Below are 114061 nucleotides of genomic sequence, written 5' to 3' on the forward strand. Positions count from 1 at the left end.
AGCTGCGATGATGCCCTTCCGTCGGGGGTGTTCCCGCCCCGGTGACCACTTCCTGGGACACCCCTGGGGCGGACCCGGACATCAGCCACCGTGAACAAGTGCGAAGATGTATTTCCGGCACGACTGGGCGCCCCACAAAGGCTTCCGACCCACCGGACCGCGACCGGCCCGGCGACCCACCCCATGCATGGAGGACGTGACGTGGCGAACGACGCCAGCACCGTTTTCGACGTAGTCATTCTCGGAGGCGGAAGCGGCGGTTACGCCGCGGCGCTCCGCGCCGCTCAGCTGGGCCTGAGCGTCGCCCTGGTCGAGAAGGGTGAGCTGGGCGGCACCTGCCTGCACCGCGGCTGCATCCCGACCAAGGCACTGCTGCACGCCGCGGAGATCGCGGACGAGACGAAGGAGGCCGCCGAGTTCGGCGTCCTGGCCACCTTCCAGGGCATCGACATCAACGGCGTCCACAAGTACAAGGACGACGTCATCGCCGGCCTGTACAAGGGCCTCCAGGGCCTGGTGGCGTCCCGCAAGGTGACCTTCATCCAGGGCGAGGGCAAGCTCTCCTCGCAGACCTCGGTGGACGTGAACGGCCAGCGCATCGAAGGCCGCCACATCGTGCTGGCCACCGGTTCCGTGCCGCGCTCGATCCCGGGCCTGGAGATCGACGGCAACCGCGTGATCTCCTCGGACCACGCCCTCAAGCTCGACCGCATCCCGAAGTCGGCCGTCATCCTCGGCGGCGGCGTGATCGGCGTCGAGTTCGCCTCGGTCTGGAAGTCCTTCGGCGTCGAGGTCACCATCGTCGAGGCGCTGCCGCACCTCGTCCCGCTGGAGGACGAGAACTCCTCCAAGCTGCTGGAGCGCGCGTTCCGCAAGCGCGGCATCAAGTTCGAGCTGAAGGCCCGCTTCTCGGGCGTCGAGTACACCGAGACCGGTGTCCGCGTCTCCACCGAGAACGGCAAGCAGATCGACGCCGACCTGCTGCTCGTCGCCATCGGCCGCGGCCCGGTCTCGGCCGGCCTCGGCTACGAGGAGAACGGCGTCGCGATGGACCGCGGCTACGTCCTGGTCGACGAGTACATGCGCACCAACGTGCCCACCATCTCCGCCGTCGGCGACCTCGCCCCGACCCTGCAGCTGGCCCACGTCGGCTTCGCCGAGGGCATCCTGGTCGCCGAGCGCCTGGCCGGCCTCAAGCCGGTGCCGATCGACTACGACGGCGTCCCGCGCGTGACGTACTCCAACCCCGAGGTGGCCTCCGTCGGCATCTCCGAGGCCAAGGCCGTCGAGCTGTACGGCAAGGAGAAGGTCGTCACCCTGAAGTACAACCTGGCCGGCAACGGCAAGAGCAAGATCCTGAAGACCGCCGGCGAGATCAAGCTCGTCCAGGTCAAGGACGGCGCCGTGGTCGGCGTCCACATGGTCGGCGCCCGCATGGGCGAGCAGGTCGGCGAAGCCCAGCTGATCTACAACTGGGAGGCCCTGCCGGCCGAGGTCGCGCAGCTCATCCACGCGCACCCGACCCAGTCCGAGGCCCTGGGCGAGGCGCACCTGGCGCTGGCCGGCAAGCCGCTGCACGCGCACGACTGATTTCGCCCCACCCCCCTTTCCCGGTACTTCCCGTACGCAAGTACTTCCCGTACGCAAGACTTGATAGGAGTCGCTGAAACCATGGCGGTCTCAGTAACACTGCCCGCGCTGGGCGAGAGCGTTTCCGAGGGCACCGTCACCCGCTGGCTGAAGGCCGAGGGTGAGCGTGTCGAGGTCGACGAGCCGCTGCTGGAGGTGTCGACCGACAAGGTCGACACCGAGATCCCGGCCCCGGCTTCCGGCATCCTCTCCTCGATCAAGGTCGGCGAGGACGAGACCGTCGAGGTCGGCGCCGAGCTGGCCGTCATCGACGACGGCTCGGGCGCCCCCGCCCCCGCCGCGGCCCCCGCCGCCGAGGCCGTGCCCGCCGCCGCCCCGGCTCCGGCCGCCCCGGTCGCCGAGGCCCCGGCTGCCGCCCCGGTCCCCGCCGCCGCTCCGGCTCCGGCTGCTGCCCCGGCCGGCGACGCCACCCCGGTGCTGCTGCCCGCGCTGGGCGAGAGCGTTTCCGAGGGCACCGTCACCCGCTGGCTGAAGGCCGAGGGCGACACCGTCGAGGTCGACGAGCCGCTGCTCGAGGTCTCCACCGACAAGGTCGACACCGAGATCCCGTCGCCGGTCGCCGGCACCCTGGTGAAGATCCTGGTCGGCGAGGACGAGACCGCCGAGGTCGGCGCCCAGCTCGCGCTGATCGGCGCCGCCGGTGCCGTCGCCGCCGCCCCGGCCCCGGCTGCCGCTCCGGCCCCGGCTCCGGCCGCTGCCCCGGCTACTCCGGCTCCGGCGCCCGCTGCCCCGGCCGCCCCCGCTCCGGCTCCGGCTCCGGCCGCTCCGGTTGCCGCCGCTCCCGCTCCGGCCGCTGCCCCGGCCGCCCCGGCGCCGGCTGCCGCTCCGGCTCCGGTCGCCCCGGCTGCCCCGGCGGCCGACAACGGTGACGCCTACGTCACCCCGCTGGTGCGCAAGCTCGCCGCCGAGCACGGCGTCGCGCTGTCCTCCGTCGCCGGCACCGGCGTCGGCGGCCGCATCCGCAAGCAGGACGTCATCGCCGCCGCGGAGGCCGCCAAGGCCGCTCCGGCCCCGGCCGCCGCTGCCGCCCCGGCCGCCGCGCCGAAGGCCGCCGCCGCGCCGTCCGCCCTGCGCGGCCAGACGGTCAAGATGACCCGCATGCGCAAGGTCATCGGCGACAACATGCTGAAGGCCCTGCACGAGCAGGCCCAGCTGACCAGCGTGGTCGAGGTGGACGTCACCAAGATCATGTCGCTGCGCGCCAAGGCCAAGGAGGGCTTCCAGGCCCGCGAGGGCGTCAAGCTCTCCCCGATGCCGTTCTTCGTCAAGGCCGCCGCCCAGGCGCTGAAGGTCCACGCGGTCGTCAACGCGCGGATCAACGAGGCCGAGGGCACGGTCACCTACTTCGACACCGAGAACATCGGCATCGCGGTGGACTCCGAGAAGGGTCTGATGACCCCGGTCATCAAGGGTGCGGGCGACCTCAACATCGCCGGCATCTCGAAGAAGACCGCCGAGCTGGCCACCAAGGTCCGCGACAGCAAGATCACCCCGGACGAGCTGTCCGGCGCCACCTTCACCATCAGCAACACCGGCTCGCGCGGTGCGCTGTTCGACACCGTGATCGTGCCGCCGAACCAGGTCGCCATCCTGGGCATCGGCGCCACCGTCAAGCGCCCGGTGGTCATCGAGGCCGACGGCGGCACCGCCATCGGCATCCGCGACATGGTCTACCTGTCGCTCTCCTACGACCACCGCCTGGTGGACGGCGCCGACGCCGCCCGCTACCTGGTCTCGGTCAAGGAGATCCTGGAGGCCGGCGAGTTCGAGGTCGAGCTCGGCCTCTGACCTCACCAGGTCCCCGCGGAACCCCGCGTACGGAACCCCGCGTCGTCCCCGACGGCGCGGGGTTCCGCCGTTCCCGGCCCCCGACCGCGCCGAGTCGCGGACGGCGCGCGCCGAGTCGCGGCATGCGCTGACGCGGCCGAACGGGGATGCTGGAGCGGTGATGGACGAGACGGACTTCTGGCAGATCATCGACGAGACCCGGGACGCCGCCGACGGCGACCCCGACGAGCAGGCTGACGTACTGGTGGAACGGCTCCTCCAGCTGACACCGGACGACGTGATCGACTTCGCCCGGCTGTTCCAGGCGCGGTTCCACCGCGCCTACCGGAACGACCTGTGGGGCGCGGCCTACCTGCTGCTCGACGGCGCCTCCGACGACACCTTCGACTACTTCCGGTTCTGGCTGATCGGCCAGGGCCGGGAGGTCTTCGAGGGCGGGCTGGCCGAGCCGGACGACCTGGCGGACCTGCTGCCCGAGTTCGACGAGGAGGAGGACGGCGAGGCCGAGGACCTCGGCTACGCCGCCGACGAGGCGTACGAGCAGCTGACCGGGCTGCCGCTGCCCGAGGTGGGCGGCCGACAGCCGGAGCGGCCGTCCGGGGCGGCGCTGGACTTCGACGACCCGGACGTCATGGCCAAGCGCTTCCCCAAGCTGTGGGAGCGGTACGGGGACTAGGTGTCCCCGCCTGGCCGCCCCGGCCGTGGTTCGGCCTCGCCCCGGCCCCGTTCCGGCCGCGGTTCGGCCGCGCCCCGGTCGCGTCAGGTGCTGCTGCCGGAGGAGCTGTCCTGCTTGATGCCCTTGAGGATCTGGTCCAGCACGGAGAACTCCGGCGCGGCCGGGCTGTCGTCCACGCCGCCCTCCATGACCACGTAGCCGCCGCCCTTGGCCGGGAGGGCGACCAGCAGGACGTAGCCCTGGGTGCCGTCGGTGGTGCGGATGTGCCAGCGGGTGGCGTAGCCGAGCACGCCGGCCACGCTGACGTACCCGGAACCGGCGTCGGTGTGCGAGTTGACGCCGGAGAAGATCTGCCCGGTGTAGACCGGCATCTGGGCGTCGGCCGCCGCCTTGGGCGTGCTGCCCTGGATGGTGTCCTTCTCGACCGAGAACTGGCCGCGGATGCAGGTGCTGCCGTCCGGGCAGGTGTAGCGGCCGGTGCCGAGGTAGACCGACGAGTGCGGCGGGTTGCCGGACACCTCCCAGCCGTCGAAGACCGGCACGGTGATCCCGTGCTGCGCGTCAGGGACGGTGCTCTTGACCACCGGCAGGGGCTTGGGTGCCGTGGGGCTGCTGGTGGGCGCGGTCGGGCTGGGGCGCGGCGTGGGGCTCGCGCTCCCGGTCACGGTGACCGTGGGGTTCGGGGTCGGGTCCGCCTTCGGGTCGCCGCCGCCACCGCTGAACACGACCCCGGCGATGGTCCCGCCCACCGCCAGCACGGCGACCGCGATGCCGATGATCAGACCGGTCTTCGGCTTGGCCGCCGGGGCCGGCGGCGGGTACCCCGGGCCCGGGTAGCCGTAGCCCGGGCCCTGGGGCGGGTAACCGCCCTGGGCCTGGCCCTGGTAGGCGTCCTGGCCCTGGTAGCCGTCCTGACCGGGGTAGCCGTAGGCGGGTGCCGGGGAGCCGTTCTGGCCCGGGTAGCCGTAGGCCGGGGCCGCCGGGGAGCCGGGGTAGCCGTAGCCGGGCCGCTGGTCGGACGACGTCCAGGTCTGGGTGGGGGCGTCGGCGAGCCCGCCCGCGACGCCGCCCTGGAGCGGCCGGACCTCGCTGGTCCAGGCGCTGCCGTCCCACCAGCGCTCGTGACCGGGGGTGCCGTCCGCACCCGGGACCGGGTACCACCCGGGAGGCGTCGAGTTGCTCACGGGCGTACGGTACCCGGCGCGGTGGCGGTCCAGACAGGGCGGGACTGTCACGACTCTGCACCGTCCGTCGGGTGGCGAACCACCTCTTCCGGCGGGCCGGTCCGGGCGGCCGGCGGGTGGGCCCGGGGGCGCCCGCGCGGGCCCGCCCGTGACCGCCTGGGGTCGCCTGGGGCCGCCGGGCCTGCCCGTGACCGCCTGGGGTCGAGGCGCCCGGGTGCGCCCGCGTGGGTTCAGCCGGTGAGACGGCGGGCCATCCAGACGTCGTCCACGTACCGGCCGTCGATCAGGAACTCCTCGGCCAACGAGCCCTCGACGACGAAGCCGCAGCTCTCGTAGAGCCGACGGGCCGGCGCGTTCCAGCCGAGCACCCGCAGGCTCATCTTGCGGGCGCCCTCGGCCCGGGCCGCCTCGCAGGCCGCCTCGACCAGCCGGCGGCCGATGCCCCGGCCGCGGACGGTGCCGTCGACGGCCAGGCCCTGGATCTGCCGTACGTGCCGGTTGCTCGCCAGCGGGGTGGCCGGGATCTGACGGACGTAGCCGACGATCCGGCCGTCCAGCACGGCCAGCTGGAACTGCTCGGGGGCGTGCCGCTCGTCGAACAGCGGGGCCTGGACGTCCGGTTGCGGGGAGACGTCGGAGAGGATGGACCAGGCCGCGTGGTTGAGGACGGCGAGTTCGCGCTCGTCCTCGCTCCGCGCCGTACGGATGATCAGATCGTCGTCAGGCATGCGCGTCATGCTAACGGGGGCGTCCGGATGTGACGGGCGGTCGGGATCGCCGCGGGAGCGGGCGGGAGCTGCGAGGATGGCCGCATGCGCATCGCTGTCACGGGTTCCACGGGATTGATCGGTTCGGCGCTCGTCCGCTCCCTGCTGGCGGACGGCCATGAGGTGGTCCGGCTGGTCCGCCACCGCTCGAAGACCGGCCCCCGGCCGGACGGCAGCACCGGGATCGGCTGGAACCCGCTGCTCGGCGAGGTCGAGCGGGACGGGCTGGCCGGGGTCCAGGCCGTGGTGCACCTGGCCGGCGCCGGGATCGGCGACCGCCGCTGGACGGACTCCTACAAGCGGGAGATCCGGGAGAGCCGGGTGTACGGCACCGAGACGCTGGCCGTCGCCCTGGCCGGGCTCAAGGAGCCGCCGCAGGTCTTCGTGAGCGCCTCCGCGGTCGGCTGGTACGGGCAGACCGGTGACCGGGTGATCGACGAGGACTCCCCCGCGGGCGACGACTTCCTGGCCGAGGTCTGCCGGGAGTGGGAGGACGCCGCCCGGCCGGCCGAGCGGGCCGGGATCCGGGTCGTCCACCCCCGCACCGGGATGGTGCTCTCCGCGGCTGGCGGGGCGGGCGGGCGGCTGTTCCCGCTGTTCAAGCTGGGCCTCGGCGGGCGCCTCGGCAGCGGGCGGCAGTACTGGAGCTTCATCTCGCTGCACGACGAGGTGGCCGCGCTGCGGTTCCTGATCGACCACGACGACCTCTCCGGCGCCTTCAACCTCACCGCGCCCGACCCGGCGACCAACGCCGAGCTGACCTCCGCGCTCGGACGGGCGCTGGGGCGGCCGACGCCGTTCCCGGTGCCGGAGGCGGTGCTCAAGCTGGTGCTGGGCGAGCTGGCGATCGAGGTGGTCGGCAGCCACCGGGTGGTGCCGCGGCGGCTGCTGGACGCGGGCTTCCGCTTCACCCACCCGGACGTGTACTCGGCGGTGCTCGCGGCGATGTGACGGGTGCGCCGCGGGCGGGGCGGGGGCACGTGGGGCGGGGGCCGGTGGGATGGCGGCGCGGTGCCCGGGCCCGCTGCGGTGCCGGTGCGATGGGCGGCGCGATGGCGGCGCGGTGCCGGTGGGCGTGCCGGGTTGCTGCGCGCGCCGGGCGGCCGGACGTGCGCGCGGGTCGTGCGGAGCCGTGCGTACTCCGACTACGGCATCCGCCCTGGCCAGGGGCATATGCCGGGCGGGGGCCGAGGGGGCCCGAGGAGGGGGCGCACGGGAGCACATGGCGGGCGCGTCGCACGCCCCCGGTGACCGTACGCGCCCATCGACCCCCGAACCCGGCCGCACGGCGCACTGTCCGTGACCGCGCCCCCGCCCGGTGCCGCACAACCCTCCCCGGCCCTCGGATCCGGCCCGATGCGCTTGTCTGATGCTCACACTGACTGGGCATCACCCTCGTCGGACCGTGTCCCGGCACCCCGCTGCCTGCGTCGGCCGGAGCCCCGGGACCAGGGAGGGAGCACGCCAGTGCCCACGTACGACTTCACCCGCCGCGCCCGTCGGCCGTCCGACCCGGACGTCGTCGTGGTCGGCGCCGGACTCGCGGGCCTGGCCGCCGCCCGCGCGCTCACCGGCCACGGCCTCGCCGTTCAGGTCCTGGAGGCCACCGACCGGATCGGCGGCCGGATGGCCACCCGCGAGCAGGACGGATTCCGGCTCGACGACGGCAGCCACCTGCTGAACACCGCCTTCCCCGAGCTGCACCGCACGCTCGACCTCGACCGCCTCGACCTGCGCCCGCTCGCGCCCGGCGTGCTGGTGCACAGCGCCGGCCGCCGCTACCGCGCCGGGGACCCCCAGCTCACCGTCGCCCGGCAGGCCGCCGCCCGGGCCCCGCTCGGCAGTCCGCTGGACAAGGCCCGGCTGGGCGGCTGGCTCGGCCGCCTGGCCACCACCCCGGTCAGCCGGCTCCAGGCCCGGCCGGAGACCACCGCGGCCCGCGCGCTGGCCGGCCACGGCCTCTCCCAGCGCACCGTGGACGGCTTCCTGCGCCCGCTGCTCGGCGCGCTGCTCGCCGACCCGGCCCTCGGCACCAGCAGCCGGGTCGCCGACCTGGTGCTGCGCTCCTACGCGCGCGGGCGGCTCTGTCTGCCCGCCGACGGGGTCTCGGCGGTGCCGGCCCAGCTGGCCGCCGCGCTGCCCGTCGGCACCGTCCGCACCCGGGTGCGGGTCACCTCGATCGCCGCCGACGGCGTGGAGACCCTCGCGCACGGGCGGATCGGCGCCCAGGCCGTCATCGTCGCCACCGACGCCCGCTCCGCCGCCGAACTGCTGCCCGGGATACGGCTGCCGGACTTCCACCCCGTCACGACCTTCTTCCACGCGGCCGACGCCGCCCCGCTGGGCGAGGCCGTGCTGCTGCTCGACGGCGACCGGCCGAACGGGCACCCGCCGCTGGTCTCGCACTCGCTGGTGCTCAGCGAGCTGCACCCGTCCTACGCCCCGGCCGGCCAGGCGCTGATCGCCAGCACCGTGCTCGGGCGGCGCGCCTTCGACCTGGGCGGCCCGGCCGGGCTGGAACCGGCCGTCCGGGCCCGGCTGGCCGAGCTGTACGGCGGCTCGACCTCGGGCTGGCAGTTCCTCGGCGTGCGGCACGTCCCGGACGCGCTGCCCGCGATGCCGCCGCCGCACAACCCCCGCCGCCCGGTGCGGCTGCTGGCCGGGCTGTACGTCGCCGGGGACCACCGGGACACCAGCACCGTGCAGGGCGCGCTGGTGTCCGGGCGGCGGGCGGCCCAGGCGGTGCTGGGCGACCTCGGCCTCCCGGCCGACGCCCGGGAGGCGGAGGCGGCGGCCTGACGGCGCGAAGCGGAGGGCCGTCGGCCGAGGACCGGCTGCCGCGCCCCGCGAGGCTCCCGGCCGCCGTCGGTCCGCCGGGGTGACGGACCGACGGCGTGCCGGGACACCGGACCGGCCGGCCCGACGGTCCCGACCGTTCATCCGGTGGTGTCGACCATGCGGCCGGCCGGGCGGCGGCCCGCTGGAACGGGCGGGCGCCGCGTGGCCGGCCCCGTGCACCCCGCCGGTCGGGTCGCTGCCGCCCGTCGGCCGGGCCGCTACGCCCGTAGGTCAGATCACCCCCGCCTGGCGGGCCGTCTCCTCGAAGGCGCGGGCCACCGGGCTGCCGCGGTAGGGCGTGAGCCGGCGGTGGAAGTCCCGGACGTACTCCAGCGAGCGGGCCGAGCGCATCTCCCCCGCCGCCCGCAGCGCGTCGGTGGCCATGGTGCAGGCCTCGTCGAGGTCCCCCATGCCGAGCCGCGCGGTGGCCAGCACCAGGCGGCAGAAGATCCGGCTGCGGGCGTAGGCGGGCGAGCGCAGCCGAAGCGACTTCTCGGCGTGCTGCGCGGCCGTCCGCCACTGCTGGAGGTCGCGGTAGCAGTGGGCGAACTCGTCGGAGAGCTGGGCCTCGTCGAAGTACCGCGCCCAGGAGGGCAGTTCGTCACCCGTCCGGGCCGCCGCCAGGGAGCGCTCGGCGCGCACCAGGGCGGTGGTGCAGGACCGGACGTCGCCCAACAGGCCGTGCCCGCGCGCCTCGGCGGCGTGCATCAGCGACTGGACGACCGGCGGCACCGCGGTGCCCACGCCCTGCTGGGCGACCCGGGCGAGCTGGACCGCCTCCCGGCCGTGGCCCAGGTGGACGGCCTGCTGGCTCATCGTCACCAGCACGTAGCCGCCGAGCGCGCGGTCCCCGGCGGCCTGGGACAGGCGCAGCGCCTGGACGAAGTAGCGCTGGGCGAGGCCGTGCGCGGCGATGTCGAAGGACGTCCAGCCGGCCAGCCTGGTGAGGTCGGCGACCGCGCCGAACAGGGCCCGGCCGATCTGCTCGCCGTAGCGGCCGCGCAGCATCGGCTCGGCCTCGCTCTCCAGGTAGCGGACCAGCGCCTGGCGGGCGTGGCCGCCGCCGTAGGCGTGGTCGAGCGCGCGGAAGAGGTCGCCGACGGCGCGGATGGCGGCGATGTCTCCGCGCCCGACCCGCAGGGCGGGGCGGGACTCGCGGGCCGGGTCGGTGTACGGCGGCTCGACGGCGACCGGCGGCCGGCGGCTCTGGACCGGCACCCGGCCGATGGTGGGGGCGGTGCCGGTGGTCCCGGCGGTGCTGCGGGCGGTGGGGGCACCGGGAGCTCCGGGGGCCGGGCCGCGCGCCGGGCTCCCGGGGGACGCCCCGGGCGCGCCCGGGGCCGGGGCGCCGGTGATGGCCGCGGAGGTGGCGCTGCCGGCCGGCGGGCCGGTGGCGGCGTCCGGCCGGGCCAGGGTGGAGCCGTCCCGGGCGACCCGCTCGTCGGTGCGGCCGATCAGCCAGTCCCGGCTGGGGACGACCAGGCCGGCCGGGGTGAAGGCGATCCGGCGCAGCTCGGACTGCGGGCCGTTGTCCTTGCGCCACATGCTCGCCACGATGTCCACCGCCTCCTGCGGCGTCTCGGCGAACTCCAGGCCGGCGTAGACCGGGGCGCAGGCGTCCAGGCCGAGGTCCTGGGCGGTGAGGCGGCGGCCGAGCCGGCGGGTGAAGACCTCGGCGATCAGCGCCGGGGTGGCGCCGCGCGGCTGCTGGCCGCGCAGCCAGCGGGTGACCGAGGTCTTGTCGTAGCGCAGGTCGAGGCCGTGCTCCAGGCCGAGCTGGTCGACCCGGCGGGCGAGGCCCGCGTGCGAGAAGCCGGCCTCCTCGATCAGCGCCGCGAGCTGGCCGTTCTGCGGGGCCGGGCCGGAGTGGCCGGGGCCGCGGGCCGGGGCGGGCGCGGGCGCGGCGGGGCCCTCGTGCCGGTCGGGTGTGGCCTGCACCGGCAGCCGAAGGTCGTCGGCGTCCGGGGCGTCGGCGGGCAGCGTTTCGGCGGTCAGGGCGTCGGGGGCGTCCGGAAGGGTCCGGCCGACCGGACCTCGGTGCTGGCCGAGCGGGTCGAGCGGTCCGTACGCCGGGCTGTCGGTTGCAGGCCGTTGGGGCATGTCTGTCAACACCTCTCGGACGTCGCACCGGGCCTCACCAGCACTTCGGCGGCCTGGGGCGGCGCCCCCTGTCGGGAATCGGCGTGAATGTAGCGAGCATTCGGGCGCTATGGGTGGATCTGACCGAGCAATCCACCGAACGGGTGAAGCAACCGCGCCCATTGTGGGGAAGCGACGTCACCTTGGGTTTGCTCCTCCGGGGCCGAACCGTCGGCGGTTCCGAGGGTCGATCCGCCGTTCGGACCCCGCACCGGTGTCATGGCGGACAACACCACAGCTCACGGGGATGCTGTGGCGGTCCGCCACATGGGAGCGGGGCCGCCGGATTCCTACCGTTCTCGGCCATGGACACCTCTACTGCCCGCCCGCTCGCCGGCCGCACGGCCATGGTCACCGGGGCCGCCTCGGGCATCGGCCGGGCCTGCGCCGAGGCCTTCGCCGGGGCCGGCGCCCGGGTCTACGTCGTCGACCTCGCGGCCGGCCCGGCCGAGGAGCTCGCCGAGCGGATCGGCGGCCGCGCGATCGTCGCCGACCTCGCCGATCCCGGGGCCGTGGACGCCCTCCCGGACGACGCCGACATCGTCGTCAACAACGCCGGCCTCCAGCACGTCGCGCCCGTGCACGAGTTCCCGCCCGACCGCTTCGCGCTGATCCAGCGCGTCATGGTCGAGGCCCCGTTCCGCATCCTGCGCCGCACCCTGCCGCACATGTACGAGCAGGAGTGGGGCCGGGTCGTCAACGTCTCCTCCGTCCACGGCCTGCGCGCCAGCGCCTTCAAGTCCGCGTACGTCACGGCCAAGCACGGGCTGGAGGGCCTGAGCAAGACCGTCGCCCTGGAGGGCGCGCCGTACGGCGTCACCAGCAACTGCGTCAACCCGGGCTACGTCCGGACGCCCCTGGTGGAGAAGCAGATCGCCGCCCAGGCGCTCGCCCACGGCATCCCCGAGGACGAGGTGGTCGAGCGGATCATGCTCGACCGCACCGCCGTGAAGCGACTCATCGAACCCGACGAGGTCGCCCAGCTCGCCCTCTGGCTCTGCTCTCCCGCCGCCTCCTACATCACCGGCGCCAGCCTCCCCCTCGACGGCGGCTGGACGGCCCACTGAGCGGGCGGCGCTCCGCTCTCCGACAGCCCCGCTCGACCGCCCCGCTCATAGGGTGGGCAGGCACATTCGACCCCGGGACTGTGTGGGTCACCCACATAGTCCCGAGGTCGGGCGCTTCCTACCTTGTGGCGACATCGTCTCCCCCTGGTTCTGGAAGTGGTGGCCATGAACGCCCCTGCACGAGGTACGGAAGCCGGCAGCTCACTCCCGAGAGTGGTGGCTGCGAGTCTGATCGGCACGACGATCGAGTGGTACGACTACTTCCTGTACGGAACGGCGGCGGCGCTGGTGTTCGGGAGGCTGTTCTTCCCGCACAGCGATCCGCTGACCGGGACGCTGCTGTCCTTCCTGACCTACGCCATCGGGTTCGCGGCGCGGCCGCTCGGGGCGCTGGTCTTCGGTCACTTCGGGGACCGGGTCGGGCGGAAGAAGCTGCTGGTGGTGAGCCTGCTGCTGATGGGCGGGTCGACCACCGCGATCGGGCTGCTGCCGACGTACGACTCGATCGGCGTCGCGGCGCCGGTGCTGCTGACGGTTCTGCGGCTGGTGCAGGGCTTCGCGCTCGGCGGCGAGTGGGGCGGCGCCGTGCTGCTGGTGTCGGAGCACGGGGACCAGCGGCGGCGCGGGTTCTGGGCGTCCTGGCCGCAGGGCGGGGCGCCGGCCGGGAACCTCCTGGCGGCCGGGGTGCTCTCGCTGATGACGGCGGTGCAGTCGGACGCGGAGTTCCTGGCGTGGGGCTGGCGGGTGCCGTTCCTGCTGTCGGCCCTGCTGGTCGTGGTCGGGATGTGGATCCGGCTCGCGGTGGACGAGTCGCCGCTGTTCAAGCAGGCGCTGGCGGCGCAGCAGGAGCGGAAGCGGGAGCGGGCGACGGCCGAACGGCTGCCGCTGGTGGAGGTGCTGCGGAACCACTGGCGGGAGGTGCTGGTGGCCATGGGCGCGCGGATGGCGGAGAACATCTCCTACTACGTGATGACGACCTTCGTGCTCACCTACGCCGTCACCCACGCCCACTTCTCCAAGCAGACCGCGCTGAACGCCGTCCTGATCGCCTCCGCGATCCAGTTCGCGCTGATCCCGCTGTTCGGCGCGCTCTCCGACCGGGTCGGGCGCAGGCCGGTGTACCTGGTGGGCGCGGTCGGCGTGGGCGCCTGGGCCTTCGTCTTCTTCGGCCTGGTCGACCTGAGGTCCTTCGGCTCGCTGGTCACCGCGGTGACGGTCGGCCTGGTCTTCCACAGCGCCATGTACGCACCCCAGGCCGCCTTCTTCTCCGAGCTGTTCGCGACCCGGATGCGGTACTCGGGCGCCTCGATCGGGGCCCAGTTCTCCTCGGTGGCGGCCGGCGCCCCGGCGCCGCTGATCGCCACCGCGCTGCTCAAGGACTACGGCAGCGCCACCCCCATCTCGGTGTACGTCGCGATCGCCGCGGTGATCACCGTGGTGGCGGTGCTCTGCGGCCGGGAGACCAAGGGCCAGGACCTCGCCGAGGTCGACGGCGGAAGCGACCGGGAGGGCCAGGAGCCGGACGCGGCCGCGGCCGGAAAGCCCGCCGTCGCCTGAGGACCGAGCCGGTACGATCGCGCTTTCTCGGAACCGACGGAACCGACGCCGATTGGCAGCACGCACCATGAACCACCCTCACGAAAGCGCCGCACCCGCGCTGCGGCGGCTGCTCGACCTGCTCGCCTCCGGCGCCGCCACCGAGGACTTCGCCGACGTGCTGGCCGACGCCCGCCGCCGCGGGGCGCCGGCCGCCGTCCTCGCCGAGATCGACGACGCCACCTGGCAGGCCCTACGGGTTCACCGGACGCTGCGCCAACACCGGCGCAGGGAAGCCGAGTTGACCGCCCTGTTCGACACCGCCGGCGACCTCGCCGCCTCCCGGGACCTGGACACCGTGCTCCAGGCGATCGTCCGCCGGGCCCGGATGCTGCTCGGCACCGACACCGCGTACCTGACCCTGCCGGACGAGGCCGCCGGCGACACCTACATGCGGGTCACCGACGGCTCGGTCTCCGTCCTGTTCCAGACCCTGCGGCTCAGCCTCGGCGACGGCCTGGGCGGGCTGGTCGCGCAGACCGCCCGCCCGTACGCCACCCCCGACTACCGCAACGACGCTCGTTTCCACCACACCGGCACCATCGACGCGGGCGTGCTGGACGAGGGCCTGGTGGCGATCATCGGGGTGCCGCTGCTGCTCGGCGGGCAGGTCATCGGCGTCCTGTTCGCCGCCGACCGCACGCCGCGCGCCTTCTCCCCCGACGAGGTCGCACTGCTCTGCTCGCTGGCCGCGCACGCCGCGATCGCCCTGGACACCGCCAAGTCGCTGGCCGACACCCGGGCCGCGCTCGCCGAGCTGAACGCCGCCAACGAGCTGGTCCGGGCCCACTCCGCCGCCGTCCAGCGGGCCGAGCAGGCGCACGACCGGCTCACCGACCTGGTGCTGCGCGGCGCCGAGGTGCCGGACGTCGCGGCCGCCGTCGCCACCCTGCTGGGCGGGGAGATAGCGGTCCTGGACGCCGAGGGCGAGCCGCTGGCCGGCCGCGCCGTGCCCGCCGCCGAACTGGCCGAGGCGGTCGCGGCCTCCCGCGCCGAGGGGAGGTCCGTACGGCACGGCGAGCAGTGGGTGTGCGCGGTGCTGGCCGGGCACGACGCGCTCGGCACCATGGTGCTGCGCGGCCGGCCCGGCCTCGACGACGCCGACCGGCGGCTGTTCGAGCGGGCCAGCGTGGTCACCGCGCTGCTCCTGCTGCTGCGCCGCTCGGTCGCCGAGACCGAGAACCGGATCCGCGGCGAGCTGCTCACCGACCTGCTGACCGCCCCCGAGCGCGACCCGGCCGGCCTCACCGCGCGCGGCCGCCGGCTCGGCGTCGACCTCGCCCGGCCGCACCTGGTGCTGGTCGCGGAGCCCGCCGACGGGCAGGGCGACGACCGGGCACGGCTGGCGGGCGCGGCCCGGCGCTACCTGTTCGGCTCCCGGGGCGTCAGCGCCGAGCACGCCGAGACGGTGGTGCTGCTGGCGCCCGTCGAGGGCGGCGGCACCGACGACGCCGAGGAGACCGCCCGGCAGGCCGCCGAGCGGTTGGCCCGGCTGGCCGGGTTCCCGGTCACCGTCGGCGCGGGCCGCCCGGCCGCCGGACCGTCCGCGCTGGCCGCCGCCTACGGCGAGGGCCTGCGCTGCGTCCGGGCGCTGCGGGTGCTCGGCCGCGCCGGGGAGGGCGCCTCCGCCCGCGCGCTCGGCTTCCTCGGCGTGCTGCTCGGCGACGGCCACGACGTGGACGGCTTCGTCGGCGCGACGCTCGGCCCGCTGCTGGCGTACGACGCCCGGCGCGGCACCGAGCTGGTCCGCACCCTGCGCGCGTACTTCGACTGCGGCGGCAGCCTGACCAAGGCCAAGGACGAGCTGCACGTCCACGTGAACACCGTGGTCCAGCGGCTGGACCGGGTCGAGGCGCTGCTCGGGCGGGACTGGAACCAGCCGGAGCGGTCGCTGGAGCTCCAGCTCGCGCTGCGGCTGCAGTTGCTCGCGGGGGGCTGAGCGGGAGCTGGATGGGCAGGTCGGCCGGAAGCTCGGCGGGGGCTCGGCGGGGACGAGGGCGGGCGGTTGTCGGGCGCTTGCCGGGCGGGGGCGGAGGCGAGCGGGCGGAGGCGAGCGGGCGGGACGGCTGAAGGTCCGACCCGGCCGGGGCGTACAGTGGCGAGGTTGGTCTCGAACGCCTGGCAAGGAGCGGCAGCGGTGAGCGAGCGAAGCGATCGAACAATCAGGGGCGGCGCGTTTCGCGAAGTGACCGCCGAGCGCAGCGAGGCGGGCGCATGAGCGAGAACGTGCGTTTTGTCCACATGGGCATAGGTGAGCGGACCGTGCCCTACCAGGAGGCCTGGGAGGAGCAGCAGCGGCTGCACGCGCTGCGGGTCGCGGACGAGATCCCCGACACCGTCCTGCTCCTGGAGCACCAGTCGGTGTACACCATGGGCAAGCGCACCAACCCCGCCGACCTCCCGCTGGACGGCACCCCGGTGGTGGAGGTCAACCGGGGCGGGGAGATCACCTGGCACGGCCCCGGCCAGCTGGTCGGCTACCCGATCGTCAAGCTGCCCGACCCGATCGACGTCATCGCCTACGTCCGCCGGCTGGAGGAGGCGCTGATCCGCACCGCCGGCGAGTTCGGCATCGGGTCGACCAGGGTCGAGGGCCGCAGCGGGGTCTGGGTGCTGGGCGACTCCATCCCGGACGCCGTGGTGGACCCGGCGCAGGTGGTGGACATCGGCAGGCTGACCCTGCGGATGGGCCTGCCGCTGGGCATCGACCCGCGGCTGGCCGGCCCCGAGTACGCCCCCTCCAACGCCGGTCAGCGCGGCGACGACCGCAAGCTCGCCGCGATCGGCGTGCGGGTCGCCCGCGGGGTGACCATGCACGGCTTCTCGCTCAACTGCGACCCGGACATGACCTGGTTCGACAAGATCGTGCCGTGCGGCATCCGGGACGCGGGCGTCGCCTCGCTCACCGGCGAGCTGAAGCGCGGACTGTCCGTCGCCGAGGCCGCCCCGGTGGTCGAACGCCACTTGGCGGACGTCCTCGCCGAGCTGCCGGAGCCGGCGCTCAGCCGCTGAACCCGCCCCCGCCGGCCGCCGGAAGTCGCGGCGGCCGCTGGGAATCTACCGACCGGTAGCCGTGTTGCCCTGCGATTGCAGGGCGGCAGGCCCGGCGAAGGCCGTACAACCACAGGCGTACCCTGGGGGTACCCCGTCTAGTTCTAGGAGTCGCACGTGTCCGCTGTCGCGCCCGACGGCAGGAAGCTGCTCCGCCTGGAGGTCCGCAACAGCGAGACCCCCATCGAGCGGAAGCCCGAGTGGATCAAGACCCGCGCGAAGATGGGCCCGGAGTACAACGCCCTCCAGTCGCTGGTGAAGAAGGAGGGGCTGCACACGGTCTGCCAGGAGGCCGGCTGCCCCAACATCTTCGAGTGCTGGGAGGACCGCGAGGCGACCTTCCTCATCGGCGGTGACCAGTGCACCCGCCGCTGCGACTTCTGCCAGATCGACACCGGCAAGCCCGCCGAGTTCGACCGCGACGAGCCGCGCCGGGTCGCCGAGTCCATCGTCACCATGGACCTCAACTACGCCACCATCACCGGCGTCGCCCGCGACGACCTGGCGGACGGCGGCGCCTGGCTGTACGCCGAGACCGTGCGCCAGGTGCACGCGATGACGGCCGGCCGCGAGGCCGGGCGCACCGGCGTCGAGCTGCTCATCCCCGACTTCAACGCGGTGCCCGAGCAGCTGGCCGAGGTCTTCTCGTCCCGCCCCGAGGTGCTCGCGCACAACGTCGAGACGGTGCCGCGGATCTTCAAGCGGATCCGCCCGGCGTTCCGCTACGAGCGCTCGCTGGACGTCATCACCCAGGCCCGCGCGGCCGGGCTGGTGACCAAGTCCAACCTGATCCTGGGCATGGGCGAGACCCGCGAGGAGGTCAGCCAGGCGCTGGCCGACCTGGTCGGCGCCGGCTGCGAGCTGATCACCATCACCCAGTACCTGCGCCCCTCGCTGCGCCACCACCCGGTGGAGCGCTGGGTGAAGCCGCAGGAGTTCGTCGAGCTCCAGCAGGAGGCCGAGGAGCTGGGCTTCGCGGGCGTCATGTCGGGCCCGCTGGTGCGGTCCTCGTACCGGGCCGGCCGGCTGTACCGGCAGGCGCTGGAGCGGCGCGAGCAGGCCGCGGTCTGACGGCGGCCTGACGGTCCCCGACCGTTTCGAGCCACGGGAAGGGCGGAGCTCCGGCTCCGCCCTTCCGCTTTCACCACGCTTTGACCGGCTGGTCACGGGCTGGTAACACGGGGTGGGGACTCTGGACGCCTGGTGAGCGTTCGATTCTTCTCAGCCACGGGAGGAGCTGTTCGGCATGCGGATGGAGATGCGGATGCGGATCCGGTCGGTGGGGGTGGCGCTGCGGTTCGCCGAGAGCGTCCTGCTCGCGCCCGGCCAGCGGCACGCGCGGAGCAACGCGTGGGCGGCGGTGTGCGAGAACCGCCGGTACGCGGCGGACCGCCGGCACGACGACGCGGTGGCGGCGGGCACGACCGTGGACGCGGCGGGGGCGCGGCCCGTACGGCGGTGACGCTTCGGCGCCGTCGAGGCCCCCGGCGTCGCTCTGCGCGACGGCGCGCGGGCGGACGGGTCACGGTTGGGGCGAACGGGTACCCGGGCTTGGATATCCCGTACCCGTGCCACGTACCATGAGCGTTATGGCGAGGGAAACATCCGAGAACCCCGGACGGCTGAAGCAGATCCGTCTGGCGTACACCATGACCAAGAAGGTCGACACCAAGATCGGCCTGATCATCGCCGGCGTCGGCCTGCTGACCTTCGGCGTGTTCCTCGCCATCGGCTTCGCGATCGAGCATCCCGTCTACCTGGGCATCCTGGGCTTCATCGTGGCCGTGCTGGCCATGGCGATCGTCTTCGGGCGCCGGGCCGAGCGCGCCGCGTTCGGGCAGATGGAGGGGCAGCCGGGCGCCGTCGCGGCGGTGCTGAACAACATCCGGCGCGGCTGGAGCTCCAACTCCACCCCGGTCGCGGTCACCCGCAACCAGGACGCGGTCTACCGCGCCGTGGGCCGGGCGGGCATCGCGCTGATCGGTGAGGGCAACCCCAACCGGGTCCGCCAGCTGCTGGCGTCCGAGAAGAAGAAGATGGCCCGTGTGGTCGGCGACGTGCCGGTGCACGACATCGTGGTGGGCACCGGCGAGGGCGAGGTCCCGCTGAAGAAGCTCCAGATCCACCTGATGCGCCTGCCCCGCGCCATCACCGCCGCCCAGGTCACCGAGACCAACGACCGCCTGCGCGCGCTGGGCGACCTGCTCTCCAAGGCGCCGATCCCCAAGGGTCCGATGCCGAAGGGCGCCCGGATGCCCAAGGGCGGCCAGGCCCGCTGACCCTCCCCCGCCCCTGACGACACGAGAACGGCCCCGCCGCGGAAGCTCCGCGGCGGGGCCGTTTCGACGTTCGTACGGCGTTCGTACGCCGTTCGCACCCGGGGGCCCGGTGTCAGATCCGGACCTCGACGGTGCCGACCGCCTTGTCGTGCAGGCCGCGGGTGTCGCGGTCCCACACCAGCGGCGGGATCACCAGGCAGAGCAGCAGGGTGCGCAGCAGGACCTGCGGGATGGTCGCGCGGCCGCCGTCCAGCCGGACCACCCGGAGGCCGAACAGCCGCTTGCCGACCGTCGTGCCGGTGGTGGCCAGCAGCAGGGACGCGACCAGGAAGTACAGCGGGCTGGTCCACAGGTTGGCCTCGGCCTGGTCGCCGTGGGCGATCAGCCCGTACGCCACCAGGGCGACCAGCCAGCCGTCCACGAACAGGGCGCCGATCCGGCGGCCGGGGCCGGCGACCGAGCCGGAACCCTCCTTGGGCAGCCCTAGGCGCTCGCCGCGGTAGCCGAAGTCGGCGCCCATCTTCTCGGCGGCCGCCCGCGGGCCGTCGATCCACGATCCCAACGCTTCTCTGGTGTCCACGAATCCACACTAACCGGGCTGACGGCGTGCGCCGCCACCGGCTCCCCTCCGGCCCGGCCATCACCCCCGACCGGGTGAATCGCCGTTCCGCGGCTTTCCAAGTGGTCCAGACCACTGGGGGCACGGCGCCCAGCCGGGCGGGGCGATTTGTCCCGTCCCGTACGTCTTTGCCGCCCGCCCGGCGGTCGTGGTTAACATCTAGGAAACGAGCGGGTCACCGACTGGAAACGACCCATTCCTATGGTGAGCCACATTCGCACGCCGAGGAGGATGGATGTTCAACAACGCCGCCGAAGTGAAGCAGTTCATCCAGGACAACGACGTGAAGTTCGTCGACGTCCGTTTCTGCGACCTGCCGGGCGTCCTGCAGCACTTCTCCGTACCTGCGGCGACCTTCGACCCGTCCGAGATCCTGATGTTCGACGGCTCGTCGATCCGCGGCTTCCAGGCCATCCACGAGTCCGACATGGCCCTGGTGCCGGACCTCGCCACGGCCCGCCTCGACCCCTTCCGGGCCGAGAAGCACCTCAACATCAACTTCTTCATCCAGGACCCGGTCACCGGCGAGGCGTACAGCCGCGACCCGCGCAACGTCGCCAGGAAGGCCGAGGCCTACCTCGCCTCCTCCGGCATCGCCGACACCGCGTACTTCGGGCCCGAGGCCGAGTTCTACGTCTTCGACTCGGTCCGCTTCGAGACCAGCGCCAACGCGTCCTTCTACCACATCGACTCGGAGGCCGGCGCCTGGAACAGCGGCGCCGCCGAGGGCGACGTGCGCGGCTACAAGGTCAAGTACAAGGGCGGGTACTTCCCCGTCCCGCCGGTCGACCACTTCGCCGACCTGCGCGCCGAGATGTCGCTGGAACTCGCCAAGGCCGGACTGGAGGTCGAGCGCCAGCACCACGAGGTCGGCACCGCCGGCCAGGCCGAGATCAACTACAAGTTCAACACCCTGCTGCACGCCGCCGACGACCTGATGCTGTTCAAGTACATCATCAAGAACGTCGCCTGGCGGAACGGCAAGACCGCCACCTTCATGCCGAAGCCGATCTTCGGCGACAACGGCTCGGGCATGCACGTCCACCAGTCGCTGTGGACCGAGGGCACCCCGCTCTTCTACGACGAGCAGGGCTACGCCGGACTCTCCGACACCGCCCGCTACTACATCGGCGGCCTGCTGCGGCACGCCCCCTCGCTGCTGGCGTTCACCAACCCCTCGGTGAACTCCTACCACCGCCTGGTGCCGGGCTTCGAGGCGCCGGTCAACCTGGTCTACTCGCAGCGCAACCGCTCCGCCGCGATCCGCATCCCGATCACCGGCTCCAACGCCAAGGCCAAGCGCATCGAGTTCCGCGCCCCGGACCCGGCCTCCAACCCCTACCTGGCCTTCGCCGCCATGCTGATGGCCGGCCTCGACGGCATCCGCAACAAGATCGAGCCGCTGGAGCCGGTCGACAAGGACCTCTACGAGCTGGCCCCCGAGGAGCACGCCAACGTCCCCCAGGTCCCGTCCTCCCTCCCCGCCGTCCTCGACGCCCTGGAGGCCGACCACGAGTACCTCCTCGCGGGCAACGTCTTCACCCCGGACCTGATCGAGACCTGGATCGACTACAAGCGCACCAACGAGATCGCCCCGATCGCCCTCCGCCCCCACCCGCACGAGTTCGAGCTCTACTACGACCTGTAGGACCCCCTCCGACCTGCGGAAACGCAGTTCGATCTCTCATCGTTTCCGCAGGTCAGGCAATGCCCTGACCTGCGGAAACGTCTGGCCGGGATGCCTCTGGGGCTCGCGATGTGAAATGAGTGTGAAATGAGCACGCGTAGATCGAACTCGCGATGATCACCCGTTGCCCTTGCCAGCACTGGGCAGTACGGCATCTCGCTACTTTCAGTAGTCATCGCTCGCGGGCTGCCGACTCAGCAGGTTCGCTCCTTTGCCAGCCCTGCCGCTCCCTCGGGCTAGGCCCCGCCCTGCGGATCATGTGACTTCCCCATGCCCGACTCGTTGCGCCCGGCATGGGACGGGGTGATGTGACAAACGATGAATGGGCCCGACTGGCTCCGCACTTACCGGGAGGCGGTCGGCGGGGCGGGCACTGGAATGACCACGTAGGGTGATCAACGGGATCCTGTTCCGCCAGCGGACCGGTGTCCCGTGGCGGGACCTTCCGGAGCGTTTCGGCAGCCGGAAGACGGTCTACGAGCGGCACCAGCGCTGGTCTGCGGACGGCACGTGGGACAGGATCCTGCGTGCCATCCAGGCGGATGCCGATGCGGCGGGCCGCCTCGACGGGACCATGGTGAGCGTGGACTCCACCTCCTGTCGGGCTCGCCAGCACGCCGCCGGAGCCGGGAAGAAGCCGCCCCGTGCGCCGGGAAAAGATCAACGCCTCAGCAGCACCGCCCCGATGAAGGACTCGGGCGTTCCCGGGGCGGGCTGACGACGAAGGTCCGCCTGGCCGGCGAGGGCGGGCGCCGCCCAGCGGGCCTGCTGATCACGCCGGGCCAGTGGGGCGACGCCCCCGCAGCTCATACCAGTCATGGAGCGCATCCGCGTCCCGCGCCCTGGCGGCGGGCACCCACGCACGTACCCCGACCGGTCCACACTCTCCTGCGCACACACCAGGCGCCTTCGGATTAGGGGGCGTGAATGCCCTCTCCGCGCCCAAGCGGCTCAAGGTGGTGACGCATCCGGTCCCCGCCGAGCCTTTCCGAGTACTGCCAATGAATGATATTACTGCTTGCTCAGTAACTGATCACACAGCGTGCATAGACCCGGGGGCGAGATGGCCAGGAAGCACTCGTACTCCTACGAAACGGAGCCGCTGTTCACCGACCTGCCGCTGCCGTCCCAGACGCCGGTGACAGTGCTATCCCCCATGATGGCTCCACCTCCGCACATGACACCGAAGCAGATTCTGATGAGTCAGTCGGCCGAGCAGTGGGAGGAGTTCGTCCGTGAGTGGCTGCTGGCGCTGAAGGGGACAGGGTACATCGACGTGGTGGGCATGGGAGGGGCCAACGACCGGGGAGCCGATGTCGCGGCGTTCCTCACTCAGCGCAAAACCGACGGGCCGTGGCACTGCTTTCAGTGCAAGCGCTACGAGCGATCGCTCACCCCAGCCATCGCCTACCCAGAGATGCTCAAGATCCTCGCCGCAGTGGCCGTCGGGCGCTACCGCGAGTTCCCCGAACGCTACGTCTTCGTCGCACCAAGGATTGGCGCGTCCCTGGTCCAGCTTCTGGCTAAGCCCGGTGAACTCAAGGACGAGTTCCTGCGCGCGGTGGCACCCGGCAGCAGGCTCAGCGCGGAATACGACGACGACACACTGGCCGCCGCACTGGACCTGGCGCAGGTAACGGACTTCTCCTGCTTCGAGGCCGCCAACCTCGACAAGATCCTGGAGCAGCACGCCGAAGGCCCCTACCACGCCCAGCGGTTCGGCACACCACTCAAGCCACGACCCGCTACCGGTCAGCCTCCCATGGAGCACACCGCCAACGAGGCGCGGTACATCCAGTTGCTGTTGGAAGTCTACGAGGAGAGATGGGGCTGCCCGGCCGACTCCCCTCTCAACGCCCAGGCTCACCCGCGCGCTGGTCGGCACCTGCAGAGCCAGCGCGAGGCGTTCTTCTGCGCGGACGCGCTGCGAGTCTTCGCCCGAGACAGCGTCCCGCCCGGAACTTTCGAAGCCCTGCAGGACGACATCTACAACCGAGTCGCCGACTTCGAGCTGCGTGACTTCCCCAACGGCTACGAGCGCCTCAACAAGGTACTGGACACCGCTGGCGACATGCCGCTGGCGAACAACATTCTCGTCGACTACGTGCACTCCAATGACCGCAAGGGAATCTGCCACCAATTGGCCAACGATGACCGTCTGACCTGGTGCCCGAAGGAGGGATCGTGATTCCACTCAACGGCCCGCTCGAGGTGGGCATGAGAACGCTGGTCCTGCTGTCAACGTCGTTCCCGCAGCCCCTGGACCTGGCTCAGCTGGTCTACCTCGACCACGCGATGCTGCACAGCGCGGATCTGGACGGTCCGCCAAGCTTGCATCCCTCACTCCCTGCAGGTCCCGGCGAGCTCGCTATGAAGCGCCACCTCATCGAGCAGGGCCTGGTCGTCCTCCTGCGGGCCGGACTGGCCGACGTCGAGGCGACCGCAGACGGCCTGGTGTACCGCGCAAGCGAAGAGGGTCCAGGGTTCGTCAACGTCCTTGAGGCCCCGTACATCGGTGACCTGCGCACCCGGGCCGACTGGATCTTCAGAGACCTGCGCCTTCCCGCGGCCGAAGTCCGGGACGCGACCCGGCAGATCACCGACCTCTGGGTCCACAAGTTCCGCGACAGCCTGCCTCTTCCCGGGAGTGACCTTGTCTAGCCTCAGACTCCTTCACCTGACGTTCGCCGGCATGGGTCTGGAGCCGGCACAGGTCACCTTCCACCCGCGGTTGACCGTCGTCTACGGAGCTTCCGACACCGGCAAGTCCTTCGTCACCGAAGCGATCGACTACATGCTCGGCGCCCGCAAACTCAACGTCATCCCCGAGGCCGAGCGCTACTCCCAGATCCTTCTGGGCGTCGTTCTGCCCGACGGCAGCGTCATCACGCTCGTGCGCGGGCTGCGGTCCACCATCATCAAGGTCTACCGCAGCGATGTACGAGACGTCGTTCACCACAGCCCCGACCTGGTGCTGGCCGCCCAGCACTCCACCAAGGGCAGCGCGAACCTGTCCCGGTTTCTGCTCAGCCAAATCGGCCTCGACAACACCCTGATCAGCACCAACGACCGCGGCAACACCAAGCTCCTAGCCTTCCGCGACCTACTGCACCTATGTCTAGTCAGCGAAACACGCATGGTCTCACCCGTACCCCCAGCCCTGCGGGCGGCGGGCACCAACGGCCAGACTGCCTACCGCTCGGCTCTCAAGCTCATGCTCACCGGCGCCGGGGAACCGCCCACCGCCACCGGACCCAACCCCGCACAACGCCGTGTCCACAAAGGCAAGATCACCCTCCTCGACGGGCTGATCATCGACCTCCAACGGCAGCTCACCAACGACAGCAACCAACGCGACCTCGAGCAACAGCTCGCCCGTCTGATCGCCACGCTCAACTCCCGCTCCTCTGCGCTGCGGGAGGTAGCCGACCGGCAGGTCGAGGCCGTCGCCCAGCGCACCACTCTGTCAGTGACACTCGCGCAGTACGACGAACGCCTCGCCGAGATCGACAGCCTCCTCGGTCGGTTCGGCCTGCTGCGCAGCCAGTACGAGTCCGACCTCGCGCGTCTGGCGATGGTCAATGAAGCCGGCAGCCTACTCGGCTACTTCACCACCGGCGCCTGCGTGTTCTGCGGTGCCGAACCCGAGCATCAACGCCCGACACACAGCGAGCAGGAGACCACCGCACTGCACGCGGCCGTCGACGCGGAGAGCACCAAGACCCGCCACCTGCTGGGCGACCTCCTGCTGACCATCGACGGCCTGCGCGTGCAGCGAGACGAGCTCGCCCAGCTGCGCGACAACCATCGCGCCCAGGCTGAGACGGTGACCGGAGAGATCACGCGCATCACCGAGGAGGAGCTACGGCCTTTGGAAGCCGAGACCGCCGAGCTGATGGCCAAACGCTCAGAAATCGAACGCGACTTGGGCCTGCACGAGCGGATCGAGGAGCTTGAGACCGTGAAGCAGTCACTCGTCGCTGAAGGTGCCGTCCCCGGAGGGCGGCCAAGCGGCAGCATTCCCGCCCGCGTCATCGTCGGATTCGAGCGGGCTATCCAGCACGCACTCGAGGTGTGGAGAGTCCGCTTCACCGGCGAGGTGGACTACGACCAGTACACCGCAGAGATGTCCGTCGGCGGCAAGACGCGCGCCGGCCACGGCAAGGGCATGCGTGCAGTCCTCAACGCGGCGTTCACCGTCGCCCTGGCCGACCTGTGCCTCTCCCAGGAGCACAGCCACCCAGGGTTCATCGTCCTCGACTCCCCGCTGGTGACCTACCGCGAACCCGGAACCCGCGACGCCGCTCTCCCGGACAGCGTGAAGGACTACTTCTACCGCGGCCTCCTCCACAACTTCGCCGGACAGGCCATCGTCGTCGAGAACGGCGACCCGCCCGCCGATATCACCGAAGAGGCAGAGGTCTACATGTTCAGCCGTGAACGGGACGGGCAGAGGTTCGGCTTCTTCCCGACCGAGGCCGCTGCCGGGCAATGACACAGCCTGGGAGCGCCTGCGTCGAGCAGGAACACCCCGCACACACCACAGCCCTGGCGGTCATGCGCCACATCACCTCGGCGCCTGGGTACACCCGTCTCAGTAGCCATAGCTCGCAGCTCCCCACCCGGCAGGTTCGATCTCTTACCGGCACTGCGCCCATCAGGCGAGGTGTCGCCTGTGCCCACCAAGCAGCGGAGCCTGCCGTCATCGGGCCGCGCCGGTTCAGCGGGCGGCTGATCGGTATTCCGGCCGGCACGGAGGTCAGCAGCACCGTCGAGAGCCCTACGGTGGTCGCCTGAGTGAACCGCCCAGGCGGTGCTCGGCGCCGCACACCACCGCGGACCGTATGCCGCCTGCACTCCACCACCGCTTGCCCAAGCGAGGCGAGTTCGACGATCAGATCGGCCAGGTGCCGACGCGAGACGCCGGTCAGCAACCGATGGCCGAGGACAGCGCGATCCACCATGATCACCAGTGCCCGGTTGCCCCTGTCGCATGTGGCAACGGCTGGAGCACACCGACATGGTCGAGAAGTACGTCGGCCGCGACGGTGAACGCCCGGAGGGCGGGCTGGTGATCGTGGGAACGCAACTGGTGGAGCAGTCCCTCGACCTGGACCTCGACTGGTCATCAGCGATCTCGCGCCGACCAGCCTTCTCCTCCAGCGGGCGGGCCGGTGCTGGCGGCACGATCGGGAAAAGCGAACCGGCAGGGCGACGGGGCCGAGAATGGTCGCCCTCACCCCGGCCAGTGACCTACCGCCGCGCCGCTGGGGAAGCGTGTACGACGGCTCGCTGCTGCGCCTGACCGCCGAGGCACTCACCGGACTCTCCGCACCGGTGGCAGCGCCAGAACAGGTCCAGAGCCTGATCGAGGCCGTGTACAGCAGGGCTGGTCATGCGCCGGGACGGACGCCAATGTCGCGACACGACTGACAGAGGAGCAGGGTCTGGCCGCAGTGGCCGATATGGCGGCGATACCTCCGCCATCCCGGATCACCGGTGACCTGTACCCATTGACATCACCACTCGATCCGGACCTGGCAGTCACCCGGCTCGGCGCGGAGTCCCAACGCATCCTGCCAGTGTGGCCGACGGCGGACGGAGGGTTCGAGTTCGTCGCCCAGGCCAGCCGAGCGGTGCTGCCAGAGCGGCCGACGACGGAGGACATCCGCCAGGTGATCCTCTCCAGGGTTCAGGTCCGCCCCGATTGGCTCGTCCCGGGCAATGCCGAGCCACTACCCGCAGATACGGCGCCACCCGCGAACTGGGTAAGCATTCCAGGTTCGGCGGGCATCGCCCTGATCCCACACCGCCCCCGCCGCAGACTCCTGGCGGGCTCCCGACGGACGCACGATCCACCTCGCCCCCGTGGACGGCATCGTCTGCTCCTGACCACCTCCGCGCACAACCCCGAAAGGCCGCGCTGGCTCGCCGAATTCGCGGGCCTCGCTGCGTTTCGGTGAGTCACGTCAACAGGGGCGGATGGGTAGGAGACGCCGAGCAGTGAAGCCAAGGATCTTCGAGCTGTCCGGCGCATCGTCGTGAGCAGACGAACCCGACTGCGCTCTTGGCCGCGACGGGGCCTCCAGCGCGTGCCACTCGCTGGAGGCCGTGCCCTGCGGACCGCGGCAGTAAGAGCTGTCGGTGCCGGCAGCTACGCTCGCACCGGTGTCTGCGTCGGGAGGAATGGAGCTCCAGGTGGAAGACGGGCAAGTACCCGAGACCGAACACAGTGCCATGGGTCGGGCGATCGCCAGACTGGTCGACGCCTATGGGACGGAGGTCGCGATGATGTGGCGCAGAAAGACTGGCATGGTCTGCCATGACAAGCACCTGATACCCGCCATGGGCAAACCGCACAGTGGGCGCTGGAACACCGAGAGCGACGCCGTGCTGTGGTACCTGTTGCGCTTGTACGTCACCGGCAACCTGGTCTTCAACCATATCCGGGTCGGAGCCACAGTGAAGTTCCACCCTGCGGTTGGACACTGTCCGTCTACGCCGCCAAGGCGTGACCTTGCTGGTGTCGCTGTCGGATCTCGAGTGGGGTGAGGTAGCCCCACTGGGGGTGCTTGCGCAGGCGCCTGCGGTTGTAGAAGGTCTCGATGAACGCGAAAACCTCCGCGCGGGCGGTGGCGCGGTCCGGCCAGATCCGGGTGCCGATCTCCTCCTTCAACACGGCGAAGAAGCTCTCAGCGGCAGCGTTATCGTAACAGGAGCCGACTCGTCCCATCGACTGCCTCATTCCCAACTTGCTTATCTCAGTTCGGAATTCAGTCGACGTATATTCACTTCCGCGGTCCGAGTGGAAAATGCAGCCGCGCTCCAGGCCACCGCGGCCAGCCGCCATCCGCAACGCGGCCACCGGCAGCTCGGCGCGGTGGTGGTCGGCCATCGCGTAGCCGACGACCTCGCGGGTGGCCAGATCGATGCAGGTGGCCAGGTAGAGCCAGCCCTCCTCGGTCGGCAGGCAGGTCATGTCGCCGATCAGCCGCATCCCGGGGCGGGGTGCGGTGAAGTCGCGCCCGATCAGGTCCGGGACGACCACCGGCTTGCGGGCCTGGCGGGTCAGGCCACGGCGCCGGCGCCGGGTGACGCCCGTGATACCGCGCTCGCGCATGATCCGCTCGACCTTCTTCCGGTTGGCGGCCCGGCCCTGGCGGCGAAGTTCCGCGTGCACGCGCGGGACGCCGTAGGCGCCCCTGGAAGCGAGGTGGATCACGGTGATCTCGGCCGCGAGCAGTTCCTCCTCGCGCAGGCGGGCCCGGCGGGCGGCCTCGCCGGCCCGCCAGGCATAGAACGACGACCGGGAGATCCCCAAGACGGCACAGATCCGCTTGACGCCCCAGGCGCCGTGGTGATCATCAACGAAACGGAAGCGGATCACCGTGTCGTCTCGGTCGCGAAATAGGCGGCCGCCTTGCGCAGGATCTCGATCGTCTTCTGCTGCTCGACGGTCTGGCGCCGCAGCCGGGTGAGCTCCTCGCGTTCGGCGCTGGTCAGCTCACCCGGCCGGCCCTCGCCCCGGTCGGTCTTGTCCTGCTTGACCCAGCCCCGCAGCCCCTCCGGGCTGACCCCCAGTTCCCGGGCAATCTCGGTGACGTTCCGATGCGGCGAGGACCGGACGAGCGCGACCGCGTCCCGCTTGAACTCTGCCGTGTACCGCTTGGCCATGTTGCTCTTGATTCCCACCTGGTGCTGCTTCCTCCGGGCTTGCATCGCCCAGTCTCCAGGTGTCCAACCTCAAGGGGAAACTTCACAGCGCTCAAGGACAAGGAACGGCGGCGCAATCAGGAAACTCTGACCCAAGCGAATTTGCAGGGGATTAGCATCGCCGTCGACCAAGAGCAGAGCGGTGCGCCTTGTGACGGTTGGGTCCGCTTCGAGGCTGCCTGGGGGTGCGAGCGCCTCACGTTCAAGGTCACGGAGCGCGGCACCACTGTTTTCGCTACGGACGAGATCGTTTTCCCTGCGCACGCCGAGGGGACGCGAGGGATTCCCCTGGAGATCGGCAACTCCGATGTCACCCGCACGCTGGCCCACCTGCGCCAGTACGGGGCGCTGGTGCGATGGCCCTACGGCAGCGACCACATGATCGTTCTGGCGCTGAACGGTGACGCGAAGACGGTGGGCTTGGACAAGTTCTTTGCGAAGGACATGAGGGACAACCGCCAGTCCACGCCGTCGATGGTCTCGCGCGTCACAGGCGCCATGCACGAGGCGCTGTACGCCTCGCAGGTCTGCGACGCCCTCTATGACCTTTCCGCCGAGGAGGCCGCCGAGCGGGTGTTCGAACTACGGGTCGCCATGCTCATGGCCGCCAGGCTCGTTCGGGCGGTTCCCCTTGCCATGTTCGTCCACGTGGACCCCCGGCCGACCGACGCTGCCGCACCGCACCCGCGAGTGGTCAGCGAGGAGGACGGCGTCACCAAGGTCGCCAGCCGCGGGGTCACTGTCTACGCGAAGGCAGCCGGACCGGACCAGGACTGCGCGGATCCGTTCGCGCTGAAGCCCGCATTCCCTCCCGGCCCCTACAGCCAGCTTTTGACACGGCTCATAGCCTCCTCGCCGAGCCCACTGATCGCCGTACCGCCCACCACAGCCCACTCCCATCGGAAGGCGGCCCTGGGAGACTTCACCATCGAGGATCTTGGCACGCTGTCCGAGGCTGTGGAGGAACTGCAGCGCCAGGGCCTGGAGCCGAGCTGGGAGTCGTAGCGAGGTAGATGTGGCGGCCCCCATGTCGACCGCAGTGCCACGTGGGTGGCCTGGTCCAGCGGGGCGGCCATCGCCGCCCTGCTCGCCTGCTCAGCGAACTGCGCGAGCTGGTGCTGCTCCTGGAGCGCGAGGAGAGCCTTGCCGACTGGCTGCGAGAGAAGACACGCAGAGCGAAGCTGGACCGGCGCCCTTACACGGTCCTCGACGTCGACTTCTAGGACCTGGAGATGGACGGCGCTGTGAATCACCAGCCCTTCGTGCGCCAGCACACCAGCCCAGGAGGATTCGGCTTCGCGAGGACCGGTCTCGACTCCGAACGAGTCGACCGCCTGCGCACCGGCCCGCTGGACGACGTGACCGATCTGGACGCTGCCTACGAACTCATCCGGATCGCCAGGACAGACCTGGAGGCGTTTGCCACCGGTGGCAGCGGACGCCTCGACGACAACGAGATGGCCGTCCTCCTCGGGGCACTTCCCAAGGTGCTGCGACGGCTCAAAGTGCCCTTCGCCCCGCCTTTCCGGGACTTCAAGAGCTTCAAGAACCATTGGAAGCAACAGGGCATGAGTGGCAGCTACGATGCCCGACGCAGATATCTTGCCGGGCTCTTCGAACCTGTATGGGGCAAGCTCGACACCCATCATCCACACCTCGTGCAGGACCGCCCGAAGTCCCACCGAATCACCGATGTCACGCGTCGGCGATTGCGCGAGCGCCTGCCGATCAACTGGTGGGGCACGCTCGACGAAGTCGAGTTCCTCGGCCGCCTGTACGACCTCGACAACCTGCCCAGCAACGACCATCGACACGCCAGCGCTACCCAGGACATCGGGCACCACTGCATAGCCGATCCGAACGACTGGGAGGCGGACTGGATCTGGACAGACCCGAGATTCGCCCTCGCGGACGGCGACGAGTACCTGCTCCGGTTCCTTGCCGAGATGCTGCACCCGGCGGTCCGCACCGACGCCGCAGAGGTCGAGCAGCTCCATTCCCTCATCAACGCAGCGCTGATCCACGACGGATACGAACTCACTGAGACCGACAGCATCAGCGGCGCCCCCGTCTTCACACCCCGACCCATCGGTGCCGGTGTTCCTGGCACCATGAAGAACCTGTACTTCGCCTCCAATGGACCCAAACCGGAGTTCGTACTCGGCGACGCCCTCAACAACGACGTCCTGGTCGTGAAGAACGGCGAGTTCTGCCTCCAATTCGACCGGCCCCTGGGAGCCTCCGGCCTCACTTGGGGCAGCCTGATGGACTGGTGGCGAACCCGGGTGCCCTTCCCCGAAGGCACGACAGATCAAACTGTCGGCCAAGCCCTCTACAAACGGCTCTGGACTTCGCTGCACCACAACCCGAAACGCCCTGACGCGATCACCCCCGAGCAACTCCTCTTCCGGACCTACTGTCGGCACTATCCGATCGACGAGGCAGGAGCCGCCTACCCCGCACTGCTCCCCCAGGTCTACTTGCACCTCGACCCCAGGACTCGCGCAGAGCGGGGAGGCAAGGACAGCGTCCTGGGCCGCGAGCGCATGGACTTCCTGCTCCTGCTCCCCGGAGCCGTCCGAATTGTCGTTGAGGTCGACGGGAAGCAGCACTACGCCGAAGGCGATGTCGCATCGCCACGCCTGTACTCGAAAATGGTCGCCGAAGACCGGGCCCTACGGCTCAAGGGATATCAGGTATACCGATTCGGCGGACACGAGCTCCAGCAGGCCACAGCACCGGCGATGCTTCGAGACTTCTTCGCAGCCGTAGCCGACCCTCAGGGCCACTGAGGCCCATCGACATCCACACTTCCACGATCAGTAACACTGCGCTGCATCCTGCGGCGGCCCCGAACCCAACCTCGTGGTCCCTACTCAACGCTTCTCGGTTCCTCTCATCTGTTGAGGCCGCCGCGTGTGCACTGATTGTGAAATGATCTTCTGTGCGACCCCTATTTTCGCAGGTCAGAGGCATGTTCGATTAGAACTACGACCTGTAGGACCCCCTCCGACCTGCGGAAACGCAGTTCGATCTCTCAACGTTTCCGCAGGTCAGCACCTCGCTGACCTGCGGAAACGCATTTCGCCGACGTCGTTTCGAAGGCCCTGGGGCTCGCGATGCTGAACGGGAATGCACTGAGTTCGATCTCGGGACGAGCCTCCCAGCGATTCGGCGCCCTGAATCGCTACCGAGACCCGCGCTCACGTGACGATGAGACGGCCGCCGGATATGCGCCGTCGTCCCGGCTGGCACCTGACAGGTGCACCAGACGCGGTTGGTCAGCCCGCGAGCAGTCCGTGCATGCGCTCGGCCGGGGCCGGGGCCTGGAGAGGCGAGCGCCCCATGACCGGCTCCTTCAGCATGCGGTCAACGGGACCGAGTTCAGTGGAGGTGCTCGTCACCCGTGCTCGCGTGCCGGTCTTCTTCATCGACGGCGACCAACGCCTCTTCGCGGAGGAGGTCTGGTCTCCGGAGAGGCTCAAGAACGAGCTCCGGAGACTCGGCGTGGAGATCGTGCCGATCACCCTGGACCGGGTACTTCGAACCGTCGGCAGCTCGACCTACGACACCTGGGTCAGCCGACTCATGGCCGGGAACCCCATCGCGTGGCAGCCCGATGGCGCCACCGATCCCGAACCTTTCGAGCTCTACTACGCGGACAGCGCCGCCGAGATGGAGTCCTTCCTCCTGCGCAGAGACCCGGCGGGCGCGAGCGCCCGGATGAGTGCCGGAATGTGCTGGGAATGGACCGACGACACCGGCACCTGGCCCGACGTCAGTCCCGATCCCGACTGGGCGCGCCCCTGGAACGCCGGTGACAGGCACAACACCCGGGGGGTGCCCAAGCGGAAGTTCTGGGCGACCGACCCCGGCGGCTTCGGCCAGATCGGGTGCGTACACACGGCCCAGGGACTCGAGTACGAGTGGGGCGGCGTGATCGTGGGCCCCGACCTTACCTGGGAGGATGGCGCCTGGGTTGCCCACCGCGAACACGTGAAGAGCAAGGCATCACGCATCGAGGACGACGCCGAGCTCACCCGGGCGTTGCGCAACGCCTATGGCGTGCTGATGACCCGTTCCATCCGTGGCACGGTGCTCTACTCGGTCGACCCTGCCACCAGGAAGCTCTTCGCCGACCTCGGGATACGGAGACCCTGAACCACCCGCCTCCTGATTGCCGGACCGGCGCTCGCCGCGGGCTCTTGGCCGTCGCCGCGCCGCCTGGTAGCGCGACTTGGAGATGGCCTGCGGCAACCGGCTCCCGCGCCAGTTGTCCCCGTGATCTCCGACGTTGACACGGTGTCCCCTCCGGGTGCGTACCGAGACCCCGCCCTTGACCTGTACAGCCAGGGAGTCTGCCGTCCGCTGCCCGTCCTGGAGGAAGGTGACGTGGAGATCTTTCCCATGGTCGTTCGCACCGTCGATCTCCTGCACGATGTGGCCGTGCCGCTCCAGGAGCGAACGGACCTCGTTCACGGCCATACGTCCGACACGCCTGCTCTCAGGAGCCTTTGGCACTTCGCTCCCCCCGTGATCTATCGGTCAAGGCTAGGGCAGAGCACCGACACGCGAGCCGACTTCGGGGTCCGGGATTGGCGTACTACGACAAGTAAGGGCTTGACTGCGCTGCAGTCGTCGTAACCCTTGCGCGCGCAGGAGACCGCCGACACCACTGCGAACGGCGCCGGGCGGGTGGTCCGACCTTCGTCGGGCCGGCCGCGCGGCGCCGTTCGGTTGCCGGGGGTCAGTGGTGGTCGGGGGTGTGCGGGGAGCGGAGGTCCTTCGGGGTGAAGGCCGTGGTCCAGGGGGTGGTGACGGTTTCCAGGATGCCGGGGGCGGGGGTCGCGGCCGGGGTGGGCTGCGGGGGGAGGGGTTCGGCGGCGCGGAGTTGGTCGATGCTCCTGGTCATGCCGGTCTTGAGGCGGGGGGTCAGGGGCTTCTCGATGAGCCGGTGGACGAGCCAGGACGCGACCAGCATGGCGAACGTGACCAGGGCGACCGCCGTCCAGGGCTTGACGTCGCGGTCGTGGAGGGCGCGCAGGGCGGTCCAGCCCATGGTCTCGTGGAGCAGGTAGAGCGGGTAGGTGAGGGCGCCGGCGAAGGTGAGCCAGCGCCACTGGATCCGGGAGCCCCAGCCCAGCGCCACCACGATCATGACCAGGTAGGAGAGGGTGGTCAGCAGCACGGCGGGCCAGGTCGGCAGCTCGGGCCGGCCGAGGTAGGGGTTCACCTCCTTCTGGTGCTGGATGGTGAAGAGGACCGAGAGGATCCAGCTGATCCCGACGATGCCGAAGAGCATCAGGTTGGGACCGTACCGGTGGACCAGGTAGAGGGCGAGGCCGGCCACGAAGAACGAGGAGACCTGCGACATCGCGAAGAAGTCGAGCACGGGCCACTTGGTGCTCGCCGCGACGATGCCGGCGACCGTCCAGATCGAGCAGAAGGCGACGATCCGCCGGTAGGTCACGCCCTGCCACACGACGATGGCGAAGAGCAGGTAGAAGCGCAGCTCGATCCAGAGCGTCCAGTAGACGGCGTCCACGTCCTTGATGCCCAGGCCCTCCTGGAACATCGTCAGGTTGGCGAGGACCTGCTCGGAGGGCAGCGGCTGGCGCACCAGCGGCCACACCACGACGACGGCGGTGGTGAGCAGGACCGCGAACCAGTACGCGGGGTAGAGCCGGATGACCCGGGAGCGGACGAAGTCGCCCACCGGGCGGCCCCAGCTGCTCATGCAGATCACGAATCCGCTGATCACGAAGAACAGGCATATTCCGGTCCACAGGTAGGCCCCGGGCACGGAGGCGCGGTGGAACACCTGCTCGACCGGCCTGCCCCAGGCACTCTCCTCGGGCTTGGTGCCGCCGCCGTAGCCGACGTAGTGGTGGAAGACCACCATCAGCGCGGCCAGGATGCGCAGGCCGTCCAGGACGGCGAGACGGCCGCCCCGGCCGGCCTTGCGGCGGCCCGGGGAACCTGGTCGTTGCCGGGGGAAAATGCTCACGGCAGAAGATAGCGCACGGACGTTCAGGTGCCCGGTGTAGGCCCGGGGTGATGTCGGGTCGGGTCGGGTCGGGTCGGGACGAGATGACGGCGGGGTCGGGGTCTGGGGCGCGTCCGGGGCCGGGCGGGGGTCAGAGGCTGTTCAGGGCGGAGACCAGGCTCGCCACGGTGACGGTGTTGAAGACGAAGGCGATGAGCGAGTTGGCCGCCACCGTGCGGCGCATCTCCCGGGAGAGCACGTTGACGTCGGTGGTGCCGAAGGTGGTCATCAGGGAGAGGGAGAAGTAGAGGTAGTCGAGCCAGGTCGGGCGGCCGCCGCCGGGGAACTCCAGGCCCTGCTCGTCCTCCACCAGGTTGTCGGCCTGGAAGGCGACGGCGAAGGAGACCGCCACGCAGGCCCAGGCGAGCACGACCAGGACGAGGGCCACCAGCGCGCGGGGCACCGGGGAGAGTTCGGAGCCCAGGTAGCCGGGGCGCCAGACCATCGCCACCAGCAGGGCGGCGGCCGCAATGGGGATCGAGACGCCCGGCCCGGGCGCCGAGCCGAGGACGTAGCGCTGGAGCATCGTGCCGCGCTCGGTGCGCCGGGCCCAGCCGCGCACCCGCTCGCCGGACGCGGTGGTGAAGACCACCGAGGTGATCGCGAAGTACGGGAGGAGGTAGGCGAGCAGCACCAGGACGCCCACGTCCGCGCCCGAGATCTGCCACCAGTCGTCGTCCAGGGCGATCAGCACCACCGCCGTGCCCGTCGCGACCAGGACGCCCGTGGAGGAGCGGCGGCGTTCCGAGAGCCACCGGTCGGGTTCCTTGTCCGCGGCCGGGCCGGTGTGCGGCGCGCTCATTCCGGGAGGCGCGGCGGCACGGTCCGGACGACGGCCAGGGACGCCACCGCGGCCGTGAAGCCGAGCAGCGCGCCGGCCGCGACGTCGCCCGGGTAGTGCACGCCGGTGTGGACCCGGGAGTAGCCGACCGCGGCCGCCAGCGCGCCGAGCGGCACCGCCAGCGGCGGCAGCAGCACGCCGACCGCGGTGGCGAAGGCCGTCGCCGAGGCCGTGTGCCCGGACGGGAAGGAGGCCGACTCCGGCATCGGCACCTGCCGGTCGACGGCCACCCGGGCCTGCTCGCGGTCCGGCCGGCGGCGGCGGACCAGCCGCTTGCCGAGCAGGTTCGCCGTCACCGAGGCCAGCGCCACCGCGCCGACCCCGGCCACCGCCGCCTGCCGGGGGCGGCCGGGCCACGGGGCGAGGAGCGCGGCGACGGTCAGCGAGATCTTCGAACGGTCGGCGGCCCGGGAGAGCCGGCGCAGCGCGGTGTCCAGGGTCGGGGTGGGGGTGGCGGCGACGGCCGCGTAGACGGCTCCGTCGATCGCCCGCAGGTCGCTGAGCACGGCGTCGGTGGGCGTGTCGGCGGCTGTACCGGCGGGCGGGTCGGCGGGCGGCGGGACGGGCCGGGCCGACGGAGCGGGGTCGTGGTTCGGGTCAGTCACGGATCGGCCCCTCGGCGGTCGGGTCGGAGCCGCGGTCGGTGCGGCCGAAGGCGATGGCGGTCAGCCGCCGCCAGGTCACGGGAGGTACGGGGGCGGGGACGCCCGGGCGGTCGCGCGGCACCAGCACCCGCAGGGCCTGCGGGCGCAGCGTGCACACCACCGGGACGGACATCCGCAGCGCCTCGCCGTCGACCGCCACCGGGATCTCGTCCGCGTCCGCGGTCACCTCCACCTGCCGGGCGGTCAGCACCGTCAGCCCGGTGGACTGGGCGCCGCGCAAGGCCAGGTCGGCGGCCTGCGCCGCGCCCTCCACCCGGATGCCCAGCACGCCGAGCCGGCCGGCGTCGAGCCGGAGGCGGCGGCCGTCGACGCCGAGGTCCTCGGTCGAGCCGTAGGGGTTGTTGCTGACCAGCACCGCCTGCTGGGCGGGCAGCGCGGTGGCGTCGGCCCGGGCGTCGACCCGCCGGACGTTCTCGCCGACCAGCAGGTCCGGCAGCAGGTCGAGGGCCGTACCGGCCTTGTCGTCGCGGTACTCGGGGCGCTGCACGAGGTCGGCGTACACCCCGAAGGAGACGGTGTTGACGAAGGGCCGGCCCGCGACCGTGCCGAGGTCGACCCGCAGTTCCTCGCCGTCGGTCAGCGCGTCCAGGCAGCGGGCGGGGTCGGCGCGGTCGAGGCCGAGGTCCATGGCGAAGTGGTTGCGGGTGCCGGCCGAGACCACCAGGAACGGCAGGTCGTGCTCGGCGGCGACGGCCGCGACCAGCGCCTGGGTGCCGTCACCGCCCGCCACGCCGAGCAGGTCCGCGCCCTCGGCCACGGCCGTCCGGGCCAGCTCGGCGACGTCGGCGGGCGCGTCGGGGTCGAGCAGGACGACCCGGGCGCCGAGTGCCTCCGCCCGCTCGACCAGCCCGAAGCGGCCGACCTTCCCGCCCCCGGACTTCGGGTTCATGATCAGGACCGGCCGCTGCCGCCGCGGCGCGGCGCTCGCCCGCATCGGCTGCTCGGGGCGGGCCCGGTGCAGCGCCGCGCGGGCGAAGGCCAGTGCGACGGCCCAGACCAGGACGAGGACCAGGGCGGTCAGCCACAGCGTGCGGTGGGCGAAGAACACCAGCACCGCGACCGGCGCCGCGAGCGCGACGAGCAGCCCGAACGCCCGGACCGCGCCCCGGTACGCCAGGAACCACCAGACGCCGACGGCCCAGACGACCAGTCCGAGCAGCCCCGCCCCGACCACCAGCAGTCCGCCCTCCCCCAGCGCGAACAGCAGCACCCCGACGGCTCCCACCGCCGCCGCCAGGGCGCATCTCGCGAGCAGCGGCGCGCCGGTTCCGGTGCCGGTGTCCGTCGTCCGTGTCCCGTCGATCTCGTCCTCCCGTGCCGCGCCCTCGGGGCCCGGTCGGGCCGGTCGGGCCCGGTCGTTGCCAGCAGCCTGCGCAGTCCCGTGCCCGGAAGCATCCTCACCGGCCCGTTCGGGTGACCGGAGGCGTCGGGCCGCAGCGGGAAATGCACTTGCCGGGCCGGGTTGGATGGGGGCATGGGACGCAAGGAGAGGGTCACACCGACCGTGTACGTGTCGGTGGACGTGGAGGCGGACGGACCGATCCCGGGGCCGTACTCGATGGTGAGCTTCGGGGCCGTGGTGGCCGGCTGGCACGACGGCGAGAGCCTCCGGCGGCCGGGGACGGGCGCGGCGGCGTTCTACCGGGAGCTGCGGCCGATCAGCCCGGAGTACGACCCGGAGGCACTGGCCGTGTCGGGGCTGGACCGGGCGGCGCTGGAGGCGGAGGGGGCCGACCCCGGGGCGGCGATGCGGGCGTTCGGCCACTGGGTGGAGGGGGTGCGGAACGGGCCGGACGGGCGCCGGTACCGACCGGTGATGGTGGGCTACCCGGCCGTGTACGACTGGCAGTTCCTCTACTGGTACCTGGTGCGGTTCACCGGTTCCAGCCCGTTCGGGCACTCCGGCTGCCTGGACCTGAAGACGCTGTACGCGGCGCGGGCCGGGGTGCCGTTCGCCGGGATCGGGAAGCGCTCGATGCCGCCGGAGCTGCTACCGGACCTGCCGCACACCCACCACGCGCTGGACGACGCCCGGGAGCAGGCGGAGCTGTTCGCGAACCTCTGGGAGTGGGCCGGGCCTACGGGACGTCCGGAGTGAGGGCGAGGACGGCGAGGGCGTCGGCGAGCAGGCCCTCACGCCGCGCTCTCCCCGAGCGGCTCAGCCGCTGACTGCTCGGCCGCGCACGGCCCAGCCGCAAAGTGCTCAGCCGCGCGCGGCCGGAGGTCCCGGTTCCCGGGGCCGGGGGAAGCGGCCCCCGCTCGCTGCCGGCCCCGGAAACCGCTGGTCACGGCGCGGTCAGCGGACGGTCACCGGCAGGGTCTCGTAGCCGCGCAGCACCAGCCGGTCGCGCCGGGTCGGCACGCCGCCGGGGGCGAGCCGGGGGAAGCGGTCGAGCAGGGCGGGCACCGCGACCTCGGCCTCCAGCCGGGCCAGCTGGGAGCCCAGGCAGAAGTGGGTGCCGCCGCCGAAGCTGAGCGGCTGGCTGTCGGTGCGGGTCGGGTCGAAGACCTCGGGGCGCTCGTACCGGGCCGGGTCGTGGTTGGCCGCGCCGATCAGCAGGGTCACCTCGCTGCCGGGCGGGACCGGCAGGCCCTCGACGGTCAGGCCGTCCTCCAGCGCGACCCGCCCGGTGGCCTGGACCGGGGAGTCGAAGCGCAGCACCTCGTCGGTGAACCCGGCCGGGGTGATCGCCCCGCTGCGCAGCCCGGCGGCCGCCTCGGGGTGGCGGAACAGCAGGGCCAGGCCGTTGCCGAGCAGGTTGGTGGTGGTCTCGAAGCCGGCCACCAGCAGCAGCACCAGGTTGGCCAGCAGCTCCTGGGCGGAGAGCCGCTCGTCGTCCGCGGCGGCGATCCGGGCCAGGTCGGTGACCAGGTCGTCCTGCGGCCGCGCCAGGCGCTCGGCGGCCAGCTCGTCCAGGTCCTGGACGATCTCCAGCGCGACGGTCAGGTCGGAGGCGAGGTCGCGGAAGCGGTAGCGGTCCTGCTCGGGGACGCCGAGCAGTTCGCAGATCACCCCGACCGGCAGCCGGAAGGCGAAGGCGTCCATGAAGTCCACCGGCGAACCGTCGGCGCCCTGTTCGGCCATCCCGTCCAGCAGCCGGTCGACCGCCGCCTCCACGGCCGGGCGCAGCGCGGCGACCCGGCGGGCGGTGAACACCGAGGCGATCAGCGAGCGGACCCGGGGCTGGTCGGGCGCGTTGCGCTGGAGGATCGAGCGGCCGAACAGGGCGAGCGACGCGTGCACGGCGTACTCGGGGGCCAGGCCGGACATCATCTCGGCGGTCGCGACGCCGAAGGCGGGGGTGCGCAGCACCTTGTTGACCGCCGCGTAGCCGCTCACCACGAACATGCCGTCCCCGGCCGGGGCCACCGGGCCCAGCTCGTGGGCCCTGGCGTACAGCGGGTACGGGTCGGTCCTGACCTCCGTGGTCATCAGCTGTTCGATGATCGCCGCGCCGTCCATGCGGTGCTCCCCTCCCGAGATCGCACTTCCTGTGTGGTCAACCGCCGGTGGGCTCGGCGGAGTTCCCGTACGGACCGGATCGCGGGCGGGCGGGCAGGACCGCGGGGCGGGGCCGAATCGCGAGGCGAGCCGCAGGCGGGTGGCGGGCACAGGGGCGGAAGCCGCGGGCCGGGGCCGAATCGCGCGCGGCGGGTCCCGGGGCGGGTGCGGGCGGCTCGATAGGGTGGCCGGCATGGAGATCTGGATCAACCCGCGGTGCGGCAAGTGCCGGACCGCCCTCGGCGAGCTGGACGCGGCCGGGGTCGAGTACACCGTACGGCGCTACCTGGAGCAGCCGCCGACCGCGGCCGAGCTGGCGCAGGTGCTGGAGCGCCTGGGCCTGGAGCCGTGGGACATCACCCGCACCGACGAGCAGGCCGCCAAGGACCTCGGGATGAAGGACTGGCCCCGGGAGGAGGGTGACCGGGAGCGCTGGATCGCGGCGATGGCCGAGCACCCGATCCTGATCCAGCGCCCGATCATCACCGCGGACGACGGGCACGCCGTCGTGGCCCGCACCCCCGAGGCCCTCAAGTCCGTGCTGCCGTAGGGCAGTTGTGGACGACCGGGCCGGTCGGTGGAGCCGGATCGCCTCCACCGACCGGCCCGGGTGCCAGGTGTGGACGAGCAGGTGGCCGCCCTCCGGCGCGGTGTGCACCACCTGGTCGGGCTCCAGCCGGAACGCGTGGAGCGGGGCGGGCGGCGGCTCGGGCAGGTCGCGCGCCCTGACCGCGCCGTACGAGGACGCCGGGTCGTCGTCGGTGGTCGGTGCCACACTGGCGGGGTGACCACCACGACCACGTACATCGCCTTCCTGCGGGCCATCAACGTCGGCGGCCGGACGGTGCGGATGGAGCGGCTGCGGGCGCTCTTCGCCGAACTCGGGCTCGGGAACGTGCGCTCCTACATCCAGAGCGGCAACGTCTTCTTCACCACCGACGAATCCACCACCGCCGAACCGGACCGCGCGGCGCTGACCCGGCGGATCGAGGAGCACCTGGAGCAGGCCCTCGGGTACCCGGTGCCGGTGCTGCTGCGGACGGTGGACGAGGTGGCCGAGCTGCTCGCCGCCGAGCCGTTCCGGGGCGTCGAGGTGACGCCGGACGTCCGGCTGGTCGTCGCGTTCCTCTCCGAACCGCTGCCCGCCGGACTCGCCCTCCCGTACCGCTCGCCGAAGGGCGACGTCGAGGTGCTCGGTGCCGGACCGGGGGCCGCGTACGTGGTGATCCACCTCCAGGACGGCAAGTGGGTCACCAAGGACATGTTCGGCAAGGCCTACCGGGGAGCGGTCACCTCCCGGTTCCTGCACACCACCGAGAAGATCCTGGCCGCCGCCCGCAAGGCCTGACGGCCCGTACGGCGGTCGGGAACCGGCCGTACGGCGGTCGCGAACCCGGCCGTACGGCGGTCGCGAACCCGGCCGTACGGCGGTCGCGAACAAGCCGTACGGCACCCCGGAACGGGCGGAACCGACCGGCCGGAAAGGGCGTCTGGACTGCCGTGACGTACGAACCCCGCGCCCGCGCACGGCGCGATCTGGACAGCCGGAGTCGGCCGCGCCGACAATTTGGCCATGACGCCTCCTGAGCTCCCCACCGGCGCGGCCGGGCCGGCCGGCGCCGTCCGGCCCTCCGACGCCGAACGGGACCAGGCGCTCGGGATGCTGCGGGACGGCGCGGGCAGCGGACGGCTCTCGCACGACACCTTCCTCGGCCGGGTGGACGTCGTCCTGCATGCCACCAGCCGCGGCGAGTTGGACGAGGCGGTGGCCGGGCTGCCGACCGGCGGGCCGGTCGAGCGCCTCGTGCTGCGCACGGTCGGGCGGGCGTCCGCCTTCGGCACCCGGCTGGGCCGGGCCTGGCGCACCGAGCGGCTGCCCGGGCTGAGCCTGCCGCAGGCCGGGGCCGGGCAGTTGACGATCGGCCGGATCCCCGGTTCGGGCCTACGACTGCACGACGCCTCGGTGTCCCGGCACCACGCCGAACTGCGGCACGAGCAGGGCGGCTGGGTGCTGTACGACCTCGGCTCGACCAACGGCACCCATGTGAACGGGCGCCGGATCGCCGGCGGCGTCCGGGTCCGGGCCGGCGACCAGGTGCGGTTCGGGAACCTGGAGTTCCGGCTCGCCGCGTTCTGACCGGCCGGCCCTCCCGGCGCCCGGCGCGCCCGCCCGGGGTCAGTGCGGGAACTGCCGGGGCGGCCGCTGGCGGGGCAGCCCGTCCTGGAACTCCGCGATGGCGGTGGCGATCTGGCGGGTCACCACGGTGCGCTCCAGCCGGTCCAGGTAGAGGTTCTCGGCGGCCAGCGCCTCGACCGTGACGCCGAAGTAGAGCGTCATCAGCGGATTGACGAACAGCGCCTCGCCCTTGGTCCGATCGGTGAAGCGGACGTCGCCGAACTCGCCGCGCAGCGCCGCCGCCACCGAGCCGTTGACGATGCTGGGGTGCTCCGGGAACGCCGCCCGGGCGTGCTCGACGGCATCCAGGTAGAGCACGCCCTCCCGGCTGTCCCGGGGCAGGGAGAAGGCACCGAGGTAGCCGCCGGCCCGGTCGATCGCGGCGAGGTTCTCCAGCACCAGCGAGTGGTTGACGCCGTGGTGGGCGTCGACCCCGAAGCCGAGGCAGGCGACGAGCCGCTCGGGCACCTCGGACAGCCCGGCCACCGCGGCCAGGCTCGCCATGTCCTCCTCCGGGGTGCCGAGCCCGACCTCGTCTCCGCGCATCAGGATGTCGGTGCCGCCGTCCACCAGCAGGATCGCGTCCACGCCCAGCCGGCGGACCAGTGCGCGGTAGGCGTCGCGCAGTGGCCCCACGCCCACCGTCGGAAAGGCCCACACGGTGTCGGGCATCCGGTGCAGGTTCAGCCAGCGGGCCAGGGTGCGCTCCGGGAAGTAACCCTCCGGGGCGGCGGTGTCCGGCCCGATCCGGGCCACGTCGGGCTCCTCCCAGACCTCCCTCGGCAGGCCGTAGAGGTGGCTGAAGGAGAGGTTGGCCAGGTGCACCTCCTTGCCCGCGGCCCGCAGGGCGAGGGCGATCGGCAGCCCGGCGTACACGTCGAAGCCACCGCCGGCCCCGGCGACCAGGATGCGCTCGGCGGCCAGCAGCCGAGTGATCAGCGGTGGTTGCAGCAGAGAAGTCACCGGCGGACGGTAGCAGGACGGCGGCGCCGCGGGCCCGCGGATTGTCAGTGGCGGGTGCGACGATGCGGGCATGACCGAGGAGACGCTTCCCATCCCCGACGTGCTGCGCGAAGCCCAGGAGCGGGCCGGCGAGTTGATCCGGTGCGGCTTCCAGGAGCCGGACGAGATAGCCGAGTCCCTGGTCGAGGCCTTCGACGACCAGGGGCTGACGCAGGAGGAGGCGGAGCGGATCGTCGCTCCGCTGTGGGCCCGGCGGCTGGCCGAGCAGACGACCTGGCCGGAGACCACCGACGTGGACCGGCTGGCCGACGCCTTCGACGCACTGGAGGACGAGGGCATCGTCGCGGCGATGGACTTCACCTGCTGCGCGGGCTGCGGCTACGCGGAGATCGGGGGCGAGGCCGGGGAGGACTCGGTCGGTTTCGTCTTCTTCCACCAGCAGGACACCGAGGCGGCGGCCGCCGGACGGGGGCTGATGCTGCGCTACGGCGGGTTCCGCGGCGAGGAGGAGACGGCCGAGGTCTCGGAGTGCCGGACGGTGGAGGTCGGGCGGTCGGTGGTCGCCGCGCTGGAGGCGGTCGGGCTTCCCGCGGAGTGGGACGGCTCGCCGAACACGACGATCCGGGTCACCCCGCTGGAGTGGCTCAACCGCCTGCCGGAGTAGGCACCGGGGAACGTCGGCACGGGCGCCGGGGAGCGCGTCGTCACGGCCGGCGGCGGGTCAGTCCCGCTCGACGTGCACCTCGGCGTAGTGGTCGCCCTTGTTCGTCTTGCGCAGGGTGACCCGGACGCTGCCGATGGTGGTCTGGGAGTCCTTGGTGGCGGTCTTCCGGTCGTCGCCGATGGTCACCTCGGCCGAGTCGTCGGTGATGCGGCCGACGGTCATCGACATCGGGTCGTCACCGCCGAAGACCTTGACGGTCTTGGTGCCGTCGGCCTTGTCGGTCTTGATGCCGACGGTGCACTTGTGGTCGTCCAGGCAGAGGGCCACGCCGCCCTCACAGGCGGTCAGCCCGGCGCCGAGCACCAGAACGGCGCCGGCGGCGAGGAGCGCGGGCCCGCGCCGGAAGCGGGTCCGGGGACGGGCCCGGGGACGGGTGGGGTGGGGGTCCGGGGTGCTGCGCGCTGTGGTCATGCCGTCGACGGTAGGGCGGCGGGCGCGGCCCGCCATCGACCGTCGGCGGGACGCCTCCCCTGGTACGGCCCGGAGCGGCCGGGCGGCCGGACCCCGAGAGCGGTGGGTCGATTCCCCTTAGGGTTGCGGGAAGTTGACGGCACGTCGGATCACTGGCGACTTCCGGCATATGCCGGAGGCCCGTGCCACGCGCGTAGATCAACGGCCCGCGAAAACACCCCGGGGTCAGTCGGCGATGCTCCCCAGGCCCTCGAAGCCGAGGCCGGTGCCGTCGGCCGGCCCCCCGGCCGGACCGTCCGCGGCGCCGTCCGCCGGGCCCCACAGCGGCGAGGTGCAGCGCTGGTAGGTCGCGTGCCAGTGCGGCCAGTTGCGGGCCACGTCGTCGTCGCACTCGGCCAGCAGCCGCTCGACCAGCTCGGGCTCCACGCCCTCCAGCAGCCAGACCAGCGCGTCCGCCATCCCCGGGCCGTCGGCCAGCCGCAGCAGGTCCAGCAGCTCGCCGAGCCCGCCGAGCCGGGAGCCCTCGGGGACCACCCGCTCCATCCGGGGCAGCAGTTGCCGCTCCTCGATCCGCAGGTGGGTCTCCAGCCGGGCCGCCAGGTCCTCCATCGCGTAGGCGACCGGCCAGGCGCTGCCGGTGTCCCGGCTGGCGATCCGCACCAGCGTGGTGACCCGGGTGAAGGAGTGGTCCAGGTTGTGGTGGTCGTCCTCCAGCCAGTTGAGCAGCAGCCGCAGTTCGGGCGCGAAGCGGCGCACGATCGGCCAGAGCCGGGTGTCCTGCTGCTCGTGGTGGCAGGTGAGCATCGCGGTCATGAAGTTCCAGTGCCGCAGCAGCGCCTCGCCCTTGTCGTCCTCGCCGGGCTGGAGCAGCCGCAGCGCGTTGGGCAGCCGGGCGAGGTCCCGGCGCAGCGCGGCGTGCACCAGGCGCAGCCCGGCGAACCGGAGGGTGGCCGGCTCGTCGTCCGCGGCCCGTCCGTACGCGTCCGCGCCCAGCGGGGCGGGTCCGGGCTGGCCCTGCGCGGGCACGGTGGGGACGGGCTGGGGCACCAGGTGGATCGGCATGGGACTCTCTTCACGGCTTGGGGCACGGGTGGCGGCGGCCGGTCGAGGACCGCCCCAGCCAAGGTGCTCCCAGTCGATCAGAAGCGAATCAATGTCCGATTGACGCGCAGGTCACGGGCCTGCGGACGGGCTGCGGGATCCTACGGCGACCTGCGGCGGACCCGCAGCCGGAGAGCCCGCCGGACAGCAGGACCGCAGGACCGCAGGACAGTCAGCACAGCAGGGCCGCCGGCACCGGGAGCGCGAACGCGTCCCGGCACCGGCGGCCCGGATGAAAGCGGATGAAAGCCGATGACAGCGGTGACAGCGGCGAGAGCGGTGCGGCGCAGGGCCTCAGTCGGCCGCCGGCCCCGCCAGGTGGGCGGTGAGCCACACCAGGGTGTCCGGGATCATCTTCTTGAAGTCCGAGGTCAGGTGCTTGCCGCCGGGCTGCTCGTGGTACTCCAGGCTCAGCGGCGGCACCGCCTTGGCCACCCAGCTCTTGACCACCTTGGTCTCGTACGGGTTGGCGCCGCCCGCGGTGACCAGCATGCTCACGTCGGCCTTGCCCTGGGCGACCAGCACGTCCGGGTTGTTGGCCGCGCGCTCGGCGTCGTGGCCCTTCCACAGCCCGGAGTCCGGGATGAAGTAGCCGTCGATCGGCACCGCGGCCTTGTAGACCTGGGGGTACTGGAGGGCGAGCTTGGCGCTGCAGAAGCCTCCGGTGGAGGCGCCCATCACGCCCCAGCCGTCGCGGCCCTTCACGGTGCGGAAGTTGGCGCGGACGAAGTCCGGGAGGTCCTCGGCCATCCAGGTGCCCATCTTGGGCTGGCCCGGGATGTCGGAGCAGTCCAGCGCGTTCTTCTCGTCGCCGTTGAAGTTCTGCACCGGCATGATCATGATGAACGGGTGGGACTTGCCCTCCTTGACCAGCCGCTCGTTCTCCTCCTGGATCGGCAGCTGGTTGTCGGTCCAGGTGTTGTAGCCGTTGCTCTGGCCGCCCGCGAACAGGGTGAGCACCGGGAAGCCGGTCTTGGCGAACTTGGGGTCGTTGTACTCGGGCGGCAGCCAGACCCAGACCTGGCCGGTGACGCCGGACTTCGCGCCGGTCACCTTGGTCATGAAGATCGGGCCGGCGCCGGTGTCCCGGACCTTGTTGAGGGCCGCGGCGGGCCCGGTGGGCATCAGCACCTTGCCGGCGGCGGCCGGGGTCGCGCTGCCGGTCGCGGCCGGGCCGGTGCCGGTGGCGCTCGGGCTGCCCGCCGAGCTGCTGCCGCCGGCCGGGGTGGCGTTCGCCGTGGCGCTGTCCCCCTTCCCACCGCCGGAACTCCCGCAGGCCGCGAGCGAGGCGGCCAGGGCGAGCACGGCGGCGCCGGACAGGACGGCGCGGGAACGGGACGACTGCCTAAGCACGGTGAGGACTCTCCGACCGATGTCGCGCCCGGTCCGTCTGACCGGGCGGCGGCCCCCCGGTGGGGCCGGACAGGCCCGGGGGCACGGCACTGGTGCGTCCCCCGGAGTGATGGTGGCGCCGCCCCTCGCGGGGGTGCGCCTTCCTGCGATCTTATGACGTAGGCCGGGGTGGCCCGGTTGCGCGGTGGCCACCGGAATTCCGATGTTCGTCCGCGGTCGGGTCGAGGCCCTCACCGCTCCCCCCGGACGGCGGGGGCCGGACGGCGGGGGTGGCCGCCGAGCCCGCGTCGAGCCGTCCGGATCGCGGGGGTTCCGACCGGTGACGGCGGCCCGCCGATCCGGAACGATCTGCAGGGCGGGCCCGGGCCACCGGGACCGGTCATCGAGGAGGCTGCCATGGACCAGCGCATCGCCGTCGTCACCGGAGCCGGGAGCGGCGTCGGCCGCGCCGTGGCGGTCGAACTGGCCGCGGACGGTTGGCGGACGGTGCTGGCCGGCCGCCGGCCCGGGCCGCTGCGGGAGACCGCCGGGCTCTGCGCCGTCCCGGCCGACGTGCTGCCGACCGACGTCACCGACCCGGACGCGGTGGACGCGCTGTTCGCCGCGGCCGCCGGGCGCCACGGCCGGGTGGACCTGCTGTTCAACAACGCCGGCGCCTTCGGCCCGGCCGTCCCGGTGGAGGAGCTGGCGGTCGAGGACTGGCGGGCCGTGGTCGACCTCAACCTGACCGGCGCCTTCCTCTGCGCCCGGGCCGCGTTCCAGCAGATGAGGGCGCAGCACCCGCAGGGCGGCCGGATCATCAACAACGGCTCGATCTCCGCGCACGCCCCGCGCCCGCACTCGATCGCCTACACCGCGACCAAGCACGCCGTCACGGGGCTGACCAAGTCGCTGTCGCTGGACGGCCGCCCGTACCGGATCGCCTGCGGGCAGATCGACATCGGCAACGCGGCGACCGACATGACGGCGGCGATGGGCGCGGGCGTGCGGCAGGCGGACGGCCGGATCGCGCCCGAGCCGACCATGGACGTGGCGGACGTGGCGCGCACCGTGCGGCACATGGCCGGGCTGCCGCTGGAGGCCAACGTCCAGTTCGCCACCGTGATGGCGACGGCCATGCCGTACGTCGGGCGGGGATGACGGACCGGCCGCCACTCGCACGGCGCGGCGGCGGCGCCGCCCCTCCCCCGGCCCCCGGAGCAGCCCCCGGAACCGGCCCCCGGAGCAGCCCCTTCGGAACAGCCCCCTACCGGGGGATCCCCGCCGGACCAGGCCGACGGGGATCCGCTACGGACCGGGGCCCGCGGCTCACGGCCGCCAGGTGTCGTTCAGCGTGACCGTCCCGCCCGAGGGCACCGTCGCCGTCCGGTTGGCGCCGGACTCCCAGGTCACCGCACCGCCGGCGTCCTTGCGGACGTACTTGTACTGGAAGGACGTACCGGCCGGCAGCGACAGCGACAGCGACCAGACCGGGTAGCCGGCCGAGGAGAGCGGCAGCGCCTTCGCCGCGTCCCAGCCGCCGAGCGCCGCCGCGTCGCCGACCACGTAGAGGTTCTGCCCGTACGAGGTGGTCGCGTTGACGTTGAACGAGGCGCCGGAGACGCTCGCGCCCGGCTGGACGTACAGCGCGACCGCGTCGCCCGCGCCGACCGTCGCGGTGAACTGCCCGTTGGCGCCCACCTGGTAGGTCGGGCCGGTGCAGCCGCCGCCCGGCTGCGGGTCGCCGTGCTGGACGTCGCAGTAGGTGCCGGCCGGCAGCCCGGTCTGGAAGGTCCGGGTGATCGCGCCGCTCTCGTGGTTGATCGCGACGTAGCCCTTGTTGCCGCGGCCGAAGGCGATCGCGTTGTTGCCGTTGGACCACCAGTCGGTCACCCCGGTGCCCGCCACCGCGTTGCGGAAGCCGACCATGTTGGCGACCTGCCGCCAGGCGTGGGTGCAGTTCCAGCCGTCCTGGTAGCAGGCGTTGACGGTGCCGCCGTTCGGCGGGCCGTCGTCCTTGTTGGTGAAGGAGTAGCCGGAGTAGACGTTGGGGGCGCCGTACGGCGAGGCCAGCAGGAAGACGTTGGCCAGCGTGTAGGTGTTGCCGTAGGTGTAGTTGAGGGTGGAGCCGTTGCGCTCGGTGTCCCAGTTGTCGACGAAGCCGCGCGCCTGGCCGCTCGGCAGGTAGCCCCAGGAGGCGCCCCAGCCGTTGAGGTTGGCGAGCTTGTCGGTGGTGAACATCCGCTTGAGGTCGGTGCCGACCCGGAACTCGTCCACGTCACCGGTGCCGGTGTACTCGGTGGGCTGGATCGGCTCGCCGGCGCCGTAGATGACCTCCTGGACCCAGTAGGCACCGGGGTTGGCCGTCTTCGCCTTGATCGCGGCGAGGTCGGCGGCGGCGATGTGCTTGGCGGCGTCGATCCGGTAGCCGTCGACGCCGAGCGAGGCGAGGTCGTCCAGGTAGTGCGCGACGGTGGTCTGGACGTACGCGCTGCCGGTGTTCAGGTCGGCGAGGTCCACCAGTTCGCAGTTCTGGACGTTGGCGCGGTCCCGGTAGTCGCTGATCGCCTGGCGGCAGCCGTGGAAGTCCTGGTCCTGGTACGTGCCGGGGTAGTTGTACTTGGTGTAGGCGGTGCCGCCGGTGCCGGTGCCGGAGCCCGCCGACATGTGGTTGACCACCGCGTCGGCGATCACCTTGACGCCGGCCGCGTGGCAGGCGGTGACCATGTTCTTGAACGACGTGCGGTCGCCGAGCCGCCCGGCGATCCGGTAGCCGACCGGCTGGTAGGAGGTCCACCACTGCGGACCCTGGATGTGCTCCTGCGGCGGTGAGACCTCCACGAAGCCGTAGCCCTTGGGGCCGAGGGTGGAGGTGCAGGCCTGGGCGACGGAGTCGAAGCGCCACTCGAAGAGGGTGGCGGTGACGTCCTTGCCGTTGTTCGCGGGCGGGGCGGCCTGGGCGGCGGGGGCACCGAGGGAGGTGCCGAGCGAGAGCGCGAGCGCCGCCGAGGCGGCGAGCGCGCCGGCCGCGCGGGCGGGCCGGCGGCGGGTGGGGGCGGTGGTGACCACGTCGTCTCCTGGGGGTGGCTGGGGTGGGGCAGCCGGAGGGTGAACCTGCAGGAAGTTTCTGTAACTTGCCGGAAACTTGCAGCGCTGAACCTAGAGGCGCCCGCCGAAGGCGTCAAGACCTTGGGTACGGCTCCCGGGAGAAGGGGCCTCGGTCCAGGTCCTGGAGAAGGGCCTCGGTCCAGGCCGCCCGGGGGACGGGCCTCGGTCCAGGCCGCCCGGGGGACGGGCCTCGGGGGACGGGCCTCGGTTCAGGTCCGACAGGACGGATGGCACGACAAGGGCCCGGCGGCCGTAGCCACCGGGCCCCTCACCTGTCCTGGTTCACCGGCCCCTCAGGAGCCGGACCGGGCTCAGCCGGTCTGGACGGCGGTGTCGTCGATCACGAAGCTGGTCTGGAGCGAGGCGTCCTCGGTCCCGGCGAACTTCACGGTGACCGTCTGGCCCGCGTAGGCCGACAGGTCGAAGGTGCGCTGCTGGTAGCCGGCCGCGGCGTCCGCGTTGGAGTAGGTCTTCAGCGCGGTGCCGTTCACCGTCACGGTCAGCTTGTCGTACGCGGTGCTGCCCGACTCGGCGGTGTCGATGTGCAGCCAGAAGCTCAGCGTCGCCTTGCAGCCCGCCGGGATGCTCACGGTCTGCGACAGCGAGTCCGAGTGGGTGGAGCCGTAGCCGTTCAGCCACGCCTTCCAGGAACCGCCGTGGGCCGCCTGGGAGGAGCTGTTGTCCACCACGCCGCTCGACGCCGTCCACGGGGTCGCCGTGCCCGACTCGAAGCCCGCGTTGCCCAGCAGCTGGGCCGGCGTGCAGCCGCCGCCACCGGTGGAGACGGTCCAGGTGAAGCTGGTGGTACCGGTCTTGCCGGCCGAGTCCTTCGCCGTGACGGTCACGTTGTAGGTGCCCGCGGTGGAGGCGGTGCCGGTGATCACGCCGGTGGAGGAGTTGATCGACAGGCCGGTGGGCAGGCCGGTGGCCGAGTAGGTCAGCGGGGCGGTGCCACCGGTGGCCTTGATCGCCAGGTTGACCGCGCCGCCGACGGCGGTGGACTGGTTGCCCGGGTTGGTGACGGTGACGCCGCCCGGGTTGGGCGCGGTGCCGACGTTGACGCCCGCCCAGGCGGTGCTGACCGCGGTCAGCTCGGCGCTGCCGGCACCGTACAGGTCGGTGGCCGCCTTCTCCGTCGCGGTGCGCGCCGCGGCGTAGTTGGTGTTGGAGGTCATGTAGGTGGTCAGCGCGCGGTACCAGACGGCCGCCGCCTTGTCCCGGCCGATGCCGGTGACCGCGATGTTGCCCTGGGTCGGCGAGTCGTAGCTGACGCCGTTGATCACCTTCGCGCCGCTGCCCTCGGACAGCAGGTAGAAGAAGTGGTTGGCGACACCGGACGAGTAGTGGACGTCCTTGTTGCCGACGCCCGAGTACCAGTAGTCGGCCGAGGCGCCGTCCTTGGACGGCTTGTCCATGTAGCGCAGCGGGGTGCCGTTCCCGTTGATGTCGATCAACTCACCGATCAGGTAGTCGGGGTTGTCGCTCGGGATGTTGGCGGAGAACTCGACCATGGTGCCGAAGATGTCCGAGGTGGCCTCGTTGAGGCCGCCGGACTCGCCCGAGTAGGTCAGGTTCGCGGTGGCCGAGGTGACGCCGTGGCTCATCTCGTGGCCGGCGACGTCCAGCTCGGTCAGCGGCGCGGTGTTGTTGGAGCCGTCGCCGTAGGTCATGCAGAAGCAGGAGTCGTCCCAGAACGCGTTCACGTAGTTGTTGCCGTAGTGGACGCGGCTGTAGGCGCCGACACCGTCGTTGCGGATGCCGTTGCGGCCGAAGGTGTTCTTGTAGTAGTCCCAGGTGGACGCCACGCCGAAGTGGGCGTCGACCGCGGCGGACTCGCCGTTGTTGACGGTGCCGTCGCCCCAGGTGTCGGTGGACTTGCTGTAGAGCGTGCCGGTGCCCGACGTCCCGTGGTTCAGGTTGGTGGTGTAGCCGTTGCCGCGGGCGGCGTCCTTCATCTGGTACGACGACCCGGACTGGGTGGTGCCGATGGTGACGCTGCCGACGAAGACGCCCTTGCCGGAGCCGGTCTCGATGCCGTCCCACTGCTGGATGACCTGGCCGCTGGTGGCGTCGGTGACGACGTGCATCTTGCTCGGGGTGCCGTCGGACTTGGTGGAGGCGACGACGGTCTCCCAGGCGAGCCGGGGGCTGTTGTCGGCGGCCCAGACCACCAGGCGCGGCGCGGTCTCGACCGCGGTGCCCTGCTCGGCGGCGAGCGCGGCGCTCTGCGCGGCCGGCGCGGCCAGCTTCGGCGTGGTGCTGACACCGCTCAGCGAGGCGGTGCTGGCCCGGTCAACGCTCTTGGTCGCACCGGTGGGCGCCTGGTGCACCACCAGGTCCCCGCCCAGGACGGGCAGCCCGTTGAGGGTGCGCTCGTACCGCAGGTGGCGGGTGCCGTCCGCGTCCTGGATGACGTCCTTGGTGACCAGCTTCTCCTCGCCGCTCAGCCCCAGGCTCTGGGCGAGGGAGGCGCTCTGCTGGGTCGCGGCGGAGATCAGCTGGGCGCGGTTCGCCTGCTGGGCCGCGACGGCGGCCGGCGCGTCCGGCGTGGCCGCCTGGGCGATCACCGGTATGCCGGTGACCAGCAGCGCGGTGGAGGCGGCCATGACAACCGCCGCCTTCCGGGCGTGAGCGTAACGGGACATGCGGACTCCTTTTCCGACCGGCGCTGGGTCGCGCACGGTGGAGAGAACCTGGGCCGCGGTTGCGGCGCAGTGGGGGCCCCCGCCGGGTGCGACGGGAGTGCGGATGCGGTGCTCACAACTCGTTGCAGGGTCGGGACGCGCTGCACCAGAACTGGAACAGCTGCACCGGGGGGTGGGGCCCCCTCGTCTACAGCCGGGGGAATCGTGGCAGCAAACGAGCCGTTAATGACAGATGCATGCCACGGATTGGCCGATTCGATACCGAAACCGTATGCAGGACGGTCCGTCAGTTGTGTTACCCCGTGACGAACTCGTGAACACGGTTTTCATGCCCCGGGTAAAGTTCGATCACTACCGGCAGTCGGTGACCAGCGCTCAGGGCCCCGCCGGGCACCGCCGGGTGGCCCACAGCGCCCGTTGGACCCGGCACGTCACAGTTCCGGCCGTGCCACCGATGCTTTCCGGCCATTGTGTGTCCGGAACGGAACCGGGCCGCCCCGGACCACGACCGGGCCCCGCACCACCTGAACAGTGGTACGGGGCCCGGAAGTTGCGGGGGTGTACGAATCAGTGCTGGACGAACACCGCCACGGTGCGGCCCGGCACGGTGAAGGTGCCGGTCGCGGCGTCGAAGCCGGCCTCCCGCACCACCCGGTCCGCCCCGCCCGCCTGGACGGGGTGCAGGGCCTGGCCGGTGCCCCGCAGGGCCGGTACGGTCTGCACCTGCGCCGTGGGCGTGGCGTTGAAGACCACCGTGATGCCCTTCTCCGCCCCCGGCAGCCCGGTCCCGTCCAGGTGCAGGGTGATCACCCCGGGCGTCTCACCGGCGGTGCCGGAGAGCGGGTAGGAGAGCCGCTGCTGGACGGCGGCCAGGGTGGGCAGCGAGAACAGCGGCGAGGACTGCTTGATCCGCAGGAACTCCCGGTACTGCGCCGAGGTCGCCCGGACGTCGGCCGCGCCCACCCTCAGCCCCGGGTCGGCCAGCAGGGACCGGGCGGCCGCCCACTGGCCCTGGTTGTCCTTCGCCATCGGCAGGCCGCGGCCCCAGCCGTTGCCGTCCGCCGGGTCCCAGTGGATCGCGTTGAACCAGTCCCCGGAGTCGTAGGAGTTGGAGTCGAGCGACTTGGAGCGCAGCAGGTCGCTGCCGGCCTGGGCGAAGCCCGCGCCCTGGGTGAGCGTGGTCAGCGAGAGCCCGAGCGCCTGCATCCGGGCCCGGTCGGCGGGCGCGGTGCCGGCCGGCAGCTTGTACGCGAGCGCGTCGAAGAGGTCGGTGTTGTCGTGGGCGTCCACGTACTCCACCGCCTCGCCCGGCTTGGCCGCGTACCCGGTCGGGGCGCCGTTGTAGTCGACCTGGGCGCCGGTGACGTGCTTTCCGGAGCTGTCGGTGAAGGAGTAGCCGGCCAGATTGCCGGTCAGCCCGACCTTCAACTGGTCCATCTGGTGCAGCAGCCGGGCCTTCTGCTCCTCCGGCGTGCCGTTGGCGGCCGAGCCGTTCGGGTCGCTGTACAGGCCCGAGGCGAAGCCCTGCTGCGGGGCGGAGTCCAGCATGAAGTTGCCGCCGCGGGCGGCGTCCCGGATCCGGTCGTCGAAGGTGGCGATGCCGGTGCCGGCCATGTGGGCCTGGGTGGCCTGCTCGAACCGGGCGTCGTTCGCGACGACGCCGAAGTTCCAGCCCTCGCCGTACAGGAGGATGTTCGCGCCGTCCACGCCGTCCGAGTCCGGCGTCATCCGGTGCAGCGCGGACTGCACGTCCAGCATGGTGGACTTCGGGTCCAGGCCCATCAGGTCGAAGCGGAACCCGTCGACCTTGTACTCGCGGGCCCACAGCGTCACCGAGTCGACCACCAGCCGGTTCATCATGGCGTGCTCGGGCGCCGTGTCGGCGCAGCAGCTGTCCGTCGTCACCTTGCCGTCGGCGTCCAGCCGCTGGTAGTAGCCGGGAACCACCTTGTCCAGCACCGAGTGCTCGGCCTGGCCGCCGGCGGCGGTGTGGTTGTAGACCACGTCGAGCACCACCCGCAGCCCGGCCGCGTGCATCGCCTGCACCATCTGCCGGAACTGCACCGTACGGGCCGTCCCGTTCGGGTCGGTGGCGTAGGAGCCCTCCGGCACGTTGTAGTGCAGCGGGTCGTAGCCCCAGTTGTACGCGTCGTCGGCGGCCACGGCCGCCACGCACTCCTGCTGCTGGGGGCCGTCCTGCGGCAGGGACTTGAGGTCGCAGGCCGGCAGCTTCCGGTCCGCCGGGTTCTCCCGGACGGTGGCGATGTCGAAGGTCGGCAGCAGGTGCACCGTGGTCACCCCGGCCTCGGCGAGCTCCCGGAGGTGCCGCATCCCGGCCGAGTCGGACTCGGTGAACGCCAGGTAGGTGCCGCGCTCGGCGGCCGGGACGGTGGGGTCCTCGACCGAGAAGTCCCGGACGTGCAGCTCCTGGATCTGCTGCCGCGCGGGCGGGACGGCCTGCGGGCGGGCATGGTCGTCCCAGCCCTTCGGCTTGAGCTCCCTGGCGTCGAGGTCGGCGACCAGGCTCCGCTTCGAGTCGGTGGACAGCGCCACCGCGTACGGGTCGGTGACGGTGTTGACCACGACCTGCCGGACCGAGGGAGCCCAGACCTTCACCCGGTACAGGTAGTACTTGCCGTCCAGCTCGCCCTTGTCGCGGACGACTTCCCACACTCCGGTCTCGTCGTCCAGCTTCAGCGGCAGCGTCCTCGGGGTGCCCCCGGTGGCGCTGTCGAAGACCTGGACGGAGACCTCCTGCGCGGTCGGCGCCCAGAGCGACAGCGCCACCTTGCCGTTGTAGTAGGCCGGTCCGAAGTCCACCTTGCCGGTCCGCCCGGCGTACAGGTCGTCCAGCACGCCCGGGATCTGCACCCCGGTGGCGGCCAGCACGGCGCCGCTGGGCAGGTGTTCGGTGAACAGCAGCTGGGCGCGCAGCGCGGCCGGGACGCGGGCGGCGTCCCGGGGGTCGACGGTGAAGGCCCGGTAGCCCGCCAGGTGCGGGTGGGCGGCCTTCTGCGCGTCGGTCAGCCCGCCCTTGACGGGGCTGAGCCGCAGCCAGCGGCCGGGCTCGGTCAGCGCGCCCTTGTCCGCCGCGATGCCGCCCGCCGGGTCGTAGACCAGCTGGGCGCTGGTGCCGCCGGCCAGGGCCTCGTCGCCCGCGCCGTAGTTCGCCGGGACGACGACGGTCCTCGCGTCGATCCACTGGGCCTTGGCGCCGGTGAGGTCGATCTGGGAGGAGGCGGCCGGGTTCTGCGGCAGCAGGTAGCCCTCGCGACCGCCGAGGATCCAGACCTCCTTGCCGTTGACGGCGAAGTCCAGCGACTGGTCGGCGGGCAGGTCCTTGTCGTCGCCCTTGTGCAGGACGTAGCTGAGGCTGGTCGCCCCGGGGGCCAGCGGCACCTCGAAGACGGCGCCGAAGGCGTCGCGGCGCGCGGGCGTCAGCGGCTTGCCCCAGTCGGTCGGGGTGGCGGCGCCGGTCCAGTCGTGCAGGCCCCAGCCGTCGTAGTCGCCGTCGGCCCGGTTGTAGTGGATGACGGCGGTGTTCGCGGGCTGGCTGTTCGGCGGCCCGGGGTCGGCGGTGCGCACGGCCGGGTCGCCCTGCTTGAGCCACACCTCGCCGGTGCCGGCGACGTCGAGGTGCCGGTCGGTGTCGACGTCCTTGACGCCGTCCTTCTCCACGACGAACCCGACGTCCGAGGCGCCCGGCTTCAGCCGCACGTACGCGAAGGCGCCGTACGCGTCCCGCCCGGTGAAGCCGTGCCCGGCCGGCCACTGGGTGGCCTCGCCGTCGGCGAGGTCGCCCCAGGCGTAGAGGTTCCAGCCGTCGTAGTCGCCGTCCGGACGGTTGTAGTGGACGACGGCGTACGGGCGGGAGCCGGCGGTGGGCGCCGGCCGGGGCGCGGGGGCGCCGGTGGTGAAGCTCGCCGTGGCGGAGCGCAGGTGGCCGCTGGAGTCCTGCACGACGGCCTTGTAGCGGACGACCGTGCCGGGGGCGACGCCGCCGAGGTCCTGGGTCACCGCGTACTTCCCGGTGTCGGCCGTGCCCAGCGTCCGCCAGGGCCCGTCGCCGACCTGGGCGGCGAAGCTCACCCGGTCGAAGCCGCCGCCGTCGACGCGGGCGCCGAGCGTCACCAGCCCGGCCGATCCGTCCGCGGGCGGCTGCACCGAGATCCCCGGCGCGGCGCCGACGGCCGCCAGCCGGGCGCCCGCCTTGAACACCACGGAGGAGAGCGCCGGCACGGTGACGGTCGCCTTCCGGTCGGCGCCGCTGGTGATCCGGTCGCCGGCCGCCGGGTAGATCCGGTCGAAGCCCATCCCCGCGGAGAAGGTGTCCAGGGCGACGGTCTTCGCCTCGGTGGCGTTGTTGACCGCCACCAGGTACTCGACCTGCTGCCCGGCGTCGATCCGGGAGAAGGCGTACACGCCCGCGCCGTCGGCGGCGTACCGCTCGATCTGGGCGCCGTCGGCCAGCGCCGGGTTGGTCCGGCGCAGCTCGGCCAGCCCGGCGACGCCCCGGTAGAGCTCGCCGTCCTGCCCGTACCGGTCGGCCGGGCCGGCGGGGCCGCCGAGCACCCGGTCGGCGTTGTACGAGGCCGTCCTGGAGGCGAACAGGTCCTGCCGGGCGTCCTTGTCGCCGCCCGCGCCGGTGAAGCCCTGCTCGTCGCCGTAGTAGACGACGGGCTGGCCGCGGGTGAGGAACTGCAGCTCACTGCCGAGCCGGTCCTTCCGCAGCAGGGTCGCGTCGTCGGCGCCCGGGTTGTCGGCGAGCAGGAAGGAGCCGAAGCGGCCCATGTCGTGGTTGCCGAGGAAGGTCGGCAGCTCGTACGCGTCGGTGTCGGCGCTGGTGTAGCGGTAGTCCTGGGCGTAGACGTCGGCGAGGCCGCGCGCCGAGCCGCCCTGGGAGACGTAGGAGCGGGCCGCGCTCTGGAACGGGAAGTCCAGGGCGGCCTGGAGCCTGCCCTTGGTGACGTACGGCGAGGTGACCGCCGGGTCCCCGGAGTGGACCTCGCCGAACATGAAGAACTTCCGGTTGCCCTGCTTGGCGGCGAAGTCCTTGAGCGCGGGCGCCCACTGCTGCCAGAACGCCATGTCGACGTGCTTGACGGTGTCGATCCGGAAGCCGTCCACGCCGGCGTCCTTGACCCACTGCTGGTAGACCTTCTCGAAGCCCTTCACCACCTTGGGGTTCTGGGTGTCGAGGTCGTCCAGGCCGCTGAAGTCGCCCTCGGTGGCGGACTCGCCGACGAAGGTCGAGTCGCCGCGGTTGTGGTAGAGCGCCGGGTCGTTGAGCCAGGACGGGGTCTTGGCCGCGGCGTCGGCCGGGGTGCGGAAGACCGGGGTGTAGGGGAAGGAGTCCTTGGTCGTCCGCGGCCAGGGGGAGCCCGCGTCGGCGACGGCGGTCTCGTCCACCGGGTTCCCGTCCGCGTCGAGCGTCGGGTAGGCGCCGACGGAGCGGTAGCCGTACTGCTTCTCGGCGTAGTCGACGACGTCGGCGGTGTGGTTGGTGATGACGTCGAAGAAGACCTTGATGCCGCGGGCGTGCGCCTTGGCTATCAGCTCCTTGAGCTGCTCGTTGGTGCCGAAGTGCGGGTCGACCTGGGTGAAGTCGGTGATCCAGTAACCGTGGTAGCCGGCCGAGGCGTCGGCCCCGCTGCCCTGCACCGGCTTGTTCCTGAAGATCGGGGCCATCCAGATCGCGGTGGTACCCATGTTCTGGATGTAGTCGAGCCGCTGGATCAGCCCGGCGAGGTCGCCGCCGTGGTAGAAGCCCTTGTCGGCGGGGTCGAAGCCGTTCTCCAGCCGCCCGCCGGTGATGCCGCCGGTGTCGTTGGCGGTGTCACCGTTGGCGAAGCGGTCGGGCAGGACGAAGTAGAACTGCTCGCGGGTGAGGTCGTGCCGCCCGGCGGTGGCCGCCAGCGCGGCGTCCGAGGGCGGGGCCGGCGGGGCGGCGGCGAGGGCCGCGGGGGCGCCGCCGAGAGTGGCGGCGGTCAGTGCGGCGGCCAGCAGGACGGCCGTGCGGCCTGGTGGTCTGCGGCGGCCAGCACGTCGGGCGGTGCTCCGGCGGGGGCGGAGCGGGGCATCGGCCACTGAGGGCTCCCTTAGGGGAAGGGGCGATCGAGTTCCCAGGAAGCTAGCGGCCTGCAATATGTTTCAGCAAGATGCAGAAACGGTTTCGTGGGCGGAACTTCCAGCTGGGCGACCGTCTCCGACCACCCCGATTACGCCCCTGGAGCGGCGGGCGTGACAATGGGACGTATGTCCGTCCCACCGGTATGCACCCAACCCCCGAACACCCCCTACCCCGGTGGGAGCCGGCCCCTAGCCCTCAAGGGGGACAGCCGGTGAAGAATCCACTTCCAGAGGATGAGCGGACGGCTACGAGCGGTCTGGCAGACTTGCCGTCCATGGGGGAACCGACCGAGATCCAGCGAGGCGACGCCGGGCGCGCCGACGCGGCCAGTGGTGGCGGTTCCGACGCAGCGAAGGCCGTCCCCGGCCGCCTGCCCGAGGGAACCGCCCGTGCCGCCCAGTCCCGTACCGCCGCCCTGCGCAGCCGCGTCAGCGCCCAGCGCCGGTCCCCGGCCAGGCCGCGGATCTGGTTCGAACTGGCCCTGATCGGGATCAGCTACTGGATCTACTCGATCGTGCGCAACGCGGTCCCCGAACAGGAAGCGATAGCCCAGAAGCACGCGGGCTGGATCTGGGACCTGGAGCACCACCTCGGCATCGCCGTCGAGCGCTCGGTCAACCACGCCGTGGACGGCGTCGGGTGGCTCATCACCGGGATGAACTACTACTACGCGACGCTGCACTTCGTGATCACGATCGGCGTGCTGGTCTGGCTCTACCGCTGGCACCCCGGGCGCTACGTCGCGGCCCGCACGGTGCTGTTCGTGACCACCGCGATCGCCCTGGTCGGCTTCTACTTCTTCCCGCTGGCCCCGCCCCGGCTGATGACGGACGGCGGCTTCATCGACACCGTGAAGACCCACGGCACCTGGGGTTCGATGGCCTCCGGCCCCGCCGCACACGTCTCCAACCAGTACGCGGCGATGCCCTCGATGCACATCGGCTGGTCGACGTGGTGCGGCCTGGCGATCTTCTTCCTGGCCCGCCGGACGTGGGTCCGGGCGCTCGGCCTGCTGTACCCGGCCGCCACCCTGGTGGTCATCGTCTCCACCGCCAACCACTTCTGGATGGACGCCGTCGGCGGCGTGCTCTGCCTGGCGGTGGGCTTCCTCACCGCCCGCTGGCTGTACCACGAGTGGGTCTACCGGCTGCCCAGGGTTCCCGCCCGGGAGACGGTGGCCGAGCAGCCGATCACCGTCCCGGAGCAGTGGAGCGAGCCCGCGGTCAGCAGCGCGCGCCGCTAGGGTCTGTCTTCAAACTCCCGTCGTTCGTCCGGGAGGGCGGGCGGGGCGGCGTTGGGGTGCGTGCATCGCAAGGCGGAGGAGGGAGCCACTGCGGAGCATTGGCGACCGACGACAACGCGGCGAGGTACGTGCCCCGGCGTCGCCCCGCAGACGCGAGTTTGAAGACAGACCCTAGGTCCTGGAAACCGGAGGGGCCCCGTGCGGGGCCCCTTTCGCCTGTCCGGGGCGGCTCAGTCCGAGCCGTAGAACAGCCGGTCCACCACCACCCGGGCCCGCCGGGTGGTCCGCCGGTAGTCGTCCAGCAGCTCGCCGCTGTGCCCCGAGCCGTACCCGAGGTAGCGGGCCACCCCGGCCAGCTCCCGGGCCTCCCCCGGGAAGCTGTCCCCGGGCCGCCCGCGCACCAGCATCACCGCCGCCCGCACCCGGGAGGCCAGCACCCAGGCCGCGTCCAGCACCTCGGCGTCCTCCGGCCCGACCAGCCCGCCCGCCACGGCGGCGGCCAGCGCCGCCCTGGTCCGGGTGGTGCGCAGGGCCGGCAGCTCGTGCCCGTGCTGGAGCTGGAGCAGTTGCACCGTCCACTCGACGTCCGCCAGCCCGCCCCGACCGATCTTGGTGTGGGTGGTCGGGTCGGCCCCGCGCGGCAGCCGTTCGGCCTCGATCCGCGCCTTGATCCGGCGGATCTCCACCAGGTCCCGCTCCGGCACCCCGCCGCCCGGGTAGCGCAGCGGGTCGATCAGCCGCCGGAACCGCAGGCCCAGCTCCTCGTCCCCGGCCACCGGCTCGGCCCGCAGCAGCGCCTGGCTCTCCCAGGCGTGCGACCAGCGCCGGTAGTACGCCGCGTACGAGGCGAGGCTGCGCACCAGCGGGCCGCTGCGGCCCTCCGGCCGCAGGTCGGCGTCGACCAGCAGCGGCGGCTCGGTGGACGGCGCGCCCAGCCGGGTGCGCAGCTCGTGGCAGACCGCCTGGGCGGCCCGGGCGGCCTCCTCCTCCAGCGAGCCGAGCAGCGGCTCGTGGACGAAGAGCACGTCCGCGTCCGAGCCGTAGCCCAGTTCGTGGCCCCCGAAGCGGCCCATCGCGATCACCGAGATCCGGGTCGGCAGGTCACCGTGCTCGGCCTCCCAGCCGGCGATACAGGCACGCAGCGCGCCGCCCAGGGTGGCGGCGTTGAGCGCCGTGAGCGCCTCCCCCGCGGCGTCCAGGGCCTCCCCGGGGTCCTCCCCGAGCCGGCCGAGCACGTCCGCGGCGGCGGTGCGGAACAGCTCCCGGCGGCGCACCGAGCGGGCGGCGGCCACGGCCGCGTGGGTGGACCCGGCCCGGCCGACGGCGGCCAGGATCTCCCCCTCCAGGGCGGCCCGGCCGCGCGGTTCCAGCCCGTGCGGGTCGCCCAGCATGGCCACCGCCTCGGGGGCGCGCAGCAGCAGGTCGGGGGCGAGCCGGCCGGCCGACAGCACCCGGGCCAGCTGCTCGGCGGCGGCGCTCTCGTCCCGCAGCAGCCGCAGGTACCAGGGGGTGCGGCCGAGGGCGTCGGAGACCTGGCGGAAGTTGAGCAGCCCGGCGTCCGGGTCGGCGGACTCGGCGAACCAGCCGAGCAGCACCGGCAGCAGGGTGCGCTGGATCGCGGCCTTGCGGCTCACTCCGGAGGCCAGGGCGCTGATGTGCCGCAGTGCGGCGGCCGGGTCCGCGTAGCCCAGTGCCTCCAGCCGGGCCCGGGCCGCGTCCGGGGTCAGTCCGGTGGCGCCCGGCGGGAGTTCCGCGACGGCGTCGAGCAGCGGCCGGTAGAACAGCTTCTCGTGCAGCCGCCGGACCTCCATCGCGTGCCGCTTCCACTCGCGGTGCAGCGCGGCCACCGGGTCGGCCCGGGTGTCGTCGTTGATCAGCGCCGCCAGCGAGCGGGCCAGCCGGCGCAGGTCCTCGGCCCCGGTGGGCATCAGGTGGGTGCGGCGCAGCCGGTACAGCTGGATGCGGTGCTCCAGCGAGCGCAGGAAGCGGTACGCGGCGTCCAACGAGGCGGCGTCCGCCCGGCCCACGTACCCGCCCCGGGAGAGCGCGGCCAGCGCCTCCAGGGTGTTGCCGCTGCGCAGCGCCGGGTCGGTGCGGCCGTGCACCAGCTGGAGCAGCTGGACGGAGAACTCGACGTCGCGCAGCCCGCCCGGGCCGAGCTTGAGCTGGCGCTCCAGCTCGGTGGCCGGGATGGAGTCGACCACCCGGCGGCGCATCTGCTGCACGTCGGTGACGAAGTTCTCCCGGGCGGCGGCCTGCCAGACCATCGGGGCGAGCGCTTCCACGTACGCGGCGCCGAGCTCCGCGTCCCCGGCGACCGGGCGGGCCTTGAGCAGCGCCTGGAACTCCCAGGTCTTGGCCCAGCGCTGGTAGTAGGCGAGGTGGCTGGCCAGGGTGCGCACCAGCGGGCCGTTGCGGCCCTCGGGGCGCAGGTTGGCGTCCACCGGCCAGATGGTGCCCTCGCCGGTGGTGTCCGCGCACAGCCGGGTGAGGGCGGCGGCCAGCCGGGTGGCGGCCTTGACGGCCTCGTGCTCGTCCACGCCCTCGCGCGGCTCGGCGACGAAGACCACGTCCACGTCCGAGACGTAGTTGAGTTCGCGGCCGCCGCACTTGCCCATGCCGATCACCGCGAGCCGGCACGCCGCGGCGGCCTCCGGGTCCTGCTCGGCGGCGAGGTCCAGGGCGGTCTGGAGGGTGGCGCCGGCCAGGTCGGCGAGTTCGGCTGCGGTTTGCGCGAGGTCGGTGGTGCCGGTGAGGTCGCGGGCGGCGATGGCGAGCAGGCAGCGGCGGTAGGCGACCCGCAGCGCGTTCGCCGGGCCGAGCGCCTCGTCCCGGACGCCCTCGGCGAGGGCGCGGCGGAAGTCCTCCGGGCCGGGGTGCATGTCGCGCAGTTCGAAGGTGACCAGCACGTGCCAGTCGTGCGGGTGCCGGGCCAGGTGGTCGGCGAGCGCGGTGGAGACGCCGAGCACGCCGAGCAGCCGGTCGCGCAGCGGCTTGGAGGTGGTGAGGGTGTCGCGCAGGGTGTGCCGGTCGGCCTCGTCGGCGGCCTCCAGCAGCCGGGCCAGGCCCAGCAGCGCGAGGTCGGGGTCGGCGGTGGCGCCCAGCGCGTCCAGCAGCAGGGGGTCGTCGGCCAGGCCCTCCAGCCCGGGGCCCTCCAACAGCCGCACCGCCCGCGCCGGGTCGGTGAACCCGCGCCGGACCAGCCGGTTCTCCGGCCGGCTGACCCGGCTCCCGGCCCGCTGCTCCTCCACCGCCGCCATCGGCCCCTCCATCCGTCCGCCCAAGGGCCCGTCCGCCCCAGCAGGTTACGCGCCCGCACGGGCCGCCGCCGGGCACGACCACCGGGTGGACGCGCCAGGCGCCCTGCCGCCGCGCTCGGACCGGGACGGATCGGCTCCGGGCACGGCGTGGCGTGTCGGCTTGCCCGTCGGCTCGGGGGCGCGGTGGAGTACGCATGGCCGGCCGGGACGCCCCGCGGCTCTCCCCGCACTCCCGCCCGAAGGGACGACCCATGGCGACCGAGCACCCGGCCGAGCGGCGAACACCGCGCCGACCCCCCCACCGGCTCGCGATCGGCGTGCTCGGCGACCTGCTGTTCACCGTCGGCGTGCTGCTCGCCCTGCTGATCGTCCACTCGCTGTGGTGGACGAACCTCACGGCCGACCGGCACGCGGACGCCTCCGCCGAGCGGCTGCGCCAGTCCTGGTCGGCTCCGGCCCGGACGGCCCCGGCGGCCCCGGCGGCCGACGCCCCCGCGCCGACGCCCGCCGCACCGCCAGCCGCCGCACCGACCGACGCGCCGTCCCCGGTCGGCCCGGGCGACGCCGTCGGATTCCTCCACGTCCCGGCCCTGGGCGCCGGCTACCAGGTGCTGATCGAGATCGGTGCCGACCCGGACACCCTCGCGAAGGGGGTCGCCGGGGCCTACACCGCGCCCTACCGCGCGGCCATGCCCTGGGAGGCCCAGGGCAACTTCGCCCTGGCCGCCCACCGCGACGGGCACGGCGCGAAGTTCCACGACCTGGACCGGCTGAAGCCGGGCGACCCGCTGGTCGTGGAGACCCGGGACCACTGGTACGTCTACCGCGTCGACGCCACGCTGCCCGAGACGTCCAAGGAGGACATCGGCGTCATCGCCCCGGTGCCCGTCGGCTCCCCCTACGACGGGCCGGGCCGCTACATCACCCTGACGACGTGCACGCCGGTCTACACCTCGCTGTACCGGATGGCCGTCTGGGGCAGCCTGGTCCGGGAGGAGCCGATGGACCCGGGCCGCACGCCGCCCGCCGAGCTCCGCTGAGCCCGTCCGGCGATCACACGACTGACGGGCGGTGCGCCGTGCGCACCGCCCGTCGGTCACCGAGTGCTCCGGCCCGGTCAGGAGGAGCGACGGCGGCGACCGATCCGCATGGCCGCCGCGCCCGCCGCGACGAACGCCGCCGAGAGGCCGAGCAGCACCGGCGAGGTCTCGCTCCCCGTCTCGGCCAGCTCCCCGTGGTGCCAGCCGTTCTCGTCCGCGTGGCCGCCCTGGTGGCCCTGGTGGCCTTCGTGGCCCTGGTGGCCCTCGTGACCCCCGTGGCCCTGCTGACCCTGCTGGCCCCCGTGGCTCTGGTGGCCCTGGTGGGTCGGCCGGTGGACCGTGCCAGCGCCGTACTTGGCGTTGTTCACGTTGGAGTTGTTGTTCGAGTTGTTGCTGGAGTTGTTGCTGGACTGCGAGGCCGACTGGCTGTTGTTCGCCGTGTTCTGCGCGGAGTTGCTCGCCGAGTTGGCCGCGGAGTTGTTGGCGTTGCTGCTGGCGGTGTTGTTCGCGCTGTTGTCGAGGCTGTTGTTGATGGTGTTCTGCACGACGACCGTCACGTTGACGTTCTGGTCCTGGCTCTGCTGACCGTTCTGGGACTGGGACTGGTTCTGGGCCTCGGACTGGCTCTGGGTCTGGGACTGGCTCTGCGGGGCACCGCCCCCGCCGTTGCCGCCGTTGCCCCCGTTCCCGCCGTTGCCCCCGTTCCCGCCATTCCCGCCGTTGCCGCCATTCCCGCCGTTGCCTCCGTTCCCACCGTGCCCGCCGTGGTCACCGTGGTCACCGTGGTCCCCGTGCCCGCCGTGGTCCCCGTGGTCGCCAGGGGGGCAGGGGCAGGCGTGGTGGTGCTGGTGGTGGTGGCAGTGCTTGGCGGTGAGGCCCGACAGTTCGTTCAGCTCGCTCAGTTCGTCGGCGAACCCGAGCATCGGCGACTGGCCGCCGCCCCGCCCGCGCTCGGCGTCCTCCTCGCTCGGCTGGCCCTCCTCGTCCTGCTCGGTTCCTTCCTCTGCCTGCCCGGTGCCTTCGTCGGCCGGCCGGACCGCCTCGGCGGCGGCCGGCGCCTGACCGCCGGGCGCCGCCGAGGCCGTGTCGCCGTCCGAACGGTTGGCCTGACGGCCCGCCGGCATGGCCGGGGCGGCGTCGTGGTTGCCGAAGGTCCAGGCGTGGGTGGTGTTGCCGTTGCCCTCCGCGGCCTGACGGAGGAGCCCGTCGACCCACTCACCCTGGGCCGCCGCCGATGCGGTGCCCGCGCGGTGGTCGACGGAGGACGAGGCGTAGGCCGCGGAGCCGGCACCCCACACAAGGGCGGCCGAGGTCAGTCCGGACAGGGCCAGGGTGGTGATTCGAGTACGCATGACACTCCAGGATGATCCGCAAAACGGATCTTCTGAATACGCCCCTCGCTCACCCCTCCACGGCTCGCACCGCTGCAGAGTAACCCCGTTGGCCCAACGGATTAACGTGCGTGGAGGCACACCGCCCGCACGCCCCGGACGACCCGAGCCGATTGACTGATCATCAGAGCACCTGGAGGTTCTTCCGCAGCTCGAACGGCGTCACCTCGGAGCGGTACTCCTCCCACTCGTGCTTCTTGTTGCGCAGGAAGAAGTCGAAGACGTGCTCGCCGAGGGTCTCGGCGACGAGTTCGCTGCGCTGCATCAGGTCGATAGCCTCGCCGAGGTTCTGCGGCATCGGCTGGATGCCGAGGGCCCGGCGCTCGGAGTCGGACAGCGCCCACACGTCGTCGTCGGCGCCGGGCGGGAGCTCGTAGCCCTCCTCGATGCCCTTGAGGCCGGCCGCGAGGGTGACGGCGTAGGCGAGGTAGGGGTTGCAGCCGGTGTCGAGGGAGCGGACCTCGATCCGGGTGGAGCCCTGCTTGCCCGGCTTGTACATCGGCACCCGGATCAGCGCCGAACGGTTGTTGTGGCCCCAGCAGATGTAGGACGGTGCCTCGCCGCCGGCCCCGGCGGTGCGCTGGGAGCCGCCCCAGATCCTCTTGTACGAGTTCACCCACTGATTGGTGACGGCGGCGGTCTCGGCGGCGTGCCGCAGCAGGCCGGCGATGAAGGAGCGGCCGACCTTGGACAGCTGGTACTCGGCGCCGGACTCGTGGAAGGCGTTGCGGTCGCCCTCGAACAGCGAGACGTGGGTGTGCATGCCGCTGCCGGGGTGCTCGGAGAACGGCTTGGGCATGAAGCTCGCGTGCACGCCCTGCTCCAGCGCGACCTCCTTCATGACCAGCCGGAAGGTCATGATGTTGTCGGCGGTGGAGAGCGCGTCGGCGTAGCGCAGGTCGATCTCCTGCTGGCCGGGGGCGCCCTCGTGGTGCGAGAACTCGACCGAGATGCCCATCGACTCCAGCATGGTGATCGCCTGGCGGCGGAAGTCGTGGCCCACCCCGCGCGGGGTGTGGTCGAAGTAGCCGGACTGGTCGGCGGGGATCGGCGGGGTGCCGTCGCCGGGCAGGTTCTTCAGCAGGAAGAACTCGATCTCCGGGTGGGTGTAGAAGGTGAAGCCCAGATCGGAGGCCTTCTCCAGGGTGCGCTTGAGCACGAACCGGGGGTCGGCGAAGGACGGCGAGCCGTCCGGCATCAGGATGTCGCAGAACATCCGGGCGGTGCCCGGGGTCTCCGAGCGCCACGGCAGGATCTGGAAGGTGGTCGGGTCCGGCTTGGCGATCATGTCGGACTCGTACACCCGGGCGAATCCCTCGATCGCCGAGCCGTCGAAGCCGATGCCCTCCTCGAAGGCCTGCTCCAGTTCGGCTGGTGCCACCGCGACCGACTTGAGGAACCCGAGCACGTCGGTGAACCACAGCCGGACGAACCTGATGTCACGCTCTTCGAGCGTCCGAAGCACGAACTGCTGCTGCTTGCCCATGGGGACAGTCTCACCTCTGCTCTTTACGCTCGTGTTACGCCCCCGCGGCCCCCGGAAAGACCTCGTGAAGCGGTTGCCCCCATCATGGCCGATCCCGGCCCGCCCCGGCAGCGCCGACCCCTGTCGTCGCCCCCGCCACAGGCCCCCCCCGGCAGCGCCCGGCAGCCCCCAGCCGCTCTCGGCCGACCCCGGCCGACCCCGCCCAGGACATTGCGTCAGTTAGACGATAAACTCGGAGCATGCCCAATCTCCGTCTCGCCCTGAGCCAGATCGACCCCTGGGTCGGTGACCTCGCCCGCAACAGCGATGAGGTGGTGCGCTGGACCAAGCAGGCCGTGGAGGCCGGTGCGCAGCTGGTCGCCTTCCCCGAGATGGCCCTCACCGGGTACCCGGTGGAGGACCTCGCCCTGCGCCGCTCCTTCGTGGAGGCCTCCCGCGGCGCGCTGGTCGAGCTGGCCGGCCGGCTGGCGGCCGACGGGCTGGGCGAGGTCCCGGTGGTGGTCGGCTACCTGGGGCGCTCCGAGCACGCCTCGCCGCGCTTCAACCGCCCGGCCGGCTCCCCGCAGAACTGCGCGGCCGTGCTGCACCGGGGCCGGGTGGTCACCCGCTTCGCCAAGCACCACCTGCCCAACTACGGCGTGTTCGACGAGTTCCGCTGGTTCGTCCCGGGCGACCAGCTGCCGGTGCTGCGGGTGCACGGGGTGGACGTCGCGCTGGCCATCTGCGAGGACATCTGGCAGGACGGCGGCCGGGTCACCGCCGCCCGCGAGGCCGGCGCCGGGCTGCTGCTGGTGGTCAACGGCTCCCCGTACGAGCGGAACAAGGACGACCAGCGGCTGGAGCTGGTGCGGCGCCGGGCCGCCGAGGCGGGCTGCACCCTGGCGTACGTCAACATGGTCGGCGGCCAGGACGAGCTGGTCTTCGACGGCGACTCGATCGTGGTCGGCGCGGACGGCGAGGTCCTGGCCCGCTCACCGCAGTTCGAGGAGCACCTGCTGGTGCTGGACCTCGACCTCCCGGCCGCCTCGGGCGACGACACCGACGGCCTGCTGCTGACCGACGGGCTGCACCTGGTCCGCACCGAGCTGGGCGGCGGACCGCAGGCCGCGCCCGCCGGGCGGCTCACCGCCGAGGTGGCGCCGCGGCTCTCGGACGAGGCCGAGATCTGGGCCGCGCTGGTCTCCGGCACCCGGGCGTACGTGGCCAAGAACGGCTTCCGGTCCGTGCTGATCGGCCTCTCCGGCGGCATCGACTCCGCGCTGGTGGCCGCGATCGCGGTGGACGCGGTCGGCCCGGAGAACGTGCACTGCGTCTCGATGCCCAGCCGCTACTCCTCCCAGCACTCCCGGGACGACGCGGCCGAACTGGCCCACCGCACCGGGGTGAACTTCCGGACCGTCTCCATCGCCCCGATGTTCGACGCCTACCTGGCGGCCACCGAACTCACCGGCCTGGCCGAGGAGAACCTCCAGTCCCGGCTGCGCGGCACCCTGCTGATGGCGATCTCCAACCAGGAGGGGCACATCGTGCTCGCGCCCGGCAACAAGAGCGAGCTGGCGGTCGGCTACTCGACCCTGTACGGCGACTCGGTGGGTGCCTACGGGCCCATCAAGGACGTCTACAAGTCGCTGGTCTTCCGGCTGGCGCACTGGCGCAACGAGGAGGCCGGACGGCGCGGCGAGGTGCCGCCGATCCCGGAGAACACCATCACCAAGCCGCCGTCCGCCGAGCTGCGGCCGGACCAGGTGGACACCGACTCGCTGCCCGACTACGACCTGCTGGACACCGTGCTGGCCCGCTACATCGAGGACGACGAGGGCCGGGACGCGATCGTGGCGGCCGGCTTCGACCCGGCCGTGGTGGACCGGGTGGTCCGGCTGGTCGACACCGCCGAGTACAAGCGGCGCCAGTACCCGCCGGGTCCGAAGGTCTCGGCGAAGAACTTCGGCCGGGACCGCCGCCTGCCGATCACCAACCGCTGGCGGCGCGGTTAGCACCTGTGCGCGGTTCACCCCGGCGGCGGGTGGGGCGCCCCACCCGCCGCCGCGGCGCGGCTAGCGGACCGGCTGGTACCGGTAGGTGGCGGCCACCGGGAGGTGGTCGCTGCCGTCCCGGGGCAGGGTGCGGGAGTCGACCGGTTCCAGCCCGCCCTTGCTCATGATCTGGTCGATCCGGGCCATCGGGAAGGCGGCCGGCCAGCTGAAGCCGAAGCCGTCCCCGGCGGCGCCCTGGGCCGAGCGCATCTGCGAGGTGACCGGGGCCAGACTGCGGTCGTTCATGGTGCCGTTGAGGTCGCCGAGCAGCAGGACCTTCTTCAGCGGCTCGGCCTGGATCGCGTCGCCGAGCGCCTGGGCGCTGAGGTCGCGCTGGTTGACGGTGAAGCCGCCCTCGGCCTTCAGCCGCACCGAGGGCAGGTGCGCCACGTACACCGCGACCGGCCCCTGCGGGGTGGTGACCTCGGCCCGGAACGCCCTGGTCCAGCCCATCTGCAGGCTCACCGGGGTGATGTCGTCGAGCGGGTACTTCGACCAGAGCCCGACGGTGCCCTGCACGGTGTGGTGCGGGTAGGCGTCCGCGAGCCCGGTCTCGTACGCGCGCAGCTGCCGGCCGGCCAGCTCCTGCAGGGCGACGATCTGGGCGCCGGAGTCCACCAGGGTGCGGATGGTGCCCGGCACGTCGGTGTTGGCCGCGGCGACGTTGTGGCTGACCACCGTCCAGTCGCCCTTGCCGCCGCTCTTGTCGGACAGCAGGCCGCCGAACAGGTTGACCCAGAGCACGAGGGGCAGCAGCAGCGCGATCAGCGCGGTGGCGGAGCGGCGCAGCAGCGCGGGCACCAGCAGCACCGGGACGGCCAGGCCCAGCCAGGGCAGGAAGGTCTCCAGCAGGCTGCCGAGGTTGCCGACACTGTTGGTCACCTCGGCGTGGAAGGCCAGCAGCGCGGCCGTGAGCACGGCCGGTACGGCGGTCACCAGACCGCGCCGCCAGGTGTTGCTGCCGCGGGCGTCCCGGCCCCAGTTCCGCAGGCCGAGGAAGTCGCCGCGACGCGCCGCGGGGGCCGGGCCGTCGGCGCCGCCCCCGGGGGCCGCGATCCGCTCGGTCCTGTCCGCCTGCGCCATGAAGTGGCTCCCGTCGCTCGTGCCGTCGCCGCTCCGGGGGCCGTCCCGTCGAAGGTGCGGGTACCCACCGGACCGGTGCCGGTGTGGTCGGATCCCGGCTCAGCCTATGCCGGGACAGACGTCGGTCCCGGCTGAACGGGTTCCGGCGCGGCCCGGTTTGGTGAGCGAGGCCACGTCAGGGGGCACGTCCGGGCCCGTGGACGGGGCCGCGTACGGGGCGCGTACGGGCCGCGTACGGGGCGCGTCGAGCACGGTCGGGCACGGTCGAGCCGGTCGGACGGCGTCAGCGCGGCCCGAGGCCTTCGAGCACCGAGTCGACCAGCTTGCGGGCCAGGTCCGGGTCCTCCAGGTCGGAGTCGTCCCACAGGATGCTGCGGTAGAGGATCGGCCCCATCAACAGGTCGTTGAGCAGCTCCAGGTCGAGGTCGTCGCGGATCACGCCCTCGGCGACGGCCTGGCGGATCAGCCGGAGCCCGACCTCCCGGCGCGGCTTGATCACCCGGTCCCGGTAGGCGGAGTACAGCTCGGGCAGGGTCTGCATCTGGCCGAGGGCGGCCTTGAGCACCCAGCGGGTGCGCTTGGCCAGGCCGCGCCGGCGGATGTGGTCGACCAGCGCGATCAGGTCGGCCCGGGCGCCGGCGCCGGTGGGCTCCGGCAGCGGCTCCTCCAGTCGGCTGACCACGTCGACCAGCAGGGCCTCCTTGTTGGACCAGCGCCGGTAGATGGTGGCCTTGCCGACCCCGCCGGCCGCGGCGATGCCCTCGATGGTGAGCTCGGACAGCGCGGTGCCGCCGGCCATCAGCTCCTCGACGGCCGTGAAGATGGCCTGTTCGGCGGCCTCGCTGCGGGGCCGGCCACGGCGCACCTCCGCGCAGGACTGCCCGGTGTCGGCGGTCGGCGTGTCCGTCTTCATCCCCGCTGTCTCTCCCTCGCTGTCCCCCGGCCGCGCTGGCGCCGTGGTGTGTCCCCCGGTGGGTCCGACGGCAGCGGCGCTGCCCTGGACCGAGGCCCTGCCACCCGGGGCGCACCCGGGTGACAGGGCCATTGTCACTCAGCCGCGGAGCGGCCCGGCCGCTGGTCAGGCGTCCGCGGCCGCGGCCTCCCGCTCCCGGTCGGCCGGCTCCGGGACCGGACCGGCGGGAGCGGCCGACCGGCGCGGCAGCAGCAGCCAGGCGACGACGGCGCCGATCACCGAGACGCCCGCCGAGAGCGAGGCCACCACGTGCATGGCGTGGATGAAGGAGTCGTTCGCCGGGGTGATCAGTGCCTGGCCGCCGGGAATCCGGTCGGCGATGGCGAGCGTGGCCTCCAGCGACTCGCCGGCCTTGTCGCGCAGCCCCTCCGGCAGGTGGGTCAGGGTGTCGGCCATCCCGTCGCGGTAGACGGTGGACAGCACCGCGCCGAGCACGGCGACCCCGAGCGAGCCGCCGACCTGGCGGAAGGTGTTGTTGACGGCCGAGCCGGCGCCGGCCTTCTCCCGGGGCAGCGAGGCCATGATCGCGACGGTGACCGGCGGCATGACGTGCGCCATGCCGGCGCCCATCACCAGGCCGAGCAGGACCAGCACCCAGATCGGGGTGGTGGCGGTCAGCACGACGTAGCCGAGGAAGCCGACCGCGACCAGCAGCATGCCGCCGGTGGCGGTGGCGGCGACGCCGAGCCGGTCGACCACCAGCCGGGCCCGCGGGGCGAACACCAGCTGGGCGGCGGCCAGCGGCAGCATCAGCACGCCGGCCTGGAGGGCGCTGTAGCCGCGCACGCTCTGGATGTAGAAGACGCCGAAGAACGAGACGCCCATCAGCGCGAAGAAGACCACGCCGACGACCACCACGGAGGCGCTGAACACCTTGTTGCGGAACCAGGTGACGTCCAGTGCGGGGAACGCCGTGCGGCGCTCGAACCAGACGAAGGCGACCAGCGCGACCACGCCGACCAGGGTCGGCGCCCAGGCCTCGACCGCGGTGAAGTCGGCCAGCTCTCCGCCCTTGATGATGCCGTAGATCAGCGCGACCAGGCCGACGATCGACAGCAGCACGCCGACCGGGTCCATCCGGCCCGGGTTCGGGTCCTTGGACTCGGGGACCAGGACGACCATCGCGATCACCGCGACGACCACGATCGGGACGTTGACCAGGAAGACCGAGCCCCACCAGAAGTGCTCGATCAGCAGGCCGCCGGTGATCGGGCCGATGGCGATGGCCAGGCCGACCGCGCCGGCCCAGATCCCGATCGCCTTGGGCTGCTCGGAGCGCTCGAAGACGTTCATGATGATCGCCAGCGTGGCGGGCATCGCGAGCGCGCCGCCGACGCCCATCAGGGCGCGGTAGCCGATGAGTTCACCGGGCGAGGCGGCCAGCGCGGACAGCAGCGAGGCGATGCCGAAGACCACCATGCCGGCCAGCAGCGCACGCTTGCGGCCGAACCGGTCGCCGAGCAGGCCGGAGGTGAACAGCAGCCCGGCGAAGACCAGGGTGTAGGAGTTGATCGACCATTCCAGGTCGCTCTGGGTGGCCCCGAGACCGACCGGCGCGGGGGTCGCGATGGTCTTCATCGCGACGTTGAGGATCGAGTTGTCGAGCACGACGACGAGCAGGGCGAGCAGCAGGGTGCCGAGGATCGCCCAGCGCCGACGGTGGATGGCTTCCGGCACCCGAGGCGGCGCGGCTGCGGTGGTCATTGGTCTTCCCGTCCGTGTTGGTGTGGCACTGGCGGGCAATTCCGAGCCGAATGCGTCTCGTAACCCCCCGGAGCCAGAGTAGCCGGAAATTCGATACGAGACGAACCCGTTTCGCAAAGAGCCGGCAAATTCGGGGCCGTCGCACTCCGGCGCCCCTGGCCCGCGCACCCGGTGTGGCGTGGATCGCACCGGGACGAACGCACCCCTCTTTGCGCGGGCGCCGGGGCGTGCAAGCATGGAGGGGATCCGGGGACGCCGTACGGCGCCACGAGACGACAACCCTTCAGGAGTCCGTTCGATGAACGCTTCTACGCCTCCGCCTGCCCAGAACCAGGCGTCGACCGCCACCCTCTACGGTGGGGTCACCAACCGCCGCGTCACCGTCCGCGACCTCGCCGCGGCCAAGCAGCGCGGCGAGCGGTGGTCGATGCTCACCGCCTACGACGCCCTCACCGCGGGCGTCTTCGACGAGGCCGGCATCCCGGTGCTGCTGGTCGGCGACTCGGCGGGCAACTGCCACCTCGGCTACGAGACCACCGTCCCGGTGACCATGGATCAGATGGTGATGCTCTCCGCCGCCGTCGTCCGCGGCACCAAGCGGGCCATGATCGTCGCCGACCTGCCGTTCGGCTCCTACCAGGAGTCCCCCGCCCAGGCCATGCACAACGCGGCCCGGCTGATGAAGGAGGCCGGGGTCGGGGCGGTCAAGCTGGAGGGCGGGGAGCGCAGCGCCCGCTCGATCGAGCTGCTGGTCGAGGCCGGCGTGCCGGTGATGGCCCACATCGGCCTCACCCCGCAGTCCGTCCACGCCCTCGGCGGCTACCCGGTCCAGGGCCGCGGCGACGAGGCGGCGCACCAGCTGCTGCGCGACGCCAAGGCCGTCCAGCAGGCGGGCGCCTTCTCGGTGGTGCTGGAGGCCGTCCCGGCCGAGCTGGCCGCCCAGGTCACCGAGCAGCTGGCGATCCCGACCGTCGGCATCGGCGGCGGGCCGGACACCGACGCCCAGGTCCTGGTCTGGACCGACATGGCCGGCATGACCGCCGGCCGGGTGCCCAAGTTCGTCAAGCAGTACGCCGACCTGCGGACCGTCCTCGGCGACGCCGCCCGCGCGTACGCGCAGGACGTGCGCACCGGCGCCTTCCCCGCCGCGGAGCACAGCTTCCACTGACGCTCCCCCCGTACGGCCCCGCTCCCGACCGGAGCGGGGCCTTCGGCGTGCCCGGGGCCCGCTCCGGCATGCCCGGTCCCCGTCCGGGCGGCCGGTGACAGCGGCCTGACAGCGGGCTGGCAGCGCACCGCCCGGGCCGACAGGGGGGTGACAGCCGGGGCGGACAGCCTGGGGGCATGACACGAATCGAGACAGCCCCGAACGACCGGGGAACCACCTCCGGGAACGCCGTGGAGGTGCACGGCATCGTCAAGCACTACGGGACCACCAAGGCCCTCGACGGGGTCGACCTCACCGTGCGGGAGGGCACCGTCCTCGGGGTGCTCGGCCCCAACGGCGCGGGCAAGACCACCCTGGTGCGCGTCCTCTCCACGCTGATCAAGCCGGACGCCGGCACCGCGTACGTCGGCGGCTACGACGTGCTGCGCCAGCCCAAGCAGCTGCGCCGCACGATCGGCCTGACCGGCCAGTACGCCTCGGTGGACGAACTGCTCTCCGGGTACGAGAACCTCTACCTCATCGGCCGGCTGCTCGACCTCTCCCGCCGGGAGGCCAGGGCCCGGGCCGTCGAGCTGCTGGAGCGCTTCTCGCTCACCGAGGCCGCCAAGCGGCCCGCCAAGACCTACTCCGGCGGCATGCGCCGCCGCCTCGACCTGGCCGCCAGCATGATCGGCCGCCCCCGGGTGCTCTACCTGGACGAGCCCACCACCGGTCTGGACCCGCGCACCCGCAACGAGGTCTGGGACGAGGTGCAGCGGATGGTCGCCGAGGGCACCACCGTGCTGCTGACCACCCAGTACATGGAGGAGGCGGAGCAGCTCGCGAACGAGCTGACCGTCATCGACCGCGGCAAGGTGATCGCCAACGGCCTGGTGTCCGAGCTCAAGGCCAAGGTCGGCGGCCAGACCCTCCAGATCCGCCCGACCCACCCGGCCGAGCTGCCCGAGATGGCCCGCTGCCTGCGCGAGAACGGCATCACCAGCGCCACCGTCTCCACCGACACCGGCCTGCTCGCGGTGCCGATCACCGGCGAGGAGCAGCTGACCGCGGTGATCGGGATACTCGGCACCCGCGGCTTCGCGATCGCCGGCATCGACACCAAGGTGCCCAGCCTGGACGAGGTCTTCCTCGCCATCACCGGCAAGCCCGCGGCCGCCGCGGCGCCCGCCCCCAGCCTCGCCAAGGAGCCCGTCGCATGACCACCGCCACGCTCGCCCCCTCCCGCGGCCGGGACACCCGGCCGCCGGCGGAGGACTCCCGGATCGGCCTGGCCGGCACCCTGCGCCACGTCGGCGCGCTGACCCGGCGCAACCTGATGCGGATCAAGGCCGACCCGGAGTCGATGTTCGACGCCGTGCTGATGCCGATCATCTTCACCGTGCTGTTCGTCTACGTCTTCGGCGGCGCCATGGCCGGCGACCAGGACACCTACAAGCAGTACCTGATCCCCGGTCTGCTCGGGCAGACCGGCCTCACCCTCGCGATGGCCGTCGGCACCGGCCTCAACAGCGACTTCCAGACCGGCGTGATGGACCGCTTCCGCACCCTGCCGATCGGCCGGGCCTCGGTGCTGCTGTCCAAGATCGCCGCCGAGACCCTCCGCGGGCTGCTCTCCTTCGCGATCCTGATCGGCTTCGCGATGTGCATCGGCTTCGAGGTGAAGACCGGTCCGCTGGAGGTGCTGGCCACGATCGGCCTGGGCCTGGTGTTCGGCATGTCGATCGTCTGGATCTCGATGCTGCTGGGCATGGCCCTGCGCAGCGCCCAGGCCGTCCAGGGCGTGGCCATGCTGGTCCTGATGCCGATGCAGTTCGGCAGCTCGATCTTCGCCCGGACCGACACCATGCCGGGCTGGCTGCAGTCCTTCACCAAGGTCAACCCGCTCTCGGCACTGGCCGACGCCTCCCGCGCCCTGCTCAACGGCCAGGGCCCGGTGGCCCACCCGGTGATGATCGTGCTGATCTGGTCGGCCGCCGTCACCGCGGTGTTCGCCCCGCTGGCGGTCGCCCGCTTCCGCAAGCGGACCTGATCCGCGCGACCACCGCCGGCCCCGGTCGGGGGGAGGGTCGGCGGAACGGGACGGCCGGCGCCCGGGACAGGCACCGGCCGTCGTACGGGCCCGTGCGGCCGGTGACCAGGGGACGGGCACCGGCCGCACTGGCCTTCCCTCCGGCACACGCGTCCGGGCCCGTACGGCGCCGGGGCGTCCGGGCCTCAGCCGATCAGCCGCTCCAGCAGTTCGTGGGTCTGCTCCTGGGTCATCCCGACCCCGCCCGACCGGGCCTCCTCGAACCCGGCGTCGCCCAGCAGCCGGCGCAGGACGGCCTCCGTGCGCTCGCGCTCGACCCGCTCCAGGTAGCCGCCCTTGGGGCCGTTCAGTCCGCCGTGCGCGCCGGACAGCACGGCCGCCACCCGGGCCCGCTCCAGGTCCCCGTCGCGCTCGGCGAAGGCGCACAGCACCGCCGTCACCGCGGGCACCACCATGACCGTCATGTGCTCGGCGAACCCGCTCGCGGCCGCCATCGCCCGCAACTGCCGCCGGCCCTCGCGCAGCATCGCGAAGCCCGTGTCCGGGTCGCCGGCCTTGCCGATGATCCAGCCCCGGGAGCTCAGCAGCAGCCCGGACACCAGGCTCGGCGCGAAGCCGCCCACCCGGACCAGGTCCAGCGCGTCCAGCTCGGCCAGCGCCCGGTCGTACTCGCCGCGCTGGGTGTGGATGCCGCTGAGCGTCAGGTGGCCGAACATCAGCGCCCCGGTGGTGGACTGGTTGACGCCCGGGCTCTCGATGCAGGCCAGCGCCTGCCGGATCACCCGCTCGCCGCCGTCCATGTCCTGCTCCAGCAGGGCGGTGCCCAGGTGCACCCGAAGCATCGGCACCTCCTGCGGCGCCCCCAGCTCCTCGGCCAGTTCGATCGCCCGCCGGTACGCCTCCACGGCGGCCGCGGACTCGCCCCGGTTGGACAGCGACTCGCCGTGGGCGGCCAGCGCCTGGGAGATCCCCCAGAGGTCGCCCGCCCGCTGGTACAGCTCCAGCGAGCGCTCGCCGTCCTGGATGCTCTGCTCGGTGCCGCTCGGCCAGTCGTTCATCATCCTGGCCCGGACCTGCAGGATGAACGCCAGGTCGCTCAGCTCGCCGTACTGCTCGCAGCCGCGCACGGCGTCGTCCAGCAGGTCCTTCATCGTCTCCAGGCGGCCGGCCAGGAAGGCCCCGAACACCCGCATCAGCGCGGGGAAGCGGTAGGACTGCGGCAGGTCCGGGGTGTAGGCGTCCAGCATCCGCTGGGCGACGTCGACCGCCTCCGGGTCGCCGAGGACGTCCAGGTTGCCCTCGAAGAGCCCGATCAGCCGGTACATCGCGAGCAGCCGGCGGGCCTCCTCGACCACCTCCGCGGGCAGCGGCAGCTCGTACGAGAGCACGCCGCGCTCCAGCGGCACCGGCGGCGGGGCGTCCGGGCCGAACGGGTCCGGCCCGAGCGCGACGACCGCGTTGTACCAGGTGCGCGCCTCCATGCTGTAGCCGCGCAGCGACCAGTACCAGCTCATGCCGAGGGCGATGAGCAGCGCCTGCTCCTCGTCCCGCAGGTCGATCGCCCGGCGCAGCGCCGCCCGGATGTTGTCCTGCTCGCGCTCCAGCACGGCCAGCCAGTGCAGCTGGCGGGGGCCGTGGATCTGCCCGTCGGCGACGGTGAGCATGGTGCGGAAGTGCGCCACGTGGCGGGCCTCGGTGGCGGCGCGCTCGGCGGCCGACTCGGCGAGGCGCTCGGTCGCGTACTCGTGGATGGTCTCCAGCATCCGGTAGCGCGGCAGGCTGGCCCCGTCCAGGTCGGCCACCAGCAGCGACTTGTCGACCAGCGACAGCAGCAGGTCGGCGACCTCCCCGGAGGGCACCTCGACGCCGTCGCCGCAGACCGCCTCGGCGTCCTCCAGCTGCCAGCCGCCCGCGAACACCGAGAGCCGGCGCAGCACCGCCCGCTCCCGCTTGCCCAGCAGGTCCCAGCTCCAGTCGACCACCGCGCGCAGGGTCTGCTGGCGCGGCAGCAGGGTGCGGCTGCCCGCGGTGAGCAGCGCGAACCGGCCGTCCAGCCGGTCGGCTATCTGGCGCGCGGTCATCACCCGCAGCCGGGCGGCGGCCAGTTCGATGGCCAGCGGCAGCCCGTCCAGCCGGCGGCAGATCTCGGCACAGGCCTCCGGGTCGCTCCCCGGGTCGAAGCCGGGACGGGCGGCGGCCGCGCGCTCGGTGAACAGCCGCAGCGCGACCGCGTCGGGCAGCGGCTCGACCGGCAGCACCGTCTCGCCGGGCACGCCCAGCGGTTCGCGGCTGGTGGCGAGCACGGTCAGCCCGGGGCACTCGGCGAGCAGGACGTCGGCGAGGTCGGCGGCGGCCTGGACCAGGTGCTCGCAGTTGTCCAGGACGAGCAGCATCCGGCGGTGGCCGCAGTGCTCGACCAGCCGGCGCACCGGGTCCTCGGCGCGCTTCTCGATCACCTCGGCGACCATGCTGGTGCTGTGCAGCACGATCTCGCGCAGGCCGAGCGCCGAGACCACGGCGGCGGGCACCGCGTCCGGGCTCTCCAGCGGGGCGAGTTCGGCCACCCAGACGCCGTCCGGCCAGGCCCCGGCGGCCTGTTCGGCGCGGCCGGCCTCGGTCGAGAGGCTGGTCTTGCCGGAGCCGCCGGGGCCGGTCAGGGTCACCAGCCGACGGTCCGTCAGCATGCCGCGCAGCGCGGCGAGATCGTCCTCGCGACCGACGAAGCTGGTCAGCCGGCCGCGCAGGTTGCCGACGGGGCGCGGGAGTCGGGGCGCCGGGGCCGGGGGCGGGGCGGGCGCCCGGGTGGGCGCCGGGGTGGCGGCGGGGGCCCGCACCGGCTCCGGCGCGGGCGTCTCCCGGACGGTCGGGGCGAGCAACTCGGCGTGCAGGGCGCGGAGTCCGCGGCCCGGGTCGACCCCGAGCTCCTCGGCCAGCGCGCGCCTGGTCCGCTCGTAGTGGCGCAGCGCCTCGGCCGTCCGCCCGCCCTCGTGCAGCGCCCGGATCATCAGCAGCTGCAACGGCTCGTCCAGCGGCTGCCGTTCGCACAGCTCGGCCAGCTCGGCGACCAGCTCCGCGGCCCGGCCGAGGCCGAGGTCCGCGGTGATCCGGTGGCGGCGGGCCTCCTCGCGCTGGGCCTCCAGCCGGACGGCCGGGCCGGTGCGGTCCGGCAGGTCGGCCAGCGCCGGGCCGCGCCACAGCGCCAGGGCGGCCCGCAGCCGCTCGGCGGCGAGCGCGTCGTCCCCGGCGTCCAGGGCGCGGCGGCCCTCGCCGCTCAGCCGCTGGAAGTCCGCGAGGTCGGTGGCCGGGCCGGTCAGCCAGTACCCGGCCGGGCCGGAGCCGACCTCGTCCCGGCCGATGGTGCGGCGCAGCCGGCCGACCAGGGTCTGCAGCGCGGCGGAGGAGTCCTGCGGCGGCTCGGCCTCCCACACCTCGTCCACCAGCAGGTCGGCCGGGACCGGCCGGCCCTGCCGCAGGGCCAGGGCCGCGAGCAGGGCCCGCAGCCGGGCGCCGCCGATCGGTACCGGGGTGCCGTCGTCGTGGTGGGCCGTCGTCGTCCCGAGAATGCCGTAGTACACCGGACCATTCTGGTCGATCCGCGCGGCGGGGGCCGCACAATTGTGCTGGGCCCGCCCCGGCCGGGGCACGTAGGGTGGAACGCCACCGCGCGCCCGGACGTTCACCCGGAGCGGCTTGTCCGGTCACCGGCCCGCCCGGCATGATCGACCCCGGCCGGAATCCGCCCCACTTCCCCTGCCCACGGGAGCACCCACACCATGACCTTCGCCGCCACGCCGCGCTCCCGCAGCGAGGACCGCCGGATCAGCCCGGTGTTCTGGGTGCTCCTCGCCGTCCTCGGCACCTCCGGCTGGGCGGTGTTCCAGGGCTACGGCAACGCCTCGTTCGGGGTGTTCCTGTTCGTGGTCGCGGGCTGGATGGTCTCGCTCTGCCTGCACGAGTACGCCCACGCGCGCACCGCGCTGCACGGCGGCGACATCACCGTCGGCGCCAAGGGCTACCTCACGCTCAACCCGCTGAAGTACACCAACGTGCTGCTCAGCTTCGTGCTGCCGATCGTCTTCGTGATCCTCGGCGGCATCGGCCTGCCCGGCGGCTCGGTCTGGATCGAGCGGCACCGGATCCAGGGCCGGCTCAAGCACAGTCTGATCTCGGCGGCCGGCCCGCTGGTCAACCTGCTCTTCGCGGCGGTGCTGCTGATCCCGATCGGCGCCGGCTGGCTGGACGACCCGACGGTGCACGCGTACTGGAACGGCTACGAGCTGATCATCTCGCCGTTCTCCGGCGCGCTGGGCTTCCTCGGCTTCCTCCAGCTGAGCGCGGCGGTGCTGAACCTGCTGCCGGTGCCCGGGCTGGACGGCTACGGGATCGTCGAGCCCTGGCTGTCGTACAGGACCCGGCGCGCGGTCGAGCCGTTCGCCCCGTACGGGATGCTCGCGGTGTTCGCGCTGCTGTGGCAGCCCCAGGTGAACGACTTCTTCTTCGGGATCGTCCACGGCCTGATGAACCTGTTCGGCGTGGACCAGGACTACGCGACGCTCGGCCGGTACCTGTTCAGCTTCTGGAAGAACTGACCGCCGGAAGAACTGACCGCCGGCCCGGGGGCACCGGCCGCCGGCCGGGGCGTCAGCCCTGCTCGGCGGCCGCCGCGGCGATCCTGGCGCGGCGGCGGTCCATCCACAGCACGTTGCTGGCGACGCCGGCCAGCGGCAGCCAGATCAGCCCCACCCAGAAGCCCTGGACCAGCGAGACCACCAGGGCCACGAGCGCGAGGACGACGGCGGCCAGGGCGAAGACGGACGTGCGAGGCATGGCGGGGGGCTCCTAAGCGGGTGCGGGCGGCCGGGTCACGGCCGCCACCCATTGTCGCCGACCTCACCTCCGGAGCCCGTCCAGGGGTGAGGTCGACACGGCGGGTTCCTGCTCAGACGTCGGTGATCCGCAGGCCCGCGTGGGCCTTGTAGCGGCGGTTGACCGAGATCAGGTTGGCCACCAGCGCCTCCACCTGGTGGGCGTTGCGCAGCCGGCCCGCGTAGACGCCGCGCATCCCGGGGATGCGGGCGGCCAGGCCGCGGACGACGTCGGTGGCCTCCCGGTCGTCGCCGAGCACCATGACGTCGGTGTCGATGGTCTCCACCGACTCGTCCTGGAGCAGCACCGCCGAGAGGTGGTGGAACGCCGCGGTGACCCGGGAGTCCGGCAGCAGCGCGGCGGCCTGCTGGGCGGCGCTGCCCTCCTCCGGCTTCAGCGCGTACGCGCCCTGCTTGTCGAAGCCCAGCGGGTTGACGCAGTCGACGACGATCTTGCCCGCGAGCTCCTCGCGCAGCGCCGTCAGGGTGGCGGCGTGGCCGTCCCACGGGACCGCGATGATCACCACGTCGCTCTCCCAGGCGACGGTGGCGTTGTCGGCGCCGCGCACGCCGTGGCCCAGCTCGGCCGCCGAGGCCCCGGCCCGGGCGGCGTCGCGGGAGCCGATGATCACCTGCTGGCCGGCCTTGGCCAGCCGCAGGGCCAGGCCCCGCCCCTGGTCACCGGTGCCGCCGAGGACACCGACCACCAGCTGCGAGACGTCCGGCACCTCGTGGGCCGGGTTCGTCACTGAATCGAGGGAAGTCATGGGCCGATCCTGCCAAATCCCCGCCCCGGCGGGACATCCTGGCCCGCATGGACGCGGTGAGAGTTTCGGCACTCCGGGAACGGCTGACGGGAACGGGCTGGCTGGAGGCGGTCGGCGGCTTCGCCGGGGCGCTGCGCCGCTCGGTGGAACGGCGCGGGGCGAGCGGGCTGCTGCTGGTCGGCACCGAGGCGTACGAGCCCTGGCACCTGGCCGCCCACCTGGACGACGAGGCCGCCTGGTCGGACGTCCCCCGGCTGGCACCGACCCTGTTGCGGCACCGGCCGCCGGCCGACGCCCCCGCCCACCTGACGCACGACCTGCGGCGGCTGACCGAGGCCGGGCGCGGTGCCACCGTCCTGGTGGTGGTCCCGGAGGCGGTCGGCGCCCCGCTGCTGGAGCGGGTGCACGACGCCCGGCGGCAGGGGGCGACGGTGCTGGCGCTGGACGGGGGCGCCCCGGCCGGGTGCCGCGGGCTCGGCGGGCCTGACGCACACGGCGAGTTCGGCGGGCCTGACGGACACGGCGCGCTCGGCGGGCCCGCCGACGCCGGCGGCCTGGGCGAACTCCGCGAGCTCGCCCACGAGCGGCTGACCGTCGGCACCGCCGCCGAGCAGCCCTTCGACCTCGCCCAGCACCTGGTCAGCCTCGCCGCCGGGCAGCGGGCCGGCCGCCGCTCCGTCCTGGACCGGCTCGCCGCGCTCGCCGGGCGGCTGACCTCGACGCCCGAGATCAGCCGCTGGTAGCCGGGCGCCGGCCGCCGACCCACCGGGCCGTCGAAAACCCTTTGCGGGTAGGGCGACCGCTGTCCGAGGATGACGGTTCGTGAACGACGACGAACCCCCGCATCCCGCCATGCCCGGGCGCGCCCGGAGGCTGCTGCGCTCACTGACGCCCGACCTGTCCCCCTGGCGCGCCTCGCGCGACTTCCGCTACCTGTGGACCTCCGGCTGCATCACCAGCTTCGGCAGCTTCCTGACCCTCGTCGCCGTCCCGATGCAGATCAAGGAACTCACCGACTCCTCCCTCGCGGTCGGCCTGATCGGCGCCGTCGAACTCGTCCCGCTGATCGTCTTCGGCCTCTGGGGCGGCGCCCTCGCCGACGCCATGGACCGCCGGAAGCTGGTGCTGCGCGCCGAGGCCGCGCTCGGCCTGCTGGCCGGGCTGCTGCTGCTCAACGCCCTGCTGCCGCACCCGCTGCTCTGGCCGATCTACCTGGTCGCCGCCCTGGTCGCGGCCGCCGACGGCCTCCAGCGCCCGGCACTGGACTCGCTCACCCCGCGGATCGTCCCGCACCCGCACCTGACCGCCGCGTTCGCCCTCAAGTCGCTGTACCACAACGCCGCTTCGGTGGCCGGGCCGGCGCTGGCCGGCGTCGTGGTGGCCTTCGCCGGGGTGCAGACCGCGTACGCGCTGGACATCCTCAGCTTCGCCCTCTCGCTGCTGCTGCTCGTCCGGATCAAGGCGGTGCCGCCGCCCACCGGCGCCGAACGGCCGTCCGTACGGGCGGTGCTCACCGGCGTCCGCTACGCGTGGAGCCGCAAGGACCTGCTCGGCACCTACGCGATCGACACCTGCGCCATGCTGTTCGCCTACCCGGTGGCCGTCTTCCCCTTCCTGGCCTCCGAGTTGGGGGCGGACTGGGCGCTCGGCCCGATGTACGCGGCCTCCGCCCTCGGCGCCCTGCTGGTCGGCGTGACCAGCGGCTGGACCTCCCGCGTGCACCGGCACGGGCGGCTGCTGGTCGCCGCCGCCGTCGGCTGGGGCGGGGCGATGGCGCTCGCCGGGCTGTCCGGGCACATCGGGCTGGTGCTGCTCGGCCTGGCGCTGGCCGGCGGCGCCGACGAGATCAGCGGGCTCGCCCGCTCGACGATGTGGAACCAGTCCATCCCGGACGAGGTGCGCGGCCGGATGGCCGGCGTCGAACTGCTCAGCTACTCCGTCGGCCCGCAGCTCGGCCAGGTCCGGGCCGGCACCATGGCCGGGCTGGTCGGCGTGCGCGCCGCCGTCTGGACCGGCGGCCTCGCCTGCGTGGTCGCCGTGCTCGCGGTCGCCGCGACCCTGCCGAAGCTGCTCGCCTACGACGACCGCACCGACCCGCACGCCGCCGCTGTCCGCGCCGAGCACGAACGCGCCGCCCGGGAGGCCGCCACCGCGGTGTGACAGACTCCGGCCCATGGCAGCAGGGGGTTGGCGGAAGTGGGCGGGCGTGGTGCTCGTCCTGACCGTGCTGGCCGGCATCGCGGTCGGCTGGCTGTTCTGGCCGGACGACCGGCCCGTGCGGCCCGCGGCACAGGCGGTCCGAACCACCGGCGGGCCACCGCCCGGCTCCCAGCTGCCCGGCCCCCAGGCACCGGCTCCCCAGGCGCCGGGCCCCCGGGTGCCGGACCCGCGGGCGCTGGCCGACTCCCCCGAGGTGGTCGCCGCCGGCCGGGCGCTCGGCGCCGAGATCGACCGCCGGCTGGCCTCGCTCCTCCCCGCGCTCTCCGGCGCCGAGGTGATCGGCGAGGGCGTCCGGGACGGCTGCGCCGTCGGGCCGAGCCGCTCCGACGGCTCCGGCACCCACTGGCCGGCCGCCGAGTGCCACCGACAGATCGTCAAGTACCTGGCGGTGGCGGGTGATCCGCAGCAGATCCGGTCCCGCTGGGAGCCCGCACTGACCGCCCAGGGCGCCAGGTCGGCCGACACCAACGCCTCGCCCCGGCCGGGTGAGGAGCTCTGGTACGGGTTCCCCCGGGACGGCCGCGCCGACCTGCTCGGGGTGCGCCTGGGCTTCGACGGGCGGAAGGGCCCCGAGGTCGCCGCCACCCCCGGCCTGAACGTCCCCCGGCCGCGGTCGCCCGACGACGGTGCGGCGGCCTGGGCGGACCGGGGCTCCCGCCCTCCGGAGCCGCAGGACCAGGCGGCCGCCCGGGCCTTCGCGAGCGGGCGGCGCCTCGTCGTGCTGGAGGTCTCGGAGCAGTACTTCACCGGCCCCGAGCCGCGCTGACCGCCGGGGCCCCGGCCACCGGCACCGGCTCCCTCCCGGCCTTCCGCCCGTCGGCTCCCGGCCCCCGCCCGCCTCCGGCCTCGACTACTCGGTCCCGTCCTTCGGCCGGTCGCTCCAGCGCGGGTCGTTCTGCCACTCACGGTTGCGCTCGTCCGCGATCCGCAGCGCCTGGCCGGCCTCCTCCGGGCTGGCGTACGGGCCCAGGCGGTCCTTCGCCGGGCACTCCGGGCCCTCCTCGACCTTGTCGTGCTTGATGCAGTAGAACCACTCGCCGGGTTTGCCGGTCGGCTTGCGGTTGAATCCGAGGGGCATCGCGCTCTCCCGTTCAGAAGGCCAGAAGGATGGGTCGGTACCGATCATTCCCCGCCGGGAGCGGCGTCGCACACCGCCCGGGGCCGGTCCGGCCCGGCGACTAGACTCGCCGCATGGCTCTCGTACCCGGCATCCAGTCCCCCACCCGCAAGGTCCCGGCGCACATCGCGCGCCCCGAGTACGTCGGCAAGCCCGCGCCGACGCCGTACACCGGGCCCGAGGTGCAGACCGCCGAGACGATCGAGAAGATGCGGATCGCGGGCGGGATCGCCGCCCGGGCGATGGAGGAGGCGGCCAAGCTGATCGCCCCCGGCGTCACCACCGACGCGCTGGACGCCGTCGCCCACACCTACATGTGCGACCACGGCGCCTACCCGTCCGACCTCGGCTACCGGGGCTTCCCCAAGTCCGTCTGCACCTCGATCAACGAGGTCATCTGCCACGGCATCCCGGACTCGACCGTGCTCCAGGACGGCGACATCGTCAACATCGACGCCACCGCGTACATCCACGGGGTGCACGGCGACCTCAATGCCACCTACCTGGTCGGCGACGTGGACGAGGAGTCCCGGCTGCTGGTCGAGCGCACCCGGGAATCCCTCGACCGGGCGATCAAGGCGGTCAAGCCGGGGCGCCAGATCAACGTCATCGGACGGGTCATCGAGTCCTACGCCAAGCGCTTCGGCTACGGCGTGGTGCGGGACTTCACCGGACACGGCATCAACACGTCGTTCCACTCCGGCCTGATCATCCCGCACTACGACAGTGACCGGGCCACCGAGGTGATCAAGCCGGGCATGACCTTCACCATCGAGCCGATGCTGACCCTGGGCACCTACGACTACGAGATCTGGGCGGACGGCTGGACGGTCGTCACCAAGGACCGCAAGCGCACCGCCCAGTTCGAGCACACCCTGGTGGTCACGGCGGACGGCGCGGAGATCCTCACCCTGCCGTAGGCCCGCGGCGCGCGGCGCCGTGAAGCCGGGGCGCCGCGACGCCGTGAAGCCGCTACGCCCCGGTGGGCGCCCTAGCCGATCAGCCACTGCTCCTCGGCGACGGCGCCCACCTCGGTACAGGCGTCGGTGAGCACGTCCAGCACGCGCAGCGGGTCCGGCAGCGGCTGCTCGGGCCCGCGCAGCCACCGCACCCGGGAGCCGTCCGGCAGCGCGGCCGGCGGCAGCAGGGTGTACGAGCCGCGGCAGTGCCAGCGCAGGCCGGGGTGCTCGGACATGGTGTCCGGGGTGGAGTCGAGCGCGCTCGGCCACCACTCGTCCTCGTCCTGCGGGGTGCCCCGGGTGGCAGTGAAGAACAGGTAGCGGTCCTCGCCGACGGCGGCAACCGGGCCCTCGACGCCTGCCGCGGTCAGCCGCTCCAGCGCCAGCCGTCCGGCCTCCGCCGGGACGTCCAGCACGTCGTGCACCCGGCCGGTGGCGGTGATGAAGTTGGCCTGCGGGTCCCGGGCGAGCCAGCGGGAGAGCTGCTCGGGGTCGGTGGTGGCCTGGGTCTGCCAGGCGAAGGAGACCGGGTGCTGGGCCGGGGCCGGACACGCCACCCGGTCACAGGAACACCGGTAGCCGGCCGGGTGGGCGGCGGGCGCGAGCGGGAATCCGGCGCGCACCGCACCGAGCAGCTGATCGAGTCCGGCGACCGGGCCGTCCGAGCCCCCCGCTCGCTGACGATCACGCTTCTGCCACCAGGTCGTCCACCTGCTGCCGGCTTCCATCGGGCCCCTTCCGCGCAACTGCCGTGCCTGGTGCGACACAGCGTTCGACGTACCACTCCGACGCAACGCACGGCGCCCCCGGCTGCTTCCCGGAGTGCTCGGCCCTGTCGTCCGCGCCCTGCCGGCCGTGGCCCGGGGTCACCGGACGGCCGACGCCCGGGTCACGGTACGCAGTCGCGGCAGCACGCTGTCCGCGCCAAATCGGCCGGAGGGCGCGCGGATTCGCGCCTCGCCCGGCCCGTACGGGCCCGCTGACCCGGGTGGACCCCGAGGGCGTAACAGGAAGGATAAGGGTGCGGAGGGCTTCCGGATGACCGGGGGCGGTGCCTCTCCGGTCACACTCGCGGTGACGCCCGGGGCGCACCCCGCGCACACTCCCGGCACGCCGCCCTCACGCGACCCGCCGCCGGCCGCACCCTCCGGGAGCCCCCGGTAGCCCCGCCGCGCCCCCTCCGGCGCCCCCGACCTGGCCGGTCCCGGGGACGTCCGCGGAGGTGAGACCCTGGAGGGATGAAGAGCGCGGACACCGCATTCGTCGGCGGCCCCCTGGACGGAACGATCCTCCCGATCCCGCTGGGGCCGTTGCTCGGCGTGCCCAAGAAGTACAAGGTCCCGGTCCCCGCGCACGGCGAGGTCCCCGCGCGCACACTGGTGTACGTCCGGAGCAAGCAGGTTCGGGGCCTGAGCTGGTTCTGGCGCTACGAGTACGACGAGGCGGCCTCGGGCTGACGGCCGCCTCCTCCCTCCGCACTCTCCCCCGGGAGGTCGGCATGGCGCGGACGGTACGACACCCGAGGAGCCGCCCCCGGGCGGTGGCGCACCACAACCGGCAGGTGGCCGCCGCCACCGGGGTGCTGCTCCTGGCGGTGTGCCTCTACAGCGTGGTCATCGAGCCGGACGCCTGGCTCTGGTTCGGCTGGGCGGTGCTGCTGCTGGTGTGCGTGGCGCTGTTCGCCGTCCGGCCGTGAGGCCGTCCGCCGGGCCGCCCCTGCGGCGGCACCGCCCGTCCCGCTCTTCCGCGGGGCGCCCGGCCGTTTCCCCCTGGCCGGTCAGTCATCCTCGGCGAGGATGAGGTACAGCTTCTTGCGGGCCTCGGTCAGCACCGTGAGGCCCTTGGCGCGCTGCGCCTCGGTGCCGGTGGCCATGACCTGGCGGATCGCCTGGTCGACGGCGGCGAGCGCCTGGCCGACCTCCTGGACCGCCTCCCAGTCGACCTCCCGGCCGGCCTCCGCCCAGGGCTCGGCCGGCCCCGCGTCGGCCTCGGCCCGGCCCGCCTCGGTGAGCGAGACCAGCCGCTTGCCGCCGACCTCCTCCGCCGTGATCAGGCCCTCCTCCTCCAGCAGTTGGAGGTTGGGGTAGATCGACCCGGGGCTGGGCCGCCAGGCCCCGCCGGTCCGCTCGGTGATCTCGGCGATCATCTCGTAGCCGTGCATCGGCCGCTCCTTGAGCAGCGCCAGCAGCGAGGCCCGGACGTCACCGCGCCGGGCCCGCCCGCCGCGCCGCCCGTGCGGGCCCCCGCGCCGGCCGCCGTGCCCGCCGAAGCCGTGCCCGTACGGGCCGCCCATCGGCCGGCCGGGGCCGCCGAACGGCGGGCCGAACCCGCCGAACGCCTCCCGGCCCTCGGCGCCCTCCCCGGGCATGCCCCGGAAGTCCGGTCCCGGGCCGCGGCGCCGGCCGCCTCCGCCACCTCCCCGCGGGTCCTCCCAGCGGAAGCGCCGTCCCTGACGTTCTGAGCGCATCGCGCCCACCTCCTCGAATCGCTGAGGTTCAACGAGGCAGTCGAGTCACTGTCTCGATAGTTCGACGATATATCGGCGACTGTCGCTCGTCAACGGATTCCGACACGCCCACGGAGCACGGCGCATCCCCCGTCCAGCCGCTACGGTGACGGGCATGGCCGCAGAACGAGACCTCGCGACACTGCTGCGCGGGATGAGCCCGCAGCTCAACCCGGGGCGGTACGTCTACTGCACGCTCCCCGCGCGGGTGCCCGCCGGCATGCGGCCGGTGGTGACCGTCGCCGAGCCCGAAGGGGTGACGATGGTGGTCGCCCAGGAGGAGGCGGACGCGCTCGGACTGCGCTACGAGTACGTGGCGGCCTGGATCACCCTGCGGATCCACTCGGCGCTGGAGGCCGTCGGACTGACCGCCGCCGTGTCCGGTCGGCTCGCCGAGGAGGGCATCAGCTGCAACGTGGTGGCCGGCTTCCACCACGACCACCTGTTCGTCGCCGCGGACGACGCCGACCGCGCCGTCCGCGCCCTGGAGGACCTCGCCGCCCGCTCCGCCTGACGCCACGGCCGAGTGGCCGTCTCCCTCGCCGCCTCCAACACTGGAAGTGACCGCGCGGCCACCCCTGGCCGCCCCACCGGAAGGAGACGGCCGCCATGGCCATCTGCGTCACCTGCGGCAACGACTACTGGCTGGCCTTCGAGATCAAGACGGTCACCGGCGACACCTACACCTTCGACAGCTTCGAATGCGCCATGGAGAAGCTCGCCCCGCGCTGCGAACAGTGCGACGTCCGCATCGTCGGGCACGGCGTCGAAGTGGCCGGCATGTTCTTCTGCTGCGCCAACTGCGCCCGCGTCAACGGCGGGCTCGGCGAGCAGATCCGCGACGCCGTCGGCGCGCACCCCGCCTGACCCGGCGGAGGGGGGAAAGGGGGCGGAAGAGTCGGCCTGTACGCCGGGTTCTGTCTCCCGGGTTGCTCGCGCGGCCCGGGGAGGCGGCCATCCATCTAGGGCTGCCGTTGCCGACAGCCTCGTGCGGTCCACCCGCGGACTCGGGCGAGCAGCCTTCAGACGTCCGCGCACGGTGCCCGAGGGCACCGATCTTGACCTTGCTCCAGGTGGGGTTTACCTAGCCGGCCGGGTCACCCCGGTCGCTGGTGGTCTCTTACACCACCGTTTCACCCTTACCCACCACGCGAAGCGGTGGGCGGTCTGTTTTCTGTGGCACTGTCCCGCGGGTCACCCCGGGTGGGCGTTACCCACCACCCTGCTCTGTGGAGCCCGGACGTTCCTCGGCGGGTCTGGGACCCGTCGCGACCGCCCGGCCGGCTCTTCCGCCGTAGTGGTCATCGTAGCCGCTCGGGCGGCGCCTCCCGCACACCGGCCCGGACGGCCGGCGGCTCGGCGCCGAGTCGGGCGGCCACCCGGGCCGCCGTCGCGCCCGCCCGGTCGGTGGTGGTGGCCAGGCCGAGGGCGAGGACGGCGCCGCCGAGGCCGACCAGGATCCACCAGCCGGCGTGGCTCGCCCGGGCGAAGCCGGTCGCCACCGGCCCGACCACGGCCGAGGTGACGACCGTGCCGATCACCGCCACGCCCAGCGACTGGCCGACCTGACGGCTGGTCGAGGCGACCGCGGCCGCCACGCCCGCCTGGGCGCGCGGCATCCCGGCGACGGCGGCGTTGGTGACCGGCGCGTTCACCAGGCCGAAGCCGAAGCCGAACAGCCCGTACGCGGCCAGCAGCAGCGCCGGCGGGGAGTCCGCGGCGAGCCGGGTGAGCAGCAGGCCGCTCGCGGCGAGGCCGAGCCCGGACGCGACCAGCGGCAGGCGCGGGCCCCGGCCGGCGACGATCCGCCCGGACAGCGGCGCGCAGACCAGCATCATCCCGGCCATCGGCAGCGTCCACAGGCCGGCCTCGACCGGGCCGTAGTGGCGGACGTCCTGGAGGTAGAGGGTGTTGAGGAAGAGGAAGCCGCCGAGCGCGGCGAAGGCGCAGACCGCGGTGACGGTGGCGCCGGTGAACGGCGCGCTGGCGAAGAACCGCGGGTCCACCAGCGGCTCGGCCACCCGCCGCTCCCAGAGCGGGAAGGCGCTCAGCGCGGCCACGGCGGTCGCGGCCAGGGTGAGGATCAGCGGGGAGGTCCAGCCGTTGGCCGGGCCCTCGATGATCGCGGCGGTGCCGCAGCCGAGCAGCACGATCATCAGCAGCTGCCCCACCGGGTCCAGCCGGCGCGGCCGGGGCGCGCGGGACTCCGGGACGTAGCGGGCGGTCAGCGCGATGGCGACGAGCGCCACCGGGACGTTGATCAGGAAGATCGACGGCCAGCCGGCGCTGTCCACCAGGAAGCCGCCGAGCAGCGGGCCGAGCGCCATCGAGATGCCGACCACGCCGCCCCAGACGCCGATCGCCCGGGCCCGTTCCTTCGGGTCGGTGAAGGTGTTGGCGATGATCGACATCGCCACCGGGTTGAGCATCGAGCCGCCCACCGCCTGGAGCGCCCGGAACGCCACCAGCCAGCCCAGGCCGGGCGCCTGGCTGCACAGCAGCGAGCCCAGCGCGAAGCAGACCAGGCCGGTCTGGAACACCCGGCGGCGGCCGAATCGGTCGGCCACCGAGCCGAACAGCATCAGCAGCGAGGCCAGCACCAGGGTGTAGGCGGCGGTGATCCACTGCAGCCCGGACGCCGGGGCGTCCAGGTCGCGCTGGATCACCGGCAGGGCGATGTTCACCACGGTGTTGTCGAGGCCGACGATGAACAGGCTCAGGCAGCAGATCGCCAGGACGAGCAGGCGGTGGCGGCGCCCGAGCGCGGGCCCGGGGGCTGGCGCGGGCGCGGGCGCGGCGGCGGCGCGGGGCTGGGGGTCGGGCACGGACCGATCCTCCCACCGCGGGGCGGGCCGGGGCGGGTGGGCGGCGCGTCCGGGTGGCGCGTCCAAATGGCGCCCCCCTTACGGCGGCGGTGCCTGGAGCGCGGTGAAGCGGACGGTCCGGGTGAGCGGGTCGGCCGTCGTCAGCCGGACGTCGATCACCCGGCCGAGCGGCAGCCCGCCGACCGGTCCGTCGCAGCGGGCCCGGACGGCCGGGTCGCGCAGCTGGACGGTGCCGGAGCCGGGCCGCTTCCCGTCCACGTCGACGACCACCGCGGCGAAGTCCTCGCCCTCCCGGCCGGCCAGCAGCTCCGCCTCCACCAAGTCCACGCAGGCCCGTTCGACCTCGCCGGCGCGGCGGTCCCCGCTCGCCATCAGCGCCGGGAGCGCCGGCAGCGCCTCGCGCGCCCAGTCCGGCACGTCCTCCCCGGCCGCCACCGCCGCGCAGACCTCCTGGGCGAAGCGGTCGCCGAGCCGGCGCAGCGGCGCGGTGCAGTGCGCGTACGGGGCGGCGAGCGCGGCGTGGCCCGGCTCGGCGGGGGCGGGCAGGCCGCGGGACTCGTCGAAGGCGTGGTAGCCGGCGCCGCGCAGCAGGCCGGTGCAGGCGTTGAGGAAGGCGGCGTTGAGCGGGACCTCCGGGTCCAGCGAGCGGATCAGCTCGGGGTACGGCACGGCCTGCGGCCAGTCGACGTCCAGCGCGGCGGCGATCCGGCGCAGCCGCTCGTACCCGGCGGCGGGCGCGGCGGGCAGGGTGCGCAGCAGGCCGACGCCGGCGTCCAGCATCAGCTCGGCCGCGGCCATGCCGGTGAGCAGGGAGATCTGGGCGTTCCAGCCGTCGGCGGGGCCGGGGGCGCGGTAGCCGAGGACGTAGCCGTGCAGGGTCTCCTCGACCTCCTGCTCCGGCACCGGCAGGCTGATGCCGCCGCGGGCGCGCTCCTGCTCCTCGCGCAGCCGTCCGACGGTGGCGAGCAGGCCGAGCTGCTCGTCGGCGCCGCCGACCGCCACGGCGCGCTCGACGGCGGCGTAGTCCAGGCGGCGGTGCGAGCGGACCAGGGCGCGGCGCAGGTCGGCGAGGACGACGGCGCCGTCGGCGTCCAGGTCGAGCTGCCAGAGCAGGGCGGGGCGGGGCTCGCCGGGCAGCAGGCTGGCGGCGTCCTCGGAGATCCGGGCGGGGTGCAGCGGGACGCGGTGGTCGGGGAAGTAGAGGGTCTCGACCCGGCGGCGGGCCTCGGTGTCGATCGCGCCGCCGGGGTGGACGAAGGCGGCGACGTCGGCGATCGCGTAGTGCACCCGGTAGCCGCCGCCGGGGCGGTGGGCGAGGTGCATGGCCTGGTCGAGGTCGCGGGAGCCGGGCGGGTCGACGGTGAACAGCGGCAGGTCGGTGGCGTCGTGCTCGGGCAGCCGGGGGCGCTCGGCCGCCTCCTCCGCCTCGGCGAGCACGGCCTGCGGCCACTCGGTGTGGATCTCCAGGCGGGTGCGGAGCTCGGCCAGCTCGGTGTTGATCCGGGCGGAGTCGGCGGCCTTGACGCGCAGTTTTCGGCGAGGCATGCCCGCCAGGGTAGAGCGGGAGCGGGTGGTTCCGGACGGAGGCTCAACGCCCGGTGGGGACTTCGAACCGCACAGCGCGGGCGCCCGGGTGCGCGGCGTCGGGTGCGGCGGGTCCGGTCGGTGCGCGGCGGGAGGTGCGGAAGGCGCGGGGCAGGGTGTGCGCGGCGGGCGCAGTAGGGTTGCCGGGTTCGTCCGCACACGTTGTTGAGGAGTCCGCTGTGCTGGTGCTTTTGCCGCCCTCGGAGGGCAAGGCCGGGTCCGGGGACGGCGGGCCGGTGGCCCTGGACCGGCTGTCGCTGCCCGGGCTGACGGCGGCGCGCGGCGCGGTGCTGGAGGCGCTGGTGGATCTGTGCCGGGGCGACGAGGACACCGCCGCGGAGGTGCTCGGCCTCTCCCCCGGGCTGCGCGGCGAGATCTCCAGGAACGCCGGGCTGCCGACGGCCGGCGCCCGCCCGGCGGGCGAGGTGTACACCGGCGTGCTGTTCGACAACCTCGGCCTGGCCACCCTGGACGCCGCCGCGTACGACCGGGCGGAGCGCTCGCTGCTGGTCTTCTCCGGCCTCTGGGGCGCCGTGCGGATCTCCGACCGGATCCCGTCCTACCGCTGTTCGATGGGCGTCAAGCTCCCGGGGCTGGGGGCGCTCGGGGCGTACTGGCGGAGCACGACGGCCTCCGTGCTCCCCGAGGTCGCGGACGGGCTGGTGCTGGACCTGCGCAGCTCCGCCTACGCGGCCGCCTGGAAGCCGGCCGGCGAGGTGGCCTCCCGGACCGCGACCGTCCGGGTGCTCCAGGAGCGGAACGGCAAGCGCACCGTGGTCAGCCACTTCAACAAGGCGACCAAGGGCCGGATCGTGCGGGACCTGCTGGTCACCGGCGCCGAGCCGAAGACCCCCGGCGAGCTGATGGACGCCCTGCTGGAGCTGGGCCACCAGGTGGAGCTCGCGGCGGAGGGCACCGCCCGCAGGCCGTGGCAGCTGGACGTGGTGGTCACCGACGTGCACTGACCGGCCGCCCCGGCGGGGTCAGCGCAGGTGCGAGGTGTCGTTGAGCAGCCGCAGCGATGCGTTGCCGTCCGTGTAGTACTGGACGGCGCAGACCGAGGCGGCGGCCAGCTCCATCCGGTACATCGAGTCGGGCGGGGCGCCGAGCGCCAGCCGGACCAGGGTCTTGATCGGGCTGACGTGCGAGACCACCAGCACGGTCTTCCCCGCGTACCGGGCGAGGATCTTGTCACGGGCGACGCCGACCCGGTGGGTGAGCGCGGTGAAGCTCTCCCCGCCGCCGGTCGGCCTGGCCTTGGCGGAGCCGAGCCAGGCGGTCAGGTCGTCCGGGTACCGCTCCCGCACCTCGGCGAAGGTCAGGCCCTCCCAGGCGCCGAAGTCGACCTCGCGCAGCCCGTCCTCGTACCGGACCTCCAGGCCGAGCCGGGCGGCGACGGTCTCGGCGGTCTGCCGGGTGCGCCGCATCGGGGAGGCGACGACCGCCTGGACGCTGCCGCGCGCGGCCAGCGCCTCGGCGGCCCGCTCGGCCTGCCAGCGGCCCCTGTCGGAGAGCTCCGGGTCGGTGCCGCCGCTGCCGGAGAACCGCTTCTCCGGGGTGAGCGGGGTCTCGCCGTGGCGCAGCAGCACGAAGGTGGTCGGGGTGCCGAGGTCGGCCGGGGCGGCCCAGCCGGCCTTGGGGGCGGCGGTCTCCAGCGGGGGTTCCTCGACGGCGGCGGCCGGCTTGCGGGGCTCCCACGCGCGCCCGGCCTTGCCCGCGTCCATCGCCTCGTTGGCCAGCCGGTCGGCGTCCTTGTTCCGCTCGCGCGGGATCCAGGTGTACGTGACCCGGCCGCGCGGGAAGACGGTGCGCGCCTCGGCGGCGAGCGGCTGCATGCCGGGGTGCTTGATCTTCCAGCGCCCGGACATCTGCTCGACGACGAGCTTGGAGTCCATCCGGACGTCCACCGAGGCGTCCGGGTCCAGCTCGCGGGCCGCCTTGAGCCCGGCGATCAGGCCCTTGTACTCGGCCACGTTGTTGGTGGCGTGGCCGATGAACCCGGCGGCTTCGGCGACGATCTGCCCGGTGTCCCCGTCCCGGACCACCGCGCCGTAGCCGGCCGGCCCCGGGTTGCCCCGGGACCCGCCGTCAGCCTCGACGATGAAGCGCGCCGTCACCGGCTCAGACGCCCGAGTCGGCGGTGCGGACCAGGATCCGCGAGCAGTTCTCGCAACGGACCACCTTGTCGGCCGGCTCGGCCTTGATGGCGTTCAGCTCGGTGATCGAGAACTCGGTGCGGCAGCCCTCGCAGCGGCGCTGGTAGAGGCGGGCCGCGCCGACGCCGCCCTGGGTCTCGCGCAGCTTGGCGTAGACCTTCAGCAGGTCGGCCGGGATGACGGCGGCGACGGTCTCGCGGTCGCGCCTGACCTTGTCGGCCTCCGCGTCGATCTCGGCGAAGGCGGCGTCGCGGCGGGCCTCGGCCTCCTTGAGCACGACGGTGGAGTGCTCAAGGCGGGCGGACAGCTCCTCGACCCGGGTGACGGCGCTCTCCTGGCGCTCCATGATCTCCAGCACGACCTCCTCCAGGTCGCCCTGGCGCTTGGCGAGCGAGCCGATCTCGTGCTGGAGGTTCTCCAGGTCCTTCGGCGAGGTGATCGCGCCGGAGTCCAGGCGCTGCTGGTTGCGGGCGGCACGGGAGCGGACCTGCTCGACGTCCTGCTCGGCCTTGGTCAGCTCGCGGGCGGTGTCGCCCTTCTGGGCCTCGGCGGCGACGACGAGGTCCTTGAGCGCGGTGTGGTCGGCGGAGGCCTTCTCGATCTCGGCGTGCTCGGGCAGGCTCCGGCGCCGGTGGGCCAGCTGGTCGAGCTTCGAGTCGATGGCCTGGAGGTCGAGCAGGCGGATCTGGTCGGCGGGCGCGGCGTTCAAGCGGGGAGCTCCTGTGAATCGGGTCAGGCGGTGAAGGACATGGGGGCGTGCGCGGTCCACGGGTCGGTGACCCGGTGGGAGACCTTGGTCTCCACGGTCCAGCCGCGCTTGTCGGCGGCGGCCCGCAGGGCCCGCTCGGCCAGGGTGAGCCAGGGCCACTCGGTGGCCCAGTGGGCGGCGTCGAGCAGCGCGACGGGCGCCGCCTCGGCGGCCTCGGAGGCCGGGTGGTGACGCAGGTCGGCGGTCAGGTAGGCGTCCACGCCGGCCGACCGGACGTCGGCGAAGAAGCTGTCGCCCGAGCCGCCGCACACCGCGACCCGGCTGACCAGCCGGTTCGGGTCGCCGGAGACGCGGACGCCGGCGGCCGTGGCCGGCAGGCCCTTCGCCACCTGGGCGGCGAAGGCGGAGAGGGTCAGCGGGGGCTCCAGCAGGCCGATCCGGCCGGTGCCGCGGCGGCCCAGCGGGTCGGTCGGGTCCGGTACCAGCGGGCCGGTCACCCGCAGGCCCACCGCTTCGGCGAGCGCGTCCGAGACGCCGGGGTCGGCGTGGTCGGCGTTGGTGTGGGCGACGTGCAGGGCGATGCCGTTGGTGATCAGCGTGTGCACCACCCGGCCCTTGAAGGTGGTGGCGGCGACGCTGGTGGTGCCGCGCAGGTAGAGGGGGTGGTGGGTGACCACGAGGTCGGCGCCCCACTCCACGGCCTCGTCGACGACCGCCTGGACGGGGTCGACGGCGAACAGGACGCGGCTGACCTCGGCCTGAGGGTCTCCGCAGACCAGGCCGACGGCGTCCCAGGACTCCGCCCACTGCGGCGGGTAGACCTCGTCGAGCGCGGTGATGACGTCGGACAGTTTCGGCACCTGTCGAGACTACCGTGCGCGCGGGGGCGGTCGGGCCTCGGCCGTTCGGCGGGCGGCCGGGGGCTCCCTCGCGGTTGTTCGGACGGGGGAGCTGCGGACGTACGGGTGCGCGTCAATCCGCGGGGGGCCGCGCCCGGCCGGGCCCGCGCGCTCCGTACCCGGCCGCGCGCCGGGCGGCCGTTACTCACAGCAGGGTTCTCGCACGAATTCGAAACCACGCCTTGATCACCCTTATGAGTGAAGTGACCGGCTCTGCGTTGAGGCGCCGGTTGGCTCGAAAGTAACTTCACTCCTGCGAACGGGAGTTGCCCTGGCGGCAGCCACGACCAGGGGTCGGGCGGCCACCGCGCCGGGCCGGACGGGATCCGGCCGAGCGCTCCCGCCCCGGGGCGGCACCGCCGCTCCTCCCAGGAGGACCGATCAGGCCGGGCCGACGCCCGGGTGCCCCGAGCAGTGGGCACCCGGGCGGCGGCGGAGACGAAGGGATGTGGTGGCGGATGGGAGCGGGCACATCGCTGCGTACGGCCGGGCGCGGAGGAGCGGTGGGACGCGGAGCGGGCGCGGAGGGTTCGTGGCCGGAAACGGCGCGGGCGGCCCTGTCCGGCGCCGGAGGCCGGGGAGGCGGCCGCGGCTGGGACGTCACCGTCGGCGGCTTCTGGTGCACGGCCCGGCCGTCCGGGGCCCCGCCGCTGCCGGAGCGGGGGTGGCAGCTCCGGGTGAGCGCGGCGCCGGCGGCGGGCGAGGCGGTGCTCTCGGCGGTGGTCCGGGTGCTCGCCGCGGACCCGTGCGGCTTCCGGTTCGCCGCCGGGCAGGAGTGCCTGGGCGAGCTCGACTCCCGTACGGATGGGCGAGGTTCGGCGGGCGCGTTCATCACCGTCCACCCGGCGGACGGCGCCCAGTTCCAGCGGCTGGCGGCCGAGCTGGACCGGGCCACCGCCGGGCTGCCGGGGCCGGTGCTGCCCGCCGACCGGCCGTACCGGGCCGGGAGCCGGGTGCACTACCGGTACGGCTCGTTCGCGCCGCCGGCGGAGCCGGGCGACGACGGGGGGTACCGCCCGGTGCCGCGCGGGCCACGCGGGCCGGGCGGGGAGCGGGGCGAGGACGCGCGCGGGAGGTCGTACCGGACGCCGGGGCGGGGTCGGCTTCCGTTCGGCGCTTCGGGTGCGGAGGCGGTCACGGCTGCGGGTGCGACGGCGGGCGCGACGGCCGGCGCGGGTACGGCCACGGGTTCGGGTTCGGGTACGGCCGCCGCGCGGCGGCGCCGGGGCGGGCCGCTGCTGGCCGGGCGGTACGCGGTGACCGCCGCCGTCCGGCAGTGCGCGCAGGGCGGGGTGTTCCTCGGCCGGGAGGCGTCGGGCGGCGCCGAGGTCGTGGTCAAGCAGGCCCGGGCGCACCCGGCGGCCGGCCGGGCCGGCGCCGACGCCCGCGACGCGCTGCGGCACGAGGCCGCGCTGCTGGCCCGGCTGGCGGGGCAGGGCGTGGCGCCGCGCGCCGTCGAACTGATCGAGCAGGAGGGCTCCGTCTTCCTGGTGCAGGAACGAATCGCCGGGCAGCCCCTGGACGGCTGGGTGGCCGCCCGGCTGCGGCGCGACGACGGCCCGGGCGTCGACTGGGCCGAGGCCGGACCGGTGGCGCACGGCCTGCTCGACCTGGTCGAGCGGGTGCACGCCCAGCGGCTGGTGCTGCGCGGCCTCTCCCCCGGCAACGTCATGGTCCGCCCGGACGGCGCCCTGCGGCTGGTCGGCCTCGGCCTCGCCGTCGAGGCCGGACGGCCCGCCGGCCCGGCCGGCACCCCCGGCTACCGCGCCCCCGAGCACGGGCCCGGCCGGCTCGCCCCCGCCCGCAGCCGCGTCGCCGACCCGGCCGTCGACCTGTACGCGCTCGGCGGGCTGCTCTTCCTGCTGGCCACCGGCCACGACCCGCTGCTGCCGGAGGACCTCCCGCGGGCCCGTCCGGTCGCCGAACGCCTCGGCCGCTGGCTCGCCCTCGCGGCCCGCACCGGCGGGACGGCGCGCCGGCTGGCGCCGGTGGTCCTCGGGCTGCGGGCCGAACAGCCGCGGCAGCGGTGGGGGACGGCCCGGGTACGGGCGACGCTGTGCGAGGACTCCTCGGGCGGCACCGACGCCACCCGGCCCGGCGGCAACCCCGGAACCGCCTTCCGCTCCGACGCGGCGGGCCCGTCGGCCGTCCCGCCGCGGCCGCGGCTCGGCGGCCCCCGGCCCCGGCCGGCCCCCGCGCCACCGGCCGTACGCCCGTCCCCGTCCGACACCACCGGGGTGAGCGGAGCATGAACGTGGCCACCCGCACCATGACCCAGGCCCTGCGCCGGCTGGGCTTCGCCTTCGCCGCCGACGGCAGCCACGCCGCCTGCCTCGCCTCCTCCGCCGACAGCGGCTGGTACGTGGAGAGCTGGCGGCTGCCGCAGGACGGCGGTCCCGCCACGCCGACCGCCCTGCCGCTGCCCGGCAACCGCTCGGAGAGCCCGCGCTCACAGCTGGTCGCCCTGCCGGACGGCTCGGTGCTGGCCTGCCGGCACGACGGCGAGCGGCACGACCTGGTCCGCCTCCACCCCGGCGAGCACGGCACCGTGGAGCAGCCGTCGGGCTCGCTGCGGATGGCCGGGCTGCGGGTCCTGCCGCTCCCGGTCCGGGCCGGGGCCGGCCCGCGGACGCCGGTGGCGGTCGCGCTCGGCAGCGACACCCGCCCGGCGACCACCGTCTGGCTGGTGCGCGCGGACGGCGGCGAACCCGAGCAGATCGCCGAGCTCCCGGGGCTGCACGGCGGCGGCACCTGGCTGGACCGTACCGGGGCGCTGCTCGCGCTGGACCGGGTGAACGCGGGCCGGGTCCGCACCGTGGTGCTCGACCTGCGCGGCGGCTCCGCCACCCCGCTGCTGGAGATCGGCCCGGACAGCAACGACCGCCTGGTGCTGTTCGACCCGGACAGCCGGTTCGCGATGGTGCGCAGCGACGCGCCCGGCACCGACCGGCTCGGCTGGGGCGTCCTCGGCGCCGGGGAGCCGCTGCGGTTCCCGGAGTGCCTGCACGTGGCGGGCATGCTCCTGCGGCCGGTCGCGCTGCGGGTGGCGGCGGACGGCCCGCGGGTCGCGGTGCAGATCGACCACGGCGCGGGCTCGGCGCTCGCCCTGTGGCGACCCGCGGCCGGGCGGCTGGACCGGCTGCCGGTACCACCCGGACGGCTCGGCGCGGTCGGGCACTGGGGCGAGGCGGGGCTGCGGCTGCCGTACTCCTCGCCCGACCACCCGACGGCGCTGGCCACCCTCGACGTGGACGCGCTGCTGGCGCACGGCCCGCTGCCGGCCGCCACCGGCCCGATGCCGCTGCCGCTGCAACTCGCGCCGCTGGCCTCGGGCTTGCCCGGCCCGTGGCGGGACACCGTGCCGCCCTGGCAGCCCGGCGGGGTGCGGCCGGTGAGGGCCGAGCCCCCCGGCTGGCGGCTGGACGGCAGCACCCCGCCCGGCGACGGCGGCCGCTGGCAGCCCGCGCAGAGCCTCGAACTGGCGGGCCCGGCAGGCCCGTTGGAGGCCGTGGTGTACGGCGGGGACGCCTGGCTGAGCAGCCCCCACCTGGTGCTGGCACTGCACGGCGGCCCGGCGGACGCCTGGCGGCTGGAGTTCGACCCGGCGCTGCAGCGGATGGCCGCCGAGGGGCTGGCGGTCGTCGCGCCGAACCAGCGCGGCTCCACCGGCTACGGCGTGGCGCACGCGCTGGCCATCCGGGGTGCCTGGGGCGGGCCCGACCTGGACGACGTCCTCCACCTGCTGGACGGCATCGCGGGTCAGCGCGCCGCCCTCGGCCTGGAGCCGCCGGCCCTCTTCGGGGTCAGCTACGGCGCCTTCCTGGCGCTGCTGGCGGCGGCGCACGCACCGGCCGATCAGGTCGCCCGCTGCGCGGTGGTCGCGCCGTTCCTGTCCGGCGCCCGGCTGCTGGCCGAGGCGGCGCCGCCCGTGGGGGCGCTGACCACCCGGCTGGGCGGCGGCGAGCCGATCGCCGACGCCCGCGGACCGCGCGACGTGCTGCGGCTCGCGCACCGGCTCAGCGCGCCGCTGCTGGTGGTGCACGGCGACCGGGACGAGGTCGTGCCGGTGAGCCAGTCCCGGTCGCTGCGGCACGAGCTGCTGCGGATCGGCCGGGTCGAGGGCGAGGACTTCCGCTACGTGGAGGCGGCCGGCTCCGGGCACGAGGTGCTCGCCGACGAGGGCGCCGCCGTGCTGCACGAGCTGCTGGCCGGGTTCCTGCGGACCGGTCGGCCGGGCTGATCCGCCGCCCGCGGCCCCGGACGGTCGGCGCCCGGCGCGGCTGGGGCCCGAACGGCTGGGGCCCGGCGCGGTCTGGCGGCGCGGCTCGACGGCCCGACCGGGCTCGGCGGAACGGCTGGGGCCCGAACGGCCCGCACGGCTCGCTGGGCGATCCGGGTGAACTCTCCGCAGCCGGGCGCCAGTTGCCGGCCCCGGCACGTACCCGCGCGGGCCCCGCCCCGGCCGTGGGTGCCGGGCGGGACGGCCTGCCGTCCGGGCGCCGCCGCGCGGGAGCCGGGCGGGGCCGGGTGCCGCCGCCGGCCCGGTGCCGGGCCCCCGACCGCCCCGGGACTCGCGTGATGATCTCGATAGGATCTCGCCCGCCCCGGCCGTTATGGTGGCCGGGGCACGGGCCGTGATCACCGGCTACGGGCGCGTACCGAGCACCCGATCGGGGACCCGACCGTGCGCCACCGGCGCCGGCCGGGCGCCGATGACCCGCACCCTCCGCACGGAAAAGACGATTCTCATGTCCGACACCCTCACCGACACCACCGGACCCGCGGTCACCGGGACCGACGCCGACGAGAAGACGGCCAAGGTCACCGCGTCGCACGGCCGCCACCGCGGTGGCTCCGCCGCCGACGACCGCCCGGAGTCCGACCCGCACGGCCGCCACCGCGCGGCCGGCGCGCGGGGCTGACCGCACCGGCGCCGGGGCACCGCAGAGCGGGCACCGCACCCGAGGGCCCACCGGGAGAGTCCGCACTCTCCCGGTGGGCCCTCGGCGCATCCCGGCACCCCAGGCCGCGACCCGCGAGGCCCGGCCCGCCGTCAGTCCATCGTCACGACCGTCCGCAGCGCCTCGCCGCTGCGCATCTGCGCGATCGCCTCGTTGACGTCCGCGAGCCCCACCCGGTGGGTGACCATGCCGTCGAGGTCCACCCGCCCGGCCCGCCAGAGGTCCACGACCAGCCCGATGGTGCGCGCCACCGTCGCCCCGCCGTACAGCGACGGCAGCAGGCGCTTCTCGTTGAAGAACAGCTCGCCCATGGTGAACTGCGCGAGGTCGTCCTGCGCGCCCGCGCCGATGACCACCACCGCGCCGCCGCGCCGGGCGGCCTCGTAGCCGGCCCGGACGGTGGACGCGCGGCCGACGGCCTCGAAGACGTGGTCGAAGCCGCCGCCGGGCAGCCTCCTGGCCACCGCCTTCAGCTCCTCGGGCGCGATCGCCTCGGTGGCGCCGAAGGCCAGGGCGCGCTCGCGGCGCGAGGCGACCGGGTCGACGACGGTGATCCGGGCGGCGCCGCAGACCCGGGCGCCCTGCACGGTGGCCACGCCGACCCCGCCCGCGCCGATCACCGCGACCGAGGCGCCGGGCTCGACCCGGGCGGTGTTCACCGCGGCGCCGATGCCCGTGGTCACCCCGCAGCCGATCAGCGCGGCGGCCTCGTACGGGAGGTCGGCGGGCACCTTGACGACGGCGTTCGCCGCCACCACGACCTCCTCGGCGAAGGCGCCGGTGCCGTAGAAACCGGAGGCGTCCAGCCCGCCCTCGGCGATCCGGAACCCGGGGGCGCCGAGGCCGCGCAGGCTGGCGACGCACAGGTGGCCGCGGTCCCGCCGGCAGTGGTCGCAGTGGCCGCAGGGGGCCATCCAGCAGAGCACCACGCGGTCGCCGACGGCGAGGCCGGTGACGCCCTCGCCGACCTCCACCACGTCCCCGGCGCCCTCGTGCCCGGGGACGAACGGGGCGGGCTGCGGCAGCACGCCGCTCATCGCGGAGAGGTCCGAGTGGCAGAGGCTGGCGGCGCGCATCCGGACCCGTACGGTGCCCGGCCCGAAGCCCACGGCCGTCACGTCCTCGCGGACGTCGAGGGTCTCCTGGCCGGTCTTGTAGAGGACGGCTGCGCGCATGGTGCTGCTCCCGGGGTGCCTGGTGTGTTCCTCGGATCCGACGGTCGCGCCGATTCTGGCACGGGCGGCGCGGCGCGACTAGAACGCGTTCCACAAGCCCGACCGGCTGAGCCACCGCCGAGACCGGGGCGATCGCCGCCGAGCCGGCCCCGCACCGCACCCGGATCGCCACCGACCTGCTCGCCGGCTGAGCCCGCGCCGGACGGGAGGCCCGGCCGCGCGTTTCCGGCCACCACGTCCGCGCGGCACCGGACGCCCGGCCGCGCCACCGGGCGCCCCAGGCCGTGGCCCGTGGCCCGGCACCGCGCGACCCGGCACCACCGCCCCCGCTACCGTCGAGTAGGGTCCGTGCACGTCCGTCCCCCGCCCACGTCCGAGGAGCACCACATGTCCGACCTGCTGCTGAGCGCCGAACCGGCGCCCGAGGTGCTGGCGGCGTTCGAGGGGGCCACCGGTTTCATGCCGGTGGACGAGGGGCTCGCGCTGTACGCGGCGGCGGTGGCGGCGGCCCGGGGCACCGGCCTGCCGGTGCTGGAGATCGGCACCTACTGCGGCCGCTCGGCGATCCTGCTCGCGGCGGCGGCCCGGGAGGCCGGGACGGTCGCGCTGACCGTCGACCACCACCGCGGCTCGGAGGAGCAGCAGCCCGGCTGGGAGTACCACGACCCGACGCTGGTCGACCCCGAGGTCGGGCTGATGGACACCCTGCCGCGGTTCCGCCGCGCCCTGCACGCCGCCGGGCTGGAGGAGCACGTGGTGGCGCTGGTCGGCCGCTCGCCGCGGATCGCCGCGCTGTGGGGGCGCCCGCTGGGCCTGGTGTTCATCGACGGCGGCCACACCGACGAGCACGCGACCGGCGACTACGAGGGCTGGGTGCCGCACCTGGCGCCGGACGGCCTGCTGGTGGTGCACGACGTCTTCCCGGACCCGGCGGACGGCGGCCAGGCCCCGTACCGGGTGTACCTGCGGGCGCTGGCCGAGGGCTTCGAGGAGGTGGCGGTGACCGGCTCCCTGCGCGTCCTGCGCCGCACCGCCCGGTAGCCCGTCCTCTCCCGCCGCCCCGCGCCGGTGCCCTAACGTCGTGCCGGGGCTGCCGGGCAGGGGTTCGAACGGTACGGTGGCGCGCAGCACCAGGCAGAGCATCGGCGGACGGTGGGGGCCAGCAGCGACATGACGGACCAGCAGAACAGCGCTCCGGCGGTCTGGGACCCCACCGCGCGCGGCGGCGCCGGCGGCTGGGTGCGCGGCCCGCAGCGTCCGGCCGACCCGCAGCCCGCCCCGGGCGCCCCGGCCCCCGCCGACCAGCCGGCCGCCGCGCCCCTGCCGCCCGCGACGCCGGATTCCGCCGCCCGCCCCGGCCCGATGGCCCCGCCGCCCGCGCCCGGCGGCGTCGGCGACCAGGGCCCGCCGCTGGGCGCCCGCCCGTACCTGGCCGCCTCGCCCGGCTACGACCCGCCGACCGCCCGGCTGTTCCCCGGCGCCACCCCGCCGCCGCCGGCCGCCCCGCCCGCGGCCACGCCGTTCCCCTCCCACGCGGGCCCGCAGGCCCAGGCGCCGCAGCAGGTGCCCGGCCACGACTACCTCCTGCGGCCGCCCGCCGCCCCGCCGCAGCCCCCGTACGGCCGGCCCGACCATCCGACCGGCCCCGGGGACGAGGAGGACCGGCCGGCCAACCGCAGGGCCCCGCTGCTGATCGGCTTCGCGGTGCTCCTGGTGCTGGCGATCGGCGGCGGCCTGCTGTTCGCCGCCCGCAGCGGCGACGAGGAGGACCGGGCCGCGCCCGCCCCGACCGCCGCCCCGGCGACCGGTTCCGACAACCTGCCGCCCGCCCCGGCGCCCACGGGGACGGACGGCGCGCCGAGCGCCGCCGCGAGCGCGTCCGGCGCCCCCGCCGGCACGCAGTCCCCGACCGCGACCGGCCCCGGTCCGGGCGCCCAGGCCCAGGCCCAGGCGCTGGACAGCCTGCTCAGCGAGGGCGAGAACGCCAAGGCCCCGATCGGCAGCGCCGTCGCCAAGGTGACCAGCTGCCCGCCCAAGGCCGACATCGAGAGCGCCGCGCAGACCTTCGACAACGGCGCGACCCAGCGGGCCGCCCTGCTGACCAAGCTCTCCCGGCTGACCGTCACGGACGTTCCGGGCGGCGTCGACGCGGTGAACTCGCTGAAGTCCGCCTGGCAGCTGTCGGCCGACATCGACAAGGCGTACGCGACCTGGGCGCGCGCCGTCGCCGCCCAGGGCTGCACCGGCAGGGCCCCGGCCACCCCGGACAAGAAGCGCGCGGACGAGCTCAACCCGCAGGCCACCCAGGCGAAGACGGACTTCATGAACAAGTGGAACGCGATCGCGAAGAGCTACGGTCTCACTCCGCGCACCCAGGACAGGATCTGACCGACCCGTGACCGGTTCCGCCCCCCGACCGCCCCGCCGCTCCGTCCTGCTGCGCGCCACCACGGCCGCGGCCGTGGCCGTTCCGCTCTGCACGGCGGGCTGGTTCGGCTGGCGGGCCCTCGACCACTCCGACCCGGCGGGCGCCGCGGCGACCGCGACCGCCCCGGCGGCCGCCCCGGCCCCGACGGCCACGGACCGACCGGGCCCCGCCGACGGGACGACCGCCCCGCCGCTCACCCCTCCGGTCGCGCCGCCGCCGTCCACCGCGCCCGCCGCGGCGCAGACCCCGCCAGCCGGTGGCGCCGGCACCGCCACCAGCCTGGCCGGCCGCACCGTCCTGCTCGACCCCGGCCACAACCCGGGCAACTCCGCGCACACCGCCGAGATCAACCGTCGGGTGGACATCGGCAACGCCCGCAAGGAGTGCGACACCACCGGCACCGAGACCGACGCCGGCTACACCGAGGCCGAGTACACCCTGGACGTCTCCCGGCGGGCCCGCGCCATCCTGGCCGCCCGGGGCGCCACGGTGGTGCTGGTCCAGGACGGCGACCGCCCCTGGGGCCCGTGCATCGACCAGCGCGCCCGCGCGGGCGCCGACGCGCACGCCGACGTCGCGCTCTCGGTGCACGGGGACGGCGGCCCGGCGGCCGGCCGCGGGTTCCACGTGATCATGCCCGGCCGGGTGGTCGCCGGGAAGGCCGACACCACGGCGATCGTCGAACCCTCGCACCGCCTCGGCCTCCTGCTGCGCGACCGGTTCCGCGCCGCCACCGGCGAGCCGTACGCGGACTACGTCGCCGAGGACGGCCTGGACACCCGCTCCGACCTGGGCGGTCTCAACCTCTCCACCGTCCCCAAGGTGTTCATCGAGTGCGGTAACATGCGCAACTCGACGGACGCGCAACGGATGACGGACCCTCAGTGGCGCCAGCAGGCGGCCCAGGGGATCGCCGACGCACTGACCGCGTTCCTGACGACCCAAGAGAAGACCGAAGAGCGACACGGGAGTTGAACCGCACACCCCCGGAGGACGACGCTCCGCCCGGACCGCACGGTTTGCAACGACTTCGCCCCATTCCCGGTCCCGCCGTGCACCGGCAGGACGGTTGGGCCTAGGCTTCTGGTCCGTTCGGGAGTTTCGGCCGGTCGGCCCGACCGCACGAACCACCGTCCACGACACGTCAACGAGGGGAACGTTAGTGAATCTGCGCGCTCTCACCAGGGGAGACGCCGCCGTCGCAGGCGCGGCCGTCCTGCTCTTCATCGCCTCCTTCCTGCCCTACCTGACCGCTGACTGCAGCGGCCGGTTCTGTGCGGACGCCTCAAAGAACGCGTGGAGCACGGACCTGTTCCCCGTCCTGCCCTCGATCTACCTGCTCGGCATCGTCGCCGCCGTGCTGATCCTGGTGCAGCGCTTCCAGGGCCAGGCCGCGACCAACCGTCAGGTGCTCGGTCTGCGGCTGGACCAGTGGGGCATCGCCTTCTCCGTCGCGGCGCTGTGGACCTCGGTCTGGTCGCTGGGTGCCAGCCCCTACGGTTCGAGCGTCAGCCACGGCTTCGGCGCCTGGCTGGGCTTCATCGCGCTGATCGTGCTGGCCGGCGCGGCCGCCGCGAGCCCCCTGGTGCCCGCCCTGAAGGCCCCGCTGGCCTCCGACCGCCCGGCGGCCGTCCCCGGCCAGTACGGCTACCCGGGCCAGCCCGGCCACCCGGGCGCGCCCGGCCAGTACGGCTACCCGGCCCCGGGCCAGGACCCGGCCTACGGCGCCGCCCAGGGCGGTTACGGCTACCCGGGCGCCGGCCAGCCGCAGCCCGGCCAGCCGGTCCAGGCCGCCCAGCCGCACGAGGCCGCCGCCCCGGCCCCGCAACCGGCCCCGGCCGCGCAGCAGGCCGCCGCCCCGGCGTCGGACTTCCAGCCGTTCTGGTTCGCCGTCCCGGCGCCGCGCCAGCTGGCCCCGAAGGACAACCCGGCCGGTGCCCCGGTCGGCGAGGTCGTGCCCGGTACCTGGTACCTGGCCGTCGAGCAGCGCGGCGCCGCGCTGGTCGCGCAGCTGCCGGACGGCAGCCAGGGCGTGCTGGCCGACACCACGGGCATCCAGCGCGGCTGACCTCCTCGGACGCACACCGCGAAGGGGCGGGACCGGTTCTCCGGTCCCGCCCCTTCCGTCCGTGCTCCCGGCTCAGCAGCAGTCCTGGACCACCAGCCCGGCGGGCAGCTGCTCCCCGCCGAAGACCGCGACCGTGGCCGGGTCCCCGCCGAGCGCGGCCACCGCGAGCAGCAGCGCCCCGGCCGTCCAGGTGGTGCGCTCCTCCGGCCAGATCGCGTCGTCCTCGAACACGTACCCGGTCCAGTAGGAGCCGTCCTCGTGCCGCAGGTGCTTCTGGATCCAGCGCAGGATGTCCACCGCGCGGTCGGACTGGCCGATCGCCCAGAGCGCGAGGGCCAGCTCGGCGCTCTCCCCGCCGGTCACCCACGGGCGGTCGCTGACGCAGCGCACGCCGAGGCCGGGGACGACGAAGCGCTCCCAGTCCCGCTCGATCCGGGCCAGCGCCGCCTCGCCGCGCAGGCCGGTGCCGAGCACCGGGTAGTACCAGTCCATCGAGTAGCGGCCCTTGTCCAGGAACCGCTCGGGGTGGTGGGAGACCGCGTGCCCCAGCCGGCCGGCCGCGAGCTCCCAGTCGGGCTGCGGCTCCTCCAGGTACTCGGCGACGGCCAGGCCGCAGCGCAGCGCGTGCAGGATGCTGGACGAGCCGGTGAGCAGCGCCTCGTCGGTGGCCGCGCCGTCCTCGTCGACCCGCCAGGCGATCGGACCGCCCGGCAGCCGCAGCCCGACGATGAAGTCCAGGGCGCGCCGGACGACCGGCCAGATCCACTCCAGGAAGGCGTCGTCGCCGGTGCTGAGGTGGTGGTGCCAGACCCCGACCGCGATGTACGCGCAGAAGTTGCTCTCCTTGGCCCGGTCGGTGACCACGCCGTCGGTGTAGGCCGCGTACCAGGAGCCGTCCGGGTTCTGGGTGGCGGCGAGCCAGCGGTAGGCGGCCTCGGCGGCGGCGTGCTCGCCGGCCGTGTCGAGGGCCATCGCCGCCTCGGTGTGGTCCCAGGGGTCGAGGTGGTGGCCGGCGAACCACGGGATGGCGCCGTCCGGGCGCTGCTCGGCCAGGATGCTGCGCACGGTGTCGGCGGCCTGCTCGGCGTCGAGCACCCCGTCGAGCAGCAGCACCTCGGGGACGGCGGCGGTCATGCCGCCCCGCCCGGCGCGCGGTTGGGCTTGGCGGCGTACGCCACGAAGCTCTTGCCGATCACCGGGTTGAGCGCCCGCTCGGCGGCCTTGGTGAGACTGCTGATCACCGGGGTGCCGACGATGTCCCAGACCAGCAGCTTGTGGTACGCCTTGACCGGCAGCGCCTTGTCGTTGTCCACGCCGACCGCGCACTTGATCCACCAGTACGGCGAGTGCAGCGCGTGCGCGTGGTGGGTGCCGTACGGCTCCAGGCCGGCGTCCTTGAGCTTGCCGAGCAGCTCGTCGCCCCGGTAGATCCGGATGTGGCCGCCCTCGACCTCGTGGTACTCGTCGGACAGCGCCCAGCAGATCTTCTCCGGCAGCCAGCGCGGCACGGTGACGGCGAGCAGGCCGCCCGGCTTGAGGACCCGGAACATCTCGTTGAGCACGCCCTTGTCGTCCGGGATGTGCTCCATCACCTCGGAGATGATGATCTTGTCGAAGTACTCGTCCTCGAACGGCAGCGCCAGCGCGTTGCCCTCCATCGCGACCGCCGACGCGCCCTCGGGGGCCTCACCGGCCTGCTCCATCGCCGCGAACCACCTCGTGACCTCGGCGATCTCCTCGGCGTTCTGGTCGAGGGCGATCACGTTGGCGCCGCGGCGGTAGCACTCGAACGCGTGCCGGCCCCCGCCGCAGCCCAGGTCGAGCACCCGGTCGCCGGGGGCGAGCGGGAAGCGCGAGAAATCGACGGTCAGCACTGCTGGACTCCCATTCCTATTGCTACCAAGCGTCCTTGACGCTTCGTCAGGCCTTCTTTCGGCACGCCGTGCCGCGCCGGACGGACCCGACCCGCCGTCACCGGCCGGGCGGCCGACCGGCGACCCGGCACCGCCTAGGCCACGTACCGCCAGCCCGGTCCCGAGCGGGCCCGGGCGCCGGCGCCGGTGGCGATCGCCGCCCGGTAGGCCTCGGTGGTCAGCTCGGCGGCCCGCTCCCAGGTGAACCGGGCGAGCACCCGCTCCCGTCCGGCCGCGCCGAGCCCGGCCCGCAGCTCCGGGTCGTCCAGCAGCCGGCCGAGCGCGGCGGCCAGCGCGTCCGCGTCCCCCGGCGGCACCGCCAGGGAGGTCTCCCCGTCCGGGCCGGCCACCTCGGGGATCGCCCCGCCGGTGGTGGCGACCAGCGGGGTGCCGGTGGCCATCGCCTCGGCGGCGGGCAGCGAGAAGCCCTCGTAGAGCGAGGGGACGCAGGCGACCTCGGCCGAGCGGTAGAGGTCGACCAGCTCCCCGTCGGTCAGCCTGCTGCGGAACTCGATGTGCTCCGCCAGCCCGAAGCGGCGCACCGCCTCGGCCACCGGCCCGTCGTCCTTCTGCGGCTTGCCGACCACCACCAGGTGGGCGTCCCGCTCGGTGCGGACCTTGGCGAGCGCCTCGACCAGGAAGACCAGGCCCTTCAGCGGGACGTCCGCGCTGGAGGTGGTGACGATCCGGCCGGGGACGCGCGCGGTCCGCGCCGAGGGCGACCAGAGCCGGGTGTCGGCACCGACCGGGACGACCGAGATCGCGCCCGGCGCGACGCCCAGGTGCTCGGCGATCTCGCGCTGCGAGGTGCCGGAGACGGTGATCACGTGGTCCAGCCGGGCGGCGACCCGGCGCTGCATCCGGGTGAAGGCGTACCAGCGGCGCAGCGAGAGCCGCTTGACCCGGGTGGTGGCGGCGTCCAGCTCCAGCTGCCGGTCCACGGTGATCGGGTGGTGGATCGTGGTGACCAGCGGGAAGCCGTGCCGGGCCAGGCCGAGCAGGCCGTAGCCGAGGGTCTGGTTGTCGTGCACCACGTCGTAGCGGCCCTTGTGGGCGGCCAGGTACCGGCGGGCGCGCAGCGAGAAGGTGAGCGGCTCGGGGAAGCCGCCGGTGCGCATGGTGGCGAACTCCAGCAGGTCCACCGGGCCGCGGAACTCGCCGCGGGCCGGGGTGCGGAAGGGGTCGTCGGCGCGGTAGAGGTCCAGGCTGGGCAGCTCGACCAGGCGCACCGAGCCGGGGCCCTCGACCTCGTCCAGCACCGGGAAGGGCTGGGCGCCGATCACGTCCACGTGGTGACCGAGCCTGGCCAGCTCCCGGGAGAGGTGCCGTACGTACACGCCCTGACCGCCGCAGAAGGGGTCACCGCGGTACGACAGCAGGGCAATCCGCAGCGGCTGCGCGGTCATCCTGGGCCCTCTTCTCTAGCTGCTATCGGTGCTGCCGGTCGTGCTTCCGGTCGCTAAAGTAGATCAGGTTTCAGTGGCCGGGGAACTCGTCGTCGACCACGTGAACAATGAGAGACCTCGAAGATACCGGCCCGTAGCTTTACCTCAGGAGCCAGGGCCGGTGATTCCCACCACGCCGGATCCTGCCGACCATGTGGAGCACCCCGCCACTCTCGCCCGCCCGGGAGCACCCTTGCCGCCACCCCCTTCTCCGACGATGCCGCCGCTCTCCCCGCCGGGCGAGCCGCCGCTGACCGCACGCCAGGCCGAACGGCGCCGGCGCATCCTGCGGGCCGCCACCGCGCTGGCGGTGCGGGGCGGGTACGAGGCGGTGCAGATGCGGGAGGTCGCGGAGAGCGCCCAGGTCGCCCTCGGCACCCTCTACCGGTACTTCCCGTCCAAGGTGCACCTGCTGGTGGCGGTGATGCTGGAGCAGCTGCAGGGCCTCCACGAGCACATCCGGCGGCACCCGCCGACCGACCCGGAACCGGCCCCGCGGGTCGCCGACACCCTCACCCGGGCCTTCCACGCGCTGCAGCGCGAGCCGCTGCTGGCGGAGGCGATGGTCCGGGCGCTGTCCTTCGCGGACCGCTCGGTCGGGGCCGAGGTGGACCAGGTCAGCGTCGCCACCGGACAGCTCATCCTGGACGCGATCGGCCAGTCCGGACCGCCCACCGAGAGCCAGCGCGCGGCGGTGCGGGTGATCGAGCACACCTGGCACTCGGCGCTGGTCGCCTGGCTCTCCGGGCGCGCCTCGATCGCCGAGGTCCGGGCCGACCTGCACACCGCGGCCCGGCTGCTCACCCTGCCGTGAGCGGCTGGCCGGCCGCCGCCGACTGGAACCTGTTCCTGCCACGGCCCGGGCCGCTCAGGCGCTCCGGCTGGGGCTGGTCCCGGGCGCGGCGGGCGGCTGTTCCCGGGCGCGGCGGCCGGCTGTTCCCGGGCGCGACGGCCGGCTGTTCCCGGGCACGGCGACGGCTGGGCGGTGAAGCCGCTCCGGTGGCTGGACGCTCCCGGCGCCGCGGCGGCTAGAGTCGACGGGCAGCACAACTCCATCCCGCTCCTCCCCCGGGGAAAGCCGGTGCGAATCCGGCGCTGACCCGCAGCCGTGAGTCCGGCGCCGCCCTCGGCCGCCCGGGCGAGTCGGAGCGCCCGGGGGCGGGGCGAGCGGCCAGGCCGGACGTACCCGCCCGGCACCGTCGAGGACTACGGAACGGCCCCGCCCGGGCCACCACCGCTCACCGAAAGGCACACCCGCACCATGCTGACCGCCGCCCGCCTGGGCGCCGCCGCCCTGTCCGCCGCGCTGCTCACCGGCCTCGCCGCCGGGCCGGCCCTCGCCGACAGCCCCGCGCCCACCGCAGACAGCCCCGCGCCGACCACCGCCGCCGTCCCCGAGGGGCTGTACGGCAAGAGCGACCCGACGTACGACGGCGTCTGGCGTCAGTCGCTGGCGCTCACCGCCCTGACGGCGGCCAAGGTGGCCCCGGCCGACTCGGCCGTCGGCTGGCTCACCGGGCAGCAGTGCGAGGACGGCGGCTGGCCCTCCTACCGGGCGGCCGGCGCGGCCTGCGACCCGAAGACCGAGGACAGCAACGCCACCGCCGTCGCCGTCCAGGCCCTGGTCGCCCTCGGCGGGCACCAGGAGGCCGTCGACAAGGGCGTCGCCTGGCTCAGGGCCAACCAGAACGCCGACGGCAGCTGGGCCTACAACCCCGGCAGCCCGGGCGACGCCAACTCCACCGGCCTCGCCGTCAACGCGCTGTTCGCCGCCAGGACCGACCCGGCGGGCGTCGCCAAGGCCGGCCGGTCCGCCTTCGACGGGCTCGCCCTGTTCCAGCTCGGCTGCGCCGCCCCCGCCGACCAGCGCGGCGCCTTCGCCTACCAGCCCGACCCGGCCGGCGGCGCCCTCACCCCGAACGCCCTCGCCAGCGGCCAGGCCGCGCTCGCCGCCGGCGGCGGCCACCTGCCGGTCGCCACCTCGGTGCACGCCGACGCCGCGCCCAAGGCCCTCACCTGCGCCTCCGACGCCACGGCCGCCGCGGCCCCGGTCCCGCACGCGGACTCCGGCGAGGCCGCCGGCGCCTACCTCACCGCCCAGCTCGCGGCCAACGGCGGCCACCTCAGCCTGGTCACCCCGGGCGCCGAGCCGAAGCCCGACTACACCGCGACCGCCTGGGCCGCCCTCTCCCTCGTCCAGAGCGGCCACCCCCAGCAGGCCGCCGGCGCCGTCGACTGGCTCGCCAAGGAGGGCGCCACCTGGACCAAGGGCGGCACCGACGCCGGCGCCACCGCCACCCTGCTGCTGGTCTCCCAGGCCGCCCACCGCGACACCGCCGCCCTGACCGGCCGGCTCACCGCCCTCGGCCCGGCACCCAAGGCCGCCGCGGCGGCGACGTCCGCCCCGGCCGAGAAGAAGAAGGACGACGGCGGCATCGGCCAGTACTGGCTGATCGGCGTCGGCCTCCTCGTCGGCATCGGCGGCGGCCTCCTGCTCAGCCTCCAGCGCAAGCGCAACCCGCACCTCTGATGCGCCCCGCACCCCGCCCCGTACCCCTCCCCGCCACCCGGCCCCAGTGCGTCCCGCACCCCGCCGTCGGTGCCGCCCGGCCCGGCCGGGCGGCCCGCCGGCCCCGGCGGGCCGTCGCCGCGCTGCTCCTCCCGCTCCTCGGGGCGGTGCTGCTGGTCGTCTCCGCCGCGCCCGCGCAGGCGGCCGGGTACCGGTACTGGTCGTTCTGGCGCGGCGTCGAGGGCGGCGGCTGGACGTACCAGCAGCAGGGGCCCGCCGTCGCCGTGCCGCCGGACGGGTCGGTGGACGGGTGGCGGTTCGCGCTCAGCCCGGACGGCGGGCAGGACGCCGCCAAGCCGCGCACGGGCGGGAGCTTCGCCGAGCTCTGCGCGGGCACCCCCGCCCAGGAGGGGCGCAAGCGGGTGGCGGTCGTGCTGGACTTCGGGACCGCCGAGGACGCGGGTACGTCCGCCGCCGGTCCGTCCGCCGCCGGCCCGGCGCCGGAGCAGCGCACGGCCTGCGCCAGCGTCACGCCCCGCGCCAGCTCGGCCGAGGTGCTGGCCGCCGTCGCCCCGCCGCTGCGCTACGACTCCAACGGGCTGCTGTGCGCCATCGCCGGGTACCCGAAGGCGGGCTGCGGCGACCAGGTCGCAGCGGGCGCCGCCCAGCCGGACACCGGCGGCGGCTCCGCCGACCACGGCAGCGGCCCGGACGTCGGCCTGATCGCCGGCGGCGCGCTGGTCGCCGTCCTCGCCGGCGGCGCCGTCTGGCAGGCGCGCCGCCGCCGTCACTCCTAGCCCCCACCCAGGACAGCACCGTGAGCAGCACCGCCCGTAGCACCCGACCG

General features: G+C 73.6%; 92 protein-coding genes, 1 other RNA gene, 3 pseudogenes and 1 riboswitch (1 of these 97 cut by a window edge). Of the genes and pseudogenes, 55 read left to right on the forward strand and 41 right to left on the reverse strand.

Going from position 1 to position 114061, the window contains the following annotated elements; translation table 11 throughout:
* The first annotated feature begins 183 nt into the window (after window positions 1–183).
* From lpdA to ACIQI7_RS10290, 3 genes are all read left to right on the forward strand, one after another.
* Complete coding sequence (lpdA, locus tag ACIQI7_RS10280; protein ID WP_097238208.1) at window positions 184–1590, forward strand: dihydrolipoyl dehydrogenase; 1407 nt, start codon at window positions 184–186, stop codon at window positions 1588–1590.
* A gap of 81 nt (window positions 1591–1671) precedes the next feature.
* Window positions 1672–3438 (forward strand): 2-oxoglutarate dehydrogenase, E2 component, dihydrolipoamide succinyltransferase, encoded by a 1767-nt coding sequence (gene sucB, locus ACIQI7_RS10285; RefSeq protein WP_401107186.1) that lies wholly within the window; start codon window positions 1672–1674, stop codon window positions 3436–3438.
* A gap of 160 nt (window positions 3439–3598) precedes the next feature.
* Window positions 3599–4114: a DUF4240 domain-containing protein gene (locus tag ACIQI7_RS10290; protein WP_401107188.1), complete on the forward strand. Its 516-nt coding sequence runs from the start codon at window positions 3599–3601 to the stop codon at window positions 4112–4114.
* A gap of 83 nt (window positions 4115–4197) precedes the next feature.
* On the opposite strand, the gene ACIQI7_RS10295 is transcribed toward ACIQI7_RS10290, so the two are convergent.
* A complete protein-coding gene (locus ACIQI7_RS10295) occupies window positions 4198–5298 on the reverse strand; it encodes a DUF2510 domain-containing protein (RefSeq protein ID WP_401107191.1) in 1101 nt (366 codons plus the stop codon).
* 230 nt (window positions 5299–5528) lie between these two features.
* Window positions 5529–6026 carry a GNAT family N-acetyltransferase gene (locus ACIQI7_RS10300; RefSeq protein WP_401107194.1) on the reverse strand — a complete coding sequence of 166 codons (498 nt, stop codon included), beginning with the start codon at window positions 6024–6026 and terminating at the stop codon, window positions 5529–5531.
* A gap of 84 nt (window positions 6027–6110) precedes the next feature.
* Between ACIQI7_RS10300 and ACIQI7_RS10305 the strand changes: the two genes are divergently transcribed.
* Both ACIQI7_RS10305 and ACIQI7_RS10310 read left to right on the forward strand, forming a co-directional pair.
* Entirely contained in the window at window positions 6111–7016 is a 906-nt protein-coding gene (locus ACIQI7_RS10305; protein ID WP_401107197.1) for a TIGR01777 family oxidoreductase, read from the forward strand.
* A gap of 516 nt (window positions 7017–7532) precedes the next feature.
* Window positions 7533–8864 (forward strand): NAD(P)/FAD-dependent oxidoreductase, encoded by a 1332-nt coding sequence (locus ACIQI7_RS10310; protein WP_401107198.1) that lies wholly within the window; start codon window positions 7533–7535, stop codon window positions 8862–8864.
* A 270-nt stretch (window positions 8865–9134) separates the two neighbouring features.
* Here ACIQI7_RS10310 and ACIQI7_RS10315 read toward each other — a convergent pair whose 3' ends face one another.
* On the reverse strand, window positions 9135–11003 hold the full coding sequence (locus ACIQI7_RS10315) for a regulator (protein ID WP_401107201.1): 1869 nt from the start codon (window positions 11001–11003) through the stop codon (window positions 9135–9137).
* A gap of 344 nt (window positions 11004–11347) precedes the next feature.
* Between ACIQI7_RS10315 and ACIQI7_RS10320 the strand changes: the two genes are divergently transcribed.
* The 7 genes from ACIQI7_RS10320 to ACIQI7_RS10350 all read left to right on the forward strand — a co-directional run bounded on the left by ACIQI7_RS10320 (window position 11348) and on the right by ACIQI7_RS10350 (window position 19035).
* A complete protein-coding gene (locus ACIQI7_RS10320; protein ID WP_387748780.1) occupies window positions 11348–12109 on the forward strand; it encodes a 3-hydroxybutyrate dehydrogenase in 762 nt (253 codons plus the stop codon).
* 165 nt (window positions 12110–12274) lie between these two features.
* Window positions 12275–13666, forward strand: a complete 1392-nt coding sequence (locus ACIQI7_RS10325; protein WP_401107205.1) for an MFS transporter — start codon at window positions 12275–12277, stop codon at window positions 13664–13666.
* A 67-nt stretch (window positions 13667–13733) separates the two neighbouring features.
* On the forward strand, window positions 13734–15644 hold the full coding sequence (locus ACIQI7_RS10330; RefSeq protein ID WP_401107206.1) for a helix-turn-helix domain-containing protein: 1911 nt from the start codon (window positions 13734–13736) through the stop codon (window positions 15642–15644).
* A gap of 275 nt (window positions 15645–15919) precedes the next feature.
* On the forward strand, window positions 15920–16717 hold the full coding sequence (lipB, locus tag ACIQI7_RS10335) for a lipoyl(octanoyl) transferase LipB (RefSeq protein WP_401107208.1): 798 nt from the start codon (window positions 15920–15922) through the stop codon (window positions 16715–16717).
* Between the two features lie 156 nt (window positions 16718–16873).
* Window positions 16874–17827: a lipoyl synthase gene (gene lipA / locus ACIQI7_RS10340; RefSeq protein ID WP_401107211.1), complete on the forward strand. Its 954-nt coding sequence runs from the start codon at window positions 16874–16876 to the stop codon at window positions 17825–17827.
* Window positions 17828–18002: 175 nt separating this feature from the next.
* Window positions 18003–18218 carry a hypothetical protein gene (locus ACIQI7_RS10345; protein WP_401107214.1) on the forward strand — a complete coding sequence of 72 codons (216 nt, stop codon included), beginning with the start codon at window positions 18003–18005 and terminating at the stop codon, window positions 18216–18218.
* Between the two features lie 127 nt (window positions 18219–18345).
* A complete protein-coding gene (locus tag ACIQI7_RS10350) occupies window positions 18346–19035 on the forward strand; it encodes a DUF4191 domain-containing protein (protein ID WP_387748770.1) in 690 nt (229 codons plus the stop codon).
* A gap of 112 nt (window positions 19036–19147) precedes the next feature.
* Here the strand turns inward: ACIQI7_RS10350 and ACIQI7_RS10355 are convergent, their stop codons facing one another.
* A complete protein-coding gene (locus ACIQI7_RS10355) occupies window positions 19148–19615 on the reverse strand; it encodes an RDD family protein (protein WP_401107216.1) in 468 nt (155 codons plus the stop codon).
* 274 nt (window positions 19616–19889) lie between these two features.
* Between ACIQI7_RS10355 and glnA the strand changes: the two genes are divergently transcribed.
* The 6 genes and pseudogenes from glnA (at window position 19890) to ACIQI7_RS10385 (ending at window position 26774) form a co-directional block, all read left to right on the forward strand.
* Entirely contained in the window at window positions 19890–21302 is a 1413-nt protein-coding gene (gene glnA / locus ACIQI7_RS10360) for a type I glutamate--ammonia ligase (protein WP_360349943.1), read from the forward strand.
* A gap of 332 nt (window positions 21303–21634) precedes the next feature.
* Window positions 21635–22248 (forward strand): annotated as a pseudogene (locus ACIQI7_RS10365) (IS5 family transposase); the annotation flags it as partial.
* A gap of 156 nt (window positions 22249–22404) precedes the next feature.
* The gene (locus ACIQI7_RS10370; RefSeq protein WP_401107219.1) at window positions 22405–23529 is read left to right on the forward strand and encodes an ABC-three component system protein; all 1125 of its coding nucleotides are present in this window, start codon (window positions 22405–22407) and stop codon (window positions 23527–23529) included.
* A complete protein-coding gene (locus ACIQI7_RS10375; protein ID WP_401107222.1) occupies window positions 23526–24002 on the forward strand; it encodes an ABC-three component system middle component 2 in 477 nt (158 codons plus the stop codon). The genes ACIQI7_RS10370 and ACIQI7_RS10375 overlap by 4 nt, the downstream gene beginning before the upstream one ends.
* A gap of 31 nt (window positions 24003–24033) precedes the next feature.
* Window positions 24034–25836, forward strand: coding sequence for a hypothetical protein (locus tag ACIQI7_RS10380; protein ID WP_401107225.1), 1803 nt, complete (start codon window positions 24034–24036; stop codon window positions 25834–25836).
* Between the two features lie 498 nt (window positions 25837–26334).
* Window positions 26335–26774, forward strand: a pseudogene (locus ACIQI7_RS10385) (hypothetical protein).
* 1063 nt (window positions 26775–27837) lie between these two features.
* On the opposite strand, the gene ACIQI7_RS10390 reads toward ACIQI7_RS10385, so the two are convergent.
* Window positions 27838–28728, reverse strand: a complete 891-nt coding sequence (locus tag ACIQI7_RS10390) for an IS3 family transposase (RefSeq protein WP_401107228.1) — start codon at window positions 28726–28728, stop codon at window positions 27838–27840.
* Entirely contained in the window at window positions 28725–29033 is a 309-nt protein-coding gene (locus tag ACIQI7_RS10395) for a transposase (protein ID WP_401107231.1), read from the reverse strand. Before ACIQI7_RS10395 ends, ACIQI7_RS10390 begins: the two co-directional genes overlap by 4 nt.
* Window positions 29034–29156: 123 nt before the next feature.
* On the opposite strand from ACIQI7_RS10395, the gene ACIQI7_RS10400 reads away from it, so the two are divergent.
* The 4 genes from ACIQI7_RS10400 to ACIQI7_RS10415 all read left to right on the forward strand — a co-directional run bounded on the left by ACIQI7_RS10400 (window position 29157) and on the right by ACIQI7_RS10415 (window position 33215).
* Entirely contained in the window at window positions 29157–30059 is a 903-nt protein-coding gene (locus tag ACIQI7_RS10400) for a hypothetical protein (protein ID WP_401107234.1), read from the forward strand.
* A gap of 41 nt (window positions 30060–30100) precedes the next feature.
* On the forward strand, window positions 30101–30277 hold the full coding sequence (locus ACIQI7_RS10405; protein WP_401107237.1) for a hypothetical protein: 177 nt from the start codon (window positions 30101–30103) through the stop codon (window positions 30275–30277).
* A 9-nt stretch (window positions 30278–30286) separates the two neighbouring features.
* Window positions 30287–31846, forward strand: coding sequence for a hypothetical protein (locus tag ACIQI7_RS10410; RefSeq protein WP_401107240.1), 1560 nt, complete (start codon window positions 30287–30289; stop codon window positions 31844–31846).
* A gap of 571 nt (window positions 31847–32417) precedes the next feature.
* Entirely contained in the window at window positions 32418–33215 is a 798-nt protein-coding gene (locus tag ACIQI7_RS10415) for a DNA/RNA helicase domain-containing protein (RefSeq protein ID WP_401108005.1), read from the forward strand.
* Window positions 33216–33371: 156 nt separating this feature from the next.
* On the opposite strand, the pseudogene ACIQI7_RS10420 reads toward ACIQI7_RS10415, so the two are convergent.
* From ACIQI7_RS10420 to ACIQI7_RS10440, 5 genes and pseudogenes are all read right to left on the reverse strand, one after another.
* Window positions 33372–33539, reverse strand: a pseudogene (locus tag ACIQI7_RS10420) (DUF4365 domain-containing protein); the annotation flags it as partial.
* 262 nt (window positions 33540–33801) lie between these two features.
* Window positions 33802–35061 (reverse strand): acyltransferase family protein, encoded by a 1260-nt coding sequence (locus ACIQI7_RS10425; RefSeq protein ID WP_401107242.1) that lies wholly within the window; start codon window positions 35059–35061, stop codon window positions 33802–33804.
* Window positions 35062–35191: 130 nt separating this feature from the next.
* On the reverse strand, window positions 35192–35902 hold the full coding sequence (locus tag ACIQI7_RS10430) for a DUF1345 domain-containing protein (RefSeq protein ID WP_401107245.1): 711 nt from the start codon (window positions 35900–35902) through the stop codon (window positions 35192–35194).
* On the reverse strand, window positions 35899–36546 hold the full coding sequence (locus tag ACIQI7_RS10435) for a phosphatase PAP2 family protein (RefSeq protein ID WP_401107247.1): 648 nt from the start codon (window positions 36544–36546) through the stop codon (window positions 35899–35901). Before ACIQI7_RS10435 ends, ACIQI7_RS10430 begins: the two co-directional genes overlap by 4 nt.
* Window positions 36539–37831, reverse strand: coding sequence for a diacylglycerol/lipid kinase family protein (locus ACIQI7_RS10440; RefSeq protein ID WP_401107249.1), 1293 nt, complete (start codon window positions 37829–37831; stop codon window positions 36539–36541). Before ACIQI7_RS10440 ends, ACIQI7_RS10435 begins: the two co-directional genes overlap by 8 nt.
* A 249-nt stretch (window positions 37832–38080) precedes the next feature.
* Here ACIQI7_RS10440 and ACIQI7_RS10445 point away from each other — a divergent pair, with 249 nt between their 5' ends.
* Window positions 38081–38704: an exonuclease gene (locus tag ACIQI7_RS10445; protein ID WP_401107252.1), complete on the forward strand. Its 624-nt coding sequence runs from the start codon at window positions 38081–38083 to the stop codon at window positions 38702–38704.
* Window positions 38705–38902: 198 nt separating this feature from the next.
* On the opposite strand, the gene ACIQI7_RS10450 is transcribed toward ACIQI7_RS10445, so the two are convergent.
* Complete coding sequence (locus ACIQI7_RS10450; protein WP_401107254.1) at window positions 38903–40069, reverse strand: cytochrome P450; 1167 nt, start codon at window positions 40067–40069, stop codon at window positions 38903–38905.
* A gap of 232 nt (window positions 40070–40301) precedes the next feature.
* On the opposite strand from ACIQI7_RS10450, the gene ACIQI7_RS10455 reads away from it, so the two are divergent.
* From ACIQI7_RS10455 to ACIQI7_RS10465, 3 genes are all read left to right on the forward strand, one after another.
* Window positions 40302–40658: an arsenate reductase family protein gene (locus tag ACIQI7_RS10455; RefSeq protein ID WP_401107256.1), complete on the forward strand. Its 357-nt coding sequence runs from the start codon at window positions 40302–40304 to the stop codon at window positions 40656–40658.
* A gap of 234 nt (window positions 40659–40892) precedes the next feature.
* Window positions 40893–41456, forward strand: a complete 564-nt coding sequence (locus ACIQI7_RS10460; RefSeq protein ID WP_401107258.1) for a DUF1697 domain-containing protein — start codon at window positions 40893–40895, stop codon at window positions 41454–41456.
* Between the two features lie 225 nt (window positions 41457–41681).
* Complete coding sequence (locus ACIQI7_RS10465) at window positions 41682–42245, forward strand: FHA domain-containing protein (RefSeq protein WP_401107261.1); 564 nt, start codon at window positions 41682–41684, stop codon at window positions 42243–42245.
* A 39-nt stretch (window positions 42246–42284) separates the two neighbouring features.
* Here the strand turns inward: ACIQI7_RS10465 and ACIQI7_RS10470 are convergent, their stop codons facing one another.
* A complete protein-coding gene (locus ACIQI7_RS10470) occupies window positions 42285–43247 on the reverse strand; it encodes a DUF1152 domain-containing protein (protein WP_401107264.1) in 963 nt (320 codons plus the stop codon).
* 70 nt (window positions 43248–43317) lie between these two features.
* Here ACIQI7_RS10470 and ACIQI7_RS10475 point away from each other — a divergent pair, with 70 nt between their 5' ends.
* Window positions 43318–43911: a DUF6891 domain-containing protein gene (locus ACIQI7_RS10475; RefSeq protein ID WP_401107267.1), complete on the forward strand. Its 594-nt coding sequence runs from the start codon at window positions 43318–43320 to the stop codon at window positions 43909–43911.
* Window positions 43912–43968: 57 nt separating this feature from the next.
* Here ACIQI7_RS10475 and ACIQI7_RS10480 read toward each other — a convergent pair whose 3' ends face one another.
* The 3 genes from ACIQI7_RS10480 to ACIQI7_RS10490 all read right to left on the reverse strand — a co-directional run bounded on the left by ACIQI7_RS10480 (window position 43969) and on the right by ACIQI7_RS10490 (window position 46836).
* The gene (locus tag ACIQI7_RS10480; protein ID WP_401107268.1) at window positions 43969–44382 is read right to left on the reverse strand and encodes a hypothetical protein; all 414 of its coding nucleotides are present in this window, start codon (window positions 44380–44382) and stop codon (window positions 43969–43971) included.
* A gap of 225 nt (window positions 44383–44607) precedes the next feature.
* Window positions 44608–45444: a hemerythrin domain-containing protein gene (locus tag ACIQI7_RS10485; protein ID WP_401107270.1), complete on the reverse strand. Its 837-nt coding sequence runs from the start codon at window positions 45442–45444 to the stop codon at window positions 44608–44610.
* Window positions 45445–45777: 333 nt separating this feature from the next.
* On the reverse strand, window positions 45778–46836 hold the full coding sequence (locus ACIQI7_RS10490) for an alpha/beta hydrolase (protein WP_401107272.1): 1059 nt from the start codon (window positions 46834–46836) through the stop codon (window positions 45778–45780).
* Between the two features lie 396 nt (window positions 46837–47232).
* On the opposite strand from ACIQI7_RS10490, the gene ACIQI7_RS10495 reads away from it, so the two are divergent.
* Window positions 47233–47976 (forward strand): SDR family oxidoreductase, encoded by a 744-nt coding sequence (locus ACIQI7_RS10495; RefSeq protein WP_401107275.1) that lies wholly within the window; start codon window positions 47233–47235, stop codon window positions 47974–47976.
* A gap of 168 nt (window positions 47977–48144) precedes the next feature.
* Here ACIQI7_RS10495 and ACIQI7_RS10500 read toward each other — a convergent pair whose 3' ends face one another.
* The 3 genes from ACIQI7_RS10500 to pulA form a co-directional block, all read right to left on the reverse strand.
* Complete coding sequence (locus ACIQI7_RS10500) at window positions 48145–49884, reverse strand: carbohydrate-binding module family 20 domain-containing protein (RefSeq protein ID WP_401107276.1); 1740 nt, start codon at window positions 49882–49884, stop codon at window positions 48145–48147.
* Between the two features lie 350 nt (window positions 49885–50234).
* The gene (locus tag ACIQI7_RS10505) at window positions 50235–52568 is read right to left on the reverse strand and encodes a M4 family metallopeptidase (RefSeq protein ID WP_401107279.1); all 2334 of its coding nucleotides are present in this window, start codon (window positions 52566–52568) and stop codon (window positions 50235–50237) included.
* Window positions 52569–53135: 567 nt separating this feature from the next.
* Window positions 53136–58655: a pullulanase-type alpha-1,6-glucosidase gene (pulA, locus tag ACIQI7_RS10510; RefSeq protein ID WP_401107282.1), complete on the reverse strand. Its 5520-nt coding sequence runs from the start codon at window positions 58653–58655 to the stop codon at window positions 53136–53138.
* Between the two features lie 317 nt (window positions 58656–58972).
* On the opposite strand from pulA, the gene ACIQI7_RS10515 reads away from it, so the two are divergent.
* On the forward strand, window positions 58973–59941 hold the full coding sequence (locus ACIQI7_RS10515) for a phosphatase PAP2 family protein (protein ID WP_401107285.1): 969 nt from the start codon (window positions 58973–58975) through the stop codon (window positions 59939–59941).
* 230 nt (window positions 59942–60171) lie between these two features.
* Here the strand turns inward: ACIQI7_RS10515 and ACIQI7_RS10520 are convergent, their stop codons facing one another.
* Entirely contained in the window at window positions 60172–63201 is a 3030-nt protein-coding gene (locus ACIQI7_RS10520) for a bifunctional [glutamine synthetase] adenylyltransferase/[glutamine synthetase]-adenylyl-L-tyrosine phosphorylase (RefSeq protein WP_401107287.1), read from the reverse strand.
* 251 nt (window positions 63202–63452) lie between these two features.
* On the opposite strand from ACIQI7_RS10520, the gene ACIQI7_RS10525 reads away from it, so the two are divergent.
* On the forward strand, window positions 63453–64241 hold the full coding sequence (locus ACIQI7_RS10525) for a class E sortase (protein ID WP_401107289.1): 789 nt from the start codon (window positions 63453–63455) through the stop codon (window positions 64239–64241).
* Window positions 64242–64318: 77 nt separating this feature from the next.
* Here the strand turns inward: ACIQI7_RS10525 and ACIQI7_RS10530 are convergent, their stop codons facing one another.
* Together ACIQI7_RS10530 and ACIQI7_RS10535 are read right to left on the reverse strand one after the other, a co-directional pair.
* Window positions 64319–65593, reverse strand: a complete 1275-nt coding sequence (locus ACIQI7_RS10530) for a hypothetical protein (protein ID WP_401107292.1) — start codon at window positions 65591–65593, stop codon at window positions 64319–64321.
* Window positions 65594–65756: 163 nt separating this feature from the next.
* Window positions 65757–67118, reverse strand: coding sequence for a glutamine synthetase family protein (locus ACIQI7_RS10535; protein WP_387748720.1), 1362 nt, complete (start codon window positions 67116–67118; stop codon window positions 65757–65759).
* 239 nt (window positions 67119–67357) lie between these two features.
* Between ACIQI7_RS10535 and ACIQI7_RS10540 the strand changes: the two genes are divergently transcribed.
* Window positions 67358–69112 carry an NAD+ synthase gene (locus ACIQI7_RS10540; RefSeq protein WP_401107295.1) on the forward strand — a complete coding sequence of 585 codons (1755 nt, stop codon included), beginning with the start codon at window positions 67358–67360 and terminating at the stop codon, window positions 69110–69112.
* A gap of 60 nt (window positions 69113–69172) precedes the next feature.
* On the opposite strand, the gene ACIQI7_RS10545 is transcribed toward ACIQI7_RS10540, so the two are convergent.
* The 3 genes from ACIQI7_RS10545 to ACIQI7_RS10555 form a co-directional block, all read right to left on the reverse strand.
* On the reverse strand, window positions 69173–70234 hold the full coding sequence (locus ACIQI7_RS10545) for an endonuclease/exonuclease/phosphatase family protein (RefSeq protein ID WP_401107298.1): 1062 nt from the start codon (window positions 70232–70234) through the stop codon (window positions 69173–69175).
* Between the two features lie 283 nt (window positions 70235–70517).
* The gene (locus ACIQI7_RS10550; protein ID WP_401107301.1) at window positions 70518–71147 is read right to left on the reverse strand and encodes a TetR/AcrR family transcriptional regulator; all 630 of its coding nucleotides are present in this window, start codon (window positions 71145–71147) and stop codon (window positions 70518–70520) included.
* Window positions 71148–71312: 165 nt separating this feature from the next.
* Entirely contained in the window at window positions 71313–72911 is a 1599-nt protein-coding gene (locus ACIQI7_RS10555; RefSeq protein ID WP_401107304.1) for an MFS transporter, read from the reverse strand.
* Window positions 72912–73209: 298 nt separating this feature from the next.
* On the opposite strand from ACIQI7_RS10555, the gene panB reads away from it, so the two are divergent.
* From panB to ACIQI7_RS10570, 3 genes are all read left to right on the forward strand, one after another.
* Complete coding sequence (gene panB / locus ACIQI7_RS10560; RefSeq protein ID WP_401107307.1) at window positions 73210–74079, forward strand: 3-methyl-2-oxobutanoate hydroxymethyltransferase; 870 nt, start codon at window positions 73210–73212, stop codon at window positions 74077–74079.
* A 176-nt stretch (window positions 74080–74255) separates the two neighbouring features.
* On the forward strand, window positions 74256–75278 hold the full coding sequence (locus tag ACIQI7_RS10565) for an ATP-binding cassette domain-containing protein (RefSeq protein WP_401107310.1): 1023 nt from the start codon (window positions 74256–74258) through the stop codon (window positions 75276–75278).
* Window positions 75275–76108 carry an ABC transporter permease gene (locus ACIQI7_RS10570; protein WP_401107313.1) on the forward strand — a complete coding sequence of 278 codons (834 nt, stop codon included), beginning with the start codon at window positions 75275–75277 and terminating at the stop codon, window positions 76106–76108. Before ACIQI7_RS10565 ends, ACIQI7_RS10570 begins: the two co-directional genes overlap by 4 nt.
* Window positions 76109–76293: 185 nt before the next feature.
* Here the strand turns inward: ACIQI7_RS10570 and ACIQI7_RS10575 are convergent, their stop codons facing one another.
* The gene (locus ACIQI7_RS10575; RefSeq protein WP_401107314.1) at window positions 76294–79683 is read right to left on the reverse strand and encodes an AfsR/SARP family transcriptional regulator; all 3390 of its coding nucleotides are present in this window, start codon (window positions 79681–79683) and stop codon (window positions 76294–76296) included.
* 198 nt (window positions 79684–79881) lie between these two features.
* Here ACIQI7_RS10575 and ACIQI7_RS10580 point away from each other — a divergent pair, with 198 nt between their 5' ends.
* The gene (locus ACIQI7_RS10580) at window positions 79882–80697 is read left to right on the forward strand and encodes a site-2 protease family protein (protein ID WP_401107316.1); all 816 of its coding nucleotides are present in this window, start codon (window positions 79882–79884) and stop codon (window positions 80695–80697) included.
* Between the two features lie 52 nt (window positions 80698–80749).
* On the opposite strand, the gene ACIQI7_RS10585 is transcribed toward ACIQI7_RS10580, so the two are convergent.
* Together ACIQI7_RS10585 and npdG are read right to left on the reverse strand one after the other, a co-directional pair.
* Window positions 80750–80935 (reverse strand): hypothetical protein, encoded by a 186-nt coding sequence (locus ACIQI7_RS10585; RefSeq protein WP_387748700.1) that lies wholly within the window; start codon window positions 80933–80935, stop codon window positions 80750–80752.
* 112 nt (window positions 80936–81047) lie between these two features.
* Entirely contained in the window at window positions 81048–81740 is a 693-nt protein-coding gene (npdG, locus tag ACIQI7_RS10590; protein ID WP_401107319.1) for an NADPH-dependent F420 reductase, read from the reverse strand.
* Between the two features lie 47 nt (window positions 81741–81787).
* On the opposite strand from npdG, the gene ACIQI7_RS10595 reads away from it, so the two are divergent.
* From ACIQI7_RS10595 to ACIQI7_RS10605, 3 genes are all read left to right on the forward strand, one after another.
* Window positions 81788–82483, forward strand: a complete 696-nt coding sequence (locus ACIQI7_RS10595; RefSeq protein WP_401107322.1) for a hypothetical protein — start codon at window positions 81788–81790, stop codon at window positions 82481–82483.
* Between the two features lie 79 nt (window positions 82484–82562).
* The gene (locus tag ACIQI7_RS10600; RefSeq protein WP_401107325.1) at window positions 82563–83900 is read left to right on the forward strand and encodes an MFS transporter; all 1338 of its coding nucleotides are present in this window, start codon (window positions 82563–82565) and stop codon (window positions 83898–83900) included.
* 13 nt (window positions 83901–83913) lie between these two features.
* Window positions 83914–84726 carry a hypothetical protein gene (locus tag ACIQI7_RS10605; RefSeq protein WP_401107328.1) on the forward strand — a complete coding sequence of 271 codons (813 nt, stop codon included), beginning with the start codon at window positions 83914–83916 and terminating at the stop codon, window positions 84724–84726.
* An 84-nt stretch (window positions 84727–84810) separates the two neighbouring features.
* On the opposite strand, the gene ACIQI7_RS10610 is transcribed toward ACIQI7_RS10605, so the two are convergent.
* Window positions 84811–85038 (reverse strand): hypothetical protein, encoded by a 228-nt coding sequence (locus ACIQI7_RS10610; RefSeq protein ID WP_387748690.1) that lies wholly within the window; start codon window positions 85036–85038, stop codon window positions 84811–84813.
* Window positions 85039–85151: 113 nt separating this feature from the next.
* Here ACIQI7_RS10610 and map point away from each other — a divergent pair, with 113 nt between their 5' ends.
* The gene (map, locus tag ACIQI7_RS10615; protein ID WP_387748688.1) at window positions 85152–85997 is read left to right on the forward strand and encodes a type I methionyl aminopeptidase; all 846 of its coding nucleotides are present in this window, start codon (window positions 85152–85154) and stop codon (window positions 85995–85997) included.
* A 71-nt stretch (window positions 85998–86068) separates the two neighbouring features.
* Here map and ACIQI7_RS10620 read toward each other — a convergent pair whose 3' ends face one another.
* On the reverse strand, window positions 86069–86764 hold the full coding sequence (locus tag ACIQI7_RS10620; RefSeq protein ID WP_401107332.1) for a bifunctional DNA primase/polymerase: 696 nt from the start codon (window positions 86762–86764) through the stop codon (window positions 86069–86071).
* 510 nt (window positions 86765–87274) lie between these two features.
* Between ACIQI7_RS10620 and ACIQI7_RS10625 the strand changes: the two genes are divergently transcribed.
* Both ACIQI7_RS10625 and ACIQI7_RS10630 read left to right on the forward strand, forming a co-directional pair.
* The gene (locus tag ACIQI7_RS10625; protein WP_401107334.1) at window positions 87275–87493 is read left to right on the forward strand and encodes a hypothetical protein; all 219 of its coding nucleotides are present in this window, start codon (window positions 87275–87277) and stop codon (window positions 87491–87493) included.
* An 83-nt stretch (window positions 87494–87576) separates the two neighbouring features.
* Window positions 87577–87732 (forward strand): hypothetical protein, encoded by a 156-nt coding sequence (locus tag ACIQI7_RS10630; RefSeq protein ID WP_401107337.1) that lies wholly within the window; start codon window positions 87577–87579, stop codon window positions 87730–87732.
* An 81-nt stretch (window positions 87733–87813) separates the two neighbouring features.
* Here ACIQI7_RS10630 and ACIQI7_RS10635 read toward each other — a convergent pair whose 3' ends face one another.
* Window positions 87814–88503 (reverse strand): PadR family transcriptional regulator, encoded by a 690-nt coding sequence (locus ACIQI7_RS10635; protein WP_401107339.1) that lies wholly within the window; start codon window positions 88501–88503, stop codon window positions 87814–87816.
* Window positions 88504–88657: 154 nt separating this feature from the next.
* On the opposite strand from ACIQI7_RS10635, the gene ACIQI7_RS10640 reads away from it, so the two are divergent.
* Together ACIQI7_RS10640 and ACIQI7_RS10645 are read left to right on the forward strand one after the other, a co-directional pair.
* Window positions 88658–89056: an ACT domain-containing protein gene (locus ACIQI7_RS10640; RefSeq protein ID WP_224273954.1), complete on the forward strand. Its 399-nt coding sequence runs from the start codon at window positions 88658–88660 to the stop codon at window positions 89054–89056.
* Between the two features lie 95 nt (window positions 89057–89151).
* On the forward strand, window positions 89152–89409 hold the full coding sequence (locus ACIQI7_RS10645; protein WP_387748676.1) for a Prokaryotic metallothionein: 258 nt from the start codon (window positions 89152–89154) through the stop codon (window positions 89407–89409).
* Window positions 89410–89432: 23 nt separating this feature from the next.
* Here the strand turns inward: ACIQI7_RS10645 and rnpB are convergent.
* The 3 genes from rnpB to ACIQI7_RS10660 all read right to left on the reverse strand — a co-directional run bounded on the left by rnpB (window position 89433) and on the right by ACIQI7_RS10660 (window position 92912).
* An RNA gene (rnpB, locus tag ACIQI7_RS10650) (RNase P RNA component class A) lies at window positions 89433–89830 on the reverse strand.
* A gap of 13 nt (window positions 89831–89843) precedes the next feature.
* Window positions 89844–91286, reverse strand: coding sequence for an MFS transporter (locus tag ACIQI7_RS10655; RefSeq protein ID WP_401108008.1), 1443 nt, complete (start codon window positions 91284–91286; stop codon window positions 89844–89846).
* A gap of 159 nt (window positions 91287–91445) precedes the next feature.
* Window positions 91446–92912: an RNB domain-containing ribonuclease gene (locus tag ACIQI7_RS10660; RefSeq protein WP_401107342.1), complete on the reverse strand. Its 1467-nt coding sequence runs from the start codon at window positions 92910–92912 to the stop codon at window positions 91446–91448.
* 218 nt (window positions 92913–93130) lie between these two features.
* Here ACIQI7_RS10660 and yaaA point away from each other — a divergent pair, with 218 nt between their 5' ends.
* Window positions 93131–93916, forward strand: coding sequence for a peroxide stress protein YaaA (gene yaaA, locus ACIQI7_RS10665; protein ID WP_401107345.1), 786 nt, complete (start codon window positions 93131–93133; stop codon window positions 93914–93916).
* A gap of 18 nt (window positions 93917–93934) precedes the next feature.
* Here yaaA and ACIQI7_RS10670 read toward each other — a convergent pair whose 3' ends face one another.
* The 3 genes from ACIQI7_RS10670 to ACIQI7_RS10680 are packed head-to-tail and all read right to left on the reverse strand — an operon-like array spanning window position 93935 to window position 96676.
* Window positions 93935–95068: a bifunctional RNase H/acid phosphatase gene (locus tag ACIQI7_RS10670; RefSeq protein ID WP_401107348.1), complete on the reverse strand. Its 1134-nt coding sequence runs from the start codon at window positions 95066–95068 to the stop codon at window positions 93935–93937.
* 4 nt (window positions 95069–95072) lie between these two features.
* On the reverse strand, window positions 95073–95816 hold the full coding sequence (locus tag ACIQI7_RS10675; RefSeq protein ID WP_401107350.1) for a zinc ribbon domain-containing protein: 744 nt from the start codon (window positions 95814–95816) through the stop codon (window positions 95073–95075).
* Between the two features lie 23 nt (window positions 95817–95839).
* A complete protein-coding gene (locus tag ACIQI7_RS10680; protein WP_401107353.1) occupies window positions 95840–96676 on the reverse strand; it encodes a Nif3-like dinuclear metal center hexameric protein in 837 nt (278 codons plus the stop codon).
* A gap of 716 nt (window positions 96677–97392) precedes the next feature.
* Here ACIQI7_RS10680 and ACIQI7_RS10685 point away from each other — a divergent pair.
* The 3 genes from ACIQI7_RS10685 to ACIQI7_RS10695 all read left to right on the forward strand — a co-directional run bounded on the left by ACIQI7_RS10685 (window position 97393) and on the right by ACIQI7_RS10695 (window position 101637).
* Window positions 97393–98967 (forward strand): hypothetical protein, encoded by a 1575-nt coding sequence (locus tag ACIQI7_RS10685; protein WP_401107356.1) that lies wholly within the window; start codon window positions 97393–97395, stop codon window positions 98965–98967.
* On the forward strand, window positions 98964–100955 hold the full coding sequence (locus tag ACIQI7_RS10690; RefSeq protein ID WP_401107360.1) for an alpha/beta fold hydrolase: 1992 nt from the start codon (window positions 98964–98966) through the stop codon (window positions 100953–100955). The genes ACIQI7_RS10685 and ACIQI7_RS10690 overlap by 4 nt, the downstream gene beginning before the upstream one ends.
* A 508-nt stretch (window positions 100956–101463) precedes the next feature.
* Window positions 101464–101637, forward strand: coding sequence for a hypothetical protein (locus ACIQI7_RS10695; protein ID WP_387748658.1), 174 nt, complete (start codon window positions 101464–101466; stop codon window positions 101635–101637).
* Between the two features lie 131 nt (window positions 101638–101768).
* On the opposite strand, the gene ACIQI7_RS10700 is transcribed toward ACIQI7_RS10695, so the two are convergent.
* Complete coding sequence (locus tag ACIQI7_RS10700) at window positions 101769–102851, reverse strand: alcohol dehydrogenase catalytic domain-containing protein (RefSeq protein WP_401107362.1); 1083 nt, start codon at window positions 102849–102851, stop codon at window positions 101769–101771.
* 387 nt (window positions 102852–103238) lie between these two features.
* Here ACIQI7_RS10700 and ACIQI7_RS10705 point away from each other — a divergent pair, with 387 nt between their 5' ends.
* The 4 genes from ACIQI7_RS10705 (at window position 103239) to ACIQI7_RS10720 (ending at window position 107347) form a co-directional block, all read left to right on the forward strand.
* Window positions 103239–103892 carry a class I SAM-dependent methyltransferase gene (locus ACIQI7_RS10705; protein WP_401107365.1) on the forward strand — a complete coding sequence of 218 codons (654 nt, stop codon included), beginning with the start codon at window positions 103239–103241 and terminating at the stop codon, window positions 103890–103892.
* Window positions 103893–104021: 129 nt separating this feature from the next.
* The gene (locus tag ACIQI7_RS10710) at window positions 104022–105239 is read left to right on the forward strand and encodes a hypothetical protein (protein ID WP_401107366.1); all 1218 of its coding nucleotides are present in this window, start codon (window positions 104022–104024) and stop codon (window positions 105237–105239) included.
* A gap of 7 nt (window positions 105240–105246) precedes the next feature.
* Complete coding sequence (locus ACIQI7_RS10715; RefSeq protein WP_401107369.1) at window positions 105247–106254, forward strand: N-acetylmuramoyl-L-alanine amidase; 1008 nt, start codon at window positions 105247–105249, stop codon at window positions 106252–106254.
* Between the two features lie 187 nt (window positions 106255–106441).
* Window positions 106442–107347, forward strand: a complete 906-nt coding sequence (locus tag ACIQI7_RS10720) for a hypothetical protein (RefSeq protein WP_401107372.1) — start codon at window positions 106442–106444, stop codon at window positions 107345–107347.
* A gap of 72 nt (window positions 107348–107419) precedes the next feature.
* On the opposite strand, the gene ACIQI7_RS10725 is transcribed toward ACIQI7_RS10720, so the two are convergent.
* From ACIQI7_RS10725 to ACIQI7_RS10735, 3 genes are all read right to left on the reverse strand, one after another.
* Window positions 107420–108481: a prenyltransferase gene (locus tag ACIQI7_RS10725; RefSeq protein WP_387748646.1), complete on the reverse strand. Its 1062-nt coding sequence runs from the start codon at window positions 108479–108481 to the stop codon at window positions 107420–107422.
* Window positions 108478–109221, reverse strand: a complete 744-nt coding sequence (locus ACIQI7_RS10730; RefSeq protein ID WP_401107374.1) for a class I SAM-dependent methyltransferase — start codon at window positions 109219–109221, stop codon at window positions 108478–108480. The genes ACIQI7_RS10725 and ACIQI7_RS10730 overlap by 4 nt, the downstream gene beginning before the upstream one ends.
* Window positions 109222–109355: 134 nt before the next feature.
* Entirely contained in the window at window positions 109356–110666 is a 1311-nt protein-coding gene (locus ACIQI7_RS10735; protein WP_401107377.1) for a glycosyltransferase family 4 protein, read from the reverse strand.
* A gap of 256 nt (window positions 110667–110922) precedes the next feature.
* On the opposite strand from ACIQI7_RS10735, the gene ACIQI7_RS10740 reads away from it, so the two are divergent.
* The 4 genes from ACIQI7_RS10740 to ACIQI7_RS10755 form a co-directional block, all read left to right on the forward strand.
* A complete protein-coding gene (locus ACIQI7_RS10740; protein WP_401107379.1) occupies window positions 110923–111519 on the forward strand; it encodes a TetR family transcriptional regulator in 597 nt (198 codons plus the stop codon).
* A 263-nt stretch (window positions 111520–111782) separates the two neighbouring features.
* A riboswitch (cobalamin riboswitch) is annotated at window positions 111783–111853 on the forward strand.
* 113 nt (window positions 111854–111966) lie between these two features.
* Window positions 111967–113235 (forward strand): prenyltransferase/squalene oxidase repeat-containing protein, encoded by a 1269-nt coding sequence (locus tag ACIQI7_RS10745; protein ID WP_401107381.1) that lies wholly within the window; start codon window positions 111967–111969, stop codon window positions 113233–113235.
* Window positions 113235–114011, forward strand: a complete 777-nt coding sequence (locus ACIQI7_RS10750) for an SCO2322 family protein (RefSeq protein ID WP_401107384.1) — start codon at window positions 113235–113237, stop codon at window positions 114009–114011. The genes ACIQI7_RS10745 and ACIQI7_RS10750 overlap by 1 nt, the downstream gene beginning before the upstream one ends.
* A 20-nt stretch (window positions 114012–114031) precedes the next feature.
* Window positions 114032–114061: the beginning of an energy-coupling factor transporter transmembrane component T gene (locus ACIQI7_RS10755; RefSeq protein WP_401107386.1), read on the forward strand. 1077 nt of this gene lie beyond the right edge of the window; only the first 30 of its 1107 coding nucleotides appear in the window; it begins with the start codon at window positions 114032–114034; its stop codon lies beyond the right edge, outside the window.

Source organism: Kitasatospora sp. NPDC092039, from assembly GCF_044756065.1.
Taxonomy (GTDB): Bacteria; Actinomycetota; Actinomycetes; order Streptomycetales; family Streptomycetaceae; genus Kitasatospora.

Excerpts from the sequence above, each read along its gene's own strand:
- lpdA (WP_097238208.1), top strand. The coding sequence starts at position 184 with ATGCATGGAGGACGTGACGTGGCGAACGACGCCAGCACCGTTTTCGAC.
- sucB (WP_401107186.1), top strand. The coding sequence starts at position 1,672 with ATGGCGGTCTCAGTAACACTGCCCGCGCTGGGCGAGAGCGTTTCCGAG.
- ACIQI7_RS10290 (WP_401107188.1), top strand. The coding sequence starts at position 3,599 with ATGGACGAGACGGACTTCTGGCAGATCATCGACGAGACCCGGGACGCC.
- ACIQI7_RS10300 (WP_401107194.1), bottom strand. The coding sequence starts at position 6,026 with ATGCCTGACGACGATCTGATCATCCGTACGGCGCGGAGCGAGGACGAG.
- ACIQI7_RS10305 (WP_401107197.1), top strand. The coding sequence starts at position 6,111 with ATGCGCATCGCTGTCACGGGTTCCACGGGATTGATCGGTTCGGCGCTC.
- ACIQI7_RS10315 (WP_401107201.1), bottom strand. The coding sequence starts at position 11,003 with ATGCCCCAACGGCCTGCAACCGACAGCCCGGCGTACGGACCGCTCGAC.
- ACIQI7_RS10320 (WP_387748780.1), top strand. The coding sequence starts at position 11,348 with ATGGACACCTCTACTGCCCGCCCGCTCGCCGGCCGCACGGCCATGGTC.
- ACIQI7_RS10325 (WP_401107205.1), top strand. The coding sequence starts at position 12,275 with ATGAACGCCCCTGCACGAGGTACGGAAGCCGGCAGCTCACTCCCGAGA.
- ACIQI7_RS10330 (WP_401107206.1), top strand. The coding sequence starts at position 13,734 with ATGAACCACCCTCACGAAAGCGCCGCACCCGCGCTGCGGCGGCTGCTC.
- lipB (WP_401107208.1), top strand. The coding sequence starts at position 15,920 with ATGAGCGAGAACGTGCGTTTTGTCCACATGGGCATAGGTGAGCGGACC.
- ACIQI7_RS10345 (WP_401107214.1), top strand. The coding sequence starts at position 18,003 with ATGCGGATGGAGATGCGGATGCGGATCCGGTCGGTGGGGGTGGCGCTG.
- ACIQI7_RS10350 (WP_387748770.1), top strand. The coding sequence starts at position 18,346 with ATGGCGAGGGAAACATCCGAGAACCCCGGACGGCTGAAGCAGATCCGT.
- glnA (WP_360349943.1), top strand. The coding sequence starts at position 19,890 with ATGTTCAACAACGCCGCCGAAGTGAAGCAGTTCATCCAGGACAACGAC.
- ACIQI7_RS10370 (WP_401107219.1), top strand. The coding sequence starts at position 22,405 with ATGGCCAGGAAGCACTCGTACTCCTACGAAACGGAGCCGCTGTTCACC.
- ACIQI7_RS10380 (WP_401107225.1), top strand. The coding sequence starts at position 24,034 with ATGGGTCTGGAGCCGGCACAGGTCACCTTCCACCCGCGGTTGACCGTC.
- ACIQI7_RS10410 (WP_401107240.1), top strand. The coding sequence starts at position 30,287 with ATGGACGGCGCTGTGAATCACCAGCCCTTCGTGCGCCAGCACACCAGC.
- ACIQI7_RS10415 (WP_401108005.1), top strand. The coding sequence starts at position 32,418 with ATGCGGTCAACGGGACCGAGTTCAGTGGAGGTGCTCGTCACCCGTGCT.
- ACIQI7_RS10430 (WP_401107245.1), bottom strand. The coding sequence starts at position 35,902 with ATGAGCGCGCCGCACACCGGCCCGGCCGCGGACAAGGAACCCGACCGG.
- ACIQI7_RS10445 (WP_401107252.1), top strand. The coding sequence starts at position 38,081 with ATGGGACGCAAGGAGAGGGTCACACCGACCGTGTACGTGTCGGTGGAC.
- ACIQI7_RS10450 (WP_401107254.1), bottom strand. The coding sequence starts at position 40,069 with ATGGACGGCGCGGCGATCATCGAACAGCTGATGACCACGGAGGTCAGG.
- ACIQI7_RS10455 (WP_401107256.1), top strand. The coding sequence starts at position 40,302 with ATGGAGATCTGGATCAACCCGCGGTGCGGCAAGTGCCGGACCGCCCTC.
- ACIQI7_RS10465 (WP_401107261.1), top strand. The coding sequence starts at position 41,682 with ATGACGCCTCCTGAGCTCCCCACCGGCGCGGCCGGGCCGGCCGGCGCC.
- ACIQI7_RS10475 (WP_401107267.1), top strand. The coding sequence starts at position 43,318 with ATGACCGAGGAGACGCTTCCCATCCCCGACGTGCTGCGCGAAGCCCAG.
- ACIQI7_RS10480 (WP_401107268.1), bottom strand. The coding sequence starts at position 44,382 with ATGACCACAGCGCGCAGCACCCCGGACCCCCACCCCACCCGTCCCCGG.
- ACIQI7_RS10485 (WP_401107270.1), bottom strand. The coding sequence starts at position 45,444 with ATGCCGATCCACCTGGTGCCCCAGCCCGTCCCCACCGTGCCCGCGCAG.
- ACIQI7_RS10495 (WP_401107275.1), top strand. The coding sequence starts at position 47,233 with ATGGACCAGCGCATCGCCGTCGTCACCGGAGCCGGGAGCGGCGTCGGC.
- ACIQI7_RS10505 (WP_401107279.1), bottom strand. The coding sequence starts at position 52,568 with ATGTCCCGTTACGCTCACGCCCGGAAGGCGGCGGTTGTCATGGCCGCC.
- ACIQI7_RS10515 (WP_401107285.1), top strand. The coding sequence starts at position 58,973 with ATGGGGGAACCGACCGAGATCCAGCGAGGCGACGCCGGGCGCGCCGAC.
- ACIQI7_RS10520 (WP_401107287.1), bottom strand. The coding sequence starts at position 63,201 with ATGGCGGCGGTGGAGGAGCAGCGGGCCGGGAGCCGGGTCAGCCGGCCG.
- ACIQI7_RS10525 (WP_401107289.1), top strand. The coding sequence starts at position 63,453 with ATGGCGACCGAGCACCCGGCCGAGCGGCGAACACCGCGCCGACCCCCC.
- ACIQI7_RS10530 (WP_401107292.1), bottom strand. The coding sequence starts at position 65,593 with ATGCGTACTCGAATCACCACCCTGGCCCTGTCCGGACTGACCTCGGCC.
- ACIQI7_RS10535 (WP_387748720.1), bottom strand. The coding sequence starts at position 67,118 with ATGGGCAAGCAGCAGCAGTTCGTGCTTCGGACGCTCGAAGAGCGTGAC.
- ACIQI7_RS10540 (WP_401107295.1), top strand. The coding sequence starts at position 67,358 with ATGCCCAATCTCCGTCTCGCCCTGAGCCAGATCGACCCCTGGGTCGGT.
- ACIQI7_RS10545 (WP_401107298.1), bottom strand. The coding sequence starts at position 70,234 with ATGGCGCAGGCGGACAGGACCGAGCGGATCGCGGCCCCCGGGGGCGGC.
- ACIQI7_RS10550 (WP_401107301.1), bottom strand. The coding sequence starts at position 71,147 with ATGAAGACGGACACGCCGACCGCCGACACCGGGCAGTCCTGCGCGGAG.
- ACIQI7_RS10555 (WP_401107304.1), bottom strand. The coding sequence starts at position 72,911 with ATGACCACCGCAGCCGCGCCGCCTCGGGTGCCGGAAGCCATCCACCGT.
- panB (WP_401107307.1), top strand. The coding sequence starts at position 73,210 with ATGAACGCTTCTACGCCTCCGCCTGCCCAGAACCAGGCGTCGACCGCC.
- ACIQI7_RS10565 (WP_401107310.1), top strand. The coding sequence starts at position 74,256 with ATGACACGAATCGAGACAGCCCCGAACGACCGGGGAACCACCTCCGGG.
- ACIQI7_RS10570 (WP_401107313.1), top strand. The coding sequence starts at position 75,275 with ATGACCACCGCCACGCTCGCCCCCTCCCGCGGCCGGGACACCCGGCCG.
- ACIQI7_RS10580 (WP_401107316.1), top strand. The coding sequence starts at position 79,882 with ATGACCTTCGCCGCCACGCCGCGCTCCCGCAGCGAGGACCGCCGGATC.
- ACIQI7_RS10585 (WP_387748700.1), bottom strand. The coding sequence starts at position 80,935 with ATGCCTCGCACGTCCGTCTTCGCCCTGGCCGCCGTCGTCCTCGCGCTC.
- npdG (WP_401107319.1), bottom strand. The coding sequence starts at position 81,740 with ATGACTTCCCTCGATTCAGTGACGAACCCGGCCCACGAGGTGCCGGAC.
- ACIQI7_RS10595 (WP_401107322.1), top strand. The coding sequence starts at position 81,788 with ATGGACGCGGTGAGAGTTTCGGCACTCCGGGAACGGCTGACGGGAACG.
- ACIQI7_RS10605 (WP_401107328.1), top strand. The coding sequence starts at position 83,914 with ATGGCAGCAGGGGGTTGGCGGAAGTGGGCGGGCGTGGTGCTCGTCCTG.
- ACIQI7_RS10610 (WP_387748690.1), bottom strand. The coding sequence starts at position 85,038 with ATGCCCCTCGGATTCAACCGCAAGCCGACCGGCAAACCCGGCGAGTGG.
- map (WP_387748688.1), top strand. The coding sequence starts at position 85,152 with ATGGCTCTCGTACCCGGCATCCAGTCCCCCACCCGCAAGGTCCCGGCG.
- ACIQI7_RS10620 (WP_401107332.1), bottom strand. The coding sequence starts at position 86,764 with ATGGAAGCCGGCAGCAGGTGGACGACCTGGTGGCAGAAGCGTGATCGT.
- ACIQI7_RS10625 (WP_401107334.1), top strand. The coding sequence starts at position 87,275 with ATGAAGAGCGCGGACACCGCATTCGTCGGCGGCCCCCTGGACGGAACG.
- ACIQI7_RS10635 (WP_401107339.1), bottom strand. The coding sequence starts at position 88,503 with ATGCGCTCAGAACGTCAGGGACGGCGCTTCCGCTGGGAGGACCCGCGG.
- ACIQI7_RS10640 (WP_224273954.1), top strand. The coding sequence starts at position 88,658 with ATGGCCGCAGAACGAGACCTCGCGACACTGCTGCGCGGGATGAGCCCG.
- ACIQI7_RS10645 (WP_387748676.1), top strand. The coding sequence starts at position 89,152 with ATGGCCATCTGCGTCACCTGCGGCAACGACTACTGGCTGGCCTTCGAG.
- ACIQI7_RS10660 (WP_401107342.1), bottom strand. The coding sequence starts at position 92,912 with ATGCCTCGCCGAAAACTGCGCGTCAAGGCCGCCGACTCCGCCCGGATC.
- ACIQI7_RS10690 (WP_401107360.1), top strand. The coding sequence starts at position 98,964 with ATGAACGTGGCCACCCGCACCATGACCCAGGCCCTGCGCCGGCTGGGC.
- ACIQI7_RS10695 (WP_387748658.1), top strand. The coding sequence starts at position 101,464 with ATGTCCGACACCCTCACCGACACCACCGGACCCGCGGTCACCGGGACC.
- ACIQI7_RS10700 (WP_401107362.1), bottom strand. The coding sequence starts at position 102,851 with ATGCGCGCAGCCGTCCTCTACAAGACCGGCCAGGAGACCCTCGACGTC.
- ACIQI7_RS10705 (WP_401107365.1), top strand. The coding sequence starts at position 103,239 with ATGTCCGACCTGCTGCTGAGCGCCGAACCGGCGCCCGAGGTGCTGGCG.
- ACIQI7_RS10710 (WP_401107366.1), top strand. The coding sequence starts at position 104,022 with ATGACGGACCAGCAGAACAGCGCTCCGGCGGTCTGGGACCCCACCGCG.
- ACIQI7_RS10725 (WP_387748646.1), bottom strand. The coding sequence starts at position 108,481 with ATGACCGCCGCCGTCCCCGAGGTGCTGCTGCTCGACGGGGTGCTCGAC.
- ACIQI7_RS10735 (WP_401107377.1), bottom strand. The coding sequence starts at position 110,666 with ATGACCGCGCAGCCGCTGCGGATTGCCCTGCTGTCGTACCGCGGTGAC.
- ACIQI7_RS10740 (WP_401107379.1), top strand. The coding sequence starts at position 110,923 with ATGCCGCCGCTCTCCCCGCCGGGCGAGCCGCCGCTGACCGCACGCCAG.
- ACIQI7_RS10745 (WP_401107381.1), top strand. The coding sequence starts at position 111,967 with ATGCTGACCGCCGCCCGCCTGGGCGCCGCCGCCCTGTCCGCCGCGCTG.
- ACIQI7_RS10750 (WP_401107384.1), top strand. The coding sequence starts at position 113,235 with ATGCGCCCCGCACCCCGCCCCGTACCCCTCCCCGCCACCCGGCCCCAG.